Annotated in this window: 101 protein-coding genes, 1 tRNA gene and 7 pseudogenes (2 of these 109 running past the window's edge); 48 read left to right on the plus strand and 61 right to left on the minus strand. The window is 70.2% G+C overall.

Annotation, left to right across the window (positions count from 1 at the left end):
• Together ABZY11_RS01285 and ABZY11_RS01290 are read left to right on the plus strand one after the other, a co-directional pair.
• A protein-coding gene (locus tag ABZY11_RS01285) for a TIGR02680 family protein (protein WP_356477129.1) crosses the window boundary here: on the plus strand, positions 1 to 3210 show its 3' portion. It extends 1029 nt beyond the left edge of the window; 3210 of the gene's 4239 nt are visible here — the last part of the coding sequence; its start codon lies beyond the left edge, outside the window; it ends in the stop codon at positions 3208 to 3210.
• Positions 3207 to 4469 (plus strand): TIGR02679 family protein, encoded by a 1263-nt coding sequence (locus ABZY11_RS01290; RefSeq protein ID WP_356477130.1) that lies wholly within the window; start codon positions 3207 to 3209, stop codon positions 4467 to 4469. The genes ABZY11_RS01285 and ABZY11_RS01290 overlap by 4 nt, the downstream gene beginning before the upstream one ends.
• A gap of 82 nt (positions 4470 to 4551) precedes the next feature.
• On the opposite strand, the pseudogene ABZY11_RS01295 reads toward ABZY11_RS01290, so the two are convergent.
• Positions 4552 to 4680 (minus strand): annotated as a pseudogene (locus ABZY11_RS01295) (carboxymuconolactone decarboxylase family protein); the annotation flags it as partial.
• A gap of 177 nt (positions 4681 to 4857) precedes the next feature.
• Positions 4858 to 7068 carry a helicase gene (locus ABZY11_RS01300; RefSeq protein ID WP_356477211.1) on the minus strand — a complete coding sequence of 737 codons (2211 nt, stop codon included), beginning with the start codon at positions 7066 to 7068 and terminating at the stop codon, positions 4858 to 4860.
• Between the two features lie 622 nt (positions 7069 to 7690).
• On the opposite strand from ABZY11_RS01300, the gene ABZY11_RS01305 reads away from it, so the two are divergent.
• On the plus strand, positions 7691 to 7861 hold the full coding sequence (locus ABZY11_RS01305) for a hypothetical protein (RefSeq protein WP_266731752.1): 171 nt from the start codon (positions 7691 to 7693) through the stop codon (positions 7859 to 7861).
• Between the two features lie 562 nt (positions 7862 to 8423).
• Complete coding sequence (locus tag ABZY11_RS01310) at positions 8424 to 9230, plus strand: SGNH/GDSL hydrolase family protein (protein WP_356477131.1); 807 nt, start codon at positions 8424 to 8426, stop codon at positions 9228 to 9230.
• Positions 9231 to 9307: 77 nt separating this feature from the next.
• Here the strand turns inward: ABZY11_RS01310 and ABZY11_RS01315 are convergent, their stop codons facing one another.
• Positions 9308 to 10792 carry an MFS transporter gene (locus ABZY11_RS01315; protein WP_356477132.1) on the minus strand — a complete coding sequence of 495 codons (1485 nt, stop codon included), beginning with the start codon at positions 10790 to 10792 and terminating at the stop codon, positions 9308 to 9310.
• Positions 10793 to 10838: 46 nt separating this feature from the next.
• On the opposite strand from ABZY11_RS01315, the gene ABZY11_RS01320 reads away from it, so the two are divergent.
• Positions 10839 to 11411, plus strand: a complete 573-nt coding sequence (locus ABZY11_RS01320) for a helix-turn-helix domain-containing protein (protein WP_356477133.1) — start codon at positions 10839 to 10841, stop codon at positions 11409 to 11411.
• Positions 11412 to 11516: 105 nt separating this feature from the next.
• Here ABZY11_RS01320 and ABZY11_RS01325 read toward each other — a convergent pair whose 3' ends face one another.
• Both ABZY11_RS01325 and ABZY11_RS01330 read right to left on the minus strand, forming a co-directional pair.
• On the minus strand, positions 11517 to 11906 hold the full coding sequence (locus ABZY11_RS01325) for a nuclear transport factor 2 family protein (protein ID WP_356477134.1): 390 nt from the start codon (positions 11904 to 11906) through the stop codon (positions 11517 to 11519).
• 41 nt (positions 11907 to 11947) lie between these two features.
• Positions 11948 to 12784, minus strand: a complete 837-nt coding sequence (locus tag ABZY11_RS01330) for a methyltransferase domain-containing protein (protein WP_356477135.1) — start codon at positions 12782 to 12784, stop codon at positions 11948 to 11950.
• Between the two features lie 70 nt (positions 12785 to 12854).
• Here ABZY11_RS01330 and ABZY11_RS01335 point away from each other — a divergent pair, with 70 nt between their 5' ends.
• On the plus strand, positions 12855 to 14720 hold the full coding sequence (locus ABZY11_RS01335; protein ID WP_356477136.1) for a prolyl oligopeptidase family serine peptidase: 1866 nt from the start codon (positions 12855 to 12857) through the stop codon (positions 14718 to 14720).
• 128 nt (positions 14721 to 14848) lie between these two features.
• Positions 14849 to 15742 (plus strand): SURF1 family protein, encoded by an 894-nt coding sequence (locus ABZY11_RS01340; protein ID WP_356477137.1) that lies wholly within the window; start codon positions 14849 to 14851, stop codon positions 15740 to 15742.
• Positions 15743 to 15908: 166 nt separating this feature from the next.
• Here the strand turns inward: ABZY11_RS01340 and ABZY11_RS01345 are convergent, their stop codons facing one another.
• From ABZY11_RS01345 to ABZY11_RS01375, 7 genes are all read right to left on the minus strand, one after another.
• On the minus strand, positions 15909 to 17285 hold the full coding sequence (locus ABZY11_RS01345) for a hypothetical protein (protein WP_356477138.1): 1377 nt from the start codon (positions 17283 to 17285) through the stop codon (positions 15909 to 15911).
• Positions 17282 to 17857, minus strand: a complete 576-nt coding sequence (locus ABZY11_RS01350; RefSeq protein WP_356477139.1) for a SigE family RNA polymerase sigma factor — start codon at positions 17855 to 17857, stop codon at positions 17282 to 17284. The genes ABZY11_RS01345 and ABZY11_RS01350 overlap by 4 nt, the downstream gene beginning before the upstream one ends.
• A gap of 358 nt (positions 17858 to 18215) precedes the next feature.
• Complete coding sequence (locus ABZY11_RS01355; RefSeq protein WP_356477140.1) at positions 18216 to 19280, minus strand: aspartate-semialdehyde dehydrogenase; 1065 nt, start codon at positions 19278 to 19280, stop codon at positions 18216 to 18218.
• The gene (locus ABZY11_RS01360; protein ID WP_266915004.1) at positions 19277 to 20548 is read right to left on the minus strand and encodes an aspartate kinase; all 1272 of its coding nucleotides are present in this window, start codon (positions 20546 to 20548) and stop codon (positions 19277 to 19279) included. The genes ABZY11_RS01355 and ABZY11_RS01360 overlap by 4 nt, the downstream gene beginning before the upstream one ends.
• Before the next feature lie 613 nt (positions 20549 to 21161).
• The gene (locus ABZY11_RS01365) at positions 21162 to 21821 is read right to left on the minus strand and encodes a DUF5063 domain-containing protein (protein WP_326766387.1); all 660 of its coding nucleotides are present in this window, start codon (positions 21819 to 21821) and stop codon (positions 21162 to 21164) included.
• 131 nt (positions 21822 to 21952) lie between these two features.
• Positions 21953 to 22552 (minus strand): recombination mediator RecR, encoded by a 600-nt coding sequence (gene recR / locus ABZY11_RS01370; RefSeq protein WP_266417409.1) that lies wholly within the window; start codon positions 22550 to 22552, stop codon positions 21953 to 21955.
• Positions 22553 to 22621: 69 nt separating this feature from the next.
• Positions 22622 to 22957, minus strand: coding sequence for a YbaB/EbfC family nucleoid-associated protein (locus tag ABZY11_RS01375; protein WP_072487886.1), 336 nt, complete (start codon positions 22955 to 22957; stop codon positions 22622 to 22624).
• A 369-nt stretch (positions 22958 to 23326) separates the two neighbouring features.
• Between ABZY11_RS01375 and ABZY11_RS01380 the strand changes: the two genes are divergently transcribed.
• Complete coding sequence (locus tag ABZY11_RS01380; RefSeq protein ID WP_356477212.1) at positions 23327 to 24106, plus strand: SLATT domain-containing protein; 780 nt, start codon at positions 23327 to 23329, stop codon at positions 24104 to 24106.
• Positions 24107 to 24220: 114 nt separating this feature from the next.
• Here the strand turns inward: ABZY11_RS01380 and ABZY11_RS01385 are convergent, their stop codons facing one another.
• From ABZY11_RS01385 to ABZY11_RS01395, 3 genes are all read right to left on the minus strand, one after another.
• Entirely contained in the window at positions 24221 to 24871 is a 651-nt protein-coding gene (locus ABZY11_RS01385) for a hypothetical protein (protein WP_356477213.1), read from the minus strand.
• 112 nt (positions 24872 to 24983) lie between these two features.
• Positions 24984 to 25742, minus strand: coding sequence for a GntR family transcriptional regulator (locus ABZY11_RS01390; protein ID WP_356477141.1), 759 nt, complete (start codon positions 25740 to 25742; stop codon positions 24984 to 24986).
• Positions 25743 to 25847: 105 nt separating this feature from the next.
• Positions 25848 to 27221 (minus strand): aspartate aminotransferase family protein, encoded by a 1374-nt coding sequence (locus ABZY11_RS01395; RefSeq protein ID WP_356477142.1) that lies wholly within the window; start codon positions 27219 to 27221, stop codon positions 25848 to 25850.
• A gap of 260 nt (positions 27222 to 27481) precedes the next feature.
• Between ABZY11_RS01395 and ABZY11_RS01400 the strand changes: the two genes are divergently transcribed.
• The 3 genes from ABZY11_RS01400 (at position 27482) to ABZY11_RS01410 (ending at position 30561) form a co-directional block, all read left to right on the plus strand.
• Complete coding sequence (locus tag ABZY11_RS01400; RefSeq protein WP_356477143.1) at positions 27482 to 28087, plus strand: type 1 glutamine amidotransferase family protein; 606 nt, start codon at positions 27482 to 27484, stop codon at positions 28085 to 28087.
• Entirely contained in the window at positions 28084 to 28536 is a 453-nt protein-coding gene (locus ABZY11_RS01405) for a MarR family transcriptional regulator (protein WP_356477144.1), read from the plus strand. The genes ABZY11_RS01400 and ABZY11_RS01405 overlap by 4 nt, the downstream gene beginning before the upstream one ends.
• Before the next feature lie 177 nt (positions 28537 to 28713).
• The gene (locus ABZY11_RS01410; RefSeq protein WP_356477145.1) at positions 28714 to 30561 is read left to right on the plus strand and encodes a serine/threonine-protein kinase; all 1848 of its coding nucleotides are present in this window, start codon (positions 28714 to 28716) and stop codon (positions 30559 to 30561) included.
• Between the two features lie 18 nt (positions 30562 to 30579).
• Here ABZY11_RS01410 and ABZY11_RS01415 read toward each other — a convergent pair whose 3' ends face one another.
• Genes ABZY11_RS01415 through ABZY11_RS01425 form a run of 3 tightly spaced genes read right to left on the minus strand, consistent with a single transcriptional unit; the run spans position 30580 to position 34935 of the window.
• The gene (locus ABZY11_RS01415) at positions 30580 to 32142 is read right to left on the minus strand and encodes a nickel transporter (protein ID WP_356477146.1); all 1563 of its coding nucleotides are present in this window, start codon (positions 32140 to 32142) and stop codon (positions 30580 to 30582) included.
• 22 nt (positions 32143 to 32164) lie between these two features.
• Positions 32165 to 33439 carry a tetratricopeptide repeat protein gene (locus ABZY11_RS01420; protein ID WP_356477147.1) on the minus strand — a complete coding sequence of 425 codons (1275 nt, stop codon included), beginning with the start codon at positions 33437 to 33439 and terminating at the stop codon, positions 32165 to 32167.
• 14 nt (positions 33440 to 33453) lie between these two features.
• Positions 33454 to 34935, minus strand: a complete 1482-nt coding sequence (locus ABZY11_RS01425) for a DUF4331 domain-containing protein (RefSeq protein WP_356477148.1) — start codon at positions 34933 to 34935, stop codon at positions 33454 to 33456.
• A 292-nt stretch (positions 34936 to 35227) separates the two neighbouring features.
• Here ABZY11_RS01425 and ABZY11_RS01430 point away from each other — a divergent pair, with 292 nt between their 5' ends.
• Positions 35228 to 35926, plus strand: coding sequence for a hypothetical protein (locus tag ABZY11_RS01430; protein WP_356477149.1), 699 nt, complete (start codon positions 35228 to 35230; stop codon positions 35924 to 35926).
• Positions 35927 to 36207: 281 nt separating this feature from the next.
• Here ABZY11_RS01430 and ABZY11_RS01435 read toward each other — a convergent pair whose 3' ends face one another.
• The gene (locus tag ABZY11_RS01435) at positions 36208 to 37035 is read right to left on the minus strand and encodes an aminoglycoside phosphotransferase family protein (RefSeq protein WP_356477150.1); all 828 of its coding nucleotides are present in this window, start codon (positions 37033 to 37035) and stop codon (positions 36208 to 36210) included.
• Positions 37032 to 37511, minus strand: a pseudogene (locus tag ABZY11_RS01440) (DNA polymerase III subunit beta); the annotation flags it as partial. The gene ABZY11_RS01435 and the pseudogene ABZY11_RS01440, both read right to left, overlap by 4 nt.
• Before the next feature lie 431 nt (positions 37512 to 37942).
• On the opposite strand from ABZY11_RS01440, the gene ABZY11_RS01445 reads away from it, so the two are divergent.
• Positions 37943 to 39421 carry a helix-turn-helix domain-containing protein gene (locus ABZY11_RS01445; protein ID WP_356477214.1) on the plus strand — a complete coding sequence of 493 codons (1479 nt, stop codon included), beginning with the start codon at positions 37943 to 37945 and terminating at the stop codon, positions 39419 to 39421.
• A gap of 71 nt (positions 39422 to 39492) precedes the next feature.
• On the opposite strand, the gene ABZY11_RS01450 is transcribed toward ABZY11_RS01445, so the two are convergent.
• The gene (locus tag ABZY11_RS01450) at positions 39493 to 40389 is read right to left on the minus strand and encodes a glycoside hydrolase family 19 protein (protein WP_356477151.1); all 897 of its coding nucleotides are present in this window, start codon (positions 40387 to 40389) and stop codon (positions 39493 to 39495) included.
• 166 nt (positions 40390 to 40555) lie between these two features.
• A pseudogene (locus ABZY11_RS01455) lies at positions 40556 to 41263 on the minus strand (glycoside hydrolase family 19 protein); the annotation flags it as partial.
• Here ABZY11_RS01455 and ABZY11_RS01460 point away from each other — a divergent pair.
• Positions 41163 to 42682, plus strand: a pseudogene (locus ABZY11_RS01460) (substrate-binding domain-containing protein). The pseudogenes ABZY11_RS01455 and ABZY11_RS01460 sit on opposite strands and share 101 nt — an antisense overlap.
• Before the next feature lie 33 nt (positions 42683 to 42715).
• Here ABZY11_RS01460 and ABZY11_RS01465 read toward each other — a convergent pair.
• The gene (locus ABZY11_RS01465; protein ID WP_356477152.1) at positions 42716 to 42919 is read right to left on the minus strand and encodes a M48 family metallopeptidase; all 204 of its coding nucleotides are present in this window, start codon (positions 42917 to 42919) and stop codon (positions 42716 to 42718) included.
• A 346-nt stretch (positions 42920 to 43265) separates the two neighbouring features.
• Positions 43266 to 44549 (minus strand): adenylosuccinate synthase, encoded by a 1284-nt coding sequence (locus ABZY11_RS01470; RefSeq protein WP_356477153.1) that lies wholly within the window; start codon positions 44547 to 44549, stop codon positions 43266 to 43268.
• Between the two features lie 186 nt (positions 44550 to 44735).
• Between ABZY11_RS01470 and ABZY11_RS01475 the strand changes: the two genes are divergently transcribed.
• Positions 44736 to 45593 (plus strand): diacylglycerol kinase family protein, encoded by an 858-nt coding sequence (locus ABZY11_RS01475; protein WP_356477154.1) that lies wholly within the window; start codon positions 44736 to 44738, stop codon positions 45591 to 45593.
• 266 nt (positions 45594 to 45859) lie between these two features.
• The gene (locus ABZY11_RS01480) at positions 45860 to 46069 is read left to right on the plus strand and encodes a hypothetical protein (RefSeq protein WP_356477155.1); all 210 of its coding nucleotides are present in this window, start codon (positions 45860 to 45862) and stop codon (positions 46067 to 46069) included.
• 18 nt (positions 46070 to 46087) lie between these two features.
• On the opposite strand, the gene ABZY11_RS01485 is transcribed toward ABZY11_RS01480, so the two are convergent.
• A complete protein-coding gene (locus tag ABZY11_RS01485; protein WP_356477156.1) occupies positions 46088 to 46627 on the minus strand; it encodes a MarR family transcriptional regulator in 540 nt (179 codons plus the stop codon).
• Between the two features lie 112 nt (positions 46628 to 46739).
• On the opposite strand from ABZY11_RS01485, the gene ABZY11_RS01490 reads away from it, so the two are divergent.
• From ABZY11_RS01490 to ABZY11_RS01500, 3 genes are all read left to right on the plus strand, one after another.
• A complete protein-coding gene (locus ABZY11_RS01490) occupies positions 46740 to 47663 on the plus strand; it encodes an ABC transporter ATP-binding protein (RefSeq protein WP_356477157.1) in 924 nt (307 codons plus the stop codon).
• Positions 47660 to 49294, plus strand: coding sequence for an ABC transporter permease (locus tag ABZY11_RS01495; RefSeq protein ID WP_356477158.1), 1635 nt, complete (start codon positions 47660 to 47662; stop codon positions 49292 to 49294). Before ABZY11_RS01490 ends, ABZY11_RS01495 begins: the two co-directional genes overlap by 4 nt.
• Before the next feature lie 143 nt (positions 49295 to 49437).
• Positions 49438 to 49767, plus strand: a complete 330-nt coding sequence (locus ABZY11_RS01500) for a hypothetical protein (RefSeq protein ID WP_356477159.1) — start codon at positions 49438 to 49440, stop codon at positions 49765 to 49767.
• 51 nt (positions 49768 to 49818) lie between these two features.
• Here the strand turns inward: ABZY11_RS01500 and ABZY11_RS01505 are convergent, their stop codons facing one another.
• The 16 genes from ABZY11_RS01505 to ABZY11_RS01580 form a co-directional block, all read right to left on the minus strand.
• On the minus strand, positions 49819 to 51048 hold the full coding sequence (locus tag ABZY11_RS01505; RefSeq protein ID WP_356477160.1) for a cytochrome P450: 1230 nt from the start codon (positions 51046 to 51048) through the stop codon (positions 49819 to 49821).
• Between the two features lie 177 nt (positions 51049 to 51225).
• Positions 51226 to 51912, minus strand: a complete 687-nt coding sequence (locus ABZY11_RS01510; RefSeq protein ID WP_356477161.1) for a response regulator transcription factor — start codon at positions 51910 to 51912, stop codon at positions 51226 to 51228.
• A complete protein-coding gene (locus ABZY11_RS01515) occupies positions 51909 to 53222 on the minus strand; it encodes a histidine kinase (protein WP_356477162.1) in 1314 nt (437 codons plus the stop codon). The genes ABZY11_RS01510 and ABZY11_RS01515 overlap by 4 nt, the downstream gene beginning before the upstream one ends.
• Positions 53223 to 53350: 128 nt before the next feature.
• Positions 53351 to 54226: an alpha/beta hydrolase gene (locus ABZY11_RS01520; RefSeq protein WP_356477163.1), complete on the minus strand. Its 876-nt coding sequence runs from the start codon at positions 54224 to 54226 to the stop codon at positions 53351 to 53353.
• Positions 54227 to 54361: 135 nt separating this feature from the next.
• Positions 54362 to 55552, minus strand: coding sequence for a kynureninase (kynU, locus tag ABZY11_RS01525; RefSeq protein ID WP_356477164.1), 1191 nt, complete (start codon positions 55550 to 55552; stop codon positions 54362 to 54364).
• Positions 55545 to 56393: a tryptophan 2,3-dioxygenase family protein gene (locus tag ABZY11_RS01530; protein ID WP_356477165.1), complete on the minus strand. Its 849-nt coding sequence runs from the start codon at positions 56391 to 56393 to the stop codon at positions 55545 to 55547. Before ABZY11_RS01530 ends, kynU begins: the two co-directional genes overlap by 8 nt.
• Before the next feature lie 150 nt (positions 56394 to 56543).
• Positions 56544 to 56957 (minus strand): DUF3151 domain-containing protein, encoded by a 414-nt coding sequence (locus tag ABZY11_RS01535; RefSeq protein WP_356477166.1) that lies wholly within the window; start codon positions 56955 to 56957, stop codon positions 56544 to 56546.
• A gap of 57 nt (positions 56958 to 57014) precedes the next feature.
• Positions 57015 to 58541 (minus strand): MFS transporter, encoded by a 1527-nt coding sequence (locus ABZY11_RS01540; protein WP_356477167.1) that lies wholly within the window; start codon positions 58539 to 58541, stop codon positions 57015 to 57017.
• A 62-nt stretch (positions 58542 to 58603) separates the two neighbouring features.
• Positions 58604 to 59407 (minus strand): ankyrin repeat domain-containing protein, encoded by an 804-nt coding sequence (locus ABZY11_RS01545; protein WP_356477168.1) that lies wholly within the window; start codon positions 59405 to 59407, stop codon positions 58604 to 58606.
• Positions 59408 to 59419: 12 nt separating this feature from the next.
• Positions 59420 to 60595, minus strand: coding sequence for a MalY/PatB family protein (locus ABZY11_RS01550; RefSeq protein ID WP_356477169.1), 1176 nt, complete (start codon positions 60593 to 60595; stop codon positions 59420 to 59422).
• Positions 60596 to 60716: 121 nt separating this feature from the next.
• Positions 60717 to 61748: a class II fructose-bisphosphate aldolase gene (gene fbaA / locus ABZY11_RS01555; RefSeq protein ID WP_356477170.1), complete on the minus strand. Its 1032-nt coding sequence runs from the start codon at positions 61746 to 61748 to the stop codon at positions 60717 to 60719.
• A 225-nt stretch (positions 61749 to 61973) separates the two neighbouring features.
• Entirely contained in the window at positions 61974 to 62513 is a 540-nt protein-coding gene (gene pyrE / locus ABZY11_RS01560) for an orotate phosphoribosyltransferase (protein ID WP_136326594.1), read from the minus strand.
• A gap of 29 nt (positions 62514 to 62542) precedes the next feature.
• Positions 62543 to 63370: an aldose 1-epimerase gene (locus ABZY11_RS01565; RefSeq protein ID WP_356477171.1), complete on the minus strand. Its 828-nt coding sequence runs from the start codon at positions 63368 to 63370 to the stop codon at positions 62543 to 62545.
• 25 nt (positions 63371 to 63395) lie between these two features.
• Positions 63396 to 64421 carry a hypothetical protein gene (locus ABZY11_RS01570; RefSeq protein WP_356477172.1) on the minus strand — a complete coding sequence of 342 codons (1026 nt, stop codon included), beginning with the start codon at positions 64419 to 64421 and terminating at the stop codon, positions 63396 to 63398.
• Between the two features lie 85 nt (positions 64422 to 64506).
• Positions 64507 to 66105 carry a polyamine aminopropyltransferase gene (locus tag ABZY11_RS01575; protein WP_356477173.1) on the minus strand — a complete coding sequence of 533 codons (1599 nt, stop codon included), beginning with the start codon at positions 66103 to 66105 and terminating at the stop codon, positions 64507 to 64509.
• A gap of 84 nt (positions 66106 to 66189) precedes the next feature.
• Positions 66190 to 66711, minus strand: a complete 522-nt coding sequence (locus ABZY11_RS01580; protein ID WP_356477174.1) for a DUF2617 family protein — start codon at positions 66709 to 66711, stop codon at positions 66190 to 66192.
• 697 nt (positions 66712 to 67408) lie between these two features.
• Here ABZY11_RS01580 and ABZY11_RS01585 point away from each other — a divergent pair.
• Entirely contained in the window at positions 67409 to 68587 is a 1179-nt protein-coding gene (locus tag ABZY11_RS01585) for a pyridoxal phosphate-dependent aminotransferase (RefSeq protein WP_356477175.1), read from the plus strand.
• Between the two features lie 71 nt (positions 68588 to 68658).
• Here the strand turns inward: ABZY11_RS01585 and ABZY11_RS01590 are convergent, their stop codons facing one another.
• From ABZY11_RS01590 to clpB, 3 genes are all read right to left on the minus strand, one after another.
• On the minus strand, positions 68659 to 69219 hold the full coding sequence (locus ABZY11_RS01590) for a YbjN domain-containing protein (RefSeq protein ID WP_356477176.1): 561 nt from the start codon (positions 69217 to 69219) through the stop codon (positions 68659 to 68661).
• A gap of 71 nt (positions 69220 to 69290) precedes the next feature.
• Positions 69291 to 70556 carry an MFS transporter gene (locus ABZY11_RS01595; protein ID WP_356477177.1) on the minus strand — a complete coding sequence of 422 codons (1266 nt, stop codon included), beginning with the start codon at positions 70554 to 70556 and terminating at the stop codon, positions 69291 to 69293.
• A gap of 399 nt (positions 70557 to 70955) precedes the next feature.
• Positions 70956 to 73565, minus strand: a complete 2610-nt coding sequence (gene clpB, locus ABZY11_RS01600) for an ATP-dependent chaperone ClpB (protein WP_356477178.1) — start codon at positions 73563 to 73565, stop codon at positions 70956 to 70958.
• Between the two features lie 369 nt (positions 73566 to 73934).
• On the opposite strand from clpB, the gene ABZY11_RS01605 reads away from it, so the two are divergent.
• Entirely contained in the window at positions 73935 to 74168 is a 234-nt protein-coding gene (locus ABZY11_RS01605; protein ID WP_356477179.1) for a hypothetical protein, read from the plus strand.
• Positions 74169 to 74197: 29 nt separating this feature from the next.
• Here the strand turns inward: ABZY11_RS01605 and ABZY11_RS01610 are convergent, their stop codons facing one another.
• Positions 74198 to 74518: a (2Fe-2S)-binding protein gene (locus ABZY11_RS01610; RefSeq protein WP_072487853.1), complete on the minus strand. Its 321-nt coding sequence runs from the start codon at positions 74516 to 74518 to the stop codon at positions 74198 to 74200.
• A complete protein-coding gene (locus tag ABZY11_RS01615; RefSeq protein WP_356477180.1) occupies positions 74515 to 74790 on the minus strand; it encodes a hypothetical protein in 276 nt (91 codons plus the stop codon). Before ABZY11_RS01615 ends, ABZY11_RS01610 begins: the two co-directional genes overlap by 4 nt.
• A 101-nt stretch (positions 74791 to 74891) precedes the next feature.
• Between ABZY11_RS01615 and ABZY11_RS01620 the strand changes: the two genes are divergently transcribed.
• Complete coding sequence (locus tag ABZY11_RS01620; protein ID WP_356477181.1) at positions 74892 to 75905, plus strand: helix-turn-helix transcriptional regulator; 1014 nt, start codon at positions 74892 to 74894, stop codon at positions 75903 to 75905.
• Positions 75906 to 76114: 209 nt separating this feature from the next.
• Here ABZY11_RS01620 and ABZY11_RS01625 read toward each other — a convergent pair whose 3' ends face one another.
• From ABZY11_RS01625 to dnaK, 4 genes are all read right to left on the minus strand, one after another.
• Positions 76115 to 76561 carry a helix-turn-helix domain-containing protein gene (locus tag ABZY11_RS01625; RefSeq protein ID WP_356477182.1) on the minus strand — a complete coding sequence of 149 codons (447 nt, stop codon included), beginning with the start codon at positions 76559 to 76561 and terminating at the stop codon, positions 76115 to 76117.
• Position 76562: 1 nt separating this feature from the next.
• Complete coding sequence (gene dnaJ, locus ABZY11_RS01630; protein WP_356477183.1) at positions 76563 to 77750, minus strand: molecular chaperone DnaJ; 1188 nt, start codon at positions 77748 to 77750, stop codon at positions 76563 to 76565.
• A gap of 93 nt (positions 77751 to 77843) precedes the next feature.
• Positions 77844 to 78494 (minus strand): nucleotide exchange factor GrpE, encoded by a 651-nt coding sequence (gene grpE / locus ABZY11_RS01635; RefSeq protein ID WP_326766428.1) that lies wholly within the window; start codon positions 78492 to 78494, stop codon positions 77844 to 77846.
• A complete protein-coding gene (dnaK, locus tag ABZY11_RS01640; protein ID WP_356477184.1) occupies positions 78491 to 80332 on the minus strand; it encodes a molecular chaperone DnaK in 1842 nt (613 codons plus the stop codon). The genes grpE and dnaK overlap by 4 nt, the downstream gene beginning before the upstream one ends.
• Before the next feature lie 390 nt (positions 80333 to 80722).
• On the opposite strand from dnaK, the gene ABZY11_RS01645 reads away from it, so the two are divergent.
• The 3 genes from ABZY11_RS01645 (at position 80723) to ABZY11_RS01655 (ending at position 84881) form a co-directional block, all read left to right on the plus strand.
• Complete coding sequence (locus ABZY11_RS01645) at positions 80723 to 81382, plus strand: sugar transferase (protein WP_356477215.1); 660 nt, start codon at positions 80723 to 80725, stop codon at positions 81380 to 81382.
• Positions 81383 to 81470: 88 nt separating this feature from the next.
• The gene (locus ABZY11_RS01650; protein WP_356477185.1) at positions 81471 to 83753 is read left to right on the plus strand and encodes a (Fe-S)-binding protein; all 2283 of its coding nucleotides are present in this window, start codon (positions 81471 to 81473) and stop codon (positions 83751 to 83753) included.
• Between the two features lie 186 nt (positions 83754 to 83939).
• Positions 83940 to 84881, plus strand: coding sequence for a Yip1 family protein (locus tag ABZY11_RS01655; protein WP_356477186.1), 942 nt, complete (start codon positions 83940 to 83942; stop codon positions 84879 to 84881).
• Between the two features lie 70 nt (positions 84882 to 84951).
• On the opposite strand, the gene ABZY11_RS01660 is transcribed toward ABZY11_RS01655, so the two are convergent.
• Both ABZY11_RS01660 and dcd read right to left on the minus strand, forming a co-directional pair.
• Positions 84952 to 85449: a phosphoribosyltransferase gene (locus ABZY11_RS01660; protein WP_356477216.1), complete on the minus strand. Its 498-nt coding sequence runs from the start codon at positions 85447 to 85449 to the stop codon at positions 84952 to 84954.
• 35 nt (positions 85450 to 85484) lie between these two features.
• Positions 85485 to 86060, minus strand: coding sequence for a dCTP deaminase (gene dcd / locus ABZY11_RS01665; RefSeq protein ID WP_114245347.1), 576 nt, complete (start codon positions 86058 to 86060; stop codon positions 85485 to 85487).
• Positions 86061 to 86524: 464 nt separating this feature from the next.
• On the opposite strand from dcd, the gene ABZY11_RS01670 reads away from it, so the two are divergent.
• From ABZY11_RS01670 to ABZY11_RS01695, 6 genes are all read left to right on the plus strand, one after another.
• Positions 86525 to 86598: transfer RNA gene (locus ABZY11_RS01670), tRNA-Gly, on the plus strand.
• Between the two features lie 98 nt (positions 86599 to 86696).
• Positions 86697 to 87026 (plus strand): hypothetical protein, encoded by a 330-nt coding sequence (locus tag ABZY11_RS01675; protein ID WP_356477187.1) that lies wholly within the window; start codon positions 86697 to 86699, stop codon positions 87024 to 87026.
• A gap of 733 nt (positions 87027 to 87759) precedes the next feature.
• Positions 87760 to 87963: a cold-shock protein gene (locus ABZY11_RS01680; protein WP_015034665.1), complete on the plus strand. Its 204-nt coding sequence runs from the start codon at positions 87760 to 87762 to the stop codon at positions 87961 to 87963.
• Positions 87964 to 88260: 297 nt separating this feature from the next.
• Positions 88261 to 89766, plus strand: a complete 1506-nt coding sequence (locus tag ABZY11_RS01685) for a DEAD/DEAH box helicase (protein WP_356477188.1) — start codon at positions 88261 to 88263, stop codon at positions 89764 to 89766.
• 46 nt (positions 89767 to 89812) lie between these two features.
• Positions 89813 to 90211, plus strand: coding sequence for a CBS domain-containing protein (locus tag ABZY11_RS01690; RefSeq protein WP_189543369.1), 399 nt, complete (start codon positions 89813 to 89815; stop codon positions 90209 to 90211).
• A gap of 59 nt (positions 90212 to 90270) precedes the next feature.
• Positions 90271 to 90582 carry an SCO5918 family protein gene (locus tag ABZY11_RS01695; protein ID WP_189543368.1) on the plus strand — a complete coding sequence of 104 codons (312 nt, stop codon included), beginning with the start codon at positions 90271 to 90273 and terminating at the stop codon, positions 90580 to 90582.
• A gap of 121 nt (positions 90583 to 90703) precedes the next feature.
• On the opposite strand, the gene ABZY11_RS01700 is transcribed toward ABZY11_RS01695, so the two are convergent.
• Positions 90704 to 91063, minus strand: coding sequence for a hypothetical protein (locus tag ABZY11_RS01700; RefSeq protein ID WP_189543366.1), 360 nt, complete (start codon positions 91061 to 91063; stop codon positions 90704 to 90706).
• 937 nt (positions 91064 to 92000) lie between these two features.
• Between ABZY11_RS01700 and ABZY11_RS01705 the strand changes: the two genes are divergently transcribed.
• The 6 genes and pseudogenes from ABZY11_RS01705 to ABZY11_RS01730 all read left to right on the plus strand — a co-directional run bounded on the left by ABZY11_RS01705 (position 92001) and on the right by ABZY11_RS01730 (position 95225).
• The gene (locus ABZY11_RS01705; RefSeq protein ID WP_189543364.1) at positions 92001 to 92339 is read left to right on the plus strand and encodes a MerR family transcriptional regulator; all 339 of its coding nucleotides are present in this window, start codon (positions 92001 to 92003) and stop codon (positions 92337 to 92339) included.
• Positions 92340 to 92581: 242 nt separating this feature from the next.
• Complete coding sequence (locus tag ABZY11_RS01710; protein WP_008735947.1) at positions 92582 to 92785, plus strand: cold-shock protein; 204 nt, start codon at positions 92582 to 92584, stop codon at positions 92783 to 92785.
• Between the two features lie 459 nt (positions 92786 to 93244).
• Positions 93245 to 93592: pseudogene (locus ABZY11_RS01715) on the plus strand (transcriptional regulator).
• Positions 93589 to 93804: pseudogene (locus ABZY11_RS01720) on the plus strand (hypothetical protein); the annotation flags it as partial. The pseudogenes ABZY11_RS01715 and ABZY11_RS01720, both read left to right, overlap by 4 nt.
• Positions 93805 to 94228: 424 nt before the next feature.
• Positions 94229 to 94594: an SMI1/KNR4 family protein gene (locus ABZY11_RS01725; protein WP_356477189.1), complete on the plus strand. Its 366-nt coding sequence runs from the start codon at positions 94229 to 94231 to the stop codon at positions 94592 to 94594.
• The gene (locus ABZY11_RS01730) at positions 94578 to 95225 is read left to right on the plus strand and encodes a hypothetical protein (RefSeq protein ID WP_356477190.1); all 648 of its coding nucleotides are present in this window, start codon (positions 94578 to 94580) and stop codon (positions 95223 to 95225) included. Before ABZY11_RS01725 ends, ABZY11_RS01730 begins: the two co-directional genes overlap by 17 nt.
• A gap of 405 nt (positions 95226 to 95630) precedes the next feature.
• Here ABZY11_RS01730 and ABZY11_RS01735 read toward each other — a convergent pair whose 3' ends face one another.
• Positions 95631 to 95837, minus strand: a complete 207-nt coding sequence (locus ABZY11_RS01735; protein WP_356477191.1) for a M28 family peptidase — start codon at positions 95835 to 95837, stop codon at positions 95631 to 95633.
• 581 nt (positions 95838 to 96418) lie between these two features.
• Here ABZY11_RS01735 and ABZY11_RS01740 point away from each other — a divergent pair.
• The 4 genes and pseudogenes from ABZY11_RS01740 to ABZY11_RS01755 all read left to right on the plus strand — a co-directional run bounded on the left by ABZY11_RS01740 (position 96419) and on the right by ABZY11_RS01755 (position 99733).
• Complete coding sequence (locus ABZY11_RS01740; RefSeq protein WP_356477192.1) at positions 96419 to 96850, plus strand: SRPBCC family protein; 432 nt, start codon at positions 96419 to 96421, stop codon at positions 96848 to 96850.
• 312 nt (positions 96851 to 97162) lie between these two features.
• Positions 97163 to 97510 carry a transcriptional regulator gene (locus ABZY11_RS01745; RefSeq protein ID WP_356477193.1) on the plus strand — a complete coding sequence of 116 codons (348 nt, stop codon included), beginning with the start codon at positions 97163 to 97165 and terminating at the stop codon, positions 97508 to 97510.
• A pseudogene (locus tag ABZY11_RS01750) lies at positions 97507 to 98093 on the plus strand (hypothetical protein). Before ABZY11_RS01745 ends, ABZY11_RS01750 begins: the two are co-directional and overlap by 4 nt.
• Positions 98094 to 98491: 398 nt before the next feature.
• The gene (locus ABZY11_RS01755) at positions 98492 to 99733 is read left to right on the plus strand and encodes a PP2C family protein-serine/threonine phosphatase (RefSeq protein ID WP_356477194.1); all 1242 of its coding nucleotides are present in this window, start codon (positions 98492 to 98494) and stop codon (positions 99731 to 99733) included.
• Positions 99734 to 100143: 410 nt separating this feature from the next.
• On the opposite strand, the gene ABZY11_RS01760 is transcribed toward ABZY11_RS01755, so the two are convergent.
• Together ABZY11_RS01760 and ABZY11_RS01765 are read right to left on the minus strand one after the other, a co-directional pair.
• Positions 100144 to 100461, minus strand: coding sequence for a PRC-barrel domain-containing protein (locus tag ABZY11_RS01760; RefSeq protein WP_356477217.1), 318 nt, complete (start codon positions 100459 to 100461; stop codon positions 100144 to 100146).
• A gap of 12 nt (positions 100462 to 100473) precedes the next feature.
• Positions 100474 to 100968, minus strand: coding sequence for a DUF5994 family protein (locus tag ABZY11_RS01765; RefSeq protein WP_356477195.1), 495 nt, complete (start codon positions 100966 to 100968; stop codon positions 100474 to 100476).
• A 280-nt stretch (positions 100969 to 101248) separates the two neighbouring features.
• Between ABZY11_RS01765 and ABZY11_RS01770 the strand changes: the two genes are divergently transcribed.
• The 3 genes from ABZY11_RS01770 to ABZY11_RS01780 all read left to right on the plus strand — a co-directional run bounded on the left by ABZY11_RS01770 (position 101249) and on the right by ABZY11_RS01780 (position 102723).
• The gene (locus ABZY11_RS01770; RefSeq protein ID WP_356477196.1) at positions 101249 to 101815 is read left to right on the plus strand and encodes a DUF5994 family protein; all 567 of its coding nucleotides are present in this window, start codon (positions 101249 to 101251) and stop codon (positions 101813 to 101815) included.
• A 311-nt stretch (positions 101816 to 102126) separates the two neighbouring features.
• Positions 102127 to 102393, plus strand: a complete 267-nt coding sequence (locus ABZY11_RS01775) for a hypothetical protein (protein WP_356477197.1) — start codon at positions 102127 to 102129, stop codon at positions 102391 to 102393.
• Positions 102394 to 102450: 57 nt separating this feature from the next.
• A complete protein-coding gene (locus ABZY11_RS01780; RefSeq protein WP_356477198.1) occupies positions 102451 to 102723 on the plus strand; it encodes a hypothetical protein in 273 nt (90 codons plus the stop codon).
• Between the two features lie 572 nt (positions 102724 to 103295).
• Here ABZY11_RS01780 and ABZY11_RS01785 read toward each other — a convergent pair.
• A complete protein-coding gene (locus ABZY11_RS01785) occupies positions 103296 to 104426 on the minus strand; it encodes a site-2 protease family protein (protein WP_356477218.1) in 1131 nt (376 codons plus the stop codon).
• Positions 104427 to 104987: 561 nt separating this feature from the next.
• Entirely contained in the window at positions 104988 to 105587 is a 600-nt protein-coding gene (locus ABZY11_RS01790) for a hypothetical protein (protein ID WP_356477199.1), read from the minus strand.
• A 377-nt stretch (positions 105588 to 105964) separates the two neighbouring features.
• On the opposite strand from ABZY11_RS01790, the gene ABZY11_RS01795 reads away from it, so the two are divergent.
• Complete coding sequence (locus ABZY11_RS01795) at positions 105965 to 106279, plus strand: hypothetical protein (protein ID WP_356477200.1); 315 nt, start codon at positions 105965 to 105967, stop codon at positions 106277 to 106279.
• A gap of 294 nt (positions 106280 to 106573) precedes the next feature.
• Here the strand turns inward: ABZY11_RS01795 and ABZY11_RS01800 are convergent, their stop codons facing one another.
• Positions 106574 to 107356 carry a polysaccharide deacetylase family protein gene (locus ABZY11_RS01800; protein ID WP_356477201.1) on the minus strand — a complete coding sequence of 261 codons (783 nt, stop codon included), beginning with the start codon at positions 107354 to 107356 and terminating at the stop codon, positions 106574 to 106576.
• Between the two features lie 466 nt (positions 107357 to 107822).
• Between ABZY11_RS01800 and ABZY11_RS01805 the strand changes: the two genes are divergently transcribed.
• Positions 107823 to 108569, plus strand: coding sequence for a DUF1838 family protein (locus ABZY11_RS01805; protein WP_356477202.1), 747 nt, complete (start codon positions 107823 to 107825; stop codon positions 108567 to 108569).
• Positions 108570 to 109028: 459 nt separating this feature from the next.
• On the opposite strand, the gene ABZY11_RS01810 is transcribed toward ABZY11_RS01805, so the two are convergent.
• Positions 109029 to 109964, minus strand: coding sequence for an alpha/beta hydrolase (locus tag ABZY11_RS01810; RefSeq protein ID WP_356477203.1), 936 nt, complete (start codon positions 109962 to 109964; stop codon positions 109029 to 109031).
• Between the two features lie 159 nt (positions 109965 to 110123).
• On the opposite strand from ABZY11_RS01810, the gene ABZY11_RS01815 reads away from it, so the two are divergent.
• Positions 110124 to 113465: a tetratricopeptide repeat protein gene (locus ABZY11_RS01815; RefSeq protein ID WP_356477204.1), complete on the plus strand. Its 3342-nt coding sequence runs from the start codon at positions 110124 to 110126 to the stop codon at positions 113463 to 113465.
• A 333-nt stretch (positions 113466 to 113798) separates the two neighbouring features.
• Positions 113799 to 114365 carry a signal peptidase I gene (gene lepB / locus ABZY11_RS01820; protein WP_356477205.1) on the plus strand — a complete coding sequence of 189 codons (567 nt, stop codon included), beginning with the start codon at positions 113799 to 113801 and terminating at the stop codon, positions 114363 to 114365.
• Between the two features lie 104 nt (positions 114366 to 114469).
• On the opposite strand, the gene ABZY11_RS01825 is transcribed toward lepB, so the two are convergent.
• Positions 114470 to 114549, minus strand: the 3' portion of a protein-coding gene (locus ABZY11_RS01825; protein WP_356477206.1) for an alpha/beta fold hydrolase. Its footprint extends 871 nt past the window's final position; 80 of the gene's 951 nt are visible here — the last part of the coding sequence; the start codon falls outside the window, past its right edge; the stop codon is at positions 114470 to 114472.

A 114549-nucleotide genomic window follows, 5' to 3' on the forward strand; every position in this document is an offset into this window, starting at 1 on the left:
GCCTACCGCAGCCTGCGCGAACTGTCGGAACGCCGCAGCACGGTGGAAGCCCTGCACACCACGGCCCTGACCGCCTTCACCGCCCTGCGCAGCGCGCACGGGGCGGAGGAGGGCGCGGCGGAACGACTGGCCGAGGGCGTCGAAGACCTGGGGAGCCGGCTCACCGAGCTGGGGACCGAACACCGCGAGCTGCTGTCCCAGGCGGAGAAGGCGGGGCTTCCGACCGGCCATCTCGGCGATGCGGTGGCCCTGCCGCACACGGTCCGCTCCCAGGCGACACAGACGGAGCTGACCAGTCCGGACGGGGAGCCGCAGACCGTACGGCACCGGCCGGTGGCTCGCGTGGACACGGCCACGACAGAGGCCGGGCTGCGGTCCTGGCAGGGGCAACTGGAGGACGCCGAAGCGGTCGTACGGAACCGGACACGGATGGTCCAGGAGGTGACCCGTCTTTCCTCGCAGGCCGACGAGGCCCGGGCCCAGGCGGCGCAGGCCGACACGGAGCGGGAACGGCTGGAGGGCGAGACGGAGGAGGCCGCCGGCCGTCTCGAAGTCAGCCGCGAGAAGGTCGCCGAGGAGAGCCGTGGGTACGCCGACGAGGTCGCCGTGTGGGTGGAGAGCACGCGGATCGCGTCGGGGCCCGACTGTCCGCCCCTGGACGCCGTCCTCGCTGAAGTGGCCGGCGAAACCTCCTCCGACGCCCCGTTCCCGGAGCGCACGCTCCCGCCCGACATCGACACCCGCGCGCGTCAGACGGCCCATGCGGCCCTGGAGCCGTACGCCGATCACCTCACCCGGCACCGCGACGCACTGGCGCTCGGCGTGAGCCGGCTCGGCGAGGAGATCGACCGCCTGTCGAAGAAGAAGCAGGACTGGGAGCGGCGTACCGACCCCGAGCCTCCGGCTCCGTACCACCGCACCGCCGAAAGGAACCCTGCCGGTGGAGCGCCCTTCTACCGGCTGGTGGACTTCGCGGAGCACGTGACCTCCGCCGACCGGGCCGGCCTGGAGGCGGCGCTGGAGGCAAGCGGGATCCTCGACGCGTGGGTCGGCGCGGACGGGGCCCTTCTCGATCCCCTCACCCGGGACACGCTTCTCCAGCCGTGCCTTGTGCCGCCGGGAGCACAGAGCCTCGCCTCGGCCCTGCGTCCGGCCGCGCAGCCGGAGTGCGGCGTCACCTCCGAGCAGGTGGAGCGCCTGCTGGCCGCCATCGCGCTCGTACCGGCCTCGGAGACCGCCGCTGCCAGCGCGGTCCACTTCGACGGAAGCTGGCGTCTGGGCACCCTCCGCGGCCGACACCACAAGAGCGTCGCCGAGTACGTGGGAGCAGCCGTACGCGCCGAGACCCGGCGGCGCGTCCTCGCCGAGCTGGAGGACCGGCTCGGGCAGACGGAACAGCGGCTGGCCGACGCCCGTACCGAACTCGCCGCGGCCGATTCCGGGCGGCGTGCCCTCACGCTCGCCGAACGGGACTTTCCCCGTGCCCGGCAGCTCTCCGACGCCTGGAGCAGGACCACTTCGGACGAGAAGGCGCTGCGGGACCTGACCGCCAAGGCGACCCGTGCGGCACGGCTGGCCGAGGATGCCCGCGCTCTCGCCGTGTCGGCGCGCACCGAGGCGGATGCCACCGCGACCGCCCATGACCTGCCCACCGACGCCACCGCCCTGGACCGCGTACGAACCGCACTTGCGGCCCTGCTCAGCGGTATCGGTCACTTGCGCAGAGCGGTCAGTGGCACGGTCGGGCGGCTCGGCGGAAGCCGGGCGGACGACGGGCGGTACGAGCGTGCCCGGGAGGGGCGCCTGGAGGCGGAAGGAAGCTACCGGCTTCGCCTCCACCAACTGCGCACCGCGCGACAGGATCTGCGGACCCGCGAGGCAGCCGTCGGATCCTCCGAGGAGGAGATCCTCGCCCGCGAACAGAACGCCGAGCAACGCATCGCGAACGCCGTCGACGCCATCCCGGCGGCAGAGCGCACCCACGGCGAACTCCGCGACCTGCGCGTGCGTGCTGAAGAAGAGGAGAAGCGCCTGCGCGAGGAGCTGACGGACCAGGAGACGACGGTCATCGACACCGGCCGCACCCTCCGCGAGGCTCTCGATCGTCCGGAGGTCATCAACGGGGCGGGGCTGGACCGGTCCTCTCTGCCCGACCACGTCTCGGACAACCCCGGTTCGGACGTCCGCGACCGCCTGCGCGCGCTGCGCTCACTGGCCGACGCGGTGGAGCAGGCCCTCGGCCGTTCGAGGGGAGAGGTGTCGGACAGCACTCTGCTCAACCGCCACACGGAGCTGCGCGACCAACTGGCGGGCGGATACGACGCACAGCTGGAGGAGCGCGACGGCATCAAGGTGTGCCGCCTGCTCGACGACCACGGTTCCCACGATGTCGCGGTCGTGGGCGAGCGGATCGCCGTCCGGACCGCAGAGGACCGGGGTCGGCTCACCGAGCGCGAACGCGAGGTGTTCCAGCGGTTCCTGACCGGCGAGCTCGGCGATCACCTCTCCACGCAGGTCATCACCGCGGCCCATCTGGTCGCGGCTCTCAACGACACCCTGAAGACCGTACGGACCTCGCACGGCCTCGGCGTGGAACTGCTGTGGAAGCTCGACGAGGACGTGGACGCGGACGTGCGGGCGGCCGTCGAGCTGCTGCGCAGCCCGTCGAGCCTGCGGACGCGCGAGCAGACCGAGCAGCTGCGTGAGGTGCTGCAACGCCGCATCGAGGACGCCCGCCGTGCCGACCCCTCGGCCGGCTACACGGCCCATCTGCGGACCGCACTGGACTACCGCGCATGGTTCCGTTTCCACACCTTCGTGGTCGAGGACGCGGCCCCAGGGCGCAGGAGGAAACTGACCGGCCGCACCGGACTGAGCCAGGGGGAGCAGCGCGTGCTCTCGTACCTCGTGCTCTTCGCAGCCGCTGCCGCGCACTTCACCAGCCTCGCCGAGTCGGCCCCGCACGCGCCGCGGCTGATCCTCCTGGACGACGCCTTCGCGAAGGTCGACGAACCCACCCACGGGCGGCTGGGCCGCATCCTCGTCGACCTCGATCTCGACTTCGTCCTCACGAGCGAGCGGCTGATGGGCAACTGGGCCGAGGTTCCGTCCCTGCACATCTACGAGTGCCTACGCGACCCCCATGTGCGCGGGGTGGCCACGTTGCACTACACCTGGAACGGTCGGCACCGGCGTCTGGCATCGGTATGAGCGCACTCCCGGCCGCCACACGCAGCTGGCTGGCAGGACCAGGTCTCGCCCGGCTCTGGGGCGCGGTACGCAAACGTCTGGAAGGCAACGGGGTGCAGTCCACCGGTTCCCTCCGGCTGACCGCGGTGAGCGCGCAGGAACGGAACGACCTGTCACTCCTGCTGGGCAAACCCCTCACAGGTACGGCCGTGACCGTGCGGCTCGACGCGCTCGACGCACGCCTGCGCACCTCGGCCGCGGGACTCGGACTCAGGGAGGTTCTGGAGGAACTCGGCCCACCGCTCACGGACCGCCGCGCGGCCCGCGAGGACGACGCGGCACAGCGCCGGCATGTGTGGTCGTCGCTCACCTCGTCACTCGACGCCTCTCCGCTCGCCGGGCAGGAGTGGACCCGGCAGTGGTACGACGTGCTGCGCCGCACCGGCGTTCCGAGAGGGGTGACGCCCGAAGCGGCGGTGCGGACGCATCAGCAGGCCGTCCAGGTCCTCACCGTGCTGCTCGATCCGGAACGCACCGGCACGCGAGGCCGAGGGGAACTCGCCGCGACGGCGACCGGTTCGGCGCACGGTCTGGACGACGGCACCTGGCTCGCCCGCCTCGTCCAACGCGGCGTCGCACTGGCCCATGACACTGACCTCCCCGACAACGCGGCCGGCCGTCGCGCGTTGTGGCGGCTGGTCTCCGTCACACCGGACGAGGTCTCCAGCACGGTGCTGACCTACGGTCTGCGGCCCACCGGCGAGGGCTGGCGCGAGAGCTCACTGCGAGAGCGGGCCGCCCATCACGCCGAAACCCACCTGACACCGCGCGATCTGCTCGACCTGCGGCTCCAACTGCCCGCCGGAACCGTCATCCACATCTGCGAGAACCCGCGCGTGGTGGAAGCCGCGGCCGACGCGGCATGCGCCAAGCCCTTGGTCTGCACCTCCGGCAGCGCCGCCACGGTGGTTTTCACACTCCTCGACGCACTCGCCGCCACCGGCTGCCGCTTCGCCTACCACGGCGACTTCGACTGGCCGGGCATCGCGCTGGCCAACCGGATCATCCGCCGCTACGAAGCCCTGCCGTGGCGCATGGGCGCCGAGGACTACGAACGCCTCGCCGCAGCCAGCCAGGCGGAGGGCGTACCTCAACTACCCCTCGACGGCCGCCCGGTCGATGCGGACTGGGACCCGGACCTCGCCCCTGCCATGGCCGCGCTCGGCGTCGCACTCCATGAGGAGGCGACTCTTGACCTGCTGGTGGAGGACCTGTCGTGAAGAATCCCCCGGGCTGCCTCCGCGGACACTCAAGTGCGCCGGCTCCGCCAACCGTACGGTCGCTGTGTAACCACCTCCTGTCCAGCCGGTTGGTCGCGTTGCTCATGGCGATCAGGGAGACCAGCGCGACGAGCCGGTCCTCGTCGTAGTGGTTGCGCGCCGGCGCCCACGTCTCGTCCGAGACGCCCTCGTGGCCGTCGATGATGCGAGTGGTCCGCTCGATCACACCCGTCCGGGCCCGGGAAGGAGGCGAGGCCATCACGGCTCTCCGCCATCCGGACGGGGACGCTGGTGAAGGTCTTCGCGTCGCCCAGGTGGATGTGGTGCCGTCCGGCTACGGGGTCCTCGCGGAGTCGCATGCCTTGACCGCCCGGCGAACAGCCGCGGATCAGCGCAGCGGCTCGGGCAGTTCCTCGCGGTGGACGATGCCCAGGCGCTGCGTCGCGCGGGTCAGTGCCACGTACAGGTCGCTGGTCCCGAACCGCCCCGGCTCCACGACCAGGACATGGTCGAATTCGAGCCCCTTGGCCTCGCGCGGGCCGAGCAGCACCACAGTACGGGTGAGGTCGGGTTCGGCGCCGGCGGTGACTCCGTCGAGCGGGGCCGCGATCTCCTCGTGCAGTTCGCGGGGTGCGATCACCGCGAGGCGCCCCTCCTCGGGCGTCAGCTCCGCGACGGCCCGCGCCACCGCGCCCGCCAGATCCGCACCGGCGTCCCGCGTCCACGGCGTCCGGCCGGTGGACCGTACCGAGCCGGGCGGCTCGAACGACGGGTCCTGGGCCCGTACGACCCTGGCGGCCAGCTCCATGATCTCCGCGGGCGTACGGTAGTTGACCCCCAGCCGCACGTGTTCGAAGCGGTCGCCGACGTACGGCTCCAGGATCTTGTCCCACGAGCCGACGCCCGCCTCCTCGGAGGTCTGCGCCGGATCACCGACCAGGGTCATCGAGCGGGTCGGTGACCGGCGCATCAGCAGCCGCCATGCCATCGGCGACAGTTCCTGCGCCTCGTCGACGATGATGTGCCCGAACGCCCAGGTCCGGTCGGCGGCGGCCCGCTCGGCCGCGCTCCGGTGGTCGGCCTCCTCCTGGCGCTCGGCCATCCGCTCGGCATCGATGATGTCGTGGGCGGCCAGGACCTCGGACTCCTCGTCCTCGAACTCGTACGTCTCCGATCCCCGGGACAGCTCCAGGACGCCCTGCGCATAGGCGATCCGTTTCTGGCGCTCGGCCTCGGCGGCGGCCCGCTCGGCGCTGTCGTCGGCCCCGAGCAGTTCGGCCGCCTCGTCGAGGAGCGGCACATCGGCCGGGGTCCACTCCCCGTCGCCGGGAACGCGGCGGATGGCTTCGGCGTCCTCCTCCGGTACGTACACCGGCTCGGCCAGATAGTCGGCGAGGAATTCCTCGGGGGTGAGGGCCGGCCACAGCTCTGCGACGGCGGCGTGCACCTCCTCGCTGATGGCTACGCCCTTGCCGAGCTGGGCGATGTCGTCCGGACCGAGGAGGTTGGGGCCGCCGTACGGGTCCGCGCCGATGCGTTCGGTGAGCTGTGCGGTGAGGGCGTCGATGACGTGGAACGTGAAGTAGGGACGGGCCAGGTTGTGCGGCAGGCCGGTCTCGCGGGCCGCCCGCCGGGCCTCGTGGGCGATCTCCCAGTCCAGGACGAGATCCCCGTCGTCGTGCGGGATGACCACCGGCGCGCCGGGTTCGGGCAGCCCCTGCCTGGCGCGTACGGCGAGGGCGAGCGCCTCGGCCATCCCCGCGCCGCCCTTGACCGCTGCCGCACGGGGGGTATCGGTGCCGCGGGCGTGCACACCGGGGAACAGCTCGGCCTGCGTGGCGAGCATGACCCCGGTCTCGCCGAGGGCGGGCAGCACCTCGCCGATGTAGCGCAGAAAGGCCGGATTGGGGCCCACGACCAGGACCGCGCGCTTGGCCAGCAGCTCACGGTGCTCGTACAGCAGGAAGGCCGCACGGTGCAGTGCGACCGCCGTCTTGCCCGTGCCGGGGCCACCCTCGACGACGAGGACGCCGCGGTGCGGAGCGCGGATGATGCGGTCCTGCTCCGCCTGGATGGTCCGGACGATGTCGCCCATGCGGCCGGTTCGGGCGGAGCCGAGCGCGGCGAGCAGCACCGCGTCACCGCTCGGGTCCTCGAAGCCGCTGCGTTCGCGGTCCCCGAGATCGAGGATCTCGTCGTGCAACTCGGTCACCGTGCGGCCCTCGGTGGTGATGTGCCTGCGTCGGCGCAGCCCCATGGGCGTATGCCCGGTGGCGAGATAGAACGGCCGGGCGACCGGTGCCCGCCAGTCGATCAGAAGGGGCGTGTGTTCGGTGTCGTCCTCACGAATTCCGATTCGGCCGATATGGTGCGCACCGCCGTCGTGGAGATCGATTCGGCCGAAACACAGTGAACCGTCCACCGCGTTCAGGGCTGCCAGCAGACCGGAACGCTCGGCCACGAGCACATCGCGTTCGACGCGGGCCTGCAGACCGTTCCCCACCGGGGACAACGCCTCCTCGACATGCTGCGCGGTGACCCCGCGCAGCGTGTCGACACGGTCGTAGATCCGGTCGATGAATTCCTGCTCCCTCTGCAATTCGACGTTTTCGCGAGTTGACAAAATCGCTCCCTGCCGGATATGGTGCTTCTTAGTGGCCCCCATTGAGGGGCCTTTTCTGTGGGCGCACAGAACCACTCAATATACGTGAGGAAATCCCCGTTCCACAATTGCGGAACGGGGATTTTGCCGATAGGTCACCGAGCGGGTTCGGACACCTGGGTCGTTCCGGGAGGCACCGACGCCACTCCCCCGGCGCTCCCACGCTTTCGTCCGCCGCAGGCCCAGGGCCGCGAAGACCGTGACCATGGCGCGGACCGCCACTACGGCAAGGAGTGCGGCGAGGTTCCGCCCGACACGGATCCGGCTCTCGCGTCCCCGAACTCCACTGCCTGGCCGAGGGCCTGGCCCTGGAACTCGGGTCCGGTCCCGACTCCGACGCCTCCCGCGCCGCTCTCGACCTCATCGCGGCACGCGTCCGGCCGTCCTTCCCGGGCGCTGCCGCCAGTACGAGTGACCTGGAGAGGGCCGGGGGGCGGAGGTGGCCGGAGGTGGCCGGAAGGAGTCGCACTCGGCGACCACCACCCAGAATGCACCTTTCTTACCCACATGCGAATCTGGTGATGGCCCATCGTCCGAGATCCGCACAGGAGGCACGATCGTGGGCAAGAAGCAGAGTCGGCAGAACCGCGGTGCCCGCACCGGCGGCCACGAACGCAGCGCTGCTCCGGAGACGAAGGAGCAGACGCGGCCAACGGCTGCTCAGGAGACGGTGCACTCGATCTCAGAACAGGTCTCCCACCGGAAGCAGCGGAGGTTCGGCCACAACTGATCCTTCGGAGAACCACGACAACCGCCCTCCGCGGTGGCATCCCCCTTGCGGGACCGCCACCGCGGAGGGCGGTTTTTTGTTGTGGGTGCCGGTGAGGGGGATCTGCTGAGGGGGCCGGCCGAGGGGTGCGCCAAGGGGGTGCCAGGGGGCTGAGTCGTTCCGTCAGCCCGCCGTCGACCCGCCGTCCGTCCGTTCCGTGATCCGGTGAACGCGCGGACGCGCGAGTCCGCGAGTCCGCGAGTCCGTGATCCGGTGAACTCTGGACGCGCGAGTCCGCGAGCCGCCCGAGCCGCCCATGCGCCGCGCGCCGGCCGCCCGTCGGCCACCCCCGACTCACCCCCGATCCGCCCGCGCGACTCCACATGAACTCCCGCCGATACGCCACCCATTCGGGGCGCGGCGGGAGGTTTATCTACGCGCGGAGCCATGACGCCCGAACGATCATTCGGGCATATCAGACCAGTTCTTCCGCAGCTATTACCGGCCGGTACCGATAGCTGCTAGAAACGTGGCGCTCAATCAACCCCCCACCCACCCCCCACACTTCGGAGGGCTGACAGCCATGTCAGTACGGAGATTCTGGGCGTCCGCATCCACTCTGGTCCTCGCCGCCGTGGCCGCGCTGGGCGTTGCCCAGCCGGCCTCGGCAGATTCCTCGGCCGCCGCCGGCGGGTACGTCGCCCTCGGCGACTCGTACTCCTCCGGCGTCGGTGCGGGGAGCTATCTGTCCGACAGCGGCGACTGCCGCCGCAGCACGAATGCCTACCCCTACCTCTGGGCAGCCGCGAACTCGCCTTCCTCCTTTGCCTTCGTGGCCTGTTCGGGCGCCACGACCGGTTCGGTGGCCGGGACCCAGTTGGGGGCGTTGAACTCGTCCACCGGTCTGGTCAGCGTCACCGCGGGCGGCAATGACGTCGGGTTCGCCGATGTCATGCAGGACTGCGTGCTGTCCGGCGAGGCCACCTGCCTCAGCAGCGTCAGCTCGGCCGTGTCGCAGATGCAGAACTCGCTTCCGTCCGGCCTGAGTTCGCTCTACGGTTCCATCCGCTCGCGGGCCCCGCAGGCCCGAGTCGTGGTGCTGGGCTACCCGCGCTTCTACCAGCTGAGCGGCAGCTGCATCGCCGGGCTCTCGGAGAAGGAGCGGGCGGCCATAAACAATGCGTCCGACGTGCTGAACGGGGTCATCGCCAAGCAGGCGGCAGACGCCGGGTTCACGTTCTCCAGCGTGGTCGACGAGTTCACCGGGCACGAGCTGTGCTCCGGCGACGCGTGGCTGCACAGCGTGTCGCTCCCGATCTACAACTCGTACCACCCCAAGGCCGCCGGACAGTCCGGTGGTTACCTTCCGGCCTTCCGCTCGGCCGCGTAGGACGCGGACGACGGAGGTTCAAAAGTGCGGCGGGCCGCCGGGGTTTCCCCCGGAAGCCCGCCGCCCTGCTGCCACCGTCAGGCGGGAGTCGACGTGACGCCCGGCCGATGCAGGGTCAGGGCGGTGAATGCGGCGAGTACGGCGGTGGCCGCGGCCGCCCACCAGCCGTGGCGGAACGCGTCGAGCACCTCGCCCGGCCCGTCCGGCGCACCGAGCAGCGTGACCATCAACGCCACGCCCAGCACCGAACCCGTCTGGCGGGCCATCGTCGTGACGGCCGATCCGGTGGCGAAGCGGGTGGGCGGAAGGGCCGTGGCTGCCGCGCCGACCAGGGTGGGGAGGGCCAAGCCGACGCCGATGCCGGTGACCACCATGCCGGGGAGGAAGTCGCTCGCGTAATGCGGGGCCGTATCGAGTGCGACGGCCCACCAGGCCAGCCCCGAGGCGAACAGCAGGCAGCCGAGTACCGCGGTGCGGCCCGCCCCGAGCCGACGGACGACCGGTCCCGAGAGGACGGCGAGCACGGGCACGACCAACGGCCCCGGCGCGATGGCGAGTCCGGTACGGATCGCCGAGTACCCCCACACCTGCTGGCACCAGAGCACCGACGTCAGCAGCATCGCCGCGAACGCGACGGTGAAGAGCAGAGCCGCGAGGGTGGCCGTCGCGAAGACCCGGGTACGCAGCATCGGCAGTTCGACGACCGGGGCCGGGTGCCGGGCGGAGCGTGCCCAGAAGCCCGCGACGAGAACGACCGTCGCGATCAGCGGGACCAGGACCCCCGGCGAACTCCAGCCCCAGTCATCGGCCTTGACCAGGGCGAACGCCAGCGCACCGATCGCGAGGGTGAGCAGCACCGCCCCGACGAGGTCCGGGAAGGGGCCCTCGCGGTGCGGGCGGGCATCGGGCAGCAGCCGTACGCCCGCGAGCAGCCCGATCACGCCGACCGGCACATTGACGAGGAAGACCCAGCGCCAGTCGGCCTCCACCAGCACGCCACCGACCACCGGACCGAGCCCGGCCGCGATACCGCCGATCGCCGCCCAGCTCCGGATGGCCCGGGGGCGGCGCTCCACCGGGGTGTTGACGAGCAGGAGGGCGAGGGACGTCGGCATGAGCGCGGCGGCTCCGACGGCTTGCAGTGCGCGGGCGGCCACCAGCCAGCCGACTCCCGGGGCGAGGGCGCAGAGCGCGGACGCGACGGTGAAGACCGCCAGTCCGAGAAGGAAGCCGCGGCGGTGGCCGTACCGGTCGGCGAGCCTGCCCGCGACGACCAGCAGGGCGGCGAAGACGATCGAGTACGCGTTGAGCACCCAGGACAGTGAGGCGAGGGAGCTGCCGTCGAACGAGTCGCCGAGGGCGGGAACCGCGACATTGACGATGAACAGGTCGAGATTCACGACGAAGACACCGGCCGCAATGATCCAGACAGTGGCCCGCGAGGAGCGAGAGGCGACGGAGGAGGAAGAAGAGGGAGACGGGGCGGGGGGAGCCGGAGCGGCTTCGTGGGGGGCCGTCCGATCAGCCTCGGAGGCGGGTGAGTTTGATTTTCCAACTGTCATGGCGGCAAGGTAGCGCCAGTGAGTTTGAGATGGCAACCTTGTGGTGATGAGTGCTGCACAGGAACCCCACGCCCGCACCGCCCCGACGGTCACGCTGCCCGGCCGGCCCTGCTCGGCTGCCGCCGCGTTGCATGTGGTGGGTGAGAAATGGGCGCTGCTCGCGGTGCGCGAGATCTTCTTCGGCAACCACCGGTTCGAGGCGATCGCCCGTAACACCGGCGCACCCCGCGACCGTCTCGCGGTGCGGCTGCGCTCACTGGAGCAGGCAGGAGTGGTCGAGCGGCGGCCGTACAACGAGCGCCCGCTCCGTTACGAGTACCACCTGACCGATGCCGGACGCGATCTCGCGCCGGTCATCCGGGCGCTGCTGGACTGGGGCGACCGGTGGGTACGGGAGGATCGGCCGGTGGTCATGGTCCACGAGCCGGCCGCGGACCCGGATGCCCATGTGCATACAGGCGAGCACGCAGACGTACACGCCCACGCGCATGATCTCGATGCGGCATGGATCTGCCGCACTTGCGGCGAGGAAGTCGTGATGAACACGCTGACGGTCGATGTCCGCGCCCCCGGGTGGGACCGCTCGGGCCCCAGGGAGCCGAGCCCGTCCGACGACTGAGAACGGCGTCAGCAGGCGGCAGACGGCCCACGTCAAACAACACGCGTCAAACAGCACGCATCAGGTAAACGCGCATCGGGCAGCCGGCAACCGACAGCCGGGACATCAGTACCGCTCGACGAGGTGCTCCCGGCCCGCCGGGGGCTCGTACGGCTCGGGCCAGAAGTCGGTGATCTCGCTGATCCGCCCCGTCACGTCGAACACGAAGAAGTGAATGGCGGGCAGTTCCTCGGCGCCGACCGTGAAGCGCGTACGCACGGCGACCTGCTGCCCCTGGCCGTCGGCCACCACGCGCTCGACTCGGACGCGCCAGTCCCCCGGGTACTCCCGGTTGAACCGCAGATACCGCTCCTTCCCGCGAATGCGTTCGCGGGTCTGCGGCAGGTCGTACAACACCTCGTCGGCCAGCGTCGCGGCGAAGGCGTCCCAGTCGCGGGCGTCGGCCGCGCTCCAGTACGTCTCCACCACGGCGCGCAGATCGGCAGTCGTTGTCATGGTTCCGAGTCTGAACCCCACCACTGACAATCGGCCCCGGTTCAGGAATCGGCCGCCTTCGACGCCTTGATGGAGTACATCAGCGGAATGCGCGGCCGGTCGGCCGGGAAGCGGTAGAAACCGTCGCTCTGCCGTTCCAGCGACGAGAAGCGGGCGAAGAGCGAGGCGTCGTGCTCGTGCAGGAACTCGATCCGCAGCCCGGCGGCGGCCAGCGCCGACACCACCTCGCCGATCGGGTGCTGCCATTCGACGCTGCGGTTGTGGACGGTGGGCGCGTCGAGATCCGCGTACGTGCCGGGCGTCTCGTCCACCCAGGCGTCGCGGCTGAAGTAGTCGTGCTCGACCTTCGTCCCGGTGGAGTCGTCGAGGCAGTCCGTCATCGGATGGAACTCCGCCAGGTAGAGGAATCCGCCGGGCGCCACGAGCGATGCGGCGGTTTCGGCCCAGCGGCGGGTGTCGGGCAGCCAGTTCAGCGCGCCGATGCCGGTGTAGACGACGTCGTACGACGAGTCGGGGACGGCCTGCGCGGCGTCGTGGACGTCGGCCGCGACGAACGCCGCCCGGTCCTGGCCGAACCCGAGCTCGCGGGCCAGGGCGCGCGCGGTCTCGACGGCCGGTTCGGAGAAGTCCAGACCGACGACCTGTGCGGCGCCGTGCCGGGCCCACGAGAGGGTGTCGACCCCGATGTGGCACTGCAGATGCAGCAGCGACTTGCCCGTGACGTCCCCGACCTCGGCGAGCTCGAAATCGCGCAGGGCGTCCTTGCCGGCACGGAAGGAGTCGAGGTCGTAGAAGTCGCTCATGGCGTGGATGGGGACCCGCTCGTCCCAGCGCGCGCGGTTTGCCTCGTGCCAGTCGGCAGGGGTCGGTGCGTACATGCCGGGAGGTTATCCACAGGCTGCGGACGATGCGAACGAATTGTCGGCGTTCCGACGCAGAATGGGGGACATGACTGAGACCACTGGCTCGACGACGGCCCCCTCCGCCCAGCCCCCCGCTTCCGCGCCGGAGTGGGAGCAGCGCTTCCGGGCGCCGCGGGTGTCGTTGCCCGACTGGGCGGAGGACGCACCCGACCGCGCGCTGTTCGTCTCCAACGCCACGGGGACGTACGAGCTGTACGCATGGAACCGCGCCACCGGCGAGCAGCGCCAGGTGACCGACCGGCCGAACGGCACGACGGACGGGGTGCTGACACCTGACGGGGAGTCGGTCTGGTGGTTCAGCGATACCGATGGCGACGAGTTCGGGGTGTGGATGCGCCAGCCGTTCCACGGCGGCGGGGACGGGGAGCCGGGTGACGAACCGGCGACGCCCGGTCTCGGCCCTTCGTACCCGTCCGGGCTCGCGATCGGGCGGGACGGCACGGCGGTGGTCGGCCGTTCGACCGACGAGGACGGGACGACGATCCATGTCGTGCGGCCCGGTGCGGCGCCCGTGGAGATCTACCGCCACCGCGAGTCGGCGGGCGTCGGTGACCTCAGTCATGACGGGACGCTGATCGCCCTGGAGCACACCGAGCACGGCGACGCGATGCACTCCGCGCTGCGTGTGGTGCGGCCGGACGGGACGACGGTCGCCGAGCTGGACGACACCGAGGGCGGCACGAAGGAGCTGGGGCTGTCGGTGCTGGGTTTCGCCCCCGTCGCCGGGGACACCAGGCTCCTGGTGGGGCACCAGCGGCGGGGCCGGTGGGAGCCGATGATCTGGGACCCGACCACGGGTGTGGAGACGGACCTCGCGATCGACCTGCCCGGCGACGTGAGCGCCGAGTGGTATCCGGACGCCTCCGCGCTGCTGATCGCGCACGATTTCGAGGCCCGCAGCGACCTGTGGCGGTACGAGCCGGAGGCGGGCGGCGCCCCCGTCCGGGTGGAGACCCCGGCGGGTTCGGTGTCGGGTGCCACGGCCCGGCCGGACGGCACGGTGGAGTACCTGTGGTCCTCGGCCGCGCAGCCGCCCGTCATCCGGTCCACCTCGGGTGCGGTGGTGCTCGATCCGCCCGGCCTGAAGGCCCCGGCGTCCGTGCCGGTGGAGGACGTGTGGGTGGACGGGCCCGGGGGCCGTGTCCATGCGCTCGTCCAGCGGCCCGCCGCCCCGGCCGAGGGGCCGTTTCCCACCGTCTTCGAGATCCACGGCGGCCCGACCTGGCACGACAGCGACGCCTTCGCCTCCGGCCCGGCCGCCTGGGTGGACCACGGCTACGCGGTCGTCCGGGTCAACTACCGCGGTTCCACCGGATACGGCCGCGCCTGGACGGACGCGCTCAAGCACCGGGTGGGCCTGATCGAGCTGGAGGACATCGCCGCGGTACGGGAGTGGGCGGTGAAGTCCGGCCTCGCGGATCCGGAGAAGCTGGTCCTGGCCGGCGGATCCTGGGGCGGCTACCTGACCCTGCTCGGCCTCGGAACGCAGCCGGACGACTGGGCCCTCGGCCTGGCGGCGGTCCCGGTCGCCGACTACGTCACGGCGTACCACGACGAGATGGAGGATCTGAAGGCGATGGACCGCACACTGATGGGCGGCACGCCGGGGGAGGTTCCCGAGCGCTTCGAGGCATCGTCCCCGCTGACATACGTCGACGCGGTCCGGGCGCCGGTCTACATCTCGGCGGGCGTCAACGACCCGCGCTGCCCGATCCGCCAGGTCGAGAACTACGTCGACCGGCTGAAGGGCCGGGACGCGGTGCACGAGGTGTACCGGTACGACGCGGGACACGGTTCGCTCGTGGTGGAGGAACGGATCAAGCAGGTCCGCCTGGAACTGGACTTCGCCCAGCGCCACCTGACCCCGGAGGCGGCCCCACCCGGCGCGTAGCGGGCAGATGGACGGGCGCCTGTTCCGTCCATACCGAGCAGGGGACACGGCCGTTACGGAGCGGGGGACACGGCCGTCAGCCGGCACCCCGCTCCGGGCCACCGGAGCGGGGTGCGTACCGTGGAGGCGTGTACCGGTTCCTGCTGACCCCGCGATGGTGGGGGATCAACCTCTTCGTCGTGCTGGCCATCCCGTTCTGCGTCTTCATGGGTACCTGGCAGCTCGGCCGCTTCGAGGACCGCGTGCAGACGCACGACGCCGCCGAGAAGCAGCCCGCGCCGGGCACGAGGCCCGCCAAGCCGATCGACGAACTCCTGCCCGTCGACACGGTGACCTCCGGCCGCCCGGCCACCGCCACCGGCCGGTACGCCGACCAGTTCCTGGTGCCCGGACGGGAGTTGGACGACAAGAGCGGCTTCTACGTCCTGAACATGCTCCGTACGGACAGCGGCAAGGCTCTGCCGGTGGTACGCGGCTGGCTGCCCGGCAAGCCAGGCGACACCACCGTGCCCGCCGCACCGACCGGCGAGGTCACGGTGACCGGCGACCTGCAGGCGTCCGAGAACGCCGGCACCGCGGGAGTCGACACGGCGGACGGACTCCCCGACGGCCAGCTGGGCATGATCAGCGCCGCGTCGCTGGTCAATCTCGTCCCGTACGACGTCTACGACGCATGGGTGACGCTCCAGGGCGCCGGCGCCGGCGCCGAGGCCGGTACCGGTGGCGGCGACAAGGCGGGCGACGCGCTGCGTCCCGTACCGGCCGCCGTGGCGCAGGGCACCGGGCTCGACCTGAAGGCGTTCCAGAATCTCGGCTACACCGGTGAGTGGTTCGTCTTCGCCGGGTTCGTGCTCTTCATGTGGTTCCGGCTGGTCCGCCGCGAGGCCGAGTCGGCGCGCGACCTGCGACTGGGCCTCGTCGAGGACACGGGGGCCGGTCCCGGCTCGGAGCCCGAGGCCGGGGCCGCGCCCGAGTCCGAGCCCCAGCCCGGCAAGGACACCGTGGGCACCGGCACGGCCTGAGGCACGCACAGGCCAGGGGCAGGCACGGGCAGAGAGAGCCACGCTCACATGAGGGGCCCGCCGGATCACGATCGACCGGCGGGCCCCTCATGTCATGCCTACAGCCTCTGTCATGCCTCGTACGGGCTCTGTCATGCCTCGTACGGCGTCGTGGCCTGTCCCGGCGTCACGTCGCGGGCGCCAGTACCCCGGTCCGGTAGATCGTGCCCGAGCAGGCGTTGGCGATCTTCGTCTCCGCGACCGGTGCCCCGGCCTCCGGCGTGTGCATCACCGCGACGCTGCCGTCCTGCGTCCCACCGCCGTCCTCGCTGCCGAACTGCGTGACCGTGTCCGTCGTCCCGTCGCCGCTTCCCGAACCGGCGCCGGCGGCCGCGGCGCCACCCGCACCGCCCGAGTCGTCGCTCGGCGTCGGGCTCGGCGAGCCTCCGACGGTGGGACACGTGTCGCTCGGCACCCAGGCGAACTTCACCTCGTACGCCATCGACGGCTTCAGCAGCACCGTCCCCTGCTCCTGCGAAGGGTCGGGCAGTCCGGCCGCCCCGTCACCCGCGGTGTGCTGGACGACCGCGATCCTGGCCGGGTCGGCCGCGCCGATCGCCTCGAAGCCCACGCTGCCGCTGCTGCTCACCGAGCAGTCCGTGCCGGAGACATTGGCGATCCGGAAGGTGCCGTAGACCGTGCCGTCGGCACCGGCCGCGCCGGTCTCGGCCGAGGCGACACCGAGCTGCCCCGGGTCGCAGGTCGGCACCGAGGCCGCCGCGGAGTTGGACGGATCGGCGGCCCCGCCGGCCAGGTGGCCGTCGGTGCCCTGGCCACGGCTGTCGGAGGGGCTGCTCGTGCTCGTGGGCTGGTTCCGGCCGCCATCGGCCTGCCCGTCGTTGTTGCCGCCGCTGTCCTTCCCGCCGGACCGCGAGCCGGTGTCGGTGCCGTTGCCGCCCTGCGCCTGTTCACCGTGTCCGGCTATCGCGGGGTTGGCGGTGGTCGAACCGTCGGAGTTCGCGACATGGACGAAGGCCGGGACCGCGGTGCCGATGAGCAGCGCCGCAGCCGCCAGGCCGACGACGGCCTGCCGTCGCTTGGCGCGCCGGACGGGCACCGCACGCTGCAGATGGTCGAGCGTGCCGTCGCTGGGCTGGATGTTCTGGACGGCGCCGCGCAGCATGCGACGCAACGCGACCTCGTCGATGTCCACACCGCCGCCGCCATCGCCGCCGTCACCGTCGCCGGCACCCGGACCACCGTCCGGGCCCGAGACCGAGACCGAGACCGAGCCGAAGAGGCTGCTCAGACTGCCGAGCTCAGCGGTCTCAGCAGCCCCGACAGATTCAGCAGCCCCGTCAGCGCCGTTGGTCCCGTCAGTCCCAGCGACTCCATCTGCCCCAGCGGCTCCAGCCGTCCCAGCGGCCTTCTCCGGCCCGTGGTTCACAATTCCGTTTCCAGTCCGGTCAATCCGACGCTCACGCCGATGCTCACGGTCGGGGCCGTTCTCGCCCGACGAGCCGTTCTCACGTTCGGGGCCGTTCTCGTACTCGGGCCGGCTCATCCCTGCGCCTCCATCACGACGCGCAGCGCCGCGATCCCGCGCGAGCCGTAGGCCTTGACCGAGCCCAGGGATATCCCCAGTGTCTCGGCCACCTGGACCTCCGTCATGTCCGCGAAGTAGCGCAGCACCAGCACCTCCCGCTGGCGCCGTTGCAGCCCCCGCATCGCTTTGATCAGCGCATCCCGCTCCAGCTGGTCGTACGCACCCTCCTCCGCGCTCGCCATGTCCGGCATGGGCTTGGAGAGCAGCTTCAGCCCGAGGATGCGGCGGCGCAGCGCGGAGCGCGAGAGGTTGACGACGGTCTGGCGCAGATACGCGAGCGTCTTCTCCGGGTCCCGTACCCGGTTGCGCGCCGAGTGCACCCGGATGAATGCCTCCTGCACCACGTCCTCGCACGAGGCCGTGTCGTCCAGGAGCAGGGCTGCGAGACCGAGCAGCGACCGGTAGTGGGCGCGATAGGTCTCGGTGAGATGGTCGACCGTGGTTCCGGCAGCCACGCTCTCCTCAGCGCCCTCGCGCTGCGCGGGCAGCCGTGCGGGACGCGCAGCGGGCATGGGCGCAATCACCGGCATACCGCCGGGTGCGCGGGGCCGTCGGAGCGGGCGCACCGAAGCGCCGCGCAAGGGGCCCACCACTGTGATATCGAGAACCTCTGCCACGCCAGTTGGACACGTTTCCCCCCGTCAGGGTTGTACGCGCGCGGCACCGCGTTTGGCGCTGTGCGAGATGCCCTCATACGTACCTGCTCTTCCCCGAATACCCCGAATGTGCGCCCCGCCGCGCCAGAGGTGACCGCATAGACGCGCACTCCCCGGCCAGTGGTTGCAGCAGGCCGAAAGTCATCGTCGGATACCCCGACACCCCATCTCAAGAGGTTGAGAGCTTCAACTTACTCACAGGGCGTTCACAGAGAGTACAAAACAGGTTCGATCAGGACCGGGGAAACTCCGCCGCCACCGACTCGGCGATCTGTGCCACGTTCAACGCCGCTCCCTTGCGGAGGTTGTCGCCGCAGACGAACAGTTCCAGCCCCCGGGGATCGTCCAGTGACCTGCGCACTCTCCCGACCCAGGTCGGATCGGTGCCGACGACGTCGGACGGCGTCGGGAAGTCGCCCGCCGCCGGGCTGTCGTACAGCACCACGCCCGGTGCCGTCGCCAGGATCTCGTGGGCCCGGTCGACCGCGATCTCGTTCTCGAACCGGGCGTGCACGGACATCGAGTGCGTCGCGATCACGGGTACGTACACACAGGTCGCCGCGACCCGCAGGCCCGGCAGGTCGAGGACCTTGCGGCACTCCTCGCGGATCGCCAGCTCCTCCGAGGACCAGCCGTCCCCCGCCTCGGTCCCGGCCCAGGGCACGACGTTGAGGGCGACCGGGGCGGCGAAGGGGCTGCCTTCCGTGTCCCCCAGGGCCCTGCGTACGTCCCCCGGCTTCGTGCCCAGTTCCGTACCGGCGACCATCGACAGCTGTTCGCGCAGCGCCGCGACACCGTCCCGGCCCACCCCGCTCACCGCCTGGTACGAGGAGACGACCAGTTCCCGCACACCGAATTCGGCGTGCAGCGCTCCGACGGCCACGATCAGCGCCAGCGTCGTGCAGTTCGGGCTCGCGACGATGCCGCGCGGCCTGATCCGTACGGCGTGCGGATTGATCTCGGGCACGACCAGCGGAACGTCCGCGTCCAGCCGGAACGCGGCGGAGTCGTCGATGACGACCGCGCCCTTGGCGGCGGCGATCGGCGCCCACTGCGCGGAGACGTCGTCGGGCACCAGGAACAGCGCCACGTCCACGTCGTCGAAGACGTCCTCGGTGAGCTGGAGGACCTCGCTCTCCTCTCCGCGCACGACCAGCTTGCGGCCGGCCGAACGCGACGAGGCGATCAGCTTCACCTCGCCCCAGACATCCGCGTGCTGCGAAAGGATCTGCAGCATGACACCGCCGATCGCCCCGGTCGCGCCGACGACCGCGAGCGAAGGACGGCGCGCGGTCATCGGCCGGTGCCCCCGTAGACGACGGCCTCGTCGGAATCGCTGTCGAGACCGAAGGCGGTGTGCACGGCGCGCACGGCCTCGATGACGTCGTCGGCGCGGGTGACCACCGAGATGCGGATCTCGGATGTCGAGATCAGCTCGATGTTCACACCGGCGTCCGACAGCGCCTCGAAGAAGCCCGCCGTAACCCCCGGGTTGGTCTTCATGCCGGCGCCGACCAGGGAGATCTTCGCGATCTGGTCGTCGTAGCGCAGCGACTCGAAGCCGATGGTGCCGCGGTTGCGCTCCAGGGCGTCGATGGCCTTGCGGCCCTCGGCCTTCGGCAGCGTGAACGAGATGTCGGTCAGACCGGTCGACGCGGCGGAGACGTTCTGCACCACCATGTCGATGTTGATCTCCGCGTTCGCGATCGTGCGGAAGATCGCGGCGGCCTCGCCCGGCTTGTCGGGCACGCCGACAACGGTGATCTTGGCCTCGGAGACGTCATGGGCGACTCCGGAGATGATCGCGTGCTCCACCTTCTGGTCCCCTTGCGGCTCGTTGCTGACCCAGGTTCCGCGCAGTCCGGAGAAGGACGAGCGGACGTGGATCGGAATGTTGTAGCGGCGTGCGTACTCCACGCACCGGTGCAGCAGCACCTTGGAGCCGGACGCGGCCAGCTCCAGCATGTCCTCGAAGGAGATCCAGTCGATCTTCCGGGCCTTCTTCACGACCCGCGGGTCGGCGGTGAAGACACCGTCCACATCGGTGTAGATCTCACAGACCTCGGCGTCCAGCGCGGCCGCGAGCGCGACGGCGGTGGTGTCGGACCCGCCGCGGCCGAGGGTGGTGATGTCCTTCTTGTCCTGGGACACACCCTGGAACCCCGCGACGATCGCGATGTTCCCCTCGTCCAGCGCCGTACGGATACGGCCCGGCGTCACATCGATGATGCGCGCTTTGTTGTGGACCGAGTCGGTGATGACGCCCGCCTGGCTACCGGTGAACGACTGGGCCTCGTGGCCCAGGTTTTTGATCGCCATCGCCAGCAGGGCCATGGAGATCCGCTCTCCGGCGGTCAGCAGCATGTCGAACTCACGCCCGGCAGGGATCGGGGATACCTGCTCGGCGAGATCGATCAACTCGTCCGTCGTGTCGCCCATCGCTGACACCACGACAACCACCTGGTTGCCGTTCTTCTTGGCATCGACGATTCGCTTGGCGACGCGCTTGATGCCCTCGGCATCGGCTACGGAGGAGCCTCCGTACTTCTGCACGACAAGGCCCACGTGCGCTCCTCGCTCAGTCCATTACTGCTGTCGGCTCAGTTTAACGAGCAGTCCGGAAACGCCCCGCTGATACCACATGCTGAGATGTCCCGCTCAGAACGTGATCATCGGCGTGTCGCTCCGGACCGCTCGTACAGGTGTGTTGCCCGCCGGACAGGCCCGCATTCCCATATGTGGTCCAGCCCACACGCCTGGCGGTCCAGGTCCACGATTCATCGGCCCTCCACCTCCAGCGTGGACCGGAACCCAACCATCCGCCCCTTGGAGGCTCCGCCATGCGCAAGCCGCTGCGCGCACTGCCCCTGCTTCTCGCCCTCACCGCGCTCCCGCCGGCCGCATCCCCGCCCACGCGGGCGGCACCTGCTCCGCCACCCACGCCGACGCTCCGATCCACGCGGGCGCCAACCCCTGGGCCGACATCGTCGGCCACCTGGACCCCGGCACCCCGGTGATCGGCTCCGCCAGGGCGCGGACGAGCTGTGGCGCGTGGCGCGCACGGCCCAACGGCGCGCAACTGGGCTTCATGCGCGACGGCGACCTTCGGTGCGATGGGGGGTGAGAGACAGCGAAGGGTGAGATGCGACGGGGGTGGAGTGCCGAGAGCGGGCGCCCGCTACTGCACCGGCCGCAGCCCCAGCGGACCCGCGATCTCCTCGGCCATCACGCGGCCGGCCTCCTCGGCGAGGTCGTCGTCGATGGTCTCCGAGTCGGTGTCCAGGCCGTCCAGTTCCTGGAGGGGCTGGTTGAGGCGGATGTGGGCGATCAGGGACTGGAGGGCGCGCAGGGTGGCGGAGGCGGTGGAGCCCCAGTTGGAGAAGTAGGAGAACTGCCACCACCACAGGGCCTCGGTCGTGCGGTCCTCCTCGTAGTGGGCCAGACCGTGGCGCAGGTCGGTGACCAGGTCGGCCAGGTCGTCCGAGATCCGGGCCGGGACCGGGGCCTTACGGGGCTCGTACGGGTCGAAGACCTCGGAGTAGACGTCGATCGGCTCCAGCAGGGCGGCGAACCGCTCGCGCAGGCCGTCGGCGTCCGGCTCCGCGCCCAGGTCCGGCTCGTAGCGCTCGTCGGGGACGATGTCCTCGTACGCGCCGAGCCGGCCGCCCGCCAGCAGGAGCTGGGAGACCTGGAGCAGCAGGACGGGGACGGCCTCCTCTGGCTCCTCGACCTTGGACACCTCGGTGACCGCGACGATGAACGTCTTGATCTGGTCGGCGATCTGGACGGCGAAGTCGTCAGGGTCCTGCGTGACGGAGTTCAGCGTGGCGTCAGACATCGAGGGGACCTCCCGTGGGCGCGGTCGCGAACGGTGAGTAGAACATAGCGTCGCTGAACGTAAAGCCGCCGTGAGTCGCGGGAACGGTCCTGGAAACGGTCACCGGAAGAACATCCGGAGACGTGCAGGCGTCAGACATCGAGCAGGCGCCTCCCCTCGAAGGCGCGGCCCAGGGTGACCTCGTCCGCGTACTCCAGGTCGCCGCCCACCGGCAGGCCGCTGGCCAGCCTGGTGACCCGCAGGCCCATCGGCTTGACCATCCGCGCCAGGTACGTCGCGGTGGCCTCGCCCTCCAGGTTGGGGTCGGTCGCCAGGATCAGCTCCGTGATCGAACCGTCGGCGAGGCGGGCGAGCAGCTCGCGGATGCGCAGATCGTCCGGGCCGACGCCCTCGATCGGGCTGATCGCGCCACCGAGCACGTGGTACCGGCCCCGGAACTCACGGGTCCGCTCGATCGCGACGACGTCCTTCGGCTCCTCGACCACGCAGATCACCGACGGGTCCCGGCGCGCGTCCCGGCAGATGTTGCACTGCTCCTGCTGGGCGACATTGCCGCAGACCGAACAGAACCGGACCTTGTCCTTGACCTCCAGGAGGGCATGGGCGAGGCGGCGCACATCGGTCGGCTCGGCCTGCAGGATGTGGAAGGCGATCCGCTGCGCGCTCTTGGGACCGACGCCGGGCAGCCTGCCCAACTCGTCGATGAGGTCCTGAACCACGCCTTCGTACAACGGGAACGCCTTCCTTTCCTGTCCTGCTCTGTTCTGTCCTGGATGAGCCGCGCCGGAGGCTCAGCCGGGTCAGAAGGGGAGGCCGGGCATGCCGCCCAGGCCCTGGGCCAGCGGGCCCAGCTTCTGCTGCTGGAGCTGCTGCGCGTTCTCGTTCGCCGCCTGGACCGCGGCGACGACGAGGTCCGCGAGCGTCTCGGTGTCCTCCGGGTCGACCGCCTTCGGGTCGATCACCAGATTGCGGAGCTCGCCGGAGCCGGTCACGGTCGCCTTCACGAGACCGCCACCCGCCTGGCCCTCGACCTCGGTCCTGGCCAGTTCCTCCTGGGCCGCGGCGAGATCCTGCTGCATCTTCTGGGCCTGCTGCAGCAGTTGCTGCATATTGGGCTGACCACCACCGGGAATCACGGTCACTCCTGGCAATTCGACGACAAAATGTTTCGGTACGCCGAGCCTACGTGGTCACCGGGCAGCGCGCCCCACTCACTGGGGCGCAACTCTTTCGGGTGAGTTTCAGGCAGGCCCTGCCGGGCTCCTATACCTGATCACAGGCCCTGCGCACCCAGGAATACCGCGTTTTCTACCCCATGGCCCACCATTCGGCGGTAGGAAGGGCATGCGCATCAGGACACACAGGCACACCGGTCGTCACGCAAGGTTGCGTACGCGGGACTGTCGGCCACGCCGGAGAGCAGTGAGCACCCCACCGTCGAACACATCGCCACATCAGGCGTCGCTACGCAGAATGCAGAGGAGTACCCGGTGAGTCAGCCGGAGATGCAGCCCGAAGGGCCGCCCCGCAACGAGCCCGGTTCGGCCGGCTCGGCCGGTTCCTCCGGTTCGGGCTCCGGCGCGCGCGGCAGGGATGCCGGGGGCCGGGATCTGACCGGCACGCCGTTCCCACTCGGCGACTGGGGCGAACCCGCCGACCGCCTCGACGAGCTGTACCGCTGGGTCGAGGCCGACGCGCTGCGCACCGCCGACTGGTACCTGGGCGACCGGGTGCGCAAGCGCCGCGGGGCCAGGGCGCTGCGGATCGGCACCGCGATCGGGGCGGTAGCGGGCGCCGCGCTGCCGTTACTCGATCTGACCGGGGCGCTGGACGGGTCGGCGGGCTGGGGCTATCTGTCGCTGCTGCTCGGCGCCGCGTGCATGGCGTGCGACCGGTACTTCGGCCTCACCTCCGGCTGGATAAGGAATCTCGCCACCGCCCAGGCCGTGCAGCGTCGGCTCCAGGTGCTCCAGTTCGACTGGGCCTCGGAGTGCGTACGGGAGGTGCTCGGCCCGACCGAGGGGACGGCCAGCGAGGCGGCCGAGCGGTGCCTGGGGGTGCTGCGGCGGTTCTCGGAGGACATCACGGAGCTGGTGCGCACCGAGACCGCGGACTGGATGGTGGAGTTCCGGGCCGGACCCGCGCCGATGGGGATGCAGGCGCTGTCGTTGGGCACCGGGCACGGCGGACGTTCGGATCAGGGAGTGCTGTCGGGACGGTTCCCGCTGCAGACGATGACCCGGCCGAACATGCCGCGTCAGCGCCCCCCGGAGTCCCCGCGGTGACCTCGCGGGCGCCCCGGTGCGGGCGCCCGGGAAGCGTCCGGGCCGGGGCCGCAAGGCCCTTGCCGGGCCCTGTCGGCGCCATGGCCTGTCCGGCGGATCAGGGTCGGACAGGCGCTAGCTGAAGATGATCATGGAGCCTTGGGCGAGACTGCGGGTGGCCGCCGCGTGCAGACCCAGCCAGACGTGCCGCTCGCGGGCGAACGGGCTGTTGTCGTACGGGATCGGCGCCGCCGGTTCCTCCAGGGAGGTCGGTGCGGCGGGCGGCAGTGGGGCGGCCGGCGGGTTCGCCGGGTCGATGCCGATGGCCGGGGCGACGTACTCCAGCTCCCGCAGCAGTCCGTGCGAGGAGCCGAGCGGGCCGCCGCCCTCCAGCAGATCGTCGCCGGAGAGCGGGACGGCGAAGTCCAGCGGGACGTACGCCCCCGCGTGGTCGTAGTGCCAGACCAGGTGGGACTGCTGGGCCGTCGCCTCGAACATCTCCAGCAACTGCTCGTAGTCCCCGCCCAGTTCGTCGACCGGCGTGACGGCGAGTCCGCTGAGCTGGAGCAGATAGGCGCGGCGCAGGAAGTGCAGGGCGTCGTAGTCGAAGCCAGCGACCGGCGCGACATCGCCCGTCAGGCCCGGCATGTACGCGTACACGGGGACGGGCGGCAGCCCGGCCTCGCCCAACGCCTTGTCGTAGACGGCTATCTCTTCGGCGAACGGATTGTCGGGGCTGTGGCACAGCACATCGACTAGGGGAACCAGCCACAGGTCACAGGCCACGAAGTCTCGCTCTCCCACGGGTGCACATCGGATTGTTCGGGATGGTCGGGACAGCGTAATGCGGTGGGCGCGTTGCGCACAGTGGCCGTGGTGATGAACGGCGGTGGCAGGGCTACGGCTCCGGCACCCCGGGGTCCGGAGCCTGTCCGGCCGACTGCCCGTCGCGCCCCGGAAGTTCGAGCTCACCGGCCGCGAGCCGGTCCGCCCAGTTCAGCGCGTGGGTGCTGTAGTCGTCCATCACCCCGCGCACCGCGTCGTGGTCGCCGAGCGTGATCGCCGCGACAAGGTCCGGATGACCGTGCCAGAGCCAGTCCCGGGCACGTGCGTCATGGCGCAGGTACGGCACCGCGAACACCCAGGCCTGGACGCGCAGTCGGTGCAGGAAGTCGTTGATGTAGGTGTTGTCCACGAGCACGCCCAGCTCGCGCCAGAACCGCAGGTCGTAGCCGATGAGGATGTCGAGGTCGCCGCCCAGCGCCGCCCGCGCGGCCTCCTGGGCCCTGCGGCGCACGGAGACCAGGCAGTCCCGGTACCCCGTCCTCTGCGCGGGCGAGAGCGAGGGGCCGAAGAAGATGCCGCGGATGACTCCGTCGATGACCAGGCTGCGGGCCTCGACCAGCGACCGGTAGTCGGCGACGGTGAATTCCCTTACCCGGAAGCCCCGGTGCTGGTCCGATTCCAGCAGTCCCTGTGCGGAGAGGTCGAACAGCGCCTCGCGCACCGGGGTCGCCGAGACGCCGTACTGCTCGGCGATCTGCTTGACCGTGAACTCCCGCCCCGGTTGCAGACGCCCGGCGAGCACCTCGTCACGCAGCGCGTCCGCGATCTGCTGCCGCAGCGTACTGCGAGTGACAGCTCCGCTCGCGCACATGGCGCCCCTCCCCATTTTTCGCCTCCGGTCACCTTAAGCCAGGGCCGCTGTGCCCGGATCCGGGCAGGGGAGGGGCGTCGTGCTAGCGAGCCGCGCGAGCGCGGGTCACGCTGTGTGCTCGTCCGCGACCGACAGCGCCGCGTCGAGGGCCGCGAGACCCTCCTTGGCCTCGGCCTCGGTGATGTTGCAGGCCGGAACGGCGTGCGTGCGGTTCATGTTGACGAAGGGCCACAGACCGTTCTTCTTGGCCGCTGCGCCGAAGGCAGCCATCGGCGCGTTGGCCTCGCCCGCCGCGTTGTACGGGACCAGCGGCTCGCGGGTCTCCTTGTTGCGGACCAGGTCCAGCGCCCAGAACGCGCCGAGGCCGCGGACCTCGCCGACCGAGGGGTGGCGCTCGGCGAGTTCGCGGAGGCCGGGGCCGAGGACCGTCTCACCGATGTGGGCGGCGTTCTCGATGACCTTCTCGTCCTCCATCACGTGAATGGTGGCGACGGCGGCCGCGCAGGCCAGCGGGTGACCGGAGTACGTCAGTCCGCCCGGGTAGGCGCGGGTCTCGAAGGTCGCGGCGATCTCGGCACTGATCGCGACCCCGCCGAGCGGTACGTAACCGGAGTTGACTCCCTTGGCGAAGGTCATCAGGTCCGGCACCACGTCGAAGTGGTCGGCGGCGAACCACTTGCCGGTGCGGCCGAAGCCGGCCATGACCTCGTCGAGGATGAAGACGATGCCGTACCGGTCGCAGATCTCGCGGACGCCCGCGAGATAGCCGGGCGGCGGCGTCATGATGCCCGCGGTGCCGGGGATCGTCTCCAGGATGATCGCGGCGATGTTGCCGGCGCCCTCGAAGGCGAGGGTGTCCTCCAGGTGCTGGAGCGCGCGGGCGCACTCCTCGGCCTCGGTCTCGGCGTGGAACGGCGAGCGGTAGAGGAACGGCGCCCAGAAGCGGACGACGCCCGCCGAGCCGTTGTCGGACGGCCAGCGGCGCGGGTCACCGGTCAGGTTGATCGCGGTGGAGGTGGCGCCGTGGTACGAGCGGTAGGCGGAGAGCACCTTCGCGCGGCCGGTGTGCAGTCGGGCCATCCGGACGGCGTTCTCGACGGCCTCGGCACCGCCGTTGGTGAAGAAGATCTTGTCCAGGTCACCGGGGGTGCGCTCGGCGATGAGGCGTGCGGCCTCGGAGCGCGCCTCGATCGCGAACGCGGGGGCGAAGGTGGCGAGCTTGCCCGCCTGCTCCTGGATCGCGGCGACGACGGTGGGGTGCTGGTAGCCGATGTTGGTGTAGACGAGGCCACTGGTGAAGTCCAGGTAGCGGTTGCCGTCGTAGTCCCAGAAGTACGCCCCCTCGGCGCCGGCGACGGCGAGCGGGTCGATCAGGCCCTGGGCGGACCAGGAGTGGAACACGTGCGCGCGGTCGGCGGCCTTCACGGCCGCACCGGCAGCGGGGTCGACATGCGGGGCATGCGGGGCATGAGGGGTCATGCGGCGAGCGTAGGCCGCACCGGGAGCGGCCCGACATGGCCACCTTGTATGGCGTGGGGCGCTTTGGTGAGCAGGGTGTCGGGTCGTCGGCATACGGGGTTGGCACACAGGTCGGCACAGGGGTCGGCATACGGGTCGGCCTGCCGGAATAGATTGACAGCAAGCTGTCGTAATGACAGCATGTTGGCATGCTCTCGATGGTCGCTCGTGGCCGTCGTCGGAGAGCGAGACCGACGGGACAGTCCCACCGAGGAGGCGTCATGACCGACATCCGCAGGACCGTGCACCTGGCCGTGTACGACACCCTCGCCGACTGGGAGACGGGGCACACCACCGCCCATCTCGCGCAGGCCGGCTTCACCGTACGGACGGTCGGCCCCACCACCGGCCCCGTCACCACCATGGGCGGGCTGCGCATCCTGCCCGACCTCGCGCTCGCGGACCTGCGCCCCGAGGACAGCGCGCTCCTGGTGCTCCCCGGCGCCGGGCTCTGGGACACCGGTGACACGCTCGCCCCCTTCGCCCGTGCGGCGCGCGGCTTCCTGGACGCCGGGGTGCCGGTCGCCGCGATCTGCGGTGCGACGGCGGGCCTGGCCCGCGAGGGTCTGCTCGACGACCGCGCGCACACGAGCGCGGTCTCCTTCTACCTCGCGGCCACGGGGTACAAGGGCGGCGAGCGTTATGTCGACGCGGACGCGGTGACGGACGGCGACCTCATCACAGCCGGGCCGACGGAACCGGTCGCGTTCGCCCGCGAGGTCTTCGCACGGCTCGGGGTGTACGAGGGCAAGAAGCTCGACGCCTGGTACCGGCTGTTCCACGACTCGGACCTGGCCGCCTACGAGATCCTGAACGCCGACACATGAGCCAGGAACCCGCGAACGAGGAACTGCTGAGCCGTACCGCGGTCGGCGTCTTCCGGCTCAATGGCCAATTCCTCTCCGTCTCGGAGCGATTGGCCAAGCCCGCCGGACTCACCGCCTCCTGGTGGCAGGTCCTCGGGGCCGTGCTCCGCGAGGACCTGCCCGTCTCCGGGATCGCCCGCGCCATGGGCATGACCCGGCAGGGCGTGCAGCGTGTCGCCGACCTGCTGGTCGGCAAGGGCCTCGCCGAGTACGTACCCAACCCCGCCCACCGCCGCGCCAAGCTGCTGCGCCCCACCGACGAGGGACGCGCCGCGGTCCGGCGCATCGATCCCGGCCACACCGCGCTCGCCGCCCGGCTCGCCGCCGAGCTGGGCGAGGATCAATTCGCGGAGACCGTACGGGTGCTGGAGCAACTGTCCGCCGCCATGGAAGCCATCTCCGAGGCGTAGTCACACCCTCGCCCCGCCTCCGGCACCCCGAAGATCCGCCCCGCCCGGGGCGGGTCTTCTTCGCGTTCCCGGCCGAAGCCGCAACCGGCCCGGCCACGCGCTGCGTGGATCCCTATGATCGAGCGAGCCACGCCAGGCACCGCTCAGTTCAATCCCGGGGGAAGGACGTTCAGCGCCATGCAGAGCCTGACGCCACAGGATCCGCGCGCCATCGGTGCGTACCGGCTGCTGGGCCGGCTCGGCGCCGGCGGCATGGGCCAGGTCTACCTGGCCCGGTCCGACCGCGGCCGCACCGTCGCGATCAAGCTGGTACGCGGCGAACTCGCCGAACAGCAGGAGTTCCGCGACCGGTTCCGCCACGAGGTACGGGCCGCCCGCCAGGTCGGATCCGCCTGGACCGCCCCCGTGCTGGACGCCGACACCGAGGCCGCCGTGCCCTGGGTCGCCACCGGATACGTCGCCGGGCCCTCCCTGCACGCCACCGTCACCGGCCGCTCGCGCACCCCCGAAGGAGCGGCCTCCGGTGCGTACGGTCCCCTGCCCGAGCGTTCGGTCCACATCCTGGGAGCCGGTCTCACCCACGCCCTCCAGGACATCCACGCCGCCGGGCTCATCCACCGCGACCTCAAGCCCTCCAACATCCTGCTGACGATCGACGGGCCACGCGTCATCGACTTCGGCATAGCCCGGGCACTCGACACCGTCACCGACGGCGGCGTCACCCGCACCGGGGCCCTGGTCGGATCGCCCGGCTTCATGGCGCCCGAGCAGGTGCGGGGCGAGCGGGTGACCCCGGCGTGCGACGTGTTCTGCCTCGGCTCGGTACTGGCGTACGCCTCGACCGGCCGGCTTCCGTTCGGGGCGGCCGACAGCGGCGTGCACGCGCAGATGTTCCGGATCGCCCAGGAGGACCCGGACCTGACCGGCGTCCCCGTGGACCTCGTCGAACTGGTCAGGGACTGCCTGCACAAGGACCCGGCCGCCCGCCCGACGACGGACGCGATCCTGGAGAGGCTGGCCGGCGGCGACCCGGCGGAACCCTGGCTACCGGGCGCGCTGATCGCCCAACTGGGGCGCCACGCGGTGGAATTGCTGGACTCGGAGGACCCCGATGAGGAGGCGTACGGGCCGGCTCCCGGGCCCGTACCGGACGAGGCACCCCCGGCGCCCGCACCCCCCGGAACGCCCTCTGCCCGCCCCGTGCACACGCTGCCCACCACGACCGGCGCCCCGACCCCGCCGCCCGCACCCGCCCCGCCGCACGGGGCCCCCGGCTACGGGTACCCGCCGCTGCCCGCTCAACCGCACCCCGGCCAGGGCTTCGGCCCCCAGCAGAACCACGCCGGTTACGGATACCCACAACAACAACAGCCCGGATTCGGCAGCACGCCCCCGTACGGCCCCGGCTACCCCACCGCCCCGCAGCCCGGCCCCGAACCGGCCGGCCGCAGACGGGGCTCGACCATCGCGCTCGTCGCCGTCGCCGTGCTCGTGGCCATAGGAGCGGGCGGCTCCGTCTACGCGTTCATGAACGGCAGGACGACGGGGCCCACGCCGTCCCCCACCGGCTCCCAGTCCCCCACGGACACCTCGTCGGACTCCTCCGCGACCGACGATCCGACCTCGCCGGACCCCTCCTCCACCGACGACCGGAAGAACGGTGACGGCCCCATCCCGTCCGGCTACCTCGGCACCTGGTCGGGCTCCATCGACAACGAGGCCGGCCGCTCCACCCGCGAACTCGTCATCAAGCAGGGCGCGGTCGGCCAAAGCGTCCTCACGCTCACCGCGGACGGCCCGCTCGACACCGGCGGCTCCTACCACTGCGTCTTCCAGGCCGACCTGACCGCGGAACCGTCCCCGGGCGGCCCCGTCGAGGTCGGCCCCTCCACGGTCACGGTGGGCGAGCCCATGACGTCCTGCACCGCGGGCAAGGCCACCACGCTCACTCTGCTCCCGGACGGTTCCCTGCGCCGCGAGAACAAGGACAGCGGCGAACAGCTCACGTACACGAAGAACGACTGAGCGGATCGGGCGGACCGATCAGACCAGACTGCGCACCGTGAGGCCGATCCCCACCGCGAGGACGGCCAGCGCGGTGAGCACGCTCCCGTACGGGGTGTAGCGCCGCAGGGCCGGCAGGCGCCGCTCGCCCAGGGCGGCGAGCCTGTTGCCGCCGCCGGACAGCAGCAGCCCGGCGGAGGTGAGGGTGAGCGCCATGCCGACCCCGTAGCCGACGACCAGCAGGACGCCGAAGAACGTACGGCTGAGCGCGACGGCACCCAGCAGGACGACGAGCGCGGACGGGCTGGGCACGAGCCCGCCCGCCAGCCCGACCCCGAGCAGCGCGGGCAGCCCGGTACGACGGGACCTCTTCGCCCCGTCCCCGGCGTGATGGTGATGCCCGTGGCCGTCGTTGTACCTGTGGCCGTGGCCGTGGCCGTGGCCGTGGCCGTGGCTGTGCCCACGCAGATGCCCATGCCCATGGCCGTGCCCTTGCCCATGGCCGTGCCGGTGCCCGTGCGACGCCGGGCGCCCCGCCCGCAGCGCCCGTACCGCCGTCACCACAAGTCCCGTCCCCAGCAACGCGATCACCGCCCCGCTCACCGCCCCCAGCCACCCCAGCAGCCGCTCCCCCAGGAAACCGCCCCCCGCCGTCAGCACCAGCCCCACCGCCAGCACGCCCGCCGTGTGGGTCACGGTCACCGTCGCCCCCACGGCGAACGCGGCCCGCACGCCGCCCTCCTTCCGTGCCAGGCAGGCGGCCACGGCGAGCTTCGCGTGCCCCGGAAGCGCCGCGTGCCCGGCGCCCAGGAGCATCGTCAGCAGGACCGCGAGCAGGCCCACCGGCACGGTCAGGTCCCGGCCCGACGTCAGACCGGTGAGCCGGTTCTCCAGCGCCGGGAAGAGAATGGCGCCCCGGTCCACGGCCGGGGCCGCACCGGGAAGCCGGGTCCCGGCGGCACCCGCCCCGCCCGCCGCACCCGGCTCCGTACGGATGCGCGCATCGACCACGTCCAGCGACTGCCCGTCCCCGCCGGTGGGGTAGCTCCGCAGCGAATCGCTCGAACTCCGCCCAGGTACCGAGGAGTTGACTACCCGCACACCACTCCCGACCGCGGTGATCTCCTTCCAGCCGGTCCGCGCCGCCTCCGCCCCCGAGGCGAACGTCACGTCGGCGGGTCCGGACAGATCGGCGTCGGCCCGCAGCGCGCACATCAGCCGGGCGATGGGCAGGCCCGCCGCCCCTTTCCCGTACGTCAGGGAGCTGTGCCCGACGCGCCAGTCGAGCGCCTCGCCGCCCACGAAGGCCCGGGTCCGCCCGGCCAGTTCCGTGCACCGCGCGTCCGCGCGGGCGACGGCCTCGGCCGCCGAGACCGTCCCGTCCCGGTCCCGGTCGGTGGCCGCCTCGTCCTGGGCGGTGGGGATCTCCGCACTGTCGACGACGGCGGTGTCCTCGATCGCGTCCGGTGTGAGCCGCAGCCCGTCGTAGTGATTGAGGCTGAAGTTCCCCAGCGGGTGGGCCGGTTGGGCCTGCACCTGCGGTGTGACGACCAGACAGAGAAGCAGCGCGGCAGGTACCGCACGGCTGATTCGCTTGCTCAACAACGTGAGAACTCAGTCCTGTTCAGTGTTCTTCAGACTTCCGATTCAGCATTCGGGTCGCCAACGGCGCGTGGTACGGCGAGAAGTGCGGGTTCAGGGCGAGTGCCTCCCGCAGATGGCGGTCACCCTCGGGCAGTCCGAGTGCGTGCTCGATCGCGCCCCGGTGGTACCGGAACAGCGCGTTGCCCCACCCCGTACGCGCCGCCTGCCGGGCGTATCCGACGGCCTCCGCGTCGCGCCCCGCACGGTGCAGCGCCCAGCCCAGCGCATCGGCGACGATGACGCTCCGGGCGCGCTTCCACTCCCCGCGCATCAGCTCCACCGCGGCCTCCGGGTCGCCGTGGTCGGCCACATACAGGGCGAGATGCGGGTCGACCGGCCCACCGGAGGCACGCAGCAGCCGCACCTGCGCGTCCAGCGCCGCCTTCTCCTCCCGCACCCGCTCCCCGCCCCCGCCCAGCTCCACGGCCTCCGCCAGGAACTGCGGCAACGGCGTCCGCGCCACCAGCCGCCGGTACATCTCCAGGGCCTTCGCCGTGTCGCCGCGCACCGCGGACACCTTGGCCAGACCGGCCTCCCCGAACGGATGGCCGGGGACGGCGTCCACCGCCCGCCAAAAGTGCCGCTCGGCCCGGCCCACCGCGCCCTCGGACCACGCCAGATCGCCCAACCGGGCCTCCGCGAAGGCCTGTTCGTCGGCGGTGGCCGCGCCGTCCACGGCTCGCTGGAGCGCGATCGCGGCGTCCTTCGGCCTCCCGCTGGTCTCCAGGTCGTACGCCGCCCTGCTGTACGCGGCCCCGACCGGAGCGATGTCCAGCAGCCGCTGCGCGGCCGCCCTGGCCGCCGGGTAGTCGCCGAGCTGGATCTCCGCGTCGGCCAGTACGGCGTAGCCGTCCGCCCGGTCCGGTGCCATCCGGGTGGCGCGCAGCCCGAAGTCCCGGCCTTGGGCGAACTCGTGGCGGGCGTTGGCCACCAGCCCCTGGCCCGTCACGGCGGCGTAGTTGTCCTCGCGCTTGAGGGCCAGTGAGCGGCGCAGAGCCTCGTCGGCCGCGTCGAGCCGGCCCGCGTCGAGCGTGACGCGGGCCCGTTCGACCTCCGCGCGTGCCAGGCCCGACCAGGCCGTCGGGTCGTCCGGGTAGCGCTCCGTGCGCTTGCGGGCCGTGGCGACCGCGAGGCTCACGGCATCGGGCACCGCACCTGCCCTCGGGGCGGTGGCCGCCGGGTGGTTCTCCGTGCCGGGACCGAGATGCAGCAGTCCCGCCACGCACCCGGCAACGGCCACCGCCCCGACTGCCACGGAGACCGGACGCCTCACGGGCCCGCGTGCGGGAGGTTGAGGTACGGGAACGTGTTCTGCGCGTCGGCGACCTCCAGGGCGGCCACCGGCTTCGGCAGCAGTCCGGGCGGCGACGGCTGGGCGGGCTCGCCCTCCAGCATCCGCAGCAGCGGTCCGTCGATGTTGTCGTTGAGCCGGCGCCCGTTGGGGAAGCCCTGCCGGTCGCCGTCGAGCACGCCCATGGCGCGCGGGGCGGCAGTGATCGGCGTCATCAGGTTCAGCCGCAGTTCCTCGGCCATCACGATGCGGCCCCGGTCGGCGTCCGCGTTCAGGGTGTGGGTGTTCAGGTCGAAGCCGAACTTCGAGCCGTTGTCCTTGCCGATGCCCTTCAGGAACAGGGCCTGGATGTCGGTGCGCGGAGTCGCCGGTGCCGGATACCCCTGGGCGGCCTGGATCCGGTGGGGCGGTACGGGATCGAGGGTGTCGGCCAGGAAGTCGTTCTCCAGGTGGTCGTCCTCGGGCGCCCGCGCCTGGAACCGGTCCTCGGGCCCGCCCGGCCCGGCGAGGCCGATGGTGGATCCGTACACCGAGAACGCCACGTGCGGGTTGCCGTGCCGCGAGACCTGCCGGAACGACGGGGCCTGCTCCGCCAGGCTGCGGCCCAGGTCCGCCCCCTGCCGGGAGACGCTCGCCCACACCCCGATCACCGGGTTGCGCGCCGGGTCGCCCTTCAGCGCCACCTCGTTCTTGGGCACCTGGATGATCAGGCTGTTCACATTGAGCACCGACAGCGGCTGGGCGTCCGGCAGCCAGCCGGGCACCGGCCCCCGCGTCCCGACCGTGTACAGGCCGAAGACCTGGGTGTCCGCCTTGAACGAGTCCGCGACCTGACCGGCGAGGGTCTGCCCGCCGCCGGGCAGCTTGCGGACCGCCTGCGAACGCAGCTTTCCGTAGTCCGGCATCAGGAACCGGCCGGTGTCGGTGGGCGCGGCGATCGCGTCGCTCAGCAGCGTCCGGGTGGCGCCGTCCGCGGTGACCCGCTCCAGGGTGTATTTCTGCCGCACCCCGAGCGACCGGTCGTCCAGCGAAGTCACGGGCGCGGGGCCGACCTTGGTGCCGAGCCCGAAGGGCCTGCGGTCGTCGTTCCGGAAGGTCCAGCGGTACGTGGTGTCGGGCACCCCGTCGCCGTCGGCGTCCGTGTGGATCTCGTACCGCGCACCGGTCGCGAACGGGTAGTCCACCAGCGCGTTGGCGGCGGTTCCGGGCATCTGGAACGGCCGTACGTTGGCGATGAGGGTGACCGTGTCGGGGTTGTCGGGGCTGCTGAACGCGTAGACGTCGGTGAGGTCCGCCGCCGTGTCCAGCAGGGACGACGGAGCGTCGATGTGCCCGCCCGCCTCACTGCTGCCGGTCAGCGGCCCCCACAGGGAAGCGGCGGTCAGCGCGGCGGCGGTGGCGGCGAGTGCGGCGAGGCGGCCACGTGGAAAACGGCGTGGTCGTCGGAGAGTTGCGGGCATGCGGCGCTCCAGTGCTCCGTGGGGGGAATGCGCCCAGAGTGGAGCGCTGTTGATCACGCCGCGAACTCAGCGCGCCGATCGCCGCCAATCGCGTGGAGCTTTTCCGCCGGGCGGTCTAAGGGCCGTTTCATCCGACGCACACGTATGCATTGATGGACATGCCCGACAGCCGGTCGAGTACCGGAACGCCTCCACCGTTGCTCGGTCAACTCCACTTTCCATACAACCTGTTGGGCTGTCGGGCAGCCCCTGACCGAAATCCCCCCACGCACCGTCAGACCAGAAAGGCCCCATGAGTATGCGCGCAATCCGCCGTCTCACCGTCCTCGCCGCAGTGGCCGCACTGACCATGCCGCTCGGCCTGGCATCCGCCGGAGCGGCCGAGTCGAAGTCCGCCCCGGCCACCCACACGGCGGCTGCCGACCCGTTCCCGGGCGCGTACATCTCCCCGTGGGGTGACGCCCAGGTGGAGCTCAGCCCGGAACTGCTGACCTGGATGCGGACCGAGGGCATCACGCTGGACGCCATCGGCCCGTTCGTGATGGACGCGGACGGCCGGGGCTTCTCCATGCCGATCGGTTCGACGGCGGGCGACGGCCTCGACTCCCGGGGGCGCATCTTCTACCCCGGTGGCCTCAACTTCCATCACGCCGCCTCGAACCAGACCGTCACACTGAAGCCGACGTACATCCGCGTGATGCCGACCCCGGGCTACTCCGCGGGCGTCGCGGTGGACGGGGTGCCGCTCACCGACGAGTTGATGATCGCGGACACGACCCCCGCCGAGGCCCTGCTCGGCGCCCGCCCCAGCCCCACGGGCTTCCGGCTGGAGAGGGTGCCGTTCCGCATCACGGCCGAGGCGTCGCGGATGTTCGCCGAGGTCACCGGCCGTCCGGGGCCGCGCGTGGGCAGCCTGCTCGGCACACTCACCCCGAACTTCGACTACATCCCGGGCCAGATCCCCTCGCCCATCGGCTTCCCGGGCTTCTGACCCTCCTCTGTTCGGCCGGCGTCCGGCGTCGCAACGCTTCAGGTGCTGCTCTCGGACCCGGGCCCGGGAGGCGAATACGCCGGAGGCCACGGCAGCTTGAACGTGCTCCCGGATGCGGGTCCGTTCCTCGTACGTCAACGGCACGTCCGGCGACACGGTGAACTCGACCACGCACGGCGCCCGGCAGTACTTCATCTTCACGAAGCAGCGGGCGCGGCAGGCGAGATGAAGGGTGCGGGGCCGGGCGTCGGCCGCCCGGTCCCGCACCTTCTCCGTGCCGGTCAGCCCAGCAGTTCGCGCAGCCGGAGCGCCTGCCGCTCCGCGGTGCCGGGAGGGTTCCTGGGATGCGCGGGGTCCTCGGACGAGAGGATGGACAACCAGGCCAGCGCCAGCAGTCGGCGGCACTCCCGCAGCCGGGTGCGCTCCTGGGCGTCCAGCTCGAAACGGGCGAGGAAGGCGGCGGTGTCGAAGCCGCCGTCGATCCAGGCGGACACATGCTCGGTGATCTCCGCGAGTTCGAAGGCGCGGTCGCTGCGGCCGGAGTCCTCGAAGTCGACCACCGCGACGCGTGACGTCTCCGCGTCCCAGAGGTAGTTGGCGAGGTTTCCGTCGCCGGGTCCGAAGACCGGCGCGGGTGCGCCCGGCGCGGCGGCCCGGTCGCGGCCGTCCAGCCAGGCCATGCCCTCGCGCAGCGCTTCGCGCACCGCCGCCGCATCGGCCGGTGACGGGTTCCGGCCGTGCCGGGTGCGCAGCCGCGCGCTCAGTCCGGCCTCGTGGTCGGGGCGTACCGGCACCCGTACGAGCCGGTCCTGCGGAACGGCTCCGTACAGCGCGTCGAGCGCTTCGGCCATCGCCGACAGTCGTTCCGCGTCCACCGGCGCTCCACGCAGGGGCACCCCCGGCACCCGTGACATCACCACGGTCGGTGGGACGGCGTCGCGGTCGACGGCGATCGGTGCGGGGGCGAGGCCCGGTGCATGGGCGTCCAGCAGGGTCAGCGCCCGCCACTCGCGGTCGAGCAGGGCACGGACGTCGCCCTTGCGGTACCGCTTCGTCACGACGTCGCCACGGAACTCGACCGCATGGGTGCTCCACCGCTCGGAGGTCATGACGCGTCCTGGAGCAGCGGCTTGGCCGACATCAGCAGGTGCTGGTGACCGGGGCAGCGGTCCGCCGGGTCATCGCCGGGCGTCCGGCCGGTGACCATGGCGCGCTGCCCCGGGCCCATCAGCTCGAACCTGATCACGGGGGTGTCGAACGAGCCCAGGGCGTCCATCAGATACGCGGGGTTGAAGGCGACCGTCAGGTCGTCGGCGCCCTCCAGCACGGCGGGCAGGCGCCGGGAGGCGACATCGTCCTCGTAACCCGCCCGGAGCAGCACCGAGCCCTCGGAGAAGTTGAGGCGGAGCGGGCTGCCGCCCTCCGCGACCACGGCGACCCGCTTGACGGCCTCGACCAGGGGCGCCCGGTCCGTCTCCGCCGTGACCGCGCCGGTCATCGCGAACAGCTTGTCGTGACGCGGCAGTCGGCCGTCGAGCAGGCGCACCGTCGTACGCATCCCGGCCAGCTCGAAACCGGCCGAGCCGCCGAGCACGGGGACGGGCGAGCGCGTGGGCAGCACCCAGGCGGCCCAGGCCACGGCATCGGTCAGTGCGCTGCGCTCAATGCGGAACTCCATGGCGGCAGCCTCTCCCGGTCGGCTTCGATCCCGGTCGTGATCGTGAGCCGACACTAGGGGCCGCCACTGACAACGGAAGAAGTAGAACGGTTGCGGCCGACGAACAGCGGCCACCCCCGTGAGCCGCTGCCGTCGCCCCCGTACCCCTCCCCCAAGGGGTGCCGCAACCGTGTTCGGACTCTAGGTCCTCGGGTACGTACCCGGAAGCTTCAATTCGCACTGTGTGGGCCACCACGGGTATCAGTCCGCACAATCAAACCGGTAGCCTGCATTCCGGTTTTTTGAGCAGGAGTGGAGGACCTGTGCACGCGCGGGAACGGGCCGATGACGTACTGCGGATGTACCGGCTGGCCCGGTCGGGCGGGTCCCGGGAGCTCCTGCACTGGGTGTCCGGCCGGGCGGCGGGCTGGGCCGGGCTGCTCGACGGGGACGGCACCGTGCTGCACGGCGTGACCCGGAGCACGGACGGTACTGGCGTCGAGGCGGCCGCGCTGGCGGGCGAGTACGCGAAGGGCCTGTCGGGGCTCGACGCGCGTTCCTTCGCCTTCGACCGGGGAACGCACACCGCGCTGCTGTTCCCGCTGGACGGCCCGCCGGACGCCGCCACCCCGATCCTGGCCGTGGTCGCCCCGCGCCCGCTGCCGGACGGGCTCGCCATCCTGCTCTCCGACGTGGCGATGCCCCTCGCCATGTGCTGGGCCGCGGAGGCCGTGGAACGCAAGCGGCGCCGCGTCGACCTCGCGGAGTCCCGCAGCCGGGAAGCGGTGCTGCATCTGCTCATGACGGGTCAGCTGTCCATCGCGCACCAGGTGGCGGGCGCGCTGAAACCCACCCTGCCCGACCCCGTCCGGGTGTACGTCGTGGAGTGTCCGGGCGGCCGCCGGGACGAGGTGGCACGGATCTGCGCGGAGCTCTCGGGCGGCCGGTCCTGGATCGTCCGCTGTCCGGTGTACGCGCGTCATCTGATCCTCGTCGTGCCGGCGGACGCGGCCGCGGCCGAACGGCGGCTCGGCCTCCGGGTCGCCGAGGTGGTCACCGAGTGCGTCGTGGGGGTGAGCGAGGACGTACCGCTGTCCGACACCGCGACCGGTTACCGCCAGTCGTTCCACGCACTGGCCGTGGCCCGCGGGCTGCCAGCCCGGCATGCCCGCTTCGGCGCGGCGCCGGACCCGGCCGTGGCCGCCGGGGCGGCCGGCGCACAGTGGGCGGACGAACTGCTGCACCCGTTGCTCACGTATCTGCCGCGGCGCGGCCAGGACCCGGGAAGCCAGGAACTCGCGGCCACGCTCGCCTCCTGGCTGGCGTTCTCCTCGCACGCGACCCAGCATCTGAAGATCCACCGCAACACCCTGGCCGCAAGGCTCCGGCTGATCGGCGAACTGCTCGGCCTGGACCTGAACCGGGTCGGCGACCAGGCCGCCCTCGACCTGGCCCTGCGCATCCGGGCCACCCCCACCACGTCCCGGAGGGGCCGCCGGGACGAACAGGCGGCCCGGCCGCCGCTCCGCCTGGACGACATCCTGCGCGTCCCGGCCGTGCGGGAATGGGCGTCCCAGCAACTGCGCCCGCTCACCGGGCCCGGCACCCCCAGGAGCGCCTCCGACCCCTGGCAGACCCTCCGCACGTGGCTGCGCTGCGAAGCCCAACTGGCCCCGACCGCCGAATCGCTGGGCCTCTCGGTGCCGGGTGTCCGCAAGCGCCTCACCCGGCTCGAAACGACCCTCGGCCGCTCCCTGCTCCAGGCGCCCAGCGCCCGCTACGACCTGTGGCTCGCCTTCCGGGCCCTGGCCATCGAGGAGGCCGACACCGCCGGCTGAACCGGAACGGGGGCGTGTCCGGCCGGAGCCGGGCACGCCCCCGCCGGGTGGGGGAGAACAGGAGCCGGGGGTCAGCAGCTCAGGTTGGAGCCGGGGGTGGCGCCGAGGATCTGCACGAACGCCTTGTAGCGGTCGATGCGGCTCTGGACCTGGGCGGGATTGCCGCCGTTGCACTCCAGGGTGCCGTTGATGGACCGGATGGTCTCGCCGAACCCGGCGCCGTTCACCATGGCGTTGTGGGCGGTCATGGTGCCGGGGCCGTTCTGGGTGTTCCAGTACCAGAGGCCGGTCTGCCAGGCGACCGAGGCGTTCTGCTCGACCAGGTACGGGTTGGCCAGCAGATCGATGCCGAGCGCGTCACCGGCGGCCTTGTAGTTGAAGTTCCAGCTGAGCTGGATCGGGCCGCGGCCGTAGTACGCGGCTTGACCGGCCGGGCAGCCGTAGGGCTGGCTGCTGTCGCAGTAGTGGGGGTAGTTGGACGTGTTCTGCTCGACCACGTACATCAGGCCGCCCGTCTCGTGACTGACATTGGCGAGGAACGCCGCCGCCTCCTGGCGCTTGACGGTGTCGCTGCCGGTATTCGCGAAGGCCGGGTAGGCACTCAGGGCCGCGGTCAGCCCTTCGTACGTGTAGAACGAATTCCGGTTCGGGAACATCTGGTTGAACTGCGCCTCGCTGACGACGAAGCCGGACGGGGTGCCCGGGTCCGTGCCGCCACCGCCGCAACTCCCCTGGTCCGCCCAGACGTCGGAGCTTCCGGGGGTCTCGTTCTGGGTCCACCACTTGGCGGTCCAGTTGTGTCCGTTGTAGGAGGCCGATCCGCCACCGGTGTACACGGAAGAGGAGTTCCAGGGTGCCGCGCAGTCGGCTTCGGCCGCCGCGCCGGCCGCGTTGGCCACCGGGAGAAAGACGACCGTTGCGACGACCGCGGCCAGTGCGGCCAGCAGACCCGTGAAGTGCCTGATCATGCGATCACTCCTTCGGTGCGGCGCGCCGAACTGGACGGTGCGCCGCCATGGGGGTTGCCCGTCACTCAAGCGGCAATGGTCTGAACCTGTCAAGGTCTGGACCAGAACGGCACTCCTTTCGGGGGCGCGCCCGGGGCGCACCTACGGCGCATCGCATGACCCGGCGTCAGCAGGTCAGCCCGGAACCGGGTGCCGTGCCGAGGACGGACGTGATCCGCTCGTACTTGGCGACCCGGGCCGCGACCGAGGCGGGGTTGCCGCCGTCGCACTCCAGGGCGCCGTTGAGCGAACGGATCGTCTCGCCGAAGCCCGCACCGCCGACCATCGCCTCGTGCGAGGTCATCGCGCCGGGGCCGTTCTGGGTGTTCCAGTACCAGAGCGCCGTCTGCCAGGCCACGGACGGGTCCTGCTCGACCAGCCAGGGGTTGTTGAGGAGATCGAGGCCGAGCGCGTCGCCCGCGGCCTTGTAGTTGAAGTTCCAGCTGAACATGATCGGGCCCCGGCCGTAGTACGCCTTCTGCCCCGCCGGGCAGCCGTAGGGCCGGCTGTAGTCACACTTGCGCCAGTAGTTGGCCTCGTTGATCTCCTTCACGTACTGCAACCCGACCGACTCGAAGTCCGCGTGGGCCAGGAACGCCGCGGCCTCCCGGGCCCGCATGGCCGGTGTGCCGGTGTTCGCGAAGCGCGGGTAGGCGTGGAGGGCGTCGATCAGGTCCTGGTACGTGTAGAAGGGGTTGCGGTCCGGGAAGATCTCGTCGAACCGCGCCTCGCTGATGACGAAGTCCGAGACCCCGCCCGTACAGGCCCCCCGGTCGGCCCAGACTCCCGTGGCGCCCGGATTCTCGTTCTGCGTCCACCACTTGGCCGTCCAGTGGATCGGCTACCGCGTCCAGATGGACACCCCGATCGGCAGCGACGTCAGCCAGGGGCGGGCCAATGTGCGGCTCGGCCTCTTCAACGAGACACCGGACATGGCCGATGCCACGCTCGTCCTGCTGCGGATAGAGAACGACGGCTCGCAGTCCATCGCCGACAACGACTACACCGGACGTGAACTCCACGGGCTGACCGCCGAGTTCACCGGCCGCACGGTCCGCGGCGTCGCGGTCACCCACTCGCCCGGCGCCGACCATCTGATGGAGCACTTCACCGCGGCCGCCGGGCTGCGCGAGAGCGGACCGCTCATCCGGCTGCCGCGCGTACCGCTCAACCAGGGCGACACTTCAAGCTGCTGGTGCTGCTCACCGGGGCGGCCGTGGGCAGCCCCGTCCGCATCGTCGGCGGCATCCGGGACGGCGAGGTCACACCGAACAGCGCGGTCCGCCCCGACGACAAGCCTCCGCTGTTCGGCCGGGCCGCCCGGCTGATCACCGTCGCGCTGACCGTCTGCGTCGTCACGCTGGCCTCGATCATCCTGGTGCGCGACGACACCCCGCCCCCGATGGGCTGCGCCCGCGGCACCCTGAAGGTGACCGGCTCCACCGCCTTCGAACCGGTCCTGACGGAGCTGGCGAAGAAGTACGAGAAGGAGTGCGAGGGCTCCGACATCCGCGTGGACCCGCACGGCAGCAACGCCGGGATACGGGAACTCGCCGACCGGGGCGCCGAGGCCGGGAAGTCCGGCTCCCCCGCGCTGATCGCCCTCTCCGACGGCCCCAAACCGGACGGCTACCCGCAACTGCGCGAGAACCAGGTCGCCGTCTCGCTCTTCCACCTCGTCGTCAACGACCGGGTACCGCTGAAGAATCTGAGCCTCACCGACATCCGGCGGATCTACCGCGGCGAGATCCGCAACTGGAAGACCCTCGGCGGCCCCGACCTGCCCGTCCTCCTGGTCAACCGGAACACCAACTCCGGCACCCGCGAGGTCTTCCAGCGCCGCGTGCTCGGCCGCAACGAACCCGCCCAGTCCTCCCGCGACTGCGCTACCAAGGACGACGTACGGGCCAGGGTCGTACGCTGCGAACTCGACTCCACCGAACAGGTCCTGGCCACCGTCGGCCGGTTGGGCGGCGCGATCGGCTACAGCGAACCGCGCTCCGGCTCCGAACTGTCGGGAGCCCACCAGCTCGCCATCGACTCCGCGACCCCGTCGGTCGACACGATCGGCTCCAGCACATATCCGTACCGCGAGATCGAGTACGCCTACACCTACGGCCGGCCGCCCGCCGACTCCCTGGCCTCCAGCTTCCTGGGCTATCTGAGCCGGGGCAACGGCCAGGACGTGATCCGGACGCACGGGCACCTGCCGTGCGCGACGCCGAAGGGGCTGCGGATCTGCGGCGAGGACTGACGTACGGATCCGGCGGGAGGGACGCCGGAGCGATCAGGCGAGGTCCCCCATCCATACCCGACGGCCCAGTTCGTCCAGCTCGGTCTTCAGCCGACGGCACTCCGGCAACGCCCTGCCCAGGAGGCGCCAGTACTCCGGACCGTGTCCGGCTACCCGGACGTGGGCCAGTTCATGCGCCACGACGTAATCCACGAGATGGATCGGCAGCTGGAAGACCGCCCAGTGCAGGGAGATCACCCCGTTGTCGTCCGCACCGGCCCGATAGCGCGATCACATTGGATTTACCGGAGGCATTGGCTCCGAAGACACCGACGACGGTGTGGACGGGAAGCCGGCTGTCATCCGAGAGGACAAGTTCACGCGCCGCGGCCTGTTCCCTCTCGCTGCCCTCGGACGCGACGAACGACAGTTCCTGCTCGTCGCGGAGGGACCGGACGTTCGCCACCCGGAACCTCAGCAGCATTCTGGCTCCTTCATGGCGGACAGACCAGTCACACCATCCGGCCCGCGTACGCGGGTGTGCGGCGGCGATCGACCCGTAACGTCCGGTCGGCCGCCGCCGCGATGCTCCCCGCAGGATTCCCTAGAGGAAGGAGTTGATCTCGATGGTCTCGGTGCGGCCGGGGCCGACGCCGATCGCGGAGATCGGGGCGCCGGACATGTCCTCCAGCGCCTTCACGTACGCCTGCGCGTTCTTCGGCAGGTCACCGAAGGTCTTGGCCTTCGTGATGTCCTCGGACCAGCCCGGCAGCATCTCGTAGACCGGCTTCGCGTGGTGGAAGTCGGTCTGGCTGTACGGGAGTTCCTCGACGCGCTTGCCGTCGATCTCGTACGCCACGCACACCGGGATCTGCTCCCAGCCGGTCAGCACGTCCAGCTTGGTGAGGAAGAAGTCGGTGAGGCCGTTGACCCGGGTCGCGTACCGCGCGATGACCGCGTCGAACCAGCCGCAGCGACGGTCACGGCCGGTGGTGACACCGCGCTCGCCACCGATCCGGCGCAGCGCCTCGCCGTCCTCGTCGAGCAGCTCCGTCGGGAACGGGCCCGCGCCGACGCGGGTGGTGTACGCCTTGAGGATGCCGATGACCCGGCTGATCTTCGTCGGGCCCACGCCGGCACCGGTGCAGGCGCCGCCCGCGGTCGGGTTCGACGAGGTGACGAAGGGGTACGTGCCGTGGTCGACGTCGAGCAGCGTGCCCTGACCGCCCTCGAAGAGGACGACCTTGCCCGCGTCGATGGCGTCGTTGAGGATCAGCGTCGTGTCGGCGACGTACGGCTTGATCTGCTCCGCGTACTGGAGCATCTCCTCGACGATCTTGCCGGACTCGATGGCACGGCGGTTGAAGACCTTGGCGAGGAGCTGGTTCTTCTGCTCCAGGGCCGCCTCGACCTTCTGCTCCAGGATCGACTCGTCGTAGAGATCCTGGACGCGGATGCCCACACGGTTGATCTTGTCGGCGTACGTCGGGCCGATACCGCGACCCGTCGTACCGATCTTGCGCTTCCCGAGGAACCGTTCCGTCACCTTGTCGATCGTGACGTTGTACGGGGTGATCAAATGGGCATTGCCGCTGATCAGCAGCTTGGACGTGTCCACGCCGCGGTCGTTCAGCCCACTCAGCTCGGAGAGCAGGACGGCCGGGTCGACGACGACACCGTTTCCGATGACCGGGGTACACCCCGGCGAAAGGATTCCGGAGGGGAGGAGATGCAGTGCGTACTTCTGGTCACCGACGACCACCGTATGGCCGGCGTTGTTGCCGCCTTGGTAACGCACCACATAGTCCACGGATCCACCGAGGAGGTCGGTGGCCTTTCCCTTGCCCTCGTCACCCCACTGAGCACCGAGCAGCACAAGTGCGGGCACAGGCGTACACCCCTTCCGGGCGGGGCATGTCCAAGGTCAGGGGGCGTACGTAAACGTCGTACATGCCGTACGACGATGTACGACAAGGCCTGAACCGTCGAACCGGGTGCCCCGGAATAGACGAAGCCCCTGGCGCAATAGCGCAAGGGGCTCTTGCACCAAGATGCTACCCGAGGAAGGACCGAGGTGTCGGCTGCCCAGCCCCCCGGCGACGGTGCGCACCAGCTGCTGGTGGTCATCGACCCGGTCGCCCGCCGGACCGACGGCGAGTCCGTGCGTATCGCGAAGGACGTGCTGAGCGCCGGTTCGCACGCCAAGATCTGCCTGCCCGACGGGCCCGAGGAATTCGCCCGGGCCCTGTCCCGCCGGGGCAGTCGGCGGCCGGTGGTGGTCGGCGACGACCGCGCGCTGCGGCGGGCGGTGGCCCAGCTGCACCGGGAGCGGGAACCAGCAGGGAGCGCGCTCTCGCTGATCCCGGTCGGCACCGCGGCCGCGCTGGAACTCGCCCATTCGCTCGGCGTGCCCCTGGGCGCGGTGGCGGCGGCGCGCACCGCGCTGGACGGTGCCGCGCGCAGGCTCGACCTGCTGGTCGACGACAGCGACGGCGTGGTCCTGGGCGCGCTGCACATCCCGGCCCTGAGCGCGCTGCCGGGCGCGGCGGCCGCGCACACGGGGGTCACCGCGGTCTGGGACACCTGCCGCAACCTGGTCCGCACCCTGGTGCGCCCCGCTCCTCCGACGCCCGCCGCCCCGCCGCCCACGCACCGGCTGCGGGTCGAGGCGGACGGCGTGCTGCTGAACGATCTGGACCGCCCGGTCGAATCGGTGACCGTGACCTCGCAGGGCGGCGACGGGGGCCTCGCGGAAGTGGTGATCCGCCCGCCGGCGGCCGACCCGGTGACGACGGAGGCGAAGGCCGTCACGGTCTCGGGCGCGGACTTCCGCTACCGGGCGGACATACAGGTCGGCGGTCCGGTCCGGACGAGGACGTGGACGGTGCGGGCGGGGGCCTGGGGGCTGATGCTGCCGGTGGCGGAGGGGTAGCGCCGGGCAGGACGGGGCGGCGGGGGCCTCAGGGGTGGAAGGGCGGTGTGGGGAGAGATGTCGGACACGGACGCGGACGTACCCGTGCCGGGGCCGTTCGGGCGACGCCGGTCGCGCTGGATCTGCCGGGGACGGCGGACGCGCTGGAGCGGTAGCGCCACTCGGCCGGGTACTGGGCCGGGCCGGGGCAGCGGTCGCGCTGCTGTGGGTGCGCCTCGCCGTGTTCGTCGCCGGCTTCCTCCTGATGGCGCTCGCCTGCAAGGCTCATGCCGCCGTGGCCGGACAAATACCCCTGGGCGGGGCTGCCCGCGCCCACCGGGATCGCCGAGCTGCGCGGGTGGCTCGACACGGAGGCGGTGGTCGTCGCCCGGATCGACGGGCGACCGTACTGGCCGCAGGACCCGTTCCAGGACATCGATCCGTCCGACCCCGATGCTCTCGACGGCCTGGTGGACATGCTCCCCGGCCCGATGTGACGGACACGTGCACGCCCGTCAGGCGTGTGCGTGCCCGCTCCGGTCCGGGAGGCCGAGCGTCTTGCGGTGCTCGTGCCAGCGCTCCATCATCCCGACCAGCTCCGCCTGCAGGAACTCGAAGAACGCCACCGTCTCGGCGAGACGGGCGCCGGCCGGGGTGTCCTCGCCCAGGATGCGGACACCTTCCTTGAGGGTGCTCTCCCAACGGGTGAGCACCCGGTCGCGGTTGGCGAAGGTGGTGTACCAGACCTCGTCGTGCAGCCGGTAGCGGTCGCGGCGCGAGCCCGGCTCGCGCTCCCGGCCGACCATGCTGACCTGCGTGAGGTAGTTGACCGCGCCCGACACGGCCGCCGGGCTGATCTGCAGTGCCAGGGCGAGCTCGGCGGAGGTCATGGAGCCGTCGTCGTCCGCGAGGAGTGCGGCGAAGACCCGGGACGCCATCCGCTGCATTCCGGCCTCGGTCATATCGGACGCGAACCGCTCCACGAACCGTGACACGGCCTCGGCGTCACGCCCGGAGCGCATGTTCTGTTCGGTCACGTCGGTCTCGCTGGTCATCGCCCGCTCGTCTCCCCTGTTTCCGGCCCCCGATTTTCGGCCCCCGCCGTGACGCCAACTTTATACACTTCCTTAACTTCACAAATTTGTGAAAGTAGCGTACGTTCAAAACATGACGAAGGCAATCACGGTGGCCGGACTGCACAAGTCGTTCGGTCGGACACGCGCGCTGGACGGCCTCGACCTCACCGTCGAGGCCGGCGAGGTCCACGGCTTCCTCGGGCCGAACGGGTCGGGGAAGTCCACCACCATCCGGGTGCTGCTGGGACTGCTGCGGGCCGACTCCGGCGCCTCCCAGCTGCTCGGCCGCGGCCCGTGGCGCGACGCGGTGGAGCTCCACCGCAAGGTGGCGTACGTCCCGGGTGACGTCACGCTGTGGCGCAACCTCTCCGGCGGCGAGGTGATCGACCTGTACGGCCGACTGCGCGGCGGCCTCGACCGGGCCCGGCGCGCCGACCTCGTCGACCGGTTCGAGCTCGACCCGACCAAGAAGGGGCGTACGTACTCCAAGGGCAACCGCCAGAAGGTCGCCCTCGTCGCCGCTTTCGCCTCCGATGTGGATCTGCTGATCCTGGACGAACCCACCAGCGGACTCGACCCGCTGATGGAGGAGGTCTTCCAGGACTGCGTCGCCGAGGAGCGTGCCCGCGGGCGGACGGTCCTGCTCTCCAGCCACATCCTCAGCGAGGTCGAAACGCTCTGCGACCGGGTCAGCATCATCCGTCAGGGGCGGACGGTGGAGACCGGCTCGCTGGCGGACATGCGCCACCTGACGCGTACGAACATCAGCGCCGAGCTGGCCGGTGCGCCCAACGGGCTCGCCCGTCTGCCCGGCGTCCACGACCTCGACATCCAGGGCCTGCGGGTCACGCTCCAGGTCGACACGGACAAGCTGGACGCCGTCCTCAAGTCACTCACCGCCTCGGGCGTACGGACGCTGATCAGCACGCCGCCCACGCTGGAGGAGCTGTTCCTGCGCCATTACGCGACGGACGCGGCCGACAGCGGCGAGGGCGTGGGGGTGGCGGCGCGATGACTGCTGTGACCATGACCGCCCCGGCCGGTGCCCGGCACCGGCCCCGGGCCGCGACCGGGCAGCTCGCCGGGACGTGGACCCTGCTGCGGCTCGCGCTGCGGCGCGACCGGATCATGATGCCGGTCTGGGTGCTGGTGCTCGGCGGCTCCTTCTCGTCCGTCAGCAGCTCCCTCGGCGCGCTCTACGACACCGCCGCACAGCGCGCCGAACTCGCCGCGTCGATGAATGGCAACAGCTCGCTCCGGGCGATGTACGGACCGGTCTTCGACGACTCGGTCGGCGGGCTCGTGAGCTGGCGGATGGCCTGCTTCGGAGCGGTGCTGGCGGCCGTGATGAGCCTGATCGTCGTCATCCGGCACACCCGGGAGGAAGAGGAGACCGGCCGCCAGGAGATGCTCTCCTCCGCGATGGTGGGGCGCCGCGCCCCGCTGACCGCCGCACTCCTCGCCGCCGTGATCGCGAACGCGGCACTGGCGCTGGTGATCGCGGCGGGCCTGGCGGGATCGGGCGCGGGCGGCGCCGGGGCGGTGGCCCTCGCCCTGTCGGTCGCCGGGACCGGTGTGCTGTTCGCCTGCACGGCCGCGATCGCCGCGCAGTTCACCGAGAGCGCCCGGCTCGCCAAGGGGCTCACGGCGGCGGTGATCGGTGCCGCGTTCGTCCTGAAGGCGGCGGGCGACTCGGCGGCGGACGACGGCTCCTCCGTGCTGACCTGGCTCTCCCCCATCGGCTGGGCGGAGAACGTACGGGCGTACGCGGACGAGCGCTGGTCGGTGCTGCTCGTCTTCGTGGCAGCCGTCGCGGTCCAGGCCGTCCTCGCGTACGGCCTGGCCGGGCGGCGCGACGTCGGCATGAGCTTCCTGGCGACGAGACCGGGGCCCGCGCAGGGGCGCATCTCCACGGCGTTCGGTCTCGCGCTGCGGCTCCAGCGCGGTGCGTTGACCGGGTGGACGCTCTCCTTCGCCGTGGTCGGCGTCGCGTTCGGCGGGCTGACCGGCGGGGCGGCCGATCTCGTCGGCGACAACGCGAAGACCAGGGAGATCTTCGAGCGGATGGGCGGACAGGCCGGTCTGACCGACGCGTTCCTCGCCGCGATGGTCTCCGTGCTCGGGATGGTCGCGGCGCTGTACATCGTCGCGTCGGTGCTGCGGCTGCACGGCGAGGAGACCGCCGGACGCGCGGAACCGGTGCTGGCGGGCGGGGTGAGCAGGATCGGGTGGGCGGCCGGTCATCTGGTCATCGCGTTCGGCGGCGCGACCCTGCTCATGGTGGCCGGCGGCCTCGGCCTGGCCGTCGGCTACGGCCACGAACTCCCGGCCGTGCTGGGTGCGTCGCTGGTGCAGCTGCCGGCGATCTGGCTGCTGGGCGGGGTGACGGTCCTGCTGTACGGGGCGTTCCCGAAGGCGGCGGTGGCGGCCTGGGGCGTCGCCGGGGTCTGTCTGGCGCTGGGGTGGCTCGGGCCCGCCGTCAATATGCCGCAGACGGTGATGGACCTGTCACCATTCACACACCTGCCGAAGCTACCGGGTGGCACGGGAATGGAATGGGGCCCGGTGCTCGCGCTCACCGCCGTCGCGGCGGCGCTGGTCGGGGCCGGGCTGGGGGCATTGCGCAAGCGCGATGTCCTGACGTGACAGCGATGCCGGTGTGACAGCAACACCCCGATATGACAGCAATGCACCGATATGACGGTGATGTCCTGATGTGACGGTGACGTGGGGGCGGGGAGCCCCAGGAGGGTGCAACCTCACCCTGGCGCCCCCGCGTCACTCCGTTCATGGAGAACCGAAGCGAAGCCGTCCGCGGGGTCGCCGGATGCCTGGTCGTCGCCGCGGGCGGGGCCACCGGGATGCTCGCCTGGGCGCCGTACGGCAGGCGCGGCATCTTCGGCGGCTTCGAGGGCGCAACCGAGTGGAATGTGCTCTGGCTCGGGCTGCCGGTCATGACGCTCGGCGGCCTCACGGCCGGGCTCGCCCTCGTCGCCCTCGCGGGGCGGAGGTGGCGACGGGCGCTCGGGGCGGCGGTGGTGCTCGCGGCCCTCACCGGTTTCGGGGTGGCCTTCGACGTGCTGGAAGGCCCTCCCCTGGCCTGCGGACCGGGATGCTGAGCGCCGAGCAGCCGGACGCCCGGCGCGCCGGAGTCCCGGCCCGCAGCCTCGTCACAGCTCCACGCGGAGTTCCTTCAGGCCCCTGATCACATAGCCCGGGTTCCACTCCGGCTCGGCCGCCAGCCGCATCCCTGGGGCGCGGCGCAGCAGCTCGCCGAAGGACGCGGCCAGTTCGACCCGGGCCAGCGGGGCGCCCAGGCAGAAGTGGATGCCCGCCCCGAAGGTGATGTGCGGGTTGTCCTGCCGGGCCAGGTCCAGGGTGTCCGGGGCGGCGAAGCGGGCCGGGTCGCGGTTGGCGGAGCCGAAGAGCAGGGCCACCTCCGAGCCGCGCGGAATGACCGTGCCGTCGATCTCGATGTCGTCCAGGACCCAGCGCTCGAACATCTGCAACGGAGTGTCGTACCGCATCAGCTCCTCGACCGCCGTCGGCAGCAGCCCGTGGTCGGCGCGCAGGGCGGCCAGCTGCTCGGGGTGGCGCAGCAACGTCCACCAGCCGTTCACAGTGGTGTTGACGGTCGCCTCGTGGCCGGCGTTCAGCAGCAGCACACAGGTGGAGATCATCTCCTGCTCGCTCAGCCGCTCCCCCTCGTCGTGGGCGGCGATGAGCGCGGAGATCAGATCCGTACCGGGGTTCTTGCGCCGCTCCTCGATCAGCTCGCGCAGATACGCGGAGAAGTCGAGCGAGGCGCGGACGGCGGCGCGGGCGGTCTCCTCGGACGGGTTCAGTTCGAACATGCCGCAGATCGCCGCGGACCAGGGCCGCAGCGGAGCCCGGTCGGACTCCGGGATGCCGAGCATCTCGGCGATCACGGCCACCGGCAGCGGCTCGGCGACCGCCGTGAGCAGGTCCCCGCCGCCCGCCTCGACGAAGGAGTCGACCAGCTCGGCGGCCAGCCGCCGCACGGTCGGGACGAGCTGCTCGACCGTACGCGGGGTGAACGCCTTGGAGACCAGGCGCCGGATCCGGGTGTGGTCGGGGGCCTCCAGGTCGAGGAGCCCCTGTCCGTTGAGGGTGTGGAAGGGCTCGTGCTCGGCGGGCGGCGGCGTGCGGCCGAACTCCTCGTGGGTGAAGCGGTGCAGATACGTGCGCCCCAGGCGGCGGTCGCGCAGCAGCGCGGACACATCGGCGTGGTGCGGGACGAGCCACTGGTCGGTCGGCTCGAAGCGGTGCACCCGGCCGGCGGCGCGCAGCGCGGCGTAGGCGGGGTACGGGTCGGCGACGAAGGCCGGGGACCAGGGGTCGAAGGGGGCATCGGCCGCGGAACGGTGAGACGGGTGCATAGCCGGACGCTAACCGCACCCCACGGCCGCCGACCACCCACCCCGCACACAACCAGCACCCCCGGCCTCCCCGCACGCCGCCAGTGCCCCCGCCCTGGCCTCCCCCGCACCACCAGTGCCCCGTTCCCGGCCTCCCCGCACGGCCCCGCCACCTCAGTACGGGCCTCGGGGCGGGCCTCAGGACGGTGTGACCAGCCGGGCCTCGTACGCGAAGACGGCCGCCTGGGTGCGGTCGCGCAGCCCCAGCTTCACCAGGATCCGGCTCACATGCGTCTTGATGGTGGACTCGGCCACCACCAGATGCGAGGCGATCTCGGCGTTGGACCGGCCCTGCGCGATGAGGACGAGCACCTCCGTCTCGCGCTCGGTGAGATCGCCGATCCGGGCGAGCGCGGGCGAACGCGGCGCCTCCGCGAGCTTCGAGAACTCGTTGATCAGCCGCTTGGTGACGGTCGGGGCGAGCAGCGCCTCGCCGGCGGCCACCACCCGTACCCCGTCGGCCAGCTGGCGCGCGGAGGCGTCCTTGAGGAGGAAGCCGGACGCCCCGGCGCGCAGCGCCTGGTACACGTACTCGTCGAGGTCGAAGGTGGTCAGCACCAGAACCTTGGCGTCCGCGTCGGCGGCGACGATCTCGCGCGTGGCCTCGATGCCGTTGAGTTCCGGCATCCGGATGTCCATCAGGACCACATCGGGGCGCAGCGCCGCGACCTGTGCGATGGCCTGCCGGCCGTCGACGGCCTCGCCGACGACCTCGATCCCCGGCATGGCGTTGAGCAGCACCGAGAAGCCCTCGCGGACCATCATCTGGTCGTCCACGATCAGCACCCGGATGGTCGGGGTGGACGCGGTGGTGGAGGTGCTCATGCCCGGTCCGCCTGTTCCGCCCGCTCCGTCGCCCGGGGCTCGCCGGGCTGTACGGGGATGAACACGGCGATCTCGTACCCGCCCTCGTCCGTCGCCTCGGCCGTCATGTCGCCGTTCAGCATCGCGACCCGCTCCCGCATCCCCGTGATCCCGTGGCCGGTCCCCGGTGAAGGCTTCACCGGACCGGTGGGCGGCCCATTGACGATACGCAGACCCAGCCCGCCCAGCACATAGCCGATCTCCACCTTGGCGGAGGCGCCCGGTGCGTGCCGCAGCGTGTTGCTGAGGGCTTCCTGAATGATCCGGTACGCCGACAGTTCGACGCCCTGCGGCAGTTCACGTACCGCACCGGTGACGGTCTTCTCCGTCGTCAGGCCCGCCTCGCTCACATTGGCGAGGAGCCCGTCGAGCTGGGCGAGCGTGGGCTGCGGGGCGTCCGGCGCCTGGTAGTCCTCGGCCCGTACGACACCGAGGACCCGGCGCAGCTCGGTGAGGGCGGCGACGGCGTTCTCCCGGATCGTGACGAAGGCCTGCTCCAGCTCGGGCGGCGGATTCTCCACCCGGTACGGGGCGGCCTCGGCCTGGATCGCGACGACCGACATGTGGTGCGCGACCACGTCGTGCAGCTCACGGGCGATGGTGGTGCGCTCCTCCAGCAGCGTGCGCCGGTCGCGCTCGACGGCGGTCACGGTGCGCTGCACCGTCACCTCGCGCTCCGCGTCGCGACGGATCTGCACCATGGCGACCACGAGCAGGGCGAACGCTGAGGTCAGGGCCATGCCCAGGGTGGTGGTCCCGGGCCGCCAGACGGCGTTCTCCATGACCATGCCGAGCAGCACGGTGAGGCCCCACATCCAGGCGGCGGTACGCGGCCCGGTCCTGGCCGCGACGACGATCAGGACGACCAGGTGCGCGAAGAACGTGGTCGGCCCCCACGGCCACCCGTTGCCGCCGAACACCGCGGTCACCGGGGTCAGCAGCAACGACATCCAGAACGCGCCGACCGGCCTGACCAGCGCCATCACGACGGCGATGGCCGGGAACACCGCGAGCACCTCGGCGAGGGGAAAGCGCGTCGAGGCGATCCCGGTGAGGAAGGCGATGAGCGCGGCCAGCACCACGACCGCGTGCGGCGCCCAGACGGCACGCTTCCGAATCCGCTCCGGCAGCCGCCGGATCAGCGGCCCGTCCGTCCCCAGCCGCGGCATCGGACGGTAGGCGAACGCATCGTGGAAGAGGGCCTGCCGGAGGCCGCCTATCGCCCCCGCGGCCAGCTGGAACTCCGGGCTTCTGCTCTTGGTCTCGGTCACGCTTCCACGTTAGGGGGGCGGGCCGGGCCCGGTCGTCAGCAGTGATACGGATTCCGGGCCGTCCATCGCAAGTACTACGGTCTCCGCCGAGCGGCCGGATCCCCTCCCACCAGGCCACCGGCCCCCTCTCACCAGGCCAGCTGTGCGATCTCCTCCGCCACCACCGCGCACGCGTCGGCCGCCGGGTCGATCAGCGGGTAGTGGCCGACGTCGGGCAGCAGGGTCAGCCCCACCGTCTCGCCGGCCTTCGCCGCCGCGTCGACGAACGCCTCCGCGACCGCCTGCGGCACATCGACGTCGGTGGTGCCCTGCACCACGGTCGTCGCGATGCCGGTGGGCAGCAGCGCCGCCGGGTCGGCGTGCGGGGCCCGCTCCCCGAAGTCCTCCTCCCCGCCGAGGAATTGAACGATCGCGCCGGAGCACACGTCCAGCCCGACGGCGGTGGCGAAGTCGGCGATCGGTGCGAGGGCGACGACGCCCCGCAGCTGCGGCGGCGCGGGCAGCCGCCACGGCGACCCTTCGGGCAGTACGTGCCGGGCGGCGGCCCACAGGGCCAGCTGCCCGCCGGCCGAGTGCCCGGTGACGACGATCCGCCGGGCATCGGCCGCCGGGAGTTCCCGGGCCAGCAGCGCCGGCAGCGCGTCCATCGCCGCGGCGACATCGTCGAGGGTCTCCGGCCAGCGGCCCGCGACCGGGCCGGAACCCCGCTGCTGCGGGATCTCGCTGCCGCACCGGTACTCGACACTGGCGACGGCGAACCCGCGCCGGGCCAGGAAGTCCGCGAACGGCGACACATGCTGCCGGTCGTACGGCGCCCGCCACGCCCCGCCGTGCAGGACGACCACGACCGGCGCCCCGGTCCGCCCGTCGCGCGGGGCGTAGAAGTCGATCAGCTGGTCGGGGTGGCTGCCGTAGGCGGCGGATGTGTCGGGGGCGACCGGTGGATGCGAGAGGGCCGACTCGGTCTCGGCTGCGTCCCGATCACGCGCGGCAGAATCCGACATGCTGCTCCAACCGTCCTGTAGCTGAGCCCAACTGGCCTGACCTGCGGGGACGGTACCAGTACGGAAGGCTCCCGTCCCCGCCGAGGATCACGGCAGGAGTTCGGCTCCCCCGGAGGGGGCCGGCCGGCTCTCCGGCTACCCCTCCGCCAGCACCTCGCCCAGCACCCGCGCCGCCCGCTCCACGTCCGCGAACCCGACGTACAGCGGCGTGAATCCGAACCGCAGCACGTCCGGCCGGCGCAGGTCACCGACGACGCCCCGGGCGATGAGCGCGCTCATCACCGGCTCCGCGTCCGCGCAGCGCAGCGCGACCTGGCTGCCGCGTTCCGCACGCCCGGGGGTGACGGAGACGACCCGGCCCTCGGGCACGTACCCGGCGACGCACTCCAGGAAGAAGTCCGTCAGCGCCAGGGACTTCGCCCGTACCTCGTCGATGAACACCCCGTCCCACACGTCCAGCGATGCTTCGAGCGTCAGCATGGAGACGATGTCGGGGGTGCCGACCCGACCTCGTACCGCGCCGTCGGCCGGGGTGTATTCAGGGGTCATGCCGAACGGGTCGGCGTGCGACGTCCACCCCGGCAGGGGCGAGTCGAAGGCCGCCTGGTGGCGCTCGGCGACGTAGATGTAGGCGGGCGAACCCGGGCCACCGTTCAGGTACTTGTACGTGCAGCCGACCGCCAGGTCCACGCCGTGCTCGTCGAGGCCGACGGGCAGGGCGCCCGCGCTGTGGCACAGGTCCCAGACGGCGATGGCGCCCGCCTCGTGCACGGCTGCGGTGAGTCCGGGCAGGCCGTGGAGCCTGCCGGTGCGGTAGTCGACATGGTTGAGCAGAACGGCCGCGGTACGGGGGCCCAGCGCGCCCGGCACCTCGGCGGGGGCGACCGGGACGAGCCGGTGGCCGGTCATCCGGGCCGCGGACTCGGCGATGTACCCGTCCGTGGGGAAGGTCGTCGCGTCGACGAGGATCTCGTCGCGCCCCCGGGGCGCCAGCCGGGTCGCGGCGACGACGGCCTTGAAGACGTTCACGCTGGTGGAGTCGCCCACCACGATCTGCCCGGCGGCGGCCCCGACCAGCGGGGCGATCCGGTCACCGATCCGTTCCGGCGCGGTCCACCAGCCGCTCTCGTCCCAGGACCGGATGCGCAGCTCGCCCCACTCGCGGGTGAGGACCTCCTGCACCCGGGCGGGCACGTGCGCCGGCAGCGCGCCGAGCGAGTTGCCGTCGAGATAGACGGTGTCGTCGAGGGTGAACAGCTTCCGCCGGTCCGCGAGCGGGTCGGCGGCGTCGAGTGCCGCGGCCCGCGCGGCGAAGGTCTCAGACATGGCTGCGCGCCGTCCAGAGCTCGGGGAAGACGTTCTTCGTGGCCCGCTTCTCCAGCCAGGCGACCCCGGCGGAACCGCCGGTCCCGGTCTTCGAACCCATCGCGCGCCGGGTGGCGACGAGATGGTCGTTGCGCCAGCGCCAGACCAGCTCGCCGACGTCGGTGAGCGCCTCGCCGAGCCGGACCAGGTCCTCGTGCCGCTCGGGGTCGGCGTAGATCTCCGCCCAGACCGCCTCGACCTCGGGGGACGGCTCGTACTTCTGCGTCAGGTCCCGGCCGAGCACGGACTGCGGTACGGCGTACCCGCGCCGGGCGAGCAGGGCGAGCGTCTCGTCGTACAGGCCCGGCTCGGCGAGCGCCTTCTCCAGCTCGGCGTGGACGCGGGGCGCGCCCCGGTGCGGCACCAGCATGGACGCGGACTTGTCGCCGAGCAGGAACTCCATCCGCCGGTACATCGCGGACTGGAATCCGGAGCCCTCGCCGAGCGCGGCACGGTAGGAGTTGAACTGGGCGGGGGTGAGCTGGGCGAGCGGGGTCCAGGAGGCGTTGAGCGCCTCCAGCTCCCGCACCGACCGCTTGAGCGCGTCGCGTGCGACGGTCAGCCGGTCCTCGCGCAGGGCGTGCGCGGCGGTCTCCCACTCGTGGACTATGACGGTGAACCACAGCTCCATGACCTGGGTGGTGACCAGGAAGACCATTTCGCCCGGATCGTCGGAGCGAGGGTGCTGGAGGTGGGTCAGGACATCCGCCTGGACGTAGTCCTCGTACGGAGTCGTTCCCGCGAAGTCGAGGTGCGGGGTCTGCGCACCGGTGGCTTCGGGGTCGGGGTGGATCGTCGACATCGCTGTCTCCTCGACACAAGCTTCCGGGTAGCGGTCCGCCCCTTCCGTGAGGTGATGGAGCTCCGGTCCCCTGCCCGCATCCTAAGCGGACGCCTCGGGAGCGCGCAGACCCCGCGGACGTAGGGCGTCCGCGGGGTCCGACGAGGAGTTCTAGCCGAGCGTCTCGGCAGCGGTGGGCGAGGAGTCGCGCAGGAACGTCGAGCAGCGCTCGTACTCCTCCTGCTCCCCGATCGCCTGGGCGGCCCGCGCCAGGGCGTGCAGGGCACGCAGGAAGCCGCGGTTCGGCTCGTGCTCGAACGGTACGGGGCCGTGGCCCTTCCAGCCGGCCCTGCGCAGTGCGTCGAGGCCGCGGTGGTAGCCGGTGCGGGCGTAGGCGTACGACTCGATGACGCGGCCGCCGTCGAACGCCTCGTCGGCGAGCTGTGCCCAGGCCAGGGAGGAGGTCGGGTACTTCGCCGCGACATCGGCGGGGGCCGTGCCGCTCGCGAGCAGCTCGCGCGGCTCCGGGTCGTCGGGCAGGTGGGTCGGGGGAGGTCCCCCGAGCAGATTCTCGTGGATCGACATGGGTTCAAGTGTGCCTGGCACCGGCGGGCCGGGGGTACCCGGGCGCCGTGCGGGCGGTCAGCCCGCGCCCGGGTTCTCCTCCGTCTCGTGCGCGGGTTCCAGGGGCGGTGCGGCGACGCCGCAGTGCACCGTGCACTCGGGCCGCACCTGCTCCTTCTCGTCGGCCGTGACCAGGGGTTTCCGTACCGTCGCCCAGGCGATCGCCGCACCCAGCACAAGCAGCCCGGCGCACATCGGCATGGCCCGGCGGAAGGTCGCGTCGAACTCGTCGGCGTCCCGGTACGCCTCCGGGCCCATTCCGGCGAGCAACGGCAGCGCGGCCACCGCGATCAGGCCCGCGGCGCGGGCGGCCGCGTTGTTGATCCCGCTGGCGAGGCCGGCCCGTGCGGTGTCCACGGAGGCCAGGACGGTCGCGGTGAGCGGTGCGACCAGGGTGACGAGGCCGACGCCGAGGACGGCGACCGCGGGCAGCACATCGGTGAGGTAGCCGGAGACGGAGTTCGAACCGGGCCCGACCCGCAGCATCAGCAGCATGCCCGCGGCGGCGACCAGCGGGCCGGCGGTGAGCGGGATGCGGGGGCCGATGCGCTGTCCCAGTTCGCCCGAGGCGGCCGAGAAGAACAGCATCAGGACGGTCGCCGGCAGCAGGGCGGTGCCCGCGCCGAGCGCCGAGTACCCGGCCACCACCTGGAGCTGGATCGCGGAGAGGAAGAAGTAGCCGCCGAGCGCCGCGTACACGCAGAGGGTGATGACGTTGACGGCGGTGAACTGCCGGGACGCGAAGACCGAGGGCGGCAGCATCGGTTCCTTCCGGGTGCGCTCCACCCGCACGAAGACCGCCCCGAGCAGGACCCCGCCGACGGCCGCCCCGATCACCGCACCGGATGCCCCCTGCCCCGGCGCCTCGATCAGCGCATAGGTCACCAGGGCGAGGGCGAGCGCCCCGAGCACGGCGCCCAGCACGTCGAAGCGCCCGTGCGCGTGCGGGTCGCGCGACTCCGGTACGTGACGCAGCGCCACCGGCACACAGACCGCGGCGAGCGGCACATTGAGCAGGAACACCCACCGCCAGCCCGGCCCGTCGACGAGCCAACCGCCGACGAACGGCCCGACGGCGGCCCCGACCCCGCCCAGCCCCGACCAGAGCCCGACCGCGCGGGCCCGGTCGTCGGGGTGGAAACTCGCCTGGATCAGGGCCAGCGAACCGGGCGTGAGGAGCGCCCCGCCGATGCCCTGGAGGGCGCGGGCGGCGATCAGCACGGCGGCGTTCGGCGCCAGGCCGCACAGCACGGACGCGGTGGCGAACCAGATCACCCCGACGACGAAGACCCGCCGCCGCCCGTACCGGTCGCCCAGGGCACCCCCGAGGAGGATCAGCCCGGCGAGGGTCAGCATGTAGGCGTTGACGGTCCACTGGAGGGCGGCCAGGTCGGTGCCGAGGTCCTTGCCGATGCGGGGCAGGGCGACGTTGATGACGGTGGAGTCCAGCATGGCCATGCTGGAGCCGAGGACGGTGGTGAGGACGATCCGGCGTCCGGTGGCGGAGGCGACGCGGATGGCGCCCGGCTCGGCTGCGTCAGGCATACGAGCAGCATCCCCGCTCCGTGCCGGGAAAGCCATCGGGCGGCGGCCCTCCCGGCACGGGGTCAGCCGGTCAGGTCGACGGACGGGCGGCTGCTGCCCGCACCGTTCCAGTCCACGCGGAAGCCGGCTCCGCGGAACGCCCGCACGACGAGTTCACCGGCGTGTTCCATCTTCCGGGTGCTGCCGTCCGGTGCGCCCCAGAACGCCAGGAAGAGGCGTCCCGTTTCGCGGGCGTGCTTGGCGTCCTGGCGCGTGTAGTAGCAGAACCCCACGAGGTCGTCCGGGCCCCGGTCCCGTTCCTCCGCGGCCTCGGAGCAGTCGTCGAAGCCGTCGGACTGGGTGGTGCCGGCATCGGCGAGCGCGACGAACCCCGCCGCGTCCAGCCCGTCCAGCACTGCACCGATCCGCTTCTTCGCCGCGCGCCACTGTGCCCGCGACAGCTTCCGCTCCGGCGCGGAATCCGCCTCGTCCGGCGCCGGCGGCTCGACTCCGGCGGCGGCCGCCAGGAGCGCGGCCACCTCCGGACACCAGGCGTTGACGGTGACATGGCTGCCGTGGCCGTCGGTGATGTCGGGATCCGCCCCGCGGGCGATCAGCAGCTCGACCGCTTCGGGCGACTGCGAGAACTCGGCGGCGAGGTAGAGGGCGGTGCGCCCGTCACCGCCCGGATGCTCGACGGGCGCTCCGGCGTCCAGCAGCGCGGCGAGGACGGCGGCCGCGCGGGCCGGGTCCGACTCCGCCCCCGTCGCGGCCTGGTGCAGGAGGCTCCACCCGTACTCATTGACCGCGGCGACATCGAATCCGGCGTCCAGGGCGGCCCGTACGGCCGCGAGATCGCCGTTGTGTGCGGCTTCGAACACAACCATCAGTGGCACACCCTAGGACGCCCGCGCCGTCACGGCACGTACGCCTCTGATCAGCGCGTCCACCCCGGCCTCCGCCTTGGAACGCGGGCACCCCACGTTCAGCCGCACGAAGCCCTCCGCGCCGTACACCCCGCCCGGCATCACCGCGACCTTCTCCTGCTCGATCAGCACCCGCTGCAGGGCCTCGTCGCCATCGACCCCCACGGGCCGCAGATCGATCCACGCCAGATAGCCGGCCTGCGGCGGCCGCCACCCCAGCTCCGGGAACGCCTCGTTCAGCCGCTGCGCGACCAGTGCCAGATTCCCGGCGACATACGCCCGCAGCGAGTCCAGCCACGCCGCCGACTCCCGGTACGCGGCGATGTGCGCGGTCAGCGACAGCACCGCCGGGGAAGCCAGCCCCTCGGCCGTCTCCATCCGGCGCAGGAACTCCGTCCGGTCGGCCGGATCGCCGATCAGCCCGTACGAACCGGTCAGCGCCGGGAAGTTGAACGCCTTCGACGCGGAGGTGATCAGCGCCCAGCGCCCGTCGCCCCCGATCCGCGTCCACGGCACATGCGCATGCCCCTCGTGCACGAAGTCCGCGTGTATCTCGTCGCTGATCACCGCGACCCCGTACCGCGCGGCGAGCGATCCCATCCCGCCCAGCTCGGCCTCCGTCCACACCCGGCCCGTCGGATTGTGCGGCGAGCACAGGACCAGGACCTTGCTGTCGGGGCGGGCGAGCTCGCGTTCCAGCGCGGCCGGGTCCCCCACCGGCACGCCCCGCAGCTCCCGCCCGAGCCCGGTGATCGCCTTGCGGAAACCGTCGTACGTGGGGGTGTGGACGACCACTCCGTCACCCTCGGCCGACCACATCTGGAGCAGCTGCGAGAGCTGGCTGAGCACCGAGGGGCCGTACACCAGCTGCCCGGTGTCCACCTCGGTGCCGTACCGGGTCGCGTACCAGTGGGCTATCGCCGAGCGGAAGTCGTCCTGCCGCCAGTCCGTGTAGCCGAACACGCCGTGGTCGAGACGGGAGCGCAGCGCGCTCAGCACCTCCGGGGCGGTCTCGAAGTCCATGTCGGAGATGGTGAACGGCAGGAGCCCGTCCACCCCGAACCGGTCCGCCACCCCGTCCCACTGGACGCACCAGGTGCCCCGGCGGTCGACGACGGTGTCGAAGTCATAGCGCGCACTGGAACTCACAGCGATCCCTCATGCCTCTCTGGAACGTGACGTGGACGCAGGCGTGGTCGCGGACGCGGCGTGGGCCCGGCACCCCAAGGGGTACCGGGCCCACGACCACACTCCGTAAGGCGGTTGCCGCCTACTTCAGCTTGGTGCCGGTGGAGCGCAGGTTGGCGCAGGCCTCCGTGACGCGCTTGGCCATGCCCGCCTCGGCGGACTTGCCCCAGCTGCGCGGGTCGTAGACCTTCTTGTTGCCGACCTCGCCGTCGACCTTCAGCACACCGTCGTAGTTGCGGAACACGTGGTCCACGATCGGGCGGGTGAAGGCGTACTGGGTGTCGGTGTCGAGGTTCATCTTCACGACGCCGTTCTCCAGCGCGGTGGCGATCTCCTGCTCGGTGGAGCCGGAACCGCCGTGGAAGACGAAGTCGAAGGGGTGGCTACCAGCTGCCTTGCCGTACTTGGCGCCGACGCCCTCCTGGAGGTCCTTCAGCAGCTCGGGACGGAGCACGACGTTGCCCGGCTTGTAGACACCGTGGACGTTGCCGAAGGAGGCGGCCAGCAGGTAGCGGCCCTTCTCGCCCAGGCCGAGCGCCTCGGCGGTGCGCAGCGCGTCGTCGACGGTGGTGTACAGCTCGTCGTTGATCTCGTGCGTCACGCCGTCCTCCTCGCCACCGGTCGGGGTGATCTCGACCTCAAGAATGATCTTGGCGGCGGCGGCCTTGGCCAGCAGCTCCTGGCCGATGGCCAGGTTGTCGGCCAGCGTCTCGGCCGAACCGTCCCACATGTGGCTCTGGAACAGCGGGTTCTCGCCCTTGGCGACGCGCTCGGCGGAGATGTCGAGCAGCGGACGCACGTAACCGTCCAGCTTGTCCTTGGGGCAGTGGTCGGTGTGCAGCGCGACTGAGATGTCGTACTTGGCGGCGACGATGTGCGCGAACTCGGCCAGGGCGACGGCGCCGGTGACCATGTCCTTGTTGTACTGGCCGCCCAGGAACTCCGCCCCACCGGTGGAGATCTGGACGATGCCGTCGCTCTCCGCCTCCGCGAAGCCGCGCAGCGCAGCGTGCAGGGTCTGGGTCGACGTCACATTGATGGCCGGGTAGGCGAACTTGCCTGCCTTCGCCCGGTCGAGCATCTCGGCGTAGACCTCGGGGGTTGCGATGGGCATCTGACCGCTCCTTGGGATATGCGGGTGTGCGTTGCTGGTTCCCTGACCTGGGGGCGACGTCATCGTCGCCCCCATCTTCCCAGACTCTCGTTCCGGCTCCACCCGGCCCGTCTCCCGAGTGCTCCGGTGCACGGGACGCGGACCCGCGAAGGGGGTGGGCCGTTTCACGTGAAACCACCCACCCCCGGAAGAAACCGCAGGTCAAGCCGATGCTCAGGCCAGGAATCAGGCCAGATCGAGGTCGGCCACCGAGTAGACGTGGACATACGGGAGACCGGCCTCGGCGATGGCCGGAGCCGCACCCCGCTCCACGATCACGGCCACGGCCACGACCTCGCCACCGGCCTCGCGCACCGCCTCGACGGCCGTCAGCGGCGAACCACCGGTGGTCGAGGTGTCCTCCACCACCAGGCAGCGGCGGCCCTTCACATCCGTGCCCTCGATGCGGCGCTGCATCCCGTGCGCCTTCTGCGCCTTGCGGACGACGAACGCGTCCAGCTCCTGCCCGCGCGCGGCGGAGGCGTGCAGCATCGAGGTGGCCACCGGGTCGGCGCCCAGCGTCAGCCCGCCCACGCAGTCGTAGTCCAGCTCGGCGGTGGCGTCGAGCATGACCTGACCGACCATCGGAGCGGCCTTGCCGTCCAGCGTGATGCGGCGCAGGTCGATGTACCAGTCGGCCTCAAGACCCGAGGAGAGGGTCACTTTGCCGTGTACCACGGCCTTGTCCTTGATCTGCTGGAGCAGCTCAGCACGTACGTCAGTCATGGCTACGAGCTTAAGCCGCGCGCCTCGCATCAACTTTCGCCGACTCCGGCGCCGGGGCGGAGCCGGCGCCAGCTCCACGTCGTCGAGATCTCCAGCGGATCGATCGGTGTGACGTACCGGGGCGTGGTGTTCAGCCCGTTCGGCGGGCCGGACTGCGGCTCCACACAGACCGCCTCCTCCTGCTCGTCGTAGATCACGACCCACTCGGTCCGGCTCTTCACGGTCAGCTCCAGCTGCTCCGGCCAGGTGAGCGTCACCTCGACCCCGTCCGGCATCCCGAAGCAGTCGTCCCAGGGGCCGCCCAGGGGCGGGATACGGCGGCCGGTCGGCAGATGGTTCTCGCCCCGCTCCTCCTGCCAGGCCGCGTCGAAGGTCAGCTGTACGTCCTTGCCACCGCCACCGAGGTTGCGCAGGAACCAGGGGTGCCAGCCGGCCTGCGCCGGGAACGAGTCTCCGTACGTCTCGATGCCGAAGGCGAGCGTGAGCGAGTCCTCGGCCAGCTCGAAGGTCTGGGTCACCCGGCCCGGATACGGCCAGGGGGCGACGAGGTCGTAGTAGAACGACGCCTCCCGCTCGCCCAGCCGGGCGGTGCGCCAGGCGGTGTCCCTGCCGGTGCCGTGGATGGCGTGCGGCGGGGAGTTCAGCGGCAACCGGTGCGGGACGTCGCCGTTGCGGAACAGTCCGTTCTCGGTGCGCCCGCACCACGGCACCATCGGGAAGCAGCCGTACCGCTCCCCCTGCCGCAGCACCTCGGTGCCACCGATCCGCAGGCTGTCGATGCGACAGCCGTTGGCAGGATTCACGGTCAACTCTGTGTCGCCGACGGACAGCCGGACGTCCTTCTCGCTGCTACTCACCCGACCGACATTACTGGCGGGACCGCTACCGCCGCCGCCTCAGCGCCCGGGTCACCACCACGGCGGACGCCAGCGCGAGCGCGGCGGCCGGGGCGACCCAGCGCAGCGTGGCGCCCGCGGTGGTCGAATCGGGTGACGGGACGGGCGCGTACCGGCCGCGCGGCGGCGCGTGGTCGACCTCCTCGGCGCTGCGGCCGATCATGGTCCGCCGGGCGTGCGCGGCCTCCGCCGGGGGGCCTTCGGGGGCGGTGAACTCCACCTCGGACACCGGGTCGAGCGACGGCGGGGGCACGGGCGCGTCGAAGACGGAGCCGGTGCCCGGCGGATTTCCGGGCTCCCCCGGCTCCCCGGACTCCCCCGGCTCCTCCGCGGAGGGCGCCTCGTCCGCCGCGGCGTCATGGCTGGGCGTGGCGTCGTCGGCGGTGTCGTCGCCGGCTTCCGGGGTGACGCTACGGGCGGTGGCCGCGCCGGTCGTATCGGCCTCCTCGGCCCCCTCCTCGATGGCCTGCTCCACGGCTTCCCCGACGGTCCGCTCCACCTCGCCGAGCTCCTCACCCGGCACACCGTCGGCCGCGTCAGCGCTCTCTTCGCCGTCCGCGAGCGTCTCCGTCACCAGTTGCTGGGCAAAGCGGTCCAGCAGCCGGTGGGCCGCCGCGAGCGCCGCCGCCGGGTCCAGCTCCAGGAGCCGGCCGTCACCGCTCGCCGTGCCCGCGAACCCGATGGCCGTGCCGCCGTCCCGCTCGGTCAGGCCGATCGTCAGGCTCAGCTTCGCCGAGCCGCTGCCCCGGGCCTCGGTGCCCTCGCCCGTCACCAGGATCCCGGCCCGGGACGAACCCTCCGGGCCGTCCTGCGGCGCATCGGTGAGCCGCAGCTCGCCGCGGTAAGTGATCGTGTGGCCGTCGACCCGGATCTTGAGCCGGCCGGACAGCGGGCCCGCGGACGCGTCGGCGTCCTGCTGCAACCCCGGCACGCATCTCGCGACGCGGGCGGGGTCACCCAGCGTCCGCCGGAGGGGCAGGACCGGAACCGGAACGAACACCTCATGCTCCATGGAAACCGAGCCTACTCAGCCCCGGCCGTCACGTCAGCGGTTCCGCCCCGCGGAGCCGCCGGTCATCCGGATCACGGCACCCGCCTCACCGGTCCTCCCAGTACCGCGGATGCACCAGCGTCGACGGCGGCAGCCCCGGCAGCCGTGCGCTCTCCATCTCCCGTCCCGCGTTCACCAGCTCGGGCTCCGTCATGGACCGCAGCACCGGCGCCTCCGGGGCGAGGCCCAGCCCCGGCCGCCTTCCCCGACCGGCGAGGACGAAGCCCCAGCCGTGCGCGGAGTGCGCCCGGTGCGTGGCCCGGTCGGGACCGGCCGCGGAATCGGAGAGCCGGCCACTGATCCGGTACGGACGGGTCCGCAGCCCGGCCGCCCTCATCGACGCCTCGACCGTCCAGAACGTACGCGGCCGGGACACCGGCGGGCCCCCGTGCACCACCAGTCGGCCGCCGGGCGCGAGCGCCTCGGTGACCAGGCCGTAGAACTCCGCCGAGTAGAGCTTCGTGCTGGTGGAGATCCCGGGATCGGGCAGATCGGAGATCACCACGTCATAGCTGCCGTGCGCCGCCCGCAGCCGGTTGAAGGCGTCCGCGGTGACGGCCGTGAGCCGGGGGTCGCGGTACGCGTGACCGTTCAGCTCCGAGAGCGCCCGGTCGGTACGGGCCAACCGGGTGACGCCCTCGTCGAGCTCGACCACGGTGACGCCGCGTACGTCCGGATACCGCAGCACCTCGCGGGCGGCGAGGCCGTCGCCGCCGCCCAGGACCAGGACGTGGGCGTGCGGCCCGTTCATCGCCGGGTGCACCAGCGCCTCGTGGTAGCGGTACTCGTCGCGCGCGCTGACCCGCAGCCGTCCGTCCAGATACAGATTCAGGGAGCTGCGGCCCGACCCCGTCAGCACCACCTCCTGGACCTCGGTCTGCACCGCGACCCGCACCCCGTCCCCGTACACCGCGCGCCGCGCCACCCGCTCGAAGTCGTCGACCAGCGCGCTGGCGACGGCCAGCGCGGCGATCACCGCCACGTTGAACAGGATCAGCAGCCAGCGGGAGCGAGGGGTGAGATCCCGCCGGAACACCCACAGCACCAGCGCCCCGCCCGCCGCCGCGTTGACCGCACCGGTGAACAGCGCCCCGGTGAGCTGCCCGAGCGCCGGCAGCAGCAGGAACGGGAACGCGAGCCCGCCGACCAGCGCGCCCACGTAGTCGGCGGCGAAGAGATCCGCGACGGCGCCGCCCGCGTCCTGCCGGTCGACGCGCTGGATCAAGGTCATCAGCAGCGGGATCTCCGCACCGATCAGGATGCCGATCGTGAGCGAGAACCCGACCAGGGCGTACCGCGACTCCCCGATCCAGGCGAACGACGCGTACAGCACCAGCGCCGAGGAGCCGCCGACGAGCGCGAGGGCCGCCTCGATCAGCCCGAAACCCACTGCGGCACGGCTGCGTAAACGTTTCGCGAGAAGCGAGCCGACCCCCATCGCGAAGACCATCACGGAGAGCACGACCGAGGCCTGGGTGACGGAATCACCGATCAGATAGGAGGCAAGAGCCACCAGTTCGAGCTCGTACACCAGACCGCAGGCAGCACAGACGAAGACAGCGGCCAGCACGAGATACCGACCGGTCCTCGGCCCCACGGGAAGACACGCCGCGCCCCCTCGCAGCGACGCCTGCTGGTCGATCATGAGGCGAACGCTACGTCACGATTCGGTGGCTGCCTGTCACCCACAAGGGTGTAGTGGCGTGCTCGCAAGGGAGTCGGGCCCTGTTCAGAGCGTCGCTGCCGGCATCCGCACTCCCACTCGGGTGCGCGTCACCACCAACTGCCCCTCCTGCGGGTACGCGTGCCAGGTGCGCCACCGCATCTGGCCCTCGGCCCGCTGGGCGAGCATGGCGGTGAAGGCGTGCGGGCTGCCGGGGAACGTCCCGGCGAGACCGTGGGGATGGTCGGCCACCAGCGCGAGGAGCTCCTGCGCGCGCCCCGCGAACGAGCCCTCCGAGAGCGTCTCGACGCGCGCCGCGAATTCGTACTCCCATTCCCCGAGCCGCTTGGACACACCGAGCGGAAGCGGTGTGCTGCTGCCGGGGATGCAGGCGACGGTTTCGGAACAGGTGCCGCGGTCCTCTTCGAGGAGCACCTGGTGGGAGGCGCCTAGCAGGCGCATCTGCAGCCTGGCACCCGCGAGTTCGAGATCTAGCACGGCCAGGGCCGGGAGCGGTTCGCGCCCCAGCGCCCAGGCCAGGTCGGCAGCACAGGTATCGGAATAAGCCGTCTGGAGGGTCGTGAGCATGGGTCGGCTCCGCAAGCAAGCATGGACACATGGACAGGGGACGCCCCCCGGCGTGATGCACGTGGGAGGTGGGTAGCGCCCGATCAGGTCCAACTGGGGTCCGAGGGCTGAATGTTCTCTCAACCGAGGGAACCACGAATAAGTCGCATCCACAGCGTTTTTACCCAACTTGCCGTGGTTTCCATCCCCTAGGGGGCCCCTCGGATCATCTGTTCACCGGCAACTCGCGGAAAGTCCCAACAAAAAGGTGCCTGGCGGGAGTTCACCCGCCGGGCACCTCCACAACCAGCCGCCCGGGTCAGTCGCCTCCGCCGCCTCCGCCGCCTCCGCCCCCGCACGACGAGCCACCGCCGCACGAATGCCCGCCGGAGTGCCCGCTGCTGCTTCCGCAGGACGAACCGCCGCCGCTGTCACCCCCCGCCCACCAGCTGTCCCCCGAGCCACTGCCGGAGTTCCTCCGCCGCGCGCCCCGCTTGCCCGCCTTCGACCTGTTCCCGGCCCTCACCAGGACCGAGACGAGCAGCCCGATCAGAGCGACCGCTATCACCACACCGACAAAAACCTTCACCGACCTCACGTCCTTCCGTCCCCCGAAGCGAGGTCCCCCCGCTTCCCTGCGCTTCCTGCGTGTGTGGGGGATTCCCCGGCCCCCGGACGGCCAAAGCAGACTTGAGCAACTCCAGAGCTTCCGCGCAGGATGGCGGTCATGACACAGGGACGACCGCTGCTCAACCGCCGCCTCGCCGAGTTCGGTACGACGATCTTCGCGGAGATGTCGGCGCTTGCCGTACGGACAGGCTCCATCAACCTCGGCCAGGGCTTCCCCGACACCGACGGCCCCGAAGAGATCCGGGAGGCCGCGGTCCGGGCGCTGCGCGACGGTCACGGCAACCAGTACCCGCCGGGCCCCGGCATCCCCGAACTGCGCACCGCGATCGCCGAGCACCAGCAGCGGCGCTACGGCCTCAGCCACGACCCCGACACCGAGATCCTGGTCACCGCCGGAGCCACCGAGGCCATCGCCGCGTCCCTGCTGGCGCTGCTGGAACCCGGCGACGAGGTCATCGCGTTCGAGCCCTTCTACGACTCTTACGCCGCCTGCATCGCCATGGCCGGCGGCGTCCGCGTCCCGCTGACCCTGCGCGCCCCGGATTTCCGCCCCGACCTCGACGCCCTCCGGGACGCGATCACGCCCCGCACCCGGCTGCTGCTGCTCAACAGCCCCCACAACCCGACGGGCATGGTCCTCACCCGCGAGGAACTGACCACGATCGCCGAACTGGCGGTGGCACACGACCTCCTCGTCATCACCGACGAGGTCTACGAGCACCTGGTCTTCGAGGGCGAACACATCCCGCTGATCTCACTGCCCGGCATGCGCGACCGCACGGTCTCGATCTCGTCCGCCGGCAAGACCTTCTCGTACACCGGCTGGAAAGTCGGCTGGGTCACGGCGGACGCCCCGCTCGTCGCCGCCGTCCGGACGGCCAAGCAGTACCTGACCTACGTCAGCGCGGGCCCGTTCCAGTACGCGATCGCCGAAGCGCTGCGCCTGCCGGACTCGTACTTCGACAGCTTCCGCGCCGGCCTCCGCCGCAAGCGCGACCTGCTCGGCGACGGCCTGCGCGCGGCCGGGTTCGAGGTCCACCGGCCCCAGGGCACGTACTTCATCACCACCGACATCACCCCGTTCGGCGAGAAGGACGCCTACGCCTTCTGCCGCGCGCTCCCCGAACGCTGCGGCGTCGTCGCCATCCCCAACTCCGTCTTCTACGACGACCCCGACGCCGGCCGCAGCCAGGTCCGCTTCACCTTCTGCAAGAAGGACGACGTCCTGCACGACGCGGTCGGCCGCCTGCGACGCCTGGCGTCCTGAACCGGCACACCCCGGGGCGACGGTCCTGAGGACCGCAGCCCCGGGGTGGGGTGTCGCTGCCGTGCGAGGGCTCAGGCGCCCGGAGGGACCGGGTCCCCGCCGTCCGTCTTCTCCTCGGCAGGGGCCAGGCCCAGACGCTCCTGGAGCCACTTGTCGAACTCGATCGAGGCGCGCACCCAGCTGACCGTCGACGAGACGAAGTGCTCCAGGCTGACGCCCGTACCGATGAGCATCTGCGCCTCACCGATCAGACGGACCGAGACCTCGGTGTCCTCGGAGCCCTCCTCGGGCTCGTGGGTGTGCGTGTAGACCTTGGGCCACAGTGTGCGGCGGTTCCAGTCGTCGATCGCGTCGAGGAGGACCGGACGCTGGTCCGCGGCGTGCGGGCGGTCGTAGAACGTACGGACCGAGAAGACCTGCTGCTCGTCCTCGCCCCGGAACATGAAGTACGTGCGGAAGTCCTCCCACGGCGCCGCGAGGTCACCCTCGTCGTCGACGACGTACTTCAGCTCCATCTGTTCGAGGAGCTGCTTGACGAGGTCCTGGTCAGGGACAACGGGGCCCTCGGGTCCTGCCGCCTGCGGTTCGGGCTGGCCCCCGAAATTCGGAATCGAGGACGGATCGATAGACATCGCTGGGTACTCCTGTGGATCGCTCGTGGTTTCCTGCCGACGACCCTAGCCGCGTTTCGCCGCCAGGGGGTCTACGCCCTCCGGGGAATCATCTGCGCATCGGCTCCCCGCGCCCGCGCCCAAGCGGCGGCGGCAAGAATCGCACACAGCACCCCGAGGAGTCCGGACGCGCCAATGGTGTTCGCCGACGAGCCGGACAGCTCCGTCGCCACACCCCCCACGGCGACGCCGATCCCCTGGATGGCGGTCATCCCCGACCTTGCGAGCCCCAGCGTCTGGCCGCGCCGGTCGGCCGGAGTCAGGAGCACGAAGGTGGCCCCGGCGGTGATCTGGTAGGCGGAGCACACCCCGGCCACCAGCAGCAGGAACATGGCCGCAGCTACGCCGGGGTCGAGCCAGTAGGCGAGCAGCGGCAGATTCGCACCGATCGCCAGCGGCCCGAGCAGGCGGCGCCGCGACTCGTCGCCGACCTTGGCCCGCCCCAGCAGGGCCGCTCCCAGCACCATTCCCGCCGGATGCGAGGCGAGCAGGAGCCCCACCGAGGAGGCGCCACCGCCGGCCTCGTCCGCGAACGGGGCGGCCAGCCCTTCCGGCAGGACGACGAACCCCGCGAGCCACCCAAGTGCGAGCAGCGACCGGAGCCTGCGGTCCGACCAGATCAGCGCGGCCGCACCCCCGACCTGTGCGCCGAGCCGCGTCTTGCGGGCGTCGGCACTCGCCGCGGGACGGGCCTTCACGCCGAACCTGACCAGGATCGCCGAGAGGAGGAAGGTCACCGCGTTCACGCCCAGGGAGAGGTTGCTGCCCAGCCACGCGGCCAGCAGGCCTCCGCCGGCGAAGCCGACCAGCTGTCCGACCTGGTGGGTGATCTGCATGACCCGCTGGCCGCGTTCGTACCTCTCCACGCCGAGCACGGTGGGCAGCAGTGCGCCCTGGGCGGCGCCGAAGGGTGCCTCGGCCAGCTGCGCCAGCACCAGCAGCCCGGCGAGCAGCGGCAAGGGCATCCCGGGCAGGGCCATCAGCCCGACCAGCACCATCCGCACCAGGTCGCAGCTGATCATGACCGTACGCCGGGGGAAGCGGTCCGCCAGGCCGGACAGGAGCACCCCGGACAGCAGAGCGGGCAAGGTGGTCAGCGCATACGTCGCCGCGGTCCACCCCGGCGAGTCGGTGCGTTCGAACACGAGCAACGACAGGGCCACGCGTGCCAGCTGGTCACCCAGGATCGATTGAGCATAGGCAGCCCAAAGGGTACGGAATTCGCCAAGGTGAAAGAGATTGTCAGATCTGGGCTTTTTGAGCCCCGGATTTATCTCATCGCCCATCCGCTCGTTCATGCGGGCACGCTACCGACTACCGAATTCGGCCCCCAACCCTGCTTGCGAGCAGGCCTCGACGGACGCCCCGAGGTGTCCTGATTATGCGCGCACCACCGGGCGGACGCTGCCCGGAACCGAGCAGAAGTCCCTTGTCAGGGGCGGGTGATGCAGCCCGGGGCGGAGCCGGGTCAGGAGATGCCACCCATCGATGTGGAAGGAGGCGTTTGGCGCAATATCGATGTTGAACAATGGATCACCGATGACGGCGACCGCATCCCCATTTCTCCCGAATTTCCCCCGAAGTCACCGCACTTCCTCGCCCCTTGCACGGCGGCGCCGGCCGGAGGACGATGTGTCCCGGCCGGGGACACGTCGTCCTCCGGCCGGGGACCCGGCATCGAACCGGCCGTGTGCCGTCTACGAGGTCCTGCCCGAGGTCGCGGGCCCGACGAGCAGGTCGTCCCCGACCCGCTCCACCCGGACGGTGTCCCCGTCCTTGACCTCGCCCGCGAGGATCTCCTTCGCCAGCCGGTCGCCGATGGCCGTCTGGATGAGGCGGCGCAGCGGCCGTGCCCCGTAGGCCGGGTCGTTGCCCTCCTCGGCCAGCCAGGCCAGGGCCTCGGGCGTGACGTCCAGGGTGAGCCTGCGCTCGGCCAGACGCCCCGCGAGCCGGTCGATCTGGAGCTTCGCGATGTGCGACAGCTCGTCGCCGGACAGCGCGGAGAAGACCACCAGGTCGTCGAGCCGGTTGAGGAACTCCGGCTTGAACGAGGCCCGTACGACCTCCAGGACCTGTTCCTTCTTCACCTCGGGCTCGGTCAGCGGGTCCATCAGGAACTGGCTGCCGAGATTGGAGGTCAGGATCAGGATGGTGTTGCGGAAGTCCACCGTCCGGCCCTGTCCGTCGGTGAGCCTGCCGTCGTCGAGGACCTGGAGCAGGATGTCGAAGACCTCGGGATGGGCCTTCTCGACCTCGTCAAGCAGCACCACGCTGTACGGGCGGCGGCGGACCGCCTCGGTGAGCTGGCCGCCCTCCTCGTAGCCGACGTATCCGGGCGGGGCGCCGACGAGCCGCGCCACGGTGTGCTTCTCGCCGTACTCGCTCATGTCGATGCGGACCATGGCCCGCTCGTCGTCGAACAGGAAGTCGGCGAGTGCCTTCGCCAGCTCCGTCTTGCCGACACCGGTCGGGCCGAGGAAGAGGAACGAGCCCGTGGGACGGTCGGGGTCGGCGATTCCGGCGCGGGTACGGCGTACCGCGTCCGACACCGCCCGTACGGCCTCGGTCTGCCCGATGAGGCGCTTGCCGATCTCGGCCTCCATGCGGAGCAGCTTCTGGGTCTCGCCCTCCAGCAGGCGGCCGGCCGGGATGCCGGTCCAGGAGCCGACGACGTCGGCGATGTCGTCCGGGCCGACCTCCTCCTTCACCATCGTGTCCTTGGCGGCCTCCTGCTCGGCCTCGGTCGCCTCCGCCAGCTCCCGCTCCAGGCCGGGGATCTCCCCGTACAGCAGCTTGGACGCGGTGTCGAAGTCGCCGTCGCGCTGGGCGCGTTCGGCCTGGCCGTGCAGTTCGTCGAGGCGCTCCTTCAGTTCACCGACGCGGTTGAGGCCCTGCTTCTCCTTCTCCCAGCGGGCGGTGAGGCCGCGCAGCTCCTCCTCCTTGTCGGCGAGGTCGCGGCGGAGCTTCTCCAGGCGCTGCTTGGAGCCGGGGTCGGTCTCGTTCTTGAGGGCCAGCTCCTCCATGTGGAGGCGGTCGACGGCGCGCTGGAGCTCGTCGATCTCGACGGGCGAGGAGTCGATCTCCATGCGCAGCCGGGAGGCAGCCTCGTCGACCAGGTCGATGGCCTTGTCGGGGAGGAAGCGGGAGGTGATGTAGCGGTCGGACAGGGTCGCGGCGGCCACCAGCGCGGAGTCCGCGATGGAGACCTTGTGGTGGGCCTCGTAGCGGCCCTTGAGGCCACGCAGGATCGCGATGGTGTCCTCGACGCTCGGCTCCGCCACCAGCACCTGCTGGAAGCGGCGTTCCAGGGCGGCGTCCTTCTCGATCCGCTCGCGGTACTCGTCGAGCGTCGTCGCGCCGACCATGCGGAGCTCGCCGCGGGCCAGCATCGGCTTGAGCATGTTGCCCGCGTCCATGGCGGAGTCGCCGCCGGCGCCCGCGCCGACGACGGTGTGCAGCTCGTCGATGAAGGTGATGATCTGCCCGTCGCTCTCCTTGATCTCGGAGAGGACGGTCTTCAGCCGTTCCTCGAACTCGCCGCGGTACTTGGCGCCCGCGACCATCGCGCCGAGGTCGAGCGAGACGAGCCGCTTGTTCCGCAGGGATTCGGGGACGTCGCCCTTGACGATGCGCTGGGCGAGCCCCTCGACGACCGCCGTCTTGCCGACGCCGGGCTCACCGATGAGCACCGGGTTGTTCTTGGTACGGCGAGACAGCACCTGGACGACGCGGCGGATCTCCTGGTCGCGCCCGATGACCGGGTCGAGCTTGCCCTCGCGTGCGGCCGCGGTGAAGTCCGTACCGAACTTCTCCAGCGCCTTGTACTGGCCCTCCGGGTCGGGTGTGGTCACCCGGCGCCCTCCCCTGCTCTTCTCGAACGCGTCCAGCAGCCTCTTCGCACTGGCCCCCTGCCCACTGAGGATCTCACCGGCCCGGCCGCCCTCGGCCGCGATGCCGATCAGCAGGTGCTCGGTGGAGATGTAGTCGTCGCCGAGTTCCTTCGCGCGCTGCGCGGCATCGGCGATGACGGCGAGCAGCTCACGGTTGGGCTGCGGCGGGGCGACCGTGGACCCGGTGACGCTGGGCTGGGCGCCCAGCAGCCGCTCGGTCTCGGTGCGTACGACGATCTGGTCGGCCTCGACGGCGGCGAGCAGATCGATGATGTTCGCGCTTGCCTGTCGTCCTTCACCCTCAAGCAGCGCGAGCAACAGATGCCCGGGGGTCAGATCGGGGTGCCCGTCCTTCACGGCCCTGCTGGTGGCCGCGTTGATGGCGTCCCGGCTCTTGTTGGTCAGCTCGGCGTCCACGTGCGCTTTCTCCTCCTTGCGGTGACTGGCCCTCTCCACAACACTGACTTAGTCAACGTGCATAAAGTTGAGCCTATTCCACTCAAGCCGATATTGAGTCTACTCCACTCAACTTTAAGTCGGGAGCTGTCCATGGTCCCCGCCCGCTTCGCTCGGGTGCTTCGAGTGAACCGGCCGCACCGGCCCTTCGCCACCGCAGCCGGACCCATGACGGGGCCCGGCGCCGCGCCCGCGCCGCCTACGCCTCCCCCAGGGCACTCGACATGACGAACCCCGGCCCCGAATGCCTCGCCTCCTGGCGCGCACGCCATGTGTGCACCCTCAGATCGACGGGCGCGCCGCTGGGCGACGCCGGAGGGGCGCACGACGGTGCGCACGGAACCCGAGGCGGTGGCCGACCCGGTACGCCGCCACGCGGAACGCTACGAGCGCACGCCGGCACCCACCCCGGACCGGGGCGTCATCGGGATCGCGGTGGACCGGGCGCCCGGCAGGGCCGGAACGCGGACCCGGACCGCGCCCGGCAGAAGAGGGCACACCCGGGAAAAGCACAACGGCGCCATCGTGTTCAGGTCACGATGGCGCCGTTGTGTGGGGGAGTGACTGAGCGACATGGAACGACGGGGGATCGCTCAGGCACTGCGGGGGGTGGCGGAAATAGTCTCTGGCTCGAACAGCTGGTGGTCCCGCCGGTCGAGGTTGACGAAAATCATGTCGTACCGAATCGCACAGCGAACGGGCTGCGGGGCTCCACGCGGCTTGCGGAGGCAACGGTAGGCACGTACTTCGTCGTCTTCTTCACGTGCGACAACGATGGGGTCGCCGAACAGAGTGACCATCAACGAGTCGCCACAGTGGGGGATGGCAGTGACGAGATCGATGAAATGCCAGCCCGATCGGTAGGCCGTGGCCATCTCTCGCCGGAAGGTCCGGTCGTCCGGCGGGATGGTCATGCGCCCGAGCGGGCCGTGGCGGAGCTGGTACCGTCAGGCGAGACCCAGCCGATGTCCGACGGCTCGGCAGGCGAGTTCCAGCCGATGTCGGACGACTTGGGGGGCGAGACCCAACCGATGTCACCGTTGGCCGCGGCCTGGACGACCCACCCGATGTCGCCACCGGCAACACTGTCCTCGCTCCAGCCAATGTCGCTGCCGCCCAGCAGCCCGATGCCCAGGGCCGCGACGAACGAGACGGCAAGCGCCGAGCGATGCATTCGCTTATACATAGTCGGCTTCGTCCTCACTTGTGGATTCTTCTCCCCCGCACCTAAGACGATGTCTCACCTGGGCACGCGAGCACCACTGCGTAGATGCATCATGTTCTTGCATGTTCAGGAACCTGGGGGGTGACGATATGACCACAAGGGACACAAAGCCGACACATTCTCACGGGATCACCGAACTGTGCGACGCGGGAGCACGCCTTTACGCCGGCGCTTTGCGACTGGGACGCATCGCCCGCGCCGAAGTGGAACCGGCGCCCTGCCTCATGGAGTTCGCGCTACTGCATCCCGATCCGGACGACCCGGCCTGGCTCCGGCCCGTTCCGCCGTCCACCGCTCTTGCGCAACATCTGCATCCCATCGAGCGCGAGATCCTGGAACGGCGCCGGCACTCGGTCGAACTGACGGAGTCGTTCGAGCCGTTCATGGACATCAGCACTCTGGGGCCGCCCAGCACCCACGCCATCACCGTGCTGGAGGGCAGGAACCGGATCAACGCGGCCCTCGATCTCGCCACCGCAGAGTGCCGCACCGAAGTACTCACCGTCCAGCCCGGCGGCGGCCGAAGCGAGGATCGTCTCAGCGAGTCGCTGGAACGCGGCCTGTCCGTGGTCCACCGCGGCGTCAGCATCCGCACCCTCTACCAGCACACCGCGCGCCACAGTCCCAGCACACTCGCGTACGCGGAACGCATGACCGACGAAAATGTGGAGATACGCACGCTCGAAGAGCTCATCGGTCGCCTGATCGTGTTCGACCGGACCGTCGCCTTCATCCCGGCCAGCGACGACGACCAAGTCGCTCTGGAACTCCACCATCCCGGGCTCGTGCAGTACCTGGCCAACGTGTTCGAGCAGCTCTGGACCAGAGCGGCTCCACTACGGGAGGAGGTCAAGTACGAACCGACCTCCCTGGGCATCAGCGGAGTTCAACGCTCCATCGCTCAGCTCCTCGTGGAAGGCCATGTGGACGATTCCATCGCTCGCCGCCTCGGCATGAACGTCCGCACCTGCCGGGCCCACGTCGCCAAACTCGCCGCCGCCCTCGGCAGCAACAGCCGAGCCCAGCTCGGCTACCTGATAGCACGGTCGGGGATCCTGGAAGAGGAACAGAGCTGAGGGAGCCCGGTCACGGCACTGGCGCATCACCCGCCCCGGGCCGTCACGGCGCCCCGCAGGGCTACTCCGGTCTCGTGGCCGATGCGGCCCCATAAGGACCCGTCGCTCCGGACGGTGGCCCACGCACACCGACCGGGACGCACGAGAAGGCAGGATCTCCGCAGTGATCCTGCCTTCCGTACAGGGCCGGACGGCTGTCGGGCGCGGACTCAGCCCTTCGGCCGCTTCGGCCGCCAGACCACCAACGCGCTGGCCTGCTGCACATCCTGATACGGCACCAGATCGCGCCGGTACGAAGCATGGACCTGGGCCTCGCGCTGCTGCATCGCCTGTGCCGCGCCGTCCACCGCCGCCGAGAGCTCGGCGACGCGCTGCTGGAGCGCGGCGACCTGGTTCTCCAGCTCGATGATGCGCTTGATGCCGGCGAGGTTGATGCCCTCGTCCTGCGACAGCTGTTGAACGGTACGCAGCAGCTCGATGTCGCGGGCCGAGTAGCGCCTGCCGCGCCCGGCCGTGCGGTCGGGCGAGACCAGGCCGAGACGGTCGTACTGGCGCAGCGTCTGCGGATGCAGGCCCGAGAGCTGGGCCGCGATCGAGATCACGTACACCGGGGATTCATCGGTCAGTTCGTACGGATTGCGTCGTCGGCCGTCCACCTCAAGCTCCCTTCGCTGCCTGGAACAGCTCCGCCCGCGGGTCCTGGCCCGCGGTCGCCTTCCGGTAGGCCTCCAGCGCGTCCCTGGCCTCGTCGCTGAGGTCCCTGGGCACCGTCACCTCGACGGTGACCAGCAGGTCGCCCCGGGTGCCGTCCTTGCGTACGGCGCCCTTGCCGCGGGCGCGCATCGTACGCCCGTTGGGGGTGCCGGCGGGCAGTTTCAGGGTGACCGGCGGACCGCCGAGCGTGGGCACCTTCACCTCGCCGCCGAGCGCCGCCTCCGTGAAGTCGACGGGCACCGTGACCGTGAGGTTGTCGCCCCTGCGGCCGAAGACCGGGTGGGCGTCGACGTGGACCACGACGTACAGATCGCCGGCCGGTCCACCGCGCTCGCCCGGACCGCCCTTGCCGCGCAGCCGGATCCGCTGGCTGTCCGAGACGCCCGCCGGAATCCTGACCTGCATGGTCTTGGAGGACTTCGCCCGTCCGCTGCCCTTGCAGACATCGCACGGGTCCTGGGCGATGAGGCCCCGGCCCTTGCAGTCCACGCAGGGGTCGGTGAGCGAGAAGCCGCCGCCGGTGCCGCGCGACACCTGGCCGGTGCCGAGACAGGTCGGGCAGACCCTGGGGGTGCCGTTCTTGTCACCGGTGCCGGAACACGCCTTGCAGGGCGCCTGGCTGGACATCCGCAGCGGGACCGTGGCCCCTTCGACCGCCTCGGAGAAGCTGAGCGTCACCTCGGACTCGATGTCCTGGCCGCGGCGCGGCTGTACGCGGGTACCCGCGCCGCCGCCCCGGTTGAACAGGCCGCCGAAGACGTCGCCGAGACCGCCGCCGCCGAAACCTCCGGGACCGCCGCCCTGGCCCCCGCCCTGGGTGCCTCCGAAGAGGTCGCCCAGGTCGAAGTTGAAGTTGCCTCCCGCGCCTCCGGGGCCGGCCCTGAAGCCGCCGTTGCCGAAGAGGGCGCGTGCCTCGTCGTACTCCTTGCGCTTCTTGCTGTCACCGAGGATGTCGTTCGCCTCGGAGATCTCCTTGAAGCGCTCCTCCGCCTTGTCGTCACCCTTGTTGGCGTCCGGGTGGAACTCGCGGGCGAGCTTCCGGTACGCCTTCTTGATCTCGGCGTCGGTGGCGTCCTTGGGGACGCCGAGGACCTTGTAGTAGTCCTTCTCGACGAAGTCCTTCGTGCTCATCGACGTCCCTCCTTCCGGACGATCGGCCATGCGACCGGCCCGTTGGCCGGTCGCATGGCCGGGCGGTGGGCCGCGAGGTGGTCGGACGGGATGTCAGACCTCCTCGGTGCCACCGCTCTCCTCGTCGGTTGCCTTCTCTTCCTTGGCTGCGGCCGGTGTCGCACCCGGCTGGGGTTCGGCCACCGCCACCCGCGCGGGGCGGATGGTGCGCTCGCCGATCCGATACCCCGGCTGCAGGATCGCCACGCAGGTCGTCTCGGTGACATCCGGCGCGTACGAGTGCATCAGGGCTTCGTGGATCGTCGGGTCGAAGGGCTCGCCCTCCTTGCCGAACTGCTGCAGGCCCAGCTTGGCGACGACCGTCTCAAGAGACTCGGCCACCGACTTGAACCCGCCCACGAGCTCGCCGTGATCCCGGGCCCGGCCGACGTCGTCGAGCACGGGCAGGAGCTCGGACAGGAGGCCCGCGACGGCGATCTCCTTGACCGTGGCCCGGTCCCGCTCGACGCGGCGGCGGTAGTTCTGGTACTCGGCCTGGAGCCGCTGGAGGTCGCCCGTGCGCTCGTTGAGCGCGGTGCGGACCTGGTCCAGCTGGGCCGTCAGGCCGACTGTCTGTACTGCGTCCCCGGCCGGGGCCGCCCCCTCCTCCGAAGAGGAAGAGGCGTCCTTCGGCTCAGCTCCGTCAGGGGTGGCGCCGGAGGGGACGTCGGGCTTCTCCTCGAAACCCGGAGTCTCCTCGGTCACACCGCACCGCCCTTGGCGTCCTTCTCGTCGTCCACGATCTCGGCGTCGACGACATCGTCGTCGGCCTTGCCCTGCTGGGCACCCGGCTGCGGGCCGCCGTCGGCCTGGGCGTTGGCGTACATCGCCTGGCCGAGCTTCTGCGAGACGGCCGCGACCTTCTCGGTGGCGGTACGGATCTCGGCGGTGTCCTCGCCCTTGAGCTTCTCCTTCAGCTCGGTGAGCGCGGTCTCCACCTCCGTCTTCACGTCGGCGGGGACCTTGTCCTCGTTGTCCTTGAGGAACTTCTCCGTCTGGTAGACGAGCTGCTCGCCCTGGTTGCGCGACTCGGCGGCCTCGCGGCGGCGGTGGTCCTCCTCCGCGTACTGCTCGGCCTCCTCACGCATCCGGTTGACCTCGTCCTTCGGCAGCGAGGAGCCGCCGGTGACGGTCATCTTCTGCTCCTTGCCGGTGCCGAGGTCCTTGGCGGCGACGTGCATGATGCCGTTCGCGTCGATGTCGAACGCGACCTCGATCTGCGGGACGCCACGCGGGGCCGGCGGCAGGCCGGTCAGCTCGAACATTCCGAGCTTCTTGTTGTACGCCGCGATCTCGCGCTCGCCCTGGTAGACCTGGATCTGCACGGACGGCTGGTTGTCCTCGGCCGTCGTGAAGATCTCGGAGCGCTTGGTCGGGATCGTGGTGTTGCGCTCGATGAGCTTCGTCATGATGCCGCCCTTGGTCTCGATACCGAGGGACAGCGGGGTGACGTCGAGCAGCAGGACGTCCTTGACCTCGCCCTTGAGGACACCGGCCTGGAGCGAGGCGCCGATGGCGACGACCTCGTCCGGGTTCACACCCTTGTTGGCCTCCTGGCCACCGGTCAGCTCCTTGACGAGCTCGGCGACGGCCGGCATACGGGTGGAGCCGCCGACGAGAACGACGTGGTCGATCTCGGAGAGCTGGATGCCCGCATCCTTGATGACGTTGTGGAACGGGTTCTTGCAGCGGTCCAGGAGGTCGGCCGTGAGCTGCTGGAACTGCGAGCGCGTGAGCTTCTCGTCCAGGTGCAGCGGGCCCTCGGCGGACGCCGTGATGTAGGGCAGGTTGATCGTGGTCTCGGTCGAGGACGAGAGCTCGATCTTCGCCTTCTCCGCGGCCTCGCGGAGACGCTGGAGAGCCATCTTGTCCTTGGACAGGTCCACGCCGTGCCCGTTGGCGAACTGCTTCACCAGGTAGTCGACGACGCGCTGGTCCCAGTCGTCACCACCGAGGTGGTTGTCACCGTTGGTGGCCTTCACCTCGACGACGCCGTCGCCGATCTCCAGGAGCGATACGTCGAAGGTGCCGCCACCGAGGTCGAAGACGAGGATCGTCTGGTCGTCCTTGTCGAGCCCGTACGCCAGCGCGGCGGCGGTCGGCTCGTTGACGATACGCAGGACGTTCAGGCCCGCGATCTCGCCGGCCTCCTTCGTCGCCTGACGCTCGGAGTCGTTGAAGTACGCGGGGACGGTGATGACCGCGTCGGTCACCTTCTCGCCCAGGTACGACTCGGCGTCGCGCTTCAGCTTCTGCAGGATGAAGGCGCTCATCTGCTGCGGGTTGAAGCTCTTGCCGTCCAGGTCGATCTTCCAGTCAGTGCCCATGTGGCGCTTGACGGAGCGGATGGTCCTGTCGACGTTGGTCACTGCCTGGCGCTTGGCGACCTCGCCGACCAGCACCTCGCCGTTCTTCGCGAAGGCGACGACGGACGGCGTGGTCCTGGCGCCCTCTGCGTTGGTGATGACGGTGGGCTCGCCGCCTTCGAGAACGCTGACGACGGAGTTAGTCGTGCCCAGGTCGATGCCGACCGCACGTGCCATTTCAATTCCTCCAGCTTGACTACTTGAGTGGATCTGGCTCAAGGATGCACGACACCCGTCCCACTGTCAACAGACTTGAGTCGAGCACACTCAACTATCGTGCACAGACCTCGCGCCGACCCCGGATCCCGGCCTCGCACCCCGACGCGCAGCCCCACCCATGAGCCGCACGGGATCCGAAGCACACGCGACACCGCTCCGCCCCCGGGCGCCACAGCCCGCCCCCATCATGGCCTCATGGGATCGTTCTGTCACAAAATGCCGTGAGTCAGGAAAAAACGGCAATCGAACCGCCGCGAACCCAGGCAGGTGCGAACGATGCAGACGCAGAGGATGCAGAAACAGAGGACGCGGAGCAGGCCGCCGACCCTGTCCGCGGTACGGGCACGGATGCGCGCACGGACGCGGGTACGAGTGCGGCAGTGGGACCCGCCGTCGACCAAGCGCGTACTGGATCTGACCCTCGGCTCGGCCCTCCTGGCGCTGGCCGCCCCCCTGCTCGCCGGGGGCGCCCTCGCTCTGGCGGCGCGGCGGCCCCCCGGCGGCGTACTGACCCGCTCACCCCGGGTCGGCCTGAACGGTCACGTCTTCGTGCTGCGCTCCCTGCACACCCGGCGACTCCGGCTCGACTTGCTCTCCAGGCTGCCGTACGTCGTCCGGGGAGACCTCTCCCTGGTCGGCCCGGAACCCCTGGCGCCGGACGGGGAGGACGGGCCCCGCATCGAGGGCGGAACCTGCACTCCGGACTCCGGCGCCTCCCCCGCCGCGAGACACTGGCGGCAAGAACTGAAACCGGGCCTCATCGGCCTGGCACAGGTGCGCTCCCGCTCCGGTATGCCGTGGGACGAGCCGGCCCTGCTGGACCAGCACTACGCCGAGCACCACGGGGTGGGACTGGACCTGGCCATCCTGGCGAGCGCCGCGCACGCCTCGCTGCGCGGGGCGGTCCGTGGGCTCGCCAGGCACGGCAAGGCACGCCTGAGCGACACAGATCACCGCCTGTCCGGCTACAGCACGGCGGAAGAAGTGGATAGTGTCAGCACAGACTGATTAAGTTACTGCTTAGTAATCACAGATAATCGCCAGTACTCGCTCATTGACACTGGACCCCACCCTCGCAGGCTCGAGGAGCCCCCAAATGCAACTCGCCGCGATCATCGTGTCGCTGGTTCTGATCGTGGTCGGCGTGGCCTTGTTCCTCCGCGCCCTCCTGCAGATCTACAACTTCATGCGGCTCGGCCAGAACGTGCCCGCAGGCACCCGCACGGACGAGCCCGCACAGCGCACCGTCACCGTGGCCAGGGAGTTCCTCGGCCACACCCGGATGAACCGCTGGGGCATCGTCGGTGTCGCGCACTGGTTCGTGGCGGTGGGCTTCTTCTCGCTGCTGCTGACGATCGTCAACGCCATCGGCCAGCTCTTCAAGGCCGACTGGATCCTGCCGATCATCGGCGACTGGGCGCCGTACAACGTCTTCGTCGAGTTCATCGGCACGATGACCGTGCTCGGCATCCTGACCCTGATCGTGATCCGCCAACTGGCCCATCCGCGCAAGCCGGGCCGCAAGTCCCGCTTCGCCGGGTCCAACTTCGGCCAGGCGTACTTCGTCGAGGCCGTCATCCTCATCGTCGGCGTCTGCATCTTCATGCTGCACGCCCTCGAAGGCGCCCAGCACCACGTCGACGGCTACGAGTCCTCCTTCTTCATCTCGTACCCGGTCGTCAACTGGCTGGAGGGCATGGACGTCTCCACCCTCCAGAACCTCACCTACTTCTTCGCCGGCCTGAAGATCGCTACCTCCTTCATCTGGATGATCACGGTCGCCCTGAAGCAGGACATGGGTGTCGCGTGGCACCGCTTCCTGGCCTTCCCGAACATCTGGTTCAAGCGCAACGCCAAGGGTGAGACCTCACTCGGTGAGCTGCTGCCGATGACCTCCGGCGGTAAGGAGATCGACTTCGAGGACCCGGGCGAGGACGACGTCTACGGCGTCTCGCAGATCGAGCACTTCTCCTGGAAGGGCCTGCTCGACTTCTCCACCTGCACCGAGTGCGGCCGCTGCCAGTCGCAGTGCCCCGCCTGGAACACCGGCAAGCCGCTCTCCCCCAAGCTCCTGATCATGTCCCTGCGCGACCACGCGCACGCCAAGGCCCCGTACCTGCTGGCCGGCGGCGGCAAGGACATGGAGGGCAACGAGAAGGCGTCCGAGGAGCAGCTCAAGGACGTCCCGGCCGCGGCTCTGGCGGAGGCCGAGCGCCCGCTGATCGGCACGGTCGAGGAGAACGGCGTCATCGACCCGGACGTGCTGTGGTCCTGCACCACCTGCGGTGCGTGCGTGGAGCAGTGCCCGGTCGACATCGAGCACATCGACCACATCGTCGACATGCGCCGCTACCAGGTGATGATCGAGTCCGCGTTCCCGTCCGAGGCGGGCACGATGCTCAAGAACCTGGAGAAGAAGGGCAACCCCTGGGGGCTCGCCAAGAAGCAGCGCGTCGAGTGGACCAAGGAGGTCGACTTCGAGGTCCCGATCGTCGGCAAGGACGTCGAGGACCTCACCGAGATCGACTACCTGTACTGGGTCGGCTGCGCGGGCGCCCTGGAGGACCGGGCGAAGAAGACCACCAAGGCCTTCGCCGAACTGCTCCACATCGCGGGCGTCAAGTTCGCGATCATGGGCGGCGACGAGAAGTGCACCGGTGACTCCGCCCGCCGGCTGGGCAACGAGCCGCTGTTCCAGCAGCTCGGCCAGGAGAACGTCGCGATGCTGAACATGGCGTTCGGCGAGTCCCTCGACGAGGACGGGGGCGTGGACGAGACGACGAAGAAGCCGAAGTCGTCGAAGAAGATCGTCGCGACCTGCCCGCACTGCTTCAACACCATCGCCAACGAGTACCCGCAGCTGGGCGGCGAGTACGAGGTCATCCACCACACCCAGCTGCTCCAGCACCTCATCGACGAGGGCAAGCTGATCCCGGTGACCCCGGTCGAGGGCCTGATCACGTACCACGACCCGTGCTACCTGGGCCGTCACAACAAGATCTACACCCCGCCGCGCGAGATCATCGCGAAGGTCCCGGGCCTCCGGAACGAGGAGATGCACCGCCACAAGGAGCGCGGCTTCTGCTGCGGTGCCGGTGGTGCCCGGATGTGGATGGAGGAGCGGATCGGCAAGCGCATCAACAACGAGCGCGTCGACGAGGCTCTGTCGCTGAACCCCGACATCGTCTCCACCGCCTGCCCGTTCTGCCTCGTCATGCTGACCGACTCGGTCAACGGCAAGAAGAACGACGGCAAGGCGAAGGAGTCGGTCCAGGTGGTCGATGTCTCGCAGCTGCTGCTGGACTCGGTGAAGACCCCGGCCGACCCGGCCGGGGAGACGGAGACGGCGGACGAGCCGGAACCGGAGCCGGTGAAGTAACCCGCTCAGCCGCACGACGGAAGCGGCCGGACCTGCCTCGGGGGCTGGACCGGCCGCTTCCGCGTTCCCGCACCTGGGGCTGTCCCCCCAGGGTTCCCCTAAGGGATGTCACAGCTCGGCGGCAAAGGCGGACAGGTTCCCCCGGCCCCCTGACCGCACCGGCCCGGACCAGGTACGTTCGATGACGTGGCTGGATTCAGGATCGGACGCGGCCGGGACAACCGCACCCCGCAGCAAGCGCAACAGCAACCGCGGCAGCAGCCGTACGGCACACAGGCACCACCGCCGTACGGGCAGCAGCCCTGGCCGCCGGCAGGAGGCAACGCCGCCCCACCCCCGTACAACAACGGCGGCTACGGCAACGGCAACGGTGGCTACAACGGCGGCGGCCAGGGCGGCGGCGGCCACGGCGAACCGGAGTACTTCGGCGACCCGTACAACCAGCCCCAGCACCCCCACGGCCCCCCGCACCAGGGCGACCCGTACGCCAACTCCCCCGGCCACACCCAGGCGTTCAGCATCGGCGAGGACCCGTACGGCCCCGGCGACACCTACCGCGCCGGCCAGGCCCCCGCCCAGCCCACGGGCCCCCGGCTGCGGTGGAAGGAACTGCTCACCGGCATCGTGCTCCGCCCCGGACCGACGTTCTGGCAGATGCGCGACTACCCCGTCTGGGGTCCGGCGCTCATCGTCACGTTCCTGTACGGCCTGCTCGCGCTCTTCGGCTTCGACCAGGCCCGGGAAGACGCGATCAACGCGACGATCTCCACAGCGGTGCCCTACGTCGTCATCACGGGCCTCGGCTTCGTCATCGGCGGCCTGGTCCTGGGCGCGGTCACGCACACGCTCGCCCGCCAGCTGGGCGGCGACGGCGCGTGGCAGCCGACGGTGGGCCTGTCCATGATGATCATGTCGATCACGGACGCGCCCCGCCTGATATTCGCGATCTTCCTCGGCGGCGAGAACTCCCTGGTCCAAATTCTCGGCTGGGTCACCTGGCTGGCCTCGGCCGCGCTCTTCACCTCGATGGTGAGCAAATCGCACGACCTGCCGTGGCCGAAGGCACTGGGCGCGTCCGCGATCCAGCTGATCGCACTGCTGTCGATCATCAAACTGGGCACGATCTGACGCACGACCGCCCACGAACACCGAAAACCCCCGGCACGTTTCCGTGTGCCGGGGGTTTTCGATGTCCTGCTCAGGCGTCGAGAACCTGCCCACTGCGCCGTACGACGGGCTTCTCCACACTCCACGGGAAGTTGATCCAGCGGTCGGTCTTCTTCCACACGTATTCGCACTTCACGAGCGAATGCGACTTCTCGTAGATCACCGCGCTGCGCACCTCGGCGACATGATCGATACAGAAATCACGCACCAGCTTCAGCGTCTTCCCGGTATCGGCGACGTCGTCGGCGATCAGGACCTTCTTGTCCGAGAAGTCGATGACATTCGGAACGGGCGCCAGCATGACCGGCATTTCCAGGGTGGTGCCCACCCCGGTATAGAACTCCACGTTCACCAGATGAATGTTCTTGCAGTCCAGCGCGTAAGCGAGCCCGCCGGCCACGAACACCCCGCCCCGCGCGATGCTGAGCACGACATCCGGCTCGAACCCGTCGTCCGCCACGGCCTGCGCCAGCTCACGCACGGCATGCCCGAAACCCTCGTAAGTCAGGTTCTCCCGCACATCGTCCACGCCCGCGTCCACATCCACGTCACCGCTCATGGGCATCACACCTGGGTCCGATGGAAATTCATGAATGAACGCGACGCGGTCGGCCCGCGCTGGCCCTGATACCGCGAACCGTACCGCTCGGAGCCGTACGGGAACTCCGAGGGCGAACTCAGCCGGAACATGCACAGCTGCCCGATCTTCATCCCCGGCCACAGCTTTATCGGCAGCGTCGCGAGATTCGACAGCTCCAGCGTCACGTGCCCGGAGAAACCGGGGTCGATGAACCCGGCGGTCGAATGCGTCACAAGCCCGAGCCGCCCCAGCGAACTCTTGCCCTCCAGCCGCGACGCAAGATCGTCGGGCAGCGAGACGACCTCGTACGTCGAAGCGAGCACGAACTCACCGGGGTGCAGGATGAACGCCTCATCCCCGTCCGGCTCGACCATGCGAGTCAGATCTGCCTGCTCGACGGCCGGATCAATATGTGGATAGCGGTGGTTCTCGAACACCCGGAAGTAGCGGTCGAGCCGCACATCGATGCTCGAGGGCTGCACCATCGACGCGTCGAACGGATCAATGCGCACACGTCCGGCGTCGATCTCGGCCCGGATGTCCTTATCTGAGAGAAGCACGCCCCGAGGATACGCAGAACGCGCGGGCCCACCCCAATCCGGGCCACCCGCGCGCCTGCCGCCGCCACTACCGCCGCTCGGACACCACGGGCACGGCATGCCGCAACCGCGCACAACGAGGACAGCGAATAAGCCGCCCGGGACCGATCCGCCCGGCCCCGAGCTGCTGCATCGGGAACGAAGCGGTAGCGAAAACGTGCCCTTCGGCACAGCGGACGACGGTGCGCTCCATGGAGTCCATCAAGTCCCTTCCCCAACAAGCCTTGGACGAGAAAGCCACATTAGGGGATGAACAGGACGCCACTCCACACGGCACTCCGACCACCCACGCTACGCCCCCAACTCCCGCCCACGGCACCCACATCCACCCTCCACCAACAACGAAAAGGCCCCACGGCTCAAACGCCGGGGACCTGGCATGGGGTACAGTATGGGACGGTAGCGCCGCGCGAGCGGAACGCTTCGCGGGTGTAGTTTAATGGTAGAACATGAGCTTCCCAAGCTCAGAGCGCGAGTTCGATTCTCGTCACCCGCTCCATGAAAAAGCCCCAGGCCAGCACCCAGGGGCTTCTTTGTTATCTCTAGGCATCTTCAGCCTCTCCGTGCCCTCCGCGCGCTCGCCTGTACGCGGCGGCCATGGCGACGGAGGCTACCAAGACCTACCGCCACACGAAGCGGGCCGACACCGGCCTGTCCCAGGTGTGTGCATTCATGGACAGGGCCATCAATGAGCAGTTCGGCAACGACCACTTTGTCACCGCGCAGATGATCTGTTCGGTGAAGAGCAACTCATCGAGTGGACTAACCGAGCCGTCCGTGACCACACGGCGGTGCGGTCGGCCGGTGGTGCGCGCGCTCTCCCACGCCCTGGAACAGGAACGAGGCGGTGTCACCAGCGACGACGCGGCCATCTTTCTCATCGAGTGGCGCGGCGACGACGCCGATCATCTCGCCACCCTCGATTGAGCCGACAGCCACCTCCGCCACGGAGCCGAAGCCCCCGCAGCCCATCCGCCGTTCGCCAAGCCTCCCTCGGCCCGATGGACCAAGGCAGCCGTCACCGCCGGAACCGTTGGACCTCCGGACGCCCCTTTTGCTTGTCGACGCTGTGGACGCGTCCCAGGAGGGCATGCGTCACTCGGCGTGCCTACGTCACAGAAGTCGAGCCAGATCACCCACGGCCCGCCGTCCGGGGGCGGCCACGGCACTTGCCCACTGTGCTTGCTACGACAACTCGCCTTCCCAGAAGGATGGTTGACCGGACGAGGTCGGCGGGCTCGCGGCCACAGGGTCTCCTGCGAGCTGTCGGGAGGGCGCCCCGGGGGCCCCGGCCCGCAGACGCAGGTCCCGATGGACTGCAGACGTCGCAGCCGATTGGCCTCCTCGCTTTCGAAAAACGCTGCACTCGAGGTAAATGAATACCTGTGCCGGCGACCTCAGAATTTAACAGCCCTTACTGGGAGAGTTTCTGCCGCAGCACGCACGGGGAAATATTTGACGCACACAAGCCCCCACGTCGTGCTACTGTCGGACTCGGTTGCAGTTTTGGTACCCAAAAAAACTTCAAGCGCCTCCGGTCGGCCTCGATGCCGCAGGGAAGCGCTTTGTATTTCCGGTCATTTTCCGGGCGGGGCATCATCGCGGCGACACGGTTTCCGTACAGTACGGATTCCGGTGTACTGCCCAAAGGAGATATGACATGGCTAATGGCACCGTGAAGTGGTTCAACGCGGAAAAGGGTTTCGGCTTCATCGAGCAGGACGGTGGCGGCCCGGACGTGTTCGCCCACTTCTCGAACATCGCCGCCCAGGGCTTCCGCGAACTGCAGGAAGGCCAGAAGGTCAGCTTCGACATCGCGCAGGGCCAGAAGGGCCCGACGGCCGAGAACATCGTTTCCGCCTGACACCGGCGCGCATTTCGTAGCTGGGGCCCGCATCCCTCGGGGTGCGGGCCCCAGCTGCACGCATTTCCGTAGCGGTTTCATCTACGGGAACACACTATTGAGGGACGCAGCCTCCTCGGAGTCGCGCCCGGCGATGCACCGGATTCTTTTTCGCACGCCATCCTCCATTTTTGCTTACGTCGACACGGATTTCCCGTGGGCCGCGTTCGCATTCCAGTCGGTCCGTGCCTGTGATTCCCCGTGCTGCTATTTCGCTGCGGAATTCCTTGATACGTGCCGTATCAAGGAAGGTTCTGTATGAACCCCACACGCACGAACAGCCGTTCCTCCCGTGCCCGCCGCAACGGCGGCCACGGGTACGACTCCGCTGCCGGTTCGGTTCGGGGCAGTCGCTCCGCTTCGTCCGGCCCGAGCCGTTCGGCAGGTCCGAACCGTTCGGGTGGCCGGCGGCCCGCCGCGATGCAGGGAGAGTTCGCCCTGCCCGAGACGATCACTCCGGCGCTGCCCGCAGTCGAGGTGTTCAGCGACCTCGACATGCCGACGAGCCTGCTGGCCGCGCTCACCGCGCAAGGCGTGGCCACGCCGTTTCCGATCCAGGGTGCGACGCTGCCGAACTCTCTGGCGGGCCGTGACGTCCTGGGCCGCGGCCGGACCGGCTCCGGCAAGACTCTCGCCTTCGGCCTGGCCCTGCTGGCCCGCACCGCCGGGCAGCGCGCCGAGCCCCGTCAGCCGCTGGCCCTGGTCCTGGTTCCCACCCGGGAACTCGCTCAGCAGGTCACCGATGCCCTCACCCCTTACGCCCGAGCCGTGAAGCTGCGCCTGGCCACCGTCGTCGGCGGGATGCCGATCGGTCGGCAGGCGAATGCGCTGCGGGGCGGCACCGAAGTCGTCGTCGCCACCCCCGGTCGCCTCAAGGACCTCATCGACCGCGGCGACTGCCGGCTGAACCAGGTCGCCATCACCGTCCTGGACGAGGCCGACCAGATGGCCGACATGGGCTTCATGCCGCAGGTCACCGCTCTCCTGGACCAGGTCCGCCCCGAGGGCCAGCGCATGCTGTTCTCCGCGACCCTGGACCGTAACGTCGACCTCTTGGTCCGTCGCTACCTCACCGACCCCGTCGTCCACTCCGTGGACCCCTCCCAGGGCACGGTCACCACGATGGAACATCACGTGCTGCACGTGCACGGTGCCGACAAGCACCGGCTGACGACGGAGATCGCGGCGCGCGACGGCCGGGTGATCATGTTCCTGGACACCAAGCACGCCGTGGACCGCCTCACCCAGGACCTCCTCGCCAGCGGTGTCCGGGCTGCCGCCCTGCACGGCGGCAAGTCACAGCCGCAGCGCACCCGCACCCTCGCCCAGTTCAAGACAGGACACGTCACCGTCCTGGTCGCGACGAACGTCGCGGCGCGCGGCATTCACGTCGACCACCTCGACCTCGTCGTGAACGTGGACCCGCCGACCGACCACAAGGACTACCTCCACCGCGGCGGCCGTACCGCGCGGGCCGGCGAGTCCGGCAGTGTCGTCACCCTGGTCACCAACAACCAGCGCCGCGACATGACGCGCCTCATGGCGGCCGCGGGCATCGTGCCCCGGACCACCCAGGTCCGCTCCGGCGAGGAAGCGCTCCGCCGGATCACCGGCGCCCGGACCCCCTCCGGCATCCCCGTGACGATCACCGCGCCGGCACCCGAGCGGCGCAAGCGCGGCACGGCCTCCCGCGCTCGACGCAGCCCGGCCGCGGCTGCCCGGCGCGTGAGCGGGCGACAGCCCGCCTTCGACGCGGCGGCCTGAGCACCGCGTGATCCGGAAGCTGACCCATCTCTGCAGGAGGCACGTTGTGACACTGGTCCGGATACAGCCCCACCCGGCGACCGCCGGCCCCGTGCCCCGGACGGCGCTCGACGCCATGGACACGGCCGCGCCACAGGTCTGCGACGACATGACCGTCGAGGTGGCCCTGTCCGTCATGGCCAGTGCCAGGACCGGACACCTGAGGGTCTGCGACAACGACGGTCTGTGCACCGGACTGATGACCCGGGCCCAGCTCACCGTCGTCCGCGACGGCCCCACCTACTCGGACCGGCTCCAGCTGCGCGACATCCTCGGCGACCGCGGGCCGCACACCTCGCCCGCCACCATGACGGCCGAGCACGCCACGCCCCACCGCCGGCCCGCTGCTCCGTCCGCCGTGGACGAACAGGACAGCGCGTCGGGCGTCCTCGCCCTGGCCCTCTGAACCGTCTCACCACGGCGGAACAATCTCCTTCCTCATCTCTGTGATCCCTGTGAGGCATCGTGCGCTGTGTTATCGCCCGCTTCCCGTTCGAACTCACCAGGAGCGGCGTCCTGGACTCCATGAAGGGCATCAAGCCCGAGGAGGTCGTCGGCGAGTCCGTGACCATCGGCCGCCGCGCCTACCCTGTCAAGCAGGTCGGCGAGGTCATCACCCGCCAGGATCGCCGCGACTTCAGCGCCGACGAAGTCCTCCGGGCCATGACCAAGCTCGGCTTCACCTGCCGCCGCCTCCCCCGGACCGCCGCCCCCACCCGCGCCCTCAGCCCGCTCCAGCACGCCTCCGCGATGCTCGGCGTCCCGGTGGCCGTCTGACTGTCTGACCGTTTGGCTGATGGGAAGCGCGAGCTGACAACCGAACAGCCAAGAGGGCCCGACCGGCACACGCCGGTCGGGCCCTCCCGCGTACCGGTGGGTTTCTCTGCGTGGCGCGACGTCAGTGATCGGAGTAGCTGAAGTCGCCCATGGTCCAGGCGCTGACATCCGCGATCGAGACGCGGTACATCCCACCCGTCTCCGGGATCCCCACCGTGCCCTGAAGGATCCGCGCCATATGGAAGTGCAGATACGCGGGCGGCCCCTCCCCTCGCGTCGTAGCGGTGAACATGGCGGAGAACTCGCCCAGATGGGACGAGTCCGTCAGGACCTCCGACACCCGTTGCCTCCACACGGCTTCGGGCGCCAGCCGGCCGGTGATGACAGCACCACCGGTGACCACGGTCAGGGACATCTGATTGCTGTGCCCGGACTCCACCAACGTGGCGACGTCAACGAGCAGCTCGTCAGGCTTCGACATGAGAGCCGATCCTATTCACGAGTCGTCCCGTCCCCTCGACCGGTCGTGCTGCCGAGCAAGACGGACAGTCGCTGTCTTTCCCTCGGAGACCCGGCGGATGACCGCGGTCGCTCTGGCGAGCCGGTTGACCACGGGCCAGCCGGAGCCTCCGGCGAGGTCAATTACCTCCTCACGGGACACGCGAAAATCTCTATTGGCCGGAGTAGACATTGAGTGGTGGCGTGGTTATGGTTTCTCTCGTACCCCAGAGAGACAGCAGGGCCTGGCAGAGATGAACTGTCGGCAGTACATGTAGTTGCAGGACGGTGCGGCAGTGGAGTTTCGAAGCCAGGGTTGTTGCAGGACGGCGACGGGACTGACGGCCGGACCGGGTGGCCCGCAGTGAGGGGCCGCCAAAGCGGGACCGCTGTCATGGAAGTTGCGGTACCCGTGAGTGCAGTTCGCAGTACCCAGCAGTGAAGTGACTGAGCGGTACCTCGGTGAAGGCGTCGGCTGCGGACGCGCGCACCGGGAAGTTCGGCAGTGGGGTTCCAAGCCAGAGCAGACGCAGGAAGGGCAACGGGGCTGGCTGCCGGAGAGCGGCGCTGTCACAGGCCGCTGAGCAGTTCGCATCACCAGCAGTACGCAGTAGTGCAGTACCAGCAGTACGCAGTGCCCCATGGTAGGTAGTTGATCACCGAGGGAAGAACGGAGGAGCCCGCGCCATCAGGATCGCCCGGGCCGGAGCATTGAGCCCGGGTACCGCAGGACATCGATAGTGAGGTGGTCTCCGGTCAAGCAACCGCGATCCCCGCACTCCCGACAGCAGCCAGGTCGGGTCTGCGGACACAGAATGCCGGTGCAGTATCAGGGCCGGCAGGTGGTGTAGTAGTTCCTTCAGGGCCCTGGTGCCGTACGGCACCAGGGCCCCTCCATGCGTTCCACAAGAGAGGTGCAAGTGACAGCAGACGACTCGTACGGCCGGCTTGACGACGACGACTACCCCGCCTACACGATGGGCCGGGCCGCCGAGATGCTCGGCACCACCCAGGGCTTCCTCCGCGCCATCGGCGAAGCCCGCCTGATCACCCCCCTGCGCTCGGAGGGCGGCCACCGCCGCTACTCCCGCTACCAACTGCGCATCGCCGCCCGCGCCCGCGAACTGGTCGACCAGGGCACGTCCATCGAGGCCGCCTGTCGCATCGTCGTTCTGGAAGACCAGCTGGAAGAGGCGCAGCGCATCAACGCCGAGTACCGCCGCGCCGCCGAATCGGCAGAGCCGCCGACCGAGGACTGAGGCGGTGCGCGCCCGCCGGACATCCCCGGACACCGGCGGGCACCGCGCACAGATGCAGGCGATTCCTCTGGTGACGGAGTGTGCGGCCGTGTACCGTCCCGGTGAGTTGTCGTGGTTCGGAAGTTCCCTCTGCCCACCCCTTCGGTGTGGGCGTTCTGCTGTGCTGTGCCGCAGGAACCAGGACGATCACCTCCGTCTTCCGCATGCAGCGGAAGTCGTGAATCGACTGGAAGGCATGAGACATGGCTACGGGAACTGTGAAGTGGTTCAACGCGGAGAAGGGCTTCGGCTTCATCGCTCAGGACGGTGGCGGCCCGGACGTCTTCGCCCACTACTCGGCGATCAACTCCTCGGGCTTCCGTGAGCTCCAGGAGGGTCAGGTCGTGACGTTCGACGTCACCCAGGGCCAGAAGGGCCCCCAGGCGGAGAACATCAACCCGGCCTGACCTCACCCACTCCACCGGCGGAACCAGGATCCCCTGGGTCTGGCCGCAGGCTATGGCGGCCCCGGACCGACTCGGTCCGGGGCTCGCTCACGCTCGTGCGGGGTTTGGATGTATGCGCGCGGGGTGCCGGCCGGGAAACGGCGGTACTGGGCAGGGGCTTCGCCTACTCCGTCCCCCTGGCAGCACCGCGTGCCACAACGTGCCGGTATCGGCGGTGAACAGCGGTCAACAAGGGATCGGCCGATACGGCCAGAACAGCACCTTCAGTGGGCGTTCTCACAGGTCAGGAGCCCTGCGGGCCATCAAGTACCGGGTGATTCCCAAGCTCAGAGCGCGAGTTCGATTCTCGTCACCCGCTCCATGAAAAGCCCCAGGCCAGCGGCCGGGGGCTTCTTCGTTGCAGTGCCGTGCCACCGGCTGGCCGAGTGCCCGTGGGGCCTTTTCCTGGATAGTCGACGCATGGCATCACAGCCCAGCCTTTCCTATCTCCGCCGCGCCAAGTTCGCCCGGCGCGTGCCCGCAACACTCTCCGAGCTTGCCGGTCCCGAGCACGGCACAGTGAGCCTGCCGCTCCACCTTGCGTGATCGGGGCTGACCACGTTCGACCTCGACCAGCCGCGGCTGCGGATGAGCTATTACCGCATCGTCCTGGCCGAGGGCCGGCACGACGACCTGGTCCGGTACCTCAATCGCGGACTCCTCATCAACCTGTGGCCCACACTGCGCACACTGATCAGCCGTGATGGTCGTGAAGTCTGGGAACGCTCCTTCGGCGAACTGGCCCACAGCGCCCAGGCCGCTGCGTGAACCTCACAGACCTGCACCGTCGCCTGCTCGCAGACGTGCTCGTCGTGGGCGGTGCGTATCCTCCGGCCCTTACCGGCGGCTATGCGGTCCAGGCGCACGGCCTGGTCGACCGGCTCAGCCAGGGCCTCGACGTCGCGACCGAGAACCCCGATCGCATGGAGGACAGCGCTACTACTGTACGAACCGGCCTGGAACAACGCGGGTGGCGGGTCAGCACTCTATCGGCCCCAGCGACCGTGCCCCATCCGTGCCCTTCGGAGCGGACAACAGCGGTCAAGCACGGCCACCAGAGCCCGCGCAATCCCTACCTACGAGCACAAACAAGCAGGTCAGCGACCTGCCCACTGAGTAGGCACCGGTGATTCCCAAGCTCAGAGCGCGAGTTCGATTCTCGTCACCCGCTCCATGATGAGGGCCCTGGTCGGAGACCAGGGCCTTGTTTGTTGTCTAGACCTCTCAGGTTTCTCGGCTGGTGCGGTCGGCACCCTTGCCGCGTATGGTCGGCGAGCCCGCCGATCTGGTTCCTGCCGTCGCGAGCGATCACGCTGGCGACGGCAGAGGACAGCGTGCGCTGGGCACTTGTGCTCCACGGTGAATTCCGTGTCGGTGCGGTGCGCGTCGCCCTAGCGTGTACCCATGGGTGAGGACATGTGGGCGGGAGTGCGGGAGCGGGTGCTCCGGCTCGCCGAACGCTCCGGAGCGGACAAGGTCTTCGGGGCACAGGGGCATGGCTTTCGCCTCGGTCCGGTCATGAGCGAGGAACAGCTCCGGGCGCTGGAGGCGGACCTGGGCGTGGGTCTGCCCGCGCAGTATCGGAGTTTTCTACTCCATGTCGGAGGAGGGGGAGCCGGCCCCGACTACGGCCTGATGACACCGACCTTGGGCGACGGTGGGTGGCAGTGGCGCGGCATCGGGCTCGCCTTCTCTGCGCAGCCGACCACCGCCGAGTTCGCCGGACGGCCCTTCGTGGCCGAGGCGCTGCGGAGTGAGTGCCGCGCTTGAGGCGCAGGAACCCGAGAAGGACGCCTTTGCGGCCGACGAGGAGTTCCGCCGCACGCACGCGGCCTGGGATGCGCGCTACGAGGAGCTGCATGACGCGCAGGAGGCGGGCGCGGTGTTCCTCAGCGAGCAGGGATGCGGCTATGCGTCGCTGATGGTGATGACCGGCCCGCACCGAGGTGCCATCTGGGAGGATCTGAGACCGATGGACCGAGGGACCGAGGGATCGAGCCGACCGGGCATGACTTCGCGTACTGGTACCGAAGTTGGCTCGAGCGCACCGAGCAACGGCTCGAAACCTGACAGGGTGAGGACCATGCAGTACTGCGAACGCCATGAAATGCACAACTGCGCAGAATGCGCTCCGCGCACACCCCGCGGCAGCGCACCCACCAGCGAATGGGACGGCTGGCCAGTGGCTGCGATCATCATCCACGCCAGCGGCAAGGCCCACCTTCCCGGCTGCACGCACATCGTCCCGGCCGACATCCGGCCACCCCTCTACGGCTGGGTGCTCACCCCCTCACCCGGGGCATGGCGTCGTCTCGCGCCCTCCGGCCCGCTCCGCGCCACCCAGGGCAACATCGAGCGGGCGGCTGTGAGCCGCTGCAGGGATTGCGACGCGACGCAATAGGGACGCCGCTCGATTCCTTGGTGGGGAACAACCTGTCCATTCAGGCTGAGCCGACCGTGCCCTTCGGAGCAGTGAACAGCGGTCAGAACGAGTACGACCGGATCACCGCCAAGAGCCACCCATGAGAGCGTTCCCGCAGGTCAGAGAGCTGACGCTCTCACCGAGCAACGATGATTCCCAAGCTCAGAGCGCGAGCTCGATTCTCGTCACCCGGCCTTGAAAGAAGGCCCAGGTCAAAGACCTGGGCCTTTGCCGTTGCCTGGACTCATCCGCACGCTCGGGTGGGTGAAATACCTGTTCTTCGCCCTCCAGTTGGGGCACCCGGAGGCCACGGACTGCACGCCGGTCGGTGTCGGCCGGCCCGAGCGCGCTGACTTCGCACCGCCGTGCGGAGACCGACCGCGGTCAACCGGCTCGGTTGACAGGCCAGGACGTGGCGGTGACGGCGGTCGCGACGGCGACCGCCGTCAACCGCCGGTAGTCGATGGTGTCCGGCGTGTCGGTCGGGCGATGGTAGTGACGGTTCCGGAACTTCGCCGTACCGGTGAGCATCAGGGCCGGAATCCCTACGTTCCAGAAGGCAGCGTGGTCGCTGCGGCCGAGGTGGTTCACCGGTGGCACCGCAAGGCCGACGAGCGGGCCCAGCGGGTCGTCCGGACGCGGGTCGCGCAGTGTGATGACGGGCAGCGGGGGCTCCGTGGCCCGGTCAAGAGATTCGCGCCGGTCAGTCGCCGGTGCAGGCGGAGTTTGGGCGCAAGCGCATGGTTGCCGTGGCGATCGGTGCAGCCCAGCCGCCACCGCACCTCGAACCGCTGCCGGTGAGTCCGCCGGCCCGCGGGCGCTGTGCCGCGCCTACGCGTACTGGTCCGAGGACGGGCAAGAGATCACCGGGGCGTCGTTCTGGGATACCAAGGAAGCGTGCGACTCCTGGCGGGCCTCCGCGGCCGAGACGCAGCGGCGTGAGGCCATGGCCCCTTGCATCGTCGAGGAGCAGGAAGGCTTCTACCGCGGCCGCGAACTCGGAGTCGGGCCCGCCTGAACCCCCGCGGTCCTTGTGCCCGTGCCCCGGAACGCCGAGGACGGACAGCACCGGCCCGCCGGCCCACGGACATGATGCCGGCCCCCATCGACCCTCTGGGGGCGACAATGGAGATATGGCCCCGTAGACCGTGAACCGAGTTGCGAGGTGGCCGATGAGCACTCTCGAAGAACAGATAGACGTCGATATTCCGATCGCTGTGGTCTGGGAACGCCTCCACCGTGCGGAGACCTATCCGCGGTTCGTCGAAGGAGTACGCGAGGCTCGTTCGGAGGACGGGCACCGGACGCGCCTGGACGTCGACGTCGGCGGCCGGGTTCAGGAGTTCGAAGCCGAGATCACCGACCGTGACAAGGAAAACATGATGGAGTGGCAGACCACGAGCGGTCCCGACCTGGCGGGAACCTTCTCACTGCTGCCCATCGACCGGGAGCACACCCGAGTCCAGGCCCGGATCGAGTACGACCCGGGCACCGTCAAGGAGGCGTTCGGCGGGCCGAAGGGATTCGCCCAGGCGACCGCGATCGAACGGCTTGTACGGGACGACCTCGAGCACTTCAAGGAGTTGGTGGAACGGGAACGGTGAGGCGCCCCCACCGAGTATGACGGCAGTGCGGTCCACGGCCGTCGTACCCCATCCGTGCCCTTCAGCACGGCAAACAGCGGTCAGCAACGGTGCCCCGTGCACCCCCGCACGGGACGCCCGCCAGCGTCTGGCCTGGTCAGGCCCCATGTCGGCCTCGCAGGCGGCGGTGATTCCCAAGCTCAGAGCGCGAGTTCGATTCTCGTCACCCGCTCCATGAAAAAGCCCCAGGCCAGCGGCCCGGGGCTTCTCTGTTTGCAGCGCCGTGTCACCACTGACCGAGTGCCTGGGGGCCTCTTCCTGGATAATCGAGGCATGGCATCACAGCCCAGTCTTTCCGATCTCCGCCGCGCCAAGTTCGCTCGGCGCGTGCCTGCAGCACTCGCCGAGCTTGCCGGCCCCGAGCACGGCACAGTGAGCCTGCCGCTCCACTTGGCGTGGTCGGGACTGACCACTTTCAACCTCGATCAGCCCCGGCTGCGGATGAGCTACTACCGCATCGTCCTGGCCGAGGGCCAGCACGACGATCTGGTCCGGCACCTCAATCGCGGCCTCCTCATCGACCTGTGGCCCACACTGCGCACGCTGATCAGCCGTGATGTCCGTGAAGTGTGGGAGCGCTCCTTCGACGAGCTGGCCCACAGCGCGCAGGCCGCTGCGTGAACCTCACGGATCTCCACCGTCGCCTGCTCGCAGACGTACTCGCCGTGGGCGGTGCATACCCTCCGGCGCTTACCGGTGGCTACGCGGTCCAGGCGCACGGTCTGGTCGACCGGCTCAGCCAGGACCTCGATGTCGCGACCGAGAACCCCGATCGCATGGAGGACATCGCTACTGCCGTACGTATCGGCTTGGAGCAACGCGGTTGGCAGGTCAGCGCTCTGGAAACAGACCCGCTGTCCGCACGCCTGATCGTCACCGACTCCGCCACCCGTGAAAAGTGCGGAACCAGGTCCGCGCCCTGGCCGATCGCGGACTCGCCAGGGACCTGGTCGACGTACAGGCCGCGGCGAACCGCTGGAGTCACGTCGAACTCGAAGAGCTCGGACGGCGCCATGCCCGCGACTCCTTCGAACTGAGCGAGCTTCAAGCGCGGCTGGGCGGAGCCGACTGGATCGATGACACGGAATTTGCCGCCTACGGGCTCGACGAACAGGCAATCAACGGGCTACGGCGGTGGGCACAGACATGGGCCGACGACATCGGGGAACGGCTCCAGGAGCTGGAGACTCCGCACGAGGACTGACGGCCTCACGGATACCGACCGCTCGGCAAGGACGCGATGCGCGACAGGCTGCCCCACCCGCAATTGCCGTGCCCCATCCATGCCCTTCGGAGCGGACACCCGTTTGAGCAGGGGCTATGCGTGCCAACTGTTCTGACCGGGTGGGACATGCCGCCTCTGGCGTAATCGGGCGTTGGGCCGGTTGGCGGTGTCAGGCTGTCCGGGTTGATCACTGTCGTGCGAGGAGCCCTGTGCGTATGGGGCGTGTGAACGTTCTCTCAGCGGATCGTCGTTGACTGCCCGCTGGATCCGAGCATGTCGGGGTGTGCGTCGGGTCGGGGGCACCGCTTCGTACCGGCTCCACGCAACCGACCGCCCACTGAATTCCCATACCGCGGTATGAAGGGATGCAAGCAGCGATGACCGAAGGCGGGCGAAAGCCGGGCGAGTTCGGGGTGGACCGGTCGGAGGGGTTTGGTGAGCGGTTGCTGGGTTTGCTGCTGGACCGGGCTCACGAGATGCCGCCGCAGTTGATCGCCCCGCTCGTTGCGGAAGAGGTGGCCAGGGTGGGTGGCCGGGACGTCTCGATCCTCTTGCAGGACTACGAACAGATGCTGCTGGTGCCGCTGCCGGGCCGGGGGTTGATGGTCGGGGACCCCGAACCGGTCGAGGGGTCCCCCGCCGGGGAGGCGTTCCTGAGCCGCAGAACGGTAGAGGTACCGCAGGACGGCACCGTGCGGATGTATTTGCCGCTGCTGGACGGCAGTGACCAGGTCGGGGCGATGGCTGTCACCCTGGACAGCGTCGACGACGACGACCGGCGATTGCTGCGCAGGCTCGCCAGTTTGGTCGCGGACATGATCGTCACCAAGGACGCCTACACCGACCTGTTCTTCCAGGCCCGACGCAGAGCCCCGATGAGCGTGGCCGCGGAGATCCAGTGGTCGTTGCTGCCTCCGCTGTCGATGACTGTTCCGCAGGTTGAGGTGGCCGGAATTCTGGAGCCCGCGTACGACGTGGCCGGCGACAGTTTCGACTACGCCCTCAACGGCGACATCCTTCATGTGGCCATGATCGACGCGATGGGCCACGGCCTGGACGCGGCGGCCATGGCGACGGTGGCCATCGGCGCCTACCGCCACACGCGACGGGCCAACACCGGCCTGTCCCAGGTGTATGCATTCATGGACAGGGCCATCAATGAGCAGTTCGGCAACGACCACTTTGTCACCGCGCAGATGATGTGTCTGAACACCGCCACGGGGCGGCTGCAATGGGTCAATGCCGGCCACCCGGCACCGCTGCTGATCCGTGGCCGCGCCGTGGTGGACCGGTTGGAGAGCCCGACCACATTGCCGGTCGGCTTCGGCGGTGAGGAGCCGGTAGTCAGCGAGCGGATGCTGCAGCCCGGGGACCGGTTGCTGTGTTTCACCGATGGCCTGATTGAAGAGCATCAAGCTGGTGGGGAAGAGTTCGGTGAGGAGCAACTCATCGAGTGGACCAACCGAGCCGTCCGTGACCACACGGCGGTGCGGCCGGTGGTGCGCGCGCTTTCCCACACCCTGAAACAGGAACGAGGCGGCGTCACCAGCGACGACGCGACCATCCTCCTCATCGAGTGGCGCGGCGGCGACGCCGATCATCTCGCCACCTTCGATTGAGCCGTCGGCCACCGCCGCTACAGGGCCGACGGAGCCGAAGCCCCCGCGGCCCGTCCGCCGTTCGCCAAGCCGCCCTCGGCCCGGAGGACGAAGGCAGCCGTCACCGCCGGAACTGCTGAACCTCCGGACGCCACTTCTGCTTGTCTGCGCTGTGGACTCATCCCAGGCGGGCATTCGTCACTCGGCGTGCCTACTTCGCTGAGCAGGCCCGGAGCGCGGTGCCGGGATTGCTCCCGGTCCGTTTCTCCGGACCTCTCGCCGGACCCGCCGTGCGTCCCTCAACGCAACGGGCTCTCCACGGTTTCTGCCGTCAGACGGGGTTCGCAGGCTGCCATGGGTTGGGGATCGCGCCGGCCCGGTATCGGTAGCGGCTGACCGTGACCGACGCGATGCGGAACAGCTCGGCCCCGTCAGCCGTTCGCCCCAGGCCGGTGGGCGAGGCCGTAGTGCCGGAAGACCGCCTCCTCGTCCTCGGCCGGAAGTATGCCCTCGGTGCCGATCGAAGGGCACTGCTTCACCAGTGCCTGGTCATGGGCGACCTTCACATAACCCGGGCCCACCGTCGCACCGTCCGGAGGAACGAACACCAGACGGTGCCGGGTGGGCAAGCCGACCCGGATCGCGGCCATGGCCGACTCGTCAGTGCTGGTGTCGACATGGATCGCCTCCAGCTCGCCGATCCTGCGGCCCCGGGTGTCCACCACGTCATCGGTCCACCACTCACGGATCCGCCGTCCCGATCACCCCGACTCCTCGCGCCCGGTTGCCGGTTCGGGAAGCGTGGCGACAAGGATGTCGGCAGCCTGGGTGACGTTGTCGGCGTCGACCGCACGGGCCATGGCGTCTCGTGCCGCGTCGGGTGTCGTGTCCGGCGGCACCACCAAGAAGGCGAAGTGGTCGTTGTCGCCGCGTGTGATGAGGACGGTGTCGTCGCCGACGGGAAAGGAGTCGAGGTGCACGACCCAGTCGTCGACAACCACACGAGTCGGGACATCCTCCCAGGCGGCGGTGTCCAGGCCGACCCTCGTGATGGGGCCGAGGTGCGCGATGAGCACCTCGATCAGGGCGGGCAGCTCGGCCGTGACATACCGGGAGCGGGGCCACCATGCGCCGTCGAGGACGCCTTCGCGGGAGTGTGTCGTCTGCAGCCGGAGCAGTGCCGTGCCGGGTTTCACCGCCCGATGGATCTCGTCCGGAAGGAGCTTCCGGGGGGTGGGGGTGTCAGATTCGGCCATGGTGGTCCGCCTGCCTGCGCGGGGCCGCCGACACCTCATGGCCGGCGAGATACCGCCGTGGTCTCACGGTACTCCGCGTGCCTGTGGTCATGCCCACGAGCATCAGCCGGGCGGTGTTCCCGGTCGGAAATCACCTGGCCAGAACGGCTCGCCCGACCGCAGCGCGGAGTACGCTGAAGATACCGGGAGTAACTCGAACACCCGCTCCCACGCGGACGTCGTTTCCGGCGATCAAGACACTGGGCCGCCCTGCAGGGCGGCCCGGAGACGGGTCCGCATCATGACCAGGACCGTCGAACGCGGAGTGGCACGGGCGCTTGCTCCCCCGCTCCCGACGCGCTTTTCCCTCACGCCGAAGACCACCCTCGCCGGCCAGTTGGACGGTGCCTGGTGGCCCTACTCGCGCGACCTGCTCACCGAGCTTCCGTCCCTGGTCGAAGCGCTGGAAGGGCGTCCGGAAGGGCGTTGGGGACGCATCACGCGCGCCATGGTGAATCCCACCCGCTGGCCCGTCGTCCCGCACAAGGTTCCCGTCGCCGGGCACATCGTGCACGTGGGCTGGTTCACCGAACAGGATCCCGACAAGATGATCCTGCTCTCCCACACCTACACCGCAGGCCGCTGCGACCTGCTGGTGATCCCGCCCGAGACCGAGCCCGCCGCAGCCGCCCGGCTGATGACCGCCGCTGCCGTCCCCGGCAGCGTCCTCACCGCCGGGGTGCTGATGTCCGAAGAAGCCGCGACCGGCCGCCGTATGCGGGACGCCCGAAGCAGCCAGGACGCCTGGGAGACCGATGGCGGGTCGCCCTGCCGCCCCTCCGGCACCCGGTCGTCGGCGCGCGGATGATCCCCCCTGCCGGGGAACACGCGGAGATGACGACATGGAGACCCTGATCGCGCTCGGCATGCGCCTGATCCACCGGCTCAACGCCCAGCACGACGCACGCATCGCGGTCTACCACTTCAGCGATCCCTTCCCGGCCATCAGCCGGCCACGGCCACCACAGCTCGACAGGGCAAGCCTCCAGCCGCAGGCTCACGGGCAGCTGGCCCTGACCTCAGACCACTCCTCCGACCGAAGGCCGCGGGTGGGGCACCCGGCACCCGGGACAACCCACCCGTCGGCCTCTCGCTTCGCCCCGAAGGGAGCACACCGCCTTGTACCCCGTCGACAACGAACCCCTGCCGCAGGCAGGACACGCCGAGATCCGGATCGTCGCCGCCACTCCCGAAGCCGCCCGCGCGGTCGCCGAAGTAATCCGCCACTGCTTCGCCGGAACGGAGCAGCGCAGCTACCCCGCCCCCGGGGGCGGGACCCGGCTCCACCTCACCGTGGACACCGAATCCGCCGCAGGACCCGCCCTCTCCTGGCTCACTACCAGCAGACCGTCCGCGCACACCAGCGCCCAGGGCGACGAAGTCTGAGGAGCATCGGACCTTCAGAGGAGCATCGGACCTTCACATGCACGAAAGGACTCGATCATGGCGACCCTCCGCGAGCGGCAGGTCTACCGCGAGCGGGTCCTGACCGCCCTCTACGAAGCCACCGAAGGCAACCGTCTCCTCGGAGTCCCTGGGCGGAAGCTGCGGAACGGCCTGCGCATCCCGGAGGAAGACCTGGCCGCCGCCTGCACCTACCTCGCCGGCGAGGGCCTGATCACTGTCGACTGGGAACCGGGCAACACACCCGCGATGGTCTCCCTGACCCACCAGGGAATCCGCCGCATGGAGGCCGAAGAAGAAGAACGCGACTGAGCCGGACTGTCCGAGGGCCGACCCGTCCACCGCTCAGCCCGGCACGTACGGCCTGCACGGCCCCTTGTGCGCACACGAACGCGGGGGGACGGGACCTGCCCGATGGCTCGCTCTCCCCTCCCGGCCCGCAGTCGTACAATTGAACGTGGATCGAGCACTCTCACGTGTGACGATCCGGAAGGGCGGCCCCGGCGGAGTGAATGCGCTGGGGCCGTTGCGACGACGGCCGCCATAAGGCCCACGCGCCCGACGTCATGTCGCCGCCTCACAGCCGGCGGATCGGTCCCTTCCGGGGCGAAGGCGTCCAGGAGCCCCGGGGCCAGGAGGTGGGCACGCTCCGGGACGCCCTCCCGGGAGGCCGGGCCGGCCTGGCCCACATCGATGCGGACCCCGCCGACCGCGTCCTGTGCGGCGGTCCCGTACGCGTAGCCGTGTACGTCGGCAGCGGCGCGGAGTGTTCCGTTCAGATGGTGTCGCCCTGCCGGACTGCAGCCCAGAACTGGTTCGTGCACTTCGGGCATGGACGGCCCTGACAATCGGAGCGGGCTTCCGCTACGGGGTCGTGCCAGGGCTCAGTCGGTCCCTCGGCCCCCCAGCGCGCGCTGCTGGGTCAGCCGTGAAATGTCCTTCGCGGTGACGATCCCCACCAGATGGTGCCCGTCCACGACGAGAATGCGCATGCCAGTACCCGGGCGGAGCTTGTCGAGAGCCTCACTCAGAAGATCACTCGGGGCGGCAACCGCGCACTGTGACAGCGGGATCGCCACCTCGCGCACGCGCAACGCCTCCCGGCGCGCTCCCGGTATCCGGGCAAGCTTGCGTATCTGAACGATCCCGCTGGGACGGCCTTCGAAATCGAGCAGCGGCACGGCGGAATGGCGGGAGCTCACTGCCACCTCGTCGATGAAATGCCGGATGGTCAGCCAGTCGGCGCCGGTGGTCACCGGGCTGGACATGGCATCGGCGACCTTGATGCCCCGCAGTGCTGTGTGGATCACGGCGCGCTGCCGTTCGGCGCCGGCGACGACCGTGATGAAGAGACCGACGAAGACGAGCCACAGCCCGCCCGGCGCCCCGCGCAGGAAGGAGATCCAGCCGAAGGCCATCAGCAGCCCGCCCACGACCTGACCGCTTCGGGAGGCCGCCCGATCCGCACGTTCCCGGTCTCCGGTACGCCACCACAACAGCGCCTGCACCACCCTTCCGCCGTCGAGCGGCGCAGCGGGAAGGAGGTTGAATGCGCCCAGGAACAGGTTCGCCCAGCCGAGCCACACCAGAACGGCGGCGGGCACCGCCCAGCCGGACATCGCGTGCAGCCCGATTCCCGCTCCGAGCGCGGCGCTTCCGATGGCCAGGCTGGTGAGCGGCCCGCTGATCGCCACAGCGAAAGCCACCGCGGCCGTCGGCGGTCGCCCCATCCGGGTCATCCCGCCCAGCGCCCACAGCGTCACATCCTGTACCGCGATCTTCTTCCTGCGGGCAATCGCAGCGTGTGCCGTCTCGTGGAGCAGGAGGCTGCCCATGAGCAGCACGGCCCCCACGGCACTGGCGAAGGTGTAAACCGCATTCGAGCGCCCTGGAGTCCATACGGGGAGGGTCTGGCGGCCAAGACCGTACGCGAACAGGACGACCAGCAGCGGCACGCTCCAGTGCATCCGCAGTGGTACCCCGACAACTTGTCCGACACGGACCGAGCCGTTCATCGTCGTCTCCCGCCGGCTCTGCACCCGGTCCACCGGACAGGACCTCGCGACCCGACTCCATGGACCGACCAGCACGGCACCCACCCACAATTGTCGCTCTCGGAATCTCCCGCAGTCGGCCAGGGCCCAGGACGAGCTTGCTGACCGGCGAACTGCCCGAAGAGCCCGCCCGCCCATTCCGGGTCCGGGTACGCCAGCCGCCCCTCGTCCCCTCCGAACCCAGACGCACGGTTCCAGCCGAGCCGACACGCCCCGCGTGCCACTACGTGCCATTCGTAGGGGTAAGAAGCGGTCACCTCCCAGATGTTTCATGAGCTTATTGATTCCATCCGCAAAGGCACCCCGATTAACCGCTCCATTCGGACGCACAAAGTCCAGGTCCGGCATGTCCGTTTTTTCAGAGCCGTAACTACCGACACTGCCAACCACCGTCCACTCCTGGGGCCCTGTTCCATATCGCGCAAACATCAGCGGCCTGCCCACACGCCCCAACAAACGAAGAAGAGCCCGTCAGCAAGCTGACGGGCTCCCGCGAAAAATCGAGGCTAACCTGCTATCGGGTCAGATCGTCGGTGTGTCATCGACGATCTCCTTGTGCGGTTCGACAATGAACCTCCAGCCATCGCTGGGCTCCAGGAACCGCACTCGGGTCGGGTAGATGTCCAGGGCACGGCGGTCGCGATTTTGACTGTTCGTGTTCTTCCGCCCCCGGGCCGGCTCCTCGTACAGATCGACCTTGACGTCCGGCACCGCGACGGCTTCCTCGCTCCAGCGCTGAACGATCCCCGCGCCGAACGCGTCCCGTGCGGCGGAGTAGAGCGAATCCAGAGATTCCTTGCTCCCGTCGGGCACGAAGAGGGCGAGGTTCAGGAGGACGCCGGCACTCTGGAGAACCTCGATTTCTTCCCCTGCCTTGTCGGCAATCCAGATCCCGCGCTCTTCGACATTGTCCGGGAGAACATGAATTTCCTCACCGAAGATCGTCCTCGCGGTGAAGGAGCCTCCCTCGAAATTCTTACCCGGCTTCGTGAGGAAAGCCGGGGCGTAGCAGTCGAGAGGAAGGCCATCCATCCCCGCCGAGACGAAGATGTCGTCCTGGAGGTCCAATTCTGAGACCTCTCCGGCCGTAAGACGTCGAGCCGTAACCTTCTCGGTATTCACGCCATTCCCCTTTTTTCGCGGCGTCCTATAAATTCATTAGGACTATACCATGAAAGCGAACAGCCAGTCCCTTTATGCACGCCTTCGCGCTCGCGACAGTACAGCCCTCCGAGTAATTTCTTCCGACAGAACAGCAGACAAATCCTCTCGAATCACCATCGAAACGCAGCCCCCGTAAGGAAATACGGTGAGATCCATCCAAAAGGTGACTCACCGCTTCGTCCGGGTTTTCGAACCAAGTCGGCCGCCAAGTGAAATGGGAGCGGCCTTGTTCGAATGGCGACCCGGCGACCCGATCGAGCGAACCACGGCGGTCGCCTCTCCGATCGGGCACTTCACGCCTCGCCCCTACGGCCGCCTTCGCGAGGCCGCCGTCGATGTTGAAGGTGTTCCACAATATGGGTACCGACCTTGTCATCGCGGCGAACACCGTCGTGGAGGTCAGCCGCTCTCGCAATCCGCGCCTCAACTGGACGCTGTCGCGGATCAAGGTGGAACTGGTCACCGAGCAGGCGGCGAAGGCAGCCGCGGAGCCCCTCGGAGGAGCCGGACCGCACGGCCACAAGTACGCCATCGACGCCACCGTGGCCGAGGTGGCACTGCGCCAGCCGAAGCCGGTCGCACTGCTGACGTCCGACAGCGACGACATGACCAGGCTCTGCGGCAAACAGGTCCGGATCACCCCCCTCTGACCCACCAACCCCTTCGAGCACGTGCGCCGCCGCGCCTCCTCATCGGGACGGACGATGGCGTGCAACCTCGAAGGATGTCACCGCATCGCCGCTGCCTGTGCCCCAACCGTGCCCGGACGAACGGTCAAGAGTGGTGAACAGGGGCGCTGAGAGACTGCGGCGGAAGTTGTTCCGAAGCGGCGTATCACGGCTTCTCCTTGGCCTCATCTCGGGCGGCCCGCACGAGATCAGACAGTCCGCTCGCGGCCTCCTGCTGTTGCTCAAGATCCGAATGTCAGTGCGGGCGGGCCTCACTTACCGCACGGGGAAGCCGAAGGAGTACCCCTGCTGCTTCAGCCAGGGCAGGATCTCGCGCAGGGCGGCCAAGGTCTGGGAGCGGTCCCCTCCCGCGTCGTGGAAGAGGACGGTCGGCCCATTGGAGATCTCGCGCTTGACGGTGGCGACCATGGTGTCCGCACCGGGACGCTCGAAGTCTTTGGAGTCGACGTTCCAGCCCAACGGTCGCATCCCCCGGGACGCGGCGAGTTGCCGGCTGTACGGGGTGAAAGCACCGCCCGGGGCCCGGTAGTACTGCGGCCGGACGCCTCCGGACGCCTTGGTGATCATGCGTTCGGCGTCCAGGATCTGCTGGGACTGGTATGCCTCGGACTTGGAGTCCATGGCGGTGTCGTGCGAGACCGTGTGGTTGCACAGCCGGTGCCCGGCCGCCACGACCTCCTTGACCAGGTCCGGGTGTGCCTGGGCCTGCGTGCCCACCATGCAGAACGTGGCCTTCACGCCGTTGTCCTCCAGCAGTTTCAGCACCTGCGGCGTCCAGACCGGGTCCGGTCCGTCGTCGATGGTGATGTTGACGCCCCGGGCGCCGCGGTCCGAGGCGTGCGCGATGTCCGCCGCCACCTTGGTCACCGTCCGGTCCTGAGACCGGGCGTCCGGCGCTGAGACACGTGCTTGCGGCTGCCGCCCTCCGGCGGTGCCGGCCTGCGCGGTCCACACCGAGGTGGCAGCGGCCACCGCCGTCACCCCGAGCGCCGCCGCGAGAAGCCGGCTGTGCCATCCCCTTCCCTTGTGCTTTGCCATGTCCGCCCGCCCCTTTTGCTGTCTCCGCCGATGCCGTGCGCTCATGAAGACATACGAACGCCCTTACGGGATCACTCTGTTACCGATCGCAGACGAATCCACAGGGGACCGGCGACAAACGCAGGAGGCCCGCGACAGATGACGGGGCGCAACGGCCTCGAAAAGGTGCCGGCGAGGGCGGCAGACGCTGATCCGCACGGATTCCGGCGAAGGCACCCAGCGCATGCGTCGAATGGCTCGCGAAGCAGGGCCGATGGCCGTCCCACTCGGTCGGTATGACCCTCACCGAACAGAATCCCCGGTCCGTGCCGACACTGCCGCGTGACCCGCGTCAGACATGTGGTTGGGTCGTCTCCTTCGGATCCAGCCAGGCCCATCGGCCCGGGAGCGGCTGCTTCCGGTCGCTTTCGTCCCCGGCTGGTGGGTTCCCGCCCGGTCGGAGCGGCGGCCGCGCAGAGTAGTCCACATGACGACACCCGCAGAGCTGCTCCGATCCTTCGCCCGCACCCGTGCCTCGCTCGACGGCGAGGAGGTCACGTACTGGTGGTCCGGAGACGTCTACTCCTGGGCCCCGGACGAGCCCTACCAGCGCATCTTCGGCTTTGAAGGGCTCAACGTCGCCCGCCTGGTCCAGGACGCCGAAGCCGGCCCGGACACCTACCAACTGCTCACCCGCGAGGCCGCCTTCTACCTGGACCCCGTCACCCGCGAGATCCTGGAGACCTGGCAGGACCTGCCGGTGGTGCACGTCTGGAACGACCCGGCGAACCAGAAATGGCGCCCCTTCCCGATCCCGACGACCGAGCTCGGCGGAGAGGTCTGCTTCAGCCTGGAGATCCCGCTCGCCTACCCCTCGCCGCTGCCGGTGGCCCAGTACCCCGTCCACTCGGCCGGCGACACGTACAAGGCTCTGGAGCTCTTCCAGTTCTTCGCCGCCCGCGCCGACCTGGCCGGCCCGGCGCCCAGCGTCCCTGCCGGCATGTCGTGGACCCGGATGTCCCCTTGGCTCCCGTGGATGGCCCGTGGTCAGCGGCCCGGTGGCCTCACCTTCCACTGCCGGGGCCGCAAGCTCGGCTCCCGCACCGAGGTCCCCGAGCGCACCCGTGCCTACATCGCCGACCACCACCCGGAGTTCGCCCGGGCCCCGGAGAAATGGAGCGAGCCGAACGAGACCAGCTGGACGTACTTCCGCAAGCTCAACCCGCCGAAGTAGCTGCCGGGCTTCCCCCCGCCGCCCAGCCTCCACGGGCCCCGGCCGACCCCCTTCAGACCACGTTCAACGCCGCGCGATCCGGTGAGCGGACGGTCCGGGCGGGCGCGGCGCCAGGGGGTGAACGGTCGGGTTGCGGTCCAGGCCCATCAGTCGGTACGCCAAGTGCTGCCGGGGAACCTCCATCTGCGGGTCCGTGTCAGGGAAAGCGGCACGCCAAGCCGACGCCCGCACCGACATCTCCCCTGACTCCGCACGGGAGGCGTGCCACAACGTGCCGGTAGGGGCGGTACACAGCGGTCGCCAAAGGGACTGACGAGGCAGTCAGGCCGAGGCCGTCGGCACCCGTTCCAGCAGGTCAGAAGCTATGCACGGGCCAGTCGACGAGTGCACCGGCCGGGCTGCATCCGGATACCGGCTCGCGAACCGAACCTACTCAGCCGCACCACGCGGCCGCAGCACCTACTCAGCCGCACCACTCGGCCGCAGCGCCTCCGCCAGAGGGCGCGCGGTCCTCTTGTGGGCGAGGTACTTGACCGCCGGGTGCGCGTCCAGGCCCCGGTTGCGGACCATCAGGGTCTCGCCGAGGACCTCGGGCGCGTCGTCCGCCGATGCGACGACTTTCCGCAGGTCCAGGGAGGCGACGATGTAGTCGTCCCGGTCGGCCACGTTCACCCAGCGGTGCAGCATCCCCGGCACGCGTGGCGGTTGGGGACGCAGTCGCTCCCGGACGATCGTGCGCAGCCCCAGCGGAGAGCCGAAGGTCACCAGCAGCGGCAGCGGCTCCCGCAGCCGGTGCAGCGCCTCGTACGCCACTACCGTGCCCAGCGAGTGGGCGTACACCGCACGCGTCTCCGGGCCGATCTCTCGCAGCAGGGCCTCCTGCGCCTCTTCGCGGATCCGCTCGTCGTCCAGATAGGCGGCGACCTGCGCCAGATTGGTCACGATCGTGGCCTTGAGGGCGCCGAAGACCGAGCGGGCGACCGGCCCGCAGCGGGCGAGGCTGCCCACCGTCACCCGGAACAGCTCGAACACGCCCTGCTCGGGGCCCAGGTCCTCGCGGAACGGGGTCAGTTCGCGGGCGGCCTCCTCCCGGTCCTCCGGGCGGTCGGCGTGTGCCTCGATGTTCTCCAGGAAGTCCTGGCCCACCCGCCGGGCGGTGTCGGCCATCCCCTCCGGCAGGGGCTGGTCCCACTCGTCCTGGGGGGTGTAGGGCCTGAAGAGGTCCCGGTAGTAGGCCATGGCGGTGCTGGTTCGGCCGCCCTCGATCGCGTCGGCGGCCTCCGTCTCCTCGGCGTTCCGCAGGGAGGCCGCCAGGGCCGCGACCCATGCGGTGTGCATTTCCTGCGCGGGCTCCTCCACCGGTCCGATGCCATGGACGAACACGACTTCCGCCACGTGCGTGGCTCCCTCCACCCCGGTTTCCGCGTGCGGCCCGTCCCGGCTTGCCCCGGTCGGGCACGGCGCGGCGTGCCATCTGCGGCCCCAAGCCTCCTGTCGCCCGCCGGTTTCGTCAACTCGCCCGTTTGTCACTCCTCTTGAATCAATAATGACCGGATGTCGAACCGCTTTTCCTTAGTGATCGCCGCCCAGTGGGACGCGTCCGGCCGCAACCTGGACGATCTGGAGCAGGAGGCGCGGAGGCTGAACGCGTACCTTCGCGACGACGACAGAGGCGGATGCCTGCCCGCCCACGCAGATGGGGTGCTGCTCGACCCGCCGACGGTGGAGACGGTACGGAGCGCGGTCGCGTCCGCGTTCACCCACACAATGCTGTCCGCCGAGGACGGACCTGCGACGCTGGTCCTCGCCTTCCTGGGCCACGGATTCGGCGTACGCCACGACGACTTCCTCTTCCCCATCGCCACCAGCCCCGCGACCCCCGACCCGGAGACGGCCTATTCCGTCCCCTCCGGACTTCGGGACGGGCTGACCCGGCACGGGGACGTACGGGCGCTCGCCGTCCTGATCGACGCCTGCCAGTCGGGCGTGGCCGCGCTCGCCGCCGCCAAGGAGTGGTTCCCGGCGTCGATGGAACGGGGCCGTGAAATCGGCCTCGTGACCTCCGCATCGGACGACCAGCCCGCCTTCGGACTGTCCTTCGTACGTGGCGTGAACCAGGTCCTCCAGTACGGTCACGCGCGGCTCGGCACCGAGCTGTACGACGAGGACCTGCGCTGGGCCGCGGGACGGGGGGCCAGGGGCCAGCTGCCCCAGCTGGTCCGGCACGGCGGTACGCACGGCGGCGACAACCCGGGGCGGCCGCACTGGATCGCCAGGAACGTGGCCTTCATCGGCGCCCACAGCGTCCTGGCGGACAGCGACGTCGGCCAGGAGCAGTTGGGCCGACTGCGGCTGTTCCAGCCTCCCGAGCCGCTGCCGGAGATCACCCGCACGGTCGGCGCCCACCGTGCGGTCGCGATCGTGGGACGGCGGGGGTACGGCAAGAGCGTGCTGGCCGCGGCCCTGTGCAGACCCGAACTCCTTCCGGACACCGCGGCGTTCGGCATCGCGGCGCTGCGCGAGCTCACGGAGGGCGACATGGACGAGCCGGTCCTCCAGGACATCGCACGGCAGCTGCGTACCCACCTCCCCGGCTTCGAGGAGGCCCGTGCCGCGTTCTGCAAGGAGGTCCCGGCCAACGTACGCAACGACCTCCGGCCGGAGCGTCGGCTCGTCACCGAGCCACTGGCGCGCTGCCCGGCGCCCACCGCGCCCGCACGCGTCGTCGTGGACGGCTTCGACCAGCTGCACCCGACGCAGCGGGGGCGAATCGTCGATGCGCTGAGCACGCTCGCCCGCGACACACCGCCCTGGTTCGGGATCGTCGTCACCAGCCGCGACGGCCTCGAACTGCCCGCCGACTGGCACCGGTTCGCGATGCCCCCGGCGTCCCGGGAGCAACTGGACGGATACGTACGGCTCAGGGTCAGCCGACCGGAACGGCGGGCCCGCATCGTGACGGTGGCCGACGGCAACTGGCAGACAGCGCGGCTGTGGGCGGACGCGGGCAGTGGCAGGACCCCGGTGGACGGCGGCTACACGAAGGCGTTCCACCGGGCCCGTGAGTCCGCGCCCGGCGGCGCGGAGCAGGCGGACGCCACCCTGAACGTGCTGGGCGCGGTGGGGCGCGGCCCGGTGCTGCCCCGCCCGCTGCTGCTCCGGGGCGCCGCGCTGCGCGGCGGTCCCGTTACGGACGGGGCGCTGGATCAGGTGCTGGAGTTGCTCGCCGGGCTGCTGAGCCGGGTCCCCGAGTCGCGCGTCGGTGAAATGGTCGGTGTCGACCACCAGACAATGGTCGACTACATGACCGCGGAGGACGACAGACTCGACCTGGAGGACGGTCATCGATCCCTGGTGGAGGCGCTCGACAGCATGGCACCCATGAACCAGCACGACCCGGACGACCCGCTGCACGCGTACGCCCGCGACTCCGAGCCCCTGCACCTGTGGCACATCAAGAACTACGAGCGGCTGCTGGAGAGCCTGAACGCACGCGCCTCGTCCGACGCGGCAGCCAACCGCGACCGGCTCCTCGGCTGGTGCGAGCGGCTGGCCGAGCGCCCGGGCCCCGGAAGCCCCTTCACTCTGCGGGCCCGGCAGCAGGCCGCGTACTGGGCCGGGCGCGCCGGATCGTACAGCAGGGCGCGCACGATGTACGAGGCGGTCCTCGGCGACCAGCTGCGGTTCCTGGACGAACCCGAGCACCCGGACATCCTGGAGACCCGGCACCGCATCGCGTACGCGACGGGGCAGATGGGCCGGTTCGCGGAGGCGGTGGAGCTGCACGAGGGGGTTCTGGCGGCGCAGACCCGGATGTTCGGGGCCGACGACCGGCGCACGATGGAAACCCGGCACCACATCGCGTACTGGACGGGCCGCGGCGGCGCGATGGCGGAGGGGCTTCGGCGCCACGAGGAGTTGCTGCCGCACCAGATCCGCGCCCTCGGAGCCACGCACAAGGACGTCCTGGAGAGCCGCCACTACATCGCCTACTGGTACGGCCGGCTCGGCCGCCCCGAGGAGGCGCTGGCCATGCACGCGCAGCTGCTGCAGGACCGGGTGGCGGTGTTCGGTGCGGACCACGAGCAGGTGGTCTTCAGCCGGATGAACATCTGCAGGTTCACCTGCGAGGCCGGGAGGTTCCGCGCCGGCCTCGACGACTACCGGCGCCTGCTGCCCGAGGTGGAGAGGGTGAAGGGCACGGAACACCCGGACACCCTGCTGGTCCGGCTCAACATCGCCCGCTACACGTGGGAGCTGGGCGACGCGGCCGCCGCCCTGCCGCTGCACGAGGAACTGCTGTCGGACCAGCGCAAGGTGAACGGCGAGCGGCACCCCATCGTTCTGATCACCCGCAACAACCTGGCGTGGATCCGCGGCGAGCTGGGCGACCCGGAGCGTGCCCTTCGGGAGCTGACCGCTCTGCGCGAGGAGCGCGTGGAGGTGTACGGACGGGCGGACCACACCGAGGTGCTGACCACCCGGCTCGGCATCGCCTGGTGGACGGCGGCGACCGGCGACCTGCCCGCAGCGGTCCGGGAGCTGCGCGCGGTGGCCGCCGACCGCGCCGCGGCCCTGGGCGACGACACCCACCCCGACGTGCTGGATGCCCGCTCCCGCCTCGGTGAGCTGCTGGTCCGCACGGCGGACGGTGACAGCGTCGCGGAGGCCGTGGAGCTGCTGACGGCGACGGAGACCGAGCAGACGGCCCGGGCGGGCGAGCTGCACCCCCACATTCTGGCGACGCGCACTCGCCTGGCAGCCGCCCTGCTGAAGGCCGACCGCCCGACCGAGGCCCGCGCCCTGCTCACCCGCCTGCTCCCCCAGCAGAAGAAGGCGCTGGGACCGCACCACCCGGCGACACTGCGCACCGGGGACCGCCTGAGAACGCTGTGACGGCAAGGCCGCCCGGCACGCGTCGTACGTTGGCCTTTCCTTGTCGCCCGGACCACATGTACGGCGCGTGCCGGTAACGACGCGGCGGCGCGTGCCGTTACCGGCACGCGCCCCGAGCGGTGGGCCAAGGCGCCGGCTGCGGGCAGTCAGCACCGGCGGGAACCGGGTGCGCTTCCGTGCCGAGGCCGCATAGCCTCTGTTGGCCCGCGAAGTCGTCGGGCGGTTCAAGGGGAGGGATGGCGGCGCATGCGGCAGCGAAGCACGATCGGCAGGTGGAGAGATACGGCCTGGGTGCTGGCACCACTCGGGTTGGCCCTCCTGGCAGGGACCATCGTGTACACCTTCGCGAACTACAGGACGGTCACCGTCATGGGCGACTCGATGAGGCCCACATACCGTCCGGGTGATCGGCTGTTGATCGAGCAGATCGACGCGAACGAGATACGCCGAGGTGATGTCGTCCTCATCGACGCACCCGAGCGCTATCGGACCGAACCGGTGTTGCGGCGGGTCATCGGGGTGGGTGGCGATCACGTGTCGGGGGCCGGGACTCGGGTCACGGTGAACGGGAAGCCACTCGACGAGCCGTATGTGACGGATGCCGACGAGCACGTGATGCCCGGAACGTACGAGGCGAAGGTCCCGGACGGGCGGTTGTTCGTGCTGGGCGACCACCGCGCGAACGCCAACGACTCGCGTTACCACCTCAGTGAACGGTCGGGCAGCTTCGCGGCCTCCGGCGTGCGGGGACGGACACTGGAGAACTCCGCCGCACCGACAGCGTTGATGACGACCGGGGGCCTCGGAATTGTGCTGACGCTGATCGGCATCGGAGGCTACGCAGCCAGGCGACGTGCCTCGAGATCGCTGCCGCCCGGCACACCATGGGCCGTGGCCTGAGCGCCGGGTCGGTGCGGACGCGGCAGCACACGCACGGCGGCAATCACCGTGGCCGTCACACATCGCGGCGCCCTCGCGGCACACAGCCCCGGCGGGCGCCGGAGTTACGCCTCGGTGGTGCCGTGGTTCGCGGGCGGGGCGAGGGGGTCGGTGTCCTGCATGAAGTCGAGCATCCGGGCATTGA

It is taken from the genome of Streptomyces sp. NPDC006510 (assembly GCF_040611955.1).
Taxonomy (GTDB): Bacteria; Actinomycetota; Actinomycetes; order Streptomycetales; family Streptomycetaceae; genus Streptomyces.

Excerpts from the sequence above, each read along its gene's own strand:
- pyrE (WP_136326594.1), bottom strand. The coding sequence starts at position 62,513 with ATGACTGACGTACGTGCTGAGCTGCTCCAGCAGATCAAGGACAAGGCC.
- ABZY11_RS01725 (WP_356477189.1), top strand. The coding sequence starts at position 94,229 with ATGGGTGAGGACATGTGGGCGGGAGTGCGGGAGCGGGTGCTCCGGCTC.
- ABZY11_RS01345 (WP_356477138.1), bottom strand. The coding sequence starts at position 17,285 with ATGAGCCGGCCCGAGTACGAGAACGGCCCCGAACGTGAGAACGGCTCG.
- ABZY11_RS01645 (WP_356477215.1), top strand. The coding sequence starts at position 80,723 with ATGCGCGCACGGACGCGGGTACGAGTGCGGCAGTGGGACCCGCCGTCG.
- ABZY11_RS01785 (WP_356477218.1), bottom strand. The coding sequence starts at position 104,426 with ATGAACGGCTCGGTCCGTGTCGGACAAGTTGTCGGGGTACCACTGCGG.
- ABZY11_RS01805 (WP_356477202.1), top strand. The coding sequence starts at position 107,823 with ATGACGACACCCGCAGAGCTGCTCCGATCCTTCGCCCGCACCCGTGCC.
- ABZY11_RS01400 (WP_356477143.1), top strand. The coding sequence starts at position 27,482 with ATGACCGACATCCGCAGGACCGTGCACCTGGCCGTGTACGACACCCTC.
- ABZY11_RS01485 (WP_356477156.1), bottom strand. The coding sequence starts at position 46,627 with ATGACCAGCGAGACCGACGTGACCGAACAGAACATGCGCTCCGGGCGT.
- ABZY11_RS01595 (WP_356477177.1), bottom strand. The coding sequence starts at position 70,556 with ATGAACGAGCGGATGGGCGATGAGATAAATCCGGGGCTCAAAAAGCCC.
- ABZY11_RS01435 (WP_356477150.1), bottom strand. The coding sequence starts at position 37,035 with ATGACCTCCGAGCGGTGGAGCACCCATGCGGTCGAGTTCCGTGGCGAC.
- ABZY11_RS01540 (WP_356477167.1), bottom strand. The coding sequence starts at position 58,541 with ATGCCTGACGCAGCCGAGCCGGGCGCCATCCGCGTCGCCTCCGCCACC.
- ABZY11_RS01620 (WP_356477181.1), top strand. The coding sequence starts at position 74,892 with ATGTTCAGGAACCTGGGGGGTGACGATATGACCACAAGGGACACAAAG.
- ABZY11_RS01770 (WP_356477196.1), top strand. The coding sequence starts at position 101,249 with ATGACCAGGACCGTCGAACGCGGAGTGGCACGGGCGCTTGCTCCCCCG.
- ABZY11_RS01585 (WP_356477175.1), top strand. The coding sequence starts at position 67,409 with ATGGCGGTCATGACACAGGGACGACCGCTGCTCAACCGCCGCCTCGCC.
- ABZY11_RS01755 (WP_356477194.1), top strand. The coding sequence starts at position 98,492 with ATGACCGAAGGCGGGCGAAAGCCGGGCGAGTTCGGGGTGGACCGGTCG.
- ABZY11_RS01390 (WP_356477141.1), bottom strand. The coding sequence starts at position 25,742 with ATGTGCGCGAGCGGAGCTGTCACTCGCAGTACGCTGCGGCAGCAGATC.
- ABZY11_RS01520 (WP_356477163.1), bottom strand. The coding sequence starts at position 54,226 with ATGTCGGATTCTGCCGCGCGTGATCGGGACGCAGCCGAGACCGAGTCG.
- ABZY11_RS01325 (WP_356477134.1), bottom strand. The coding sequence starts at position 11,906 with ATGACAACGACTGCCGATCTGCGCGCCGTGGTGGAGACGTACTGGAGC.
- ABZY11_RS01405 (WP_356477144.1), top strand. The coding sequence starts at position 28,084 with ATGAGCCAGGAACCCGCGAACGAGGAACTGCTGAGCCGTACCGCGGTC.
- ABZY11_RS01650 (WP_356477185.1), top strand. The coding sequence starts at position 81,471 with ATGCAACTCGCCGCGATCATCGTGTCGCTGGTTCTGATCGTGGTCGGC.
- ABZY11_RS01545 (WP_356477168.1), bottom strand. The coding sequence starts at position 59,407 with ATGGTTGTGTTCGAAGCCGCACACAACGGCGATCTCGCGGCCGTACGG.
- ABZY11_RS01765 (WP_356477195.1), bottom strand. The coding sequence starts at position 100,968 with ATGGCCGAATCTGACACCCCCACCCCCCGGAAGCTCCTTCCGGACGAG.
- dnaJ (WP_356477183.1), bottom strand. The coding sequence starts at position 77,750 with ATGAGCACGAAGGACTTCGTCGAGAAGGACTACTACAAGGTCCTCGGC.
- ABZY11_RS01290 (WP_356477130.1), top strand. The coding sequence starts at position 3,207 with ATGAGCGCACTCCCGGCCGCCACACGCAGCTGGCTGGCAGGACCAGGT.
- kynU (WP_356477164.1), bottom strand. The coding sequence starts at position 55,552 with ATGTCTGAGACCTTCGCCGCGCGGGCCGCGGCACTCGACGCCGCCGAC.
- ABZY11_RS01680 (WP_015034665.1), top strand. The coding sequence starts at position 87,760 with ATGGCTAATGGCACCGTGAAGTGGTTCAACGCGGAAAAGGGTTTCGGC.
- ABZY11_RS01480 (WP_356477155.1), top strand. The coding sequence starts at position 45,860 with ATGCCGCCGTGGCCGGACAAATACCCCTGGGCGGGGCTGCCCGCGCCC.
- ABZY11_RS01410 (WP_356477145.1), top strand. The coding sequence starts at position 28,714 with ATGCAGAGCCTGACGCCACAGGATCCGCGCGCCATCGGTGCGTACCGG.
- ABZY11_RS01815 (WP_356477204.1), top strand. The coding sequence starts at position 110,124 with ATGTCGAACCGCTTTTCCTTAGTGATCGCCGCCCAGTGGGACGCGTCC.
- ABZY11_RS01490 (WP_356477157.1), top strand. The coding sequence starts at position 46,740 with ATGACGAAGGCAATCACGGTGGCCGGACTGCACAAGTCGTTCGGTCGG.
- ABZY11_RS01425 (WP_356477148.1), bottom strand. The coding sequence starts at position 34,935 with ATGCCCGCAACTCTCCGACGACCACGCCGTTTTCCACGTGGCCGCCTC.
- ABZY11_RS01500 (WP_356477159.1), top strand. The coding sequence starts at position 49,438 with ATGGAGAACCGAAGCGAAGCCGTCCGCGGGGTCGCCGGATGCCTGGTC.
- ABZY11_RS01535 (WP_356477166.1), bottom strand. The coding sequence starts at position 56,957 with ATGTCGATCCACGAGAATCTGCTCGGGGGACCTCCCCCGACCCACCTG.
- ABZY11_RS01580 (WP_356477174.1), bottom strand. The coding sequence starts at position 66,711 with ATGCTCACGACCCTCCAGACGGCTTATTCCGATACCTGTGCTGCCGAC.
- ABZY11_RS01780 (WP_356477198.1), top strand. The coding sequence starts at position 102,451 with ATGGCGACCCTCCGCGAGCGGCAGGTCTACCGCGAGCGGGTCCTGACC.
- ABZY11_RS01570 (WP_356477172.1), bottom strand. The coding sequence starts at position 64,421 with ATGGAGCATGAGGTGTTCGTTCCGGTTCCGGTCCTGCCCCTCCGGCGG.
- fbaA (WP_356477170.1), bottom strand. The coding sequence starts at position 61,748 with ATGCCCATCGCAACCCCCGAGGTCTACGCCGAGATGCTCGACCGGGCG.
- ABZY11_RS01575 (WP_356477173.1), bottom strand. The coding sequence starts at position 66,105 with ATGATCGACCAGCAGGCGTCGCTGCGAGGGGGCGCGGCGTGTCTTCCC.
- ABZY11_RS01530 (WP_356477165.1), bottom strand. The coding sequence starts at position 56,393 with ATGTCGACGATCCACCCCGACCCCGAAGCCACCGGTGCGCAGACCCCG.
- ABZY11_RS01450 (WP_356477151.1), bottom strand. The coding sequence starts at position 40,389 with ATGATCAGGCACTTCACGGGTCTGCTGGCCGCACTGGCCGCGGTCGTC.
- ABZY11_RS01795 (WP_356477200.1), top strand. The coding sequence starts at position 105,965 with ATGTTGAAGGTGTTCCACAATATGGGTACCGACCTTGTCATCGCGGCG.
- dnaK (WP_356477184.1), bottom strand. The coding sequence starts at position 80,332 with ATGGCACGTGCGGTCGGCATCGACCTGGGCACGACTAACTCCGTCGTC.
- ABZY11_RS01590 (WP_356477176.1), bottom strand. The coding sequence starts at position 69,219 with ATGTCTATCGATCCGTCCTCGATTCCGAATTTCGGGGGCCAGCCCGAA.
- ABZY11_RS01350 (WP_356477139.1), bottom strand. The coding sequence starts at position 17,857 with ATGCCGGTGATTGCGCCCATGCCCGCTGCGCGTCCCGCACGGCTGCCC.
- ABZY11_RS01615 (WP_356477180.1), bottom strand. The coding sequence starts at position 74,790 with ATGTATAAGCGAATGCATCGCTCGGCGCTTGCCGTCTCGTTCGTCGCG.
- ABZY11_RS01740 (WP_356477192.1), top strand. The coding sequence starts at position 96,419 with ATGAGCACTCTCGAAGAACAGATAGACGTCGATATTCCGATCGCTGTG.
- ABZY11_RS01310 (WP_356477131.1), top strand. The coding sequence starts at position 8,424 with ATGTCAGTACGGAGATTCTGGGCGTCCGCATCCACTCTGGTCCTCGCC.
- ABZY11_RS01505 (WP_356477160.1), bottom strand. The coding sequence starts at position 51,048 with ATGCACCCGTCTCACCGTTCCGCGGCCGATGCCCCCTTCGACCCCTGG.
- ABZY11_RS01365 (WP_326766387.1), bottom strand. The coding sequence starts at position 21,821 with ATGTCTGACGCCACGCTGAACTCCGTCACGCAGGACCCTGACGACTTC.
- ABZY11_RS01445 (WP_356477214.1), top strand. The coding sequence starts at position 37,943 with ATGTACCGGCTGGCCCGGTCGGGCGGGTCCCGGGAGCTCCTGCACTGG.
- ABZY11_RS01315 (WP_356477132.1), bottom strand. The coding sequence starts at position 10,792 with ATGACAGTTGGAAAATCAAACTCACCCGCCTCCGAGGCTGATCGGACG.
- ABZY11_RS01675 (WP_356477187.1), top strand. The coding sequence starts at position 86,697 with ATGGCGACGGAGGCTACCAAGACCTACCGCCACACGAAGCGGGCCGAC.
- ABZY11_RS01320 (WP_356477133.1), top strand. The coding sequence starts at position 10,839 with ATGAGTGCTGCACAGGAACCCCACGCCCGCACCGCCCCGACGGTCACG.
- ABZY11_RS01335 (WP_356477136.1), top strand. The coding sequence starts at position 12,855 with ATGACTGAGACCACTGGCTCGACGACGGCCCCCTCCGCCCAGCCCCCC.
- ABZY11_RS01510 (WP_356477161.1), bottom strand. The coding sequence starts at position 51,912 with ATGAGCACCTCCACCACCGCGTCCACCCCGACCATCCGGGTGCTGATC.
- ABZY11_RS01430 (WP_356477149.1), top strand. The coding sequence starts at position 35,228 with ATGAGTATGCGCGCAATCCGCCGTCTCACCGTCCTCGCCGCAGTGGCC.
- ABZY11_RS01330 (WP_356477135.1), bottom strand. The coding sequence starts at position 12,784 with ATGTACGCACCGACCCCTGCCGACTGGCACGAGGCAAACCGCGCGCGC.
- ABZY11_RS01710 (WP_008735947.1), top strand. The coding sequence starts at position 92,582 with ATGGCTACGGGAACTGTGAAGTGGTTCAACGCGGAGAAGGGCTTCGGC.
- ABZY11_RS01685 (WP_356477188.1), top strand. The coding sequence starts at position 88,261 with ATGAACCCCACACGCACGAACAGCCGTTCCTCCCGTGCCCGCCGCAAC.
- ABZY11_RS01495 (WP_356477158.1), top strand. The coding sequence starts at position 47,660 with ATGACTGCTGTGACCATGACCGCCCCGGCCGGTGCCCGGCACCGGCCC.
- ABZY11_RS01355 (WP_356477140.1), bottom strand. The coding sequence starts at position 19,280 with ATGACCGCGCGCCGTCCTTCGCTCGCGGTCGTCGGCGCGACCGGGGCG.
- ABZY11_RS01800 (WP_356477201.1), bottom strand. The coding sequence starts at position 107,356 with ATGGCAAAGCACAAGGGAAGGGGATGGCACAGCCGGCTTCTCGCGGCG.
- ABZY11_RS01745 (WP_356477193.1), top strand. The coding sequence starts at position 97,163 with ATGGCATCACAGCCCAGTCTTTCCGATCTCCGCCGCGCCAAGTTCGCT.
- ABZY11_RS01380 (WP_356477212.1), top strand. The coding sequence starts at position 23,327 with ATGCAGCCCGAAGGGCCGCCCCGCAACGAGCCCGGTTCGGCCGGCTCG.
- ABZY11_RS01700 (WP_189543366.1), bottom strand. The coding sequence starts at position 91,063 with ATGTCGAAGCCTGACGAGCTGCTCGTTGACGTCGCCACGTTGGTGGAG.
- ABZY11_RS01395 (WP_356477142.1), bottom strand. The coding sequence starts at position 27,221 with ATGACCCCTCATGCCCCGCATGCCCCGCATGTCGACCCCGCTGCCGGT.
- ABZY11_RS01610 (WP_072487853.1), bottom strand. The coding sequence starts at position 74,518 with ATGACCATCCCGCCGGACGACCGGACCTTCCGGCGAGAGATGGCCACG.